General features: G+C 64.3%; 106 protein-coding genes, 1 tRNA gene, 1 pseudogene and 1 riboswitch (2 of these 109 cut by a window edge). Of the genes and pseudogenes, 58 read left to right on the top strand and 50 right to left on the bottom strand.

The window, feature by feature from the left end; translation table 11 throughout:
* The 3 genes from HWX53_RS22620 to HWX53_RS27775 form a co-directional block, all read left to right on the top strand.
* On the top strand, positions 1-776 hold the 3' portion of the coding sequence (locus HWX53_RS22620) for a DUF2827 domain-containing protein (protein WP_347879169.1). It extends 448 nt beyond the left edge of the window; the window shows 776 of its 1,224 coding nt (coding positions 449-1,224); the start codon falls outside the window, past its left edge; the stop codon is at positions 774-776.
* Entirely contained in the window at positions 773-1,348 is a 576-nt protein-coding gene (locus HWX53_RS28070; RefSeq protein WP_347879171.1) for a DUF2827 family protein, read from the top strand. Before HWX53_RS22620 ends, HWX53_RS28070 begins: the two co-directional genes overlap by 4 nt.
* Before the next feature lie 2,020 nt (positions 1,349-3,368).
* Positions 3,369-3,923, top strand: coding sequence for a hypothetical protein (locus HWX53_RS27775; RefSeq protein ID WP_244140220.1), 555 nt, complete (start codon positions 3,369-3,371; stop codon positions 3,921-3,923).
* Here HWX53_RS27775 and HWX53_RS22605 read toward each other — a convergent pair.
* Positions 3,877-5,400, bottom strand: coding sequence for a hypothetical protein (locus tag HWX53_RS22605; RefSeq protein ID WP_175945026.1), 1,524 nt, complete (start codon positions 5,398-5,400; stop codon positions 3,877-3,879). The two genes, HWX53_RS27775 and HWX53_RS22605, sit on opposite strands and share 47 nt — an antisense overlap.
* Here HWX53_RS22605 and HWX53_RS22600 point away from each other — a divergent pair.
* The 4 genes from HWX53_RS22600 (at position 5,348) to HWX53_RS22585 (ending at position 8,940) form a co-directional block, all read left to right on the top strand.
* A complete protein-coding gene (locus HWX53_RS22600) occupies positions 5,348-6,433 on the top strand; it encodes a YadA-like family protein (protein ID WP_175945023.1) in 1,086 nt (361 codons plus the stop codon). The two genes, HWX53_RS22605 and HWX53_RS22600, sit on opposite strands and share 53 nt — an antisense overlap.
* A gap of 108 nt (positions 6,434-6,541) precedes the next feature.
* On the top strand, positions 6,542-6,844 hold the full coding sequence (locus HWX53_RS22595; protein WP_175945021.1) for a hypothetical protein: 303 nt from the start codon (positions 6,542-6,544) through the stop codon (positions 6,842-6,844).
* Between the two features lie 226 nt (positions 6,845-7,070).
* On the top strand, positions 7,071-8,435 hold the full coding sequence (locus HWX53_RS22590; protein WP_175945020.1) for a GntP family permease: 1,365 nt from the start codon (positions 7,071-7,073) through the stop codon (positions 8,433-8,435).
* 10 nt (positions 8,436-8,445) lie between these two features.
* Positions 8,446-8,940 carry a gluconokinase gene (locus HWX53_RS22585; RefSeq protein WP_175945018.1) on the top strand — a complete coding sequence of 165 codons (495 nt, stop codon included), beginning with the start codon at positions 8,446-8,448 and terminating at the stop codon, positions 8,938-8,940.
* A gap of 68 nt (positions 8,941-9,008) precedes the next feature.
* Here HWX53_RS22585 and purB read toward each other — a convergent pair whose 3' ends face one another.
* From purB to HWX53_RS22570, 3 genes are all read right to left on the bottom strand, one after another.
* Positions 9,009-10,397: an adenylosuccinate lyase gene (gene purB, locus HWX53_RS22580; protein ID WP_175945015.1), complete on the bottom strand. Its 1,389-nt coding sequence runs from the start codon at positions 10,395-10,397 to the stop codon at positions 9,009-9,011.
* Positions 10,398-10,485: 88 nt separating this feature from the next.
* A complete protein-coding gene (gene murU, locus HWX53_RS22575; RefSeq protein ID WP_175945013.1) occupies positions 10,486-11,187 on the bottom strand; it encodes an N-acetylmuramate alpha-1-phosphate uridylyltransferase MurU in 702 nt (233 codons plus the stop codon).
* 14 nt (positions 11,188-11,201) lie between these two features.
* Positions 11,202-12,227, bottom strand: a complete 1,026-nt coding sequence (locus HWX53_RS22570) for a phosphotransferase (protein WP_175945012.1) — start codon at positions 12,225-12,227, stop codon at positions 11,202-11,204.
* 246 nt (positions 12,228-12,473) lie between these two features.
* Here HWX53_RS22570 and HWX53_RS22565 point away from each other — a divergent pair, with 246 nt between their 5' ends.
* The 4 genes from HWX53_RS22565 (at position 12,474) to rsmA (ending at position 18,124) form a co-directional block, all read left to right on the top strand.
* The gene (locus HWX53_RS22565) at positions 12,474-14,864 is read left to right on the top strand and encodes an LPS-assembly protein LptD (protein ID WP_175945010.1); all 2,391 of its coding nucleotides are present in this window, start codon (positions 12,474-12,476) and stop codon (positions 14,862-14,864) included.
* An 80-nt stretch (positions 14,865-14,944) separates the two neighbouring features.
* Positions 14,945-16,300 (top strand): peptidylprolyl isomerase, encoded by a 1,356-nt coding sequence (locus HWX53_RS22560; RefSeq protein WP_175945007.1) that lies wholly within the window; start codon positions 14,945-14,947, stop codon positions 16,298-16,300.
* Positions 16,301-16,305: 5 nt separating this feature from the next.
* Entirely contained in the window at positions 16,306-17,295 is a 990-nt protein-coding gene (gene pdxA / locus HWX53_RS22555; protein WP_175945005.1) for a 4-hydroxythreonine-4-phosphate dehydrogenase PdxA, read from the top strand.
* A 19-nt stretch (positions 17,296-17,314) separates the two neighbouring features.
* Positions 17,315-18,124 (top strand): 16S rRNA (adenine(1518)-N(6)/adenine(1519)-N(6))-dimethyltransferase RsmA, encoded by an 810-nt coding sequence (gene rsmA, locus HWX53_RS22550; RefSeq protein WP_175945003.1) that lies wholly within the window; start codon positions 17,315-17,317, stop codon positions 18,122-18,124.
* Between the two features lie 12 nt (positions 18,125-18,136).
* On the opposite strand, the gene HWX53_RS22545 is transcribed toward rsmA, so the two are convergent.
* Complete coding sequence (locus HWX53_RS22545) at positions 18,137-18,358, bottom strand: hypothetical protein (RefSeq protein ID WP_175945001.1); 222 nt, start codon at positions 18,356-18,358, stop codon at positions 18,137-18,139.
* 178 nt (positions 18,359-18,536) lie between these two features.
* On the opposite strand from HWX53_RS22545, the gene HWX53_RS22540 reads away from it, so the two are divergent.
* Together HWX53_RS22540 and HWX53_RS22535 are read left to right on the top strand one after the other, a co-directional pair.
* On the top strand, positions 18,537-19,802 hold the full coding sequence (locus HWX53_RS22540; RefSeq protein WP_175944999.1) for a DNA repair exonuclease: 1,266 nt from the start codon (positions 18,537-18,539) through the stop codon (positions 19,800-19,802).
* 4 nt (positions 19,803-19,806) lie between these two features.
* Positions 19,807-23,271 (top strand): YhaN family protein, encoded by a 3,465-nt coding sequence (locus HWX53_RS22535; RefSeq protein WP_175944997.1) that lies wholly within the window; start codon positions 19,807-19,809, stop codon positions 23,269-23,271.
* Positions 23,272-23,285: 14 nt separating this feature from the next.
* On the opposite strand, the gene HWX53_RS22530 is transcribed toward HWX53_RS22535, so the two are convergent.
* The 3 genes from HWX53_RS22530 to HWX53_RS22520 form a co-directional block, all read right to left on the bottom strand.
* Positions 23,286-24,107, bottom strand: coding sequence for a Sir2 family NAD-dependent protein deacetylase (locus HWX53_RS22530; protein ID WP_244140219.1), 822 nt, complete (start codon positions 24,105-24,107; stop codon positions 23,286-23,288).
* On the bottom strand, positions 24,104-25,204 hold the full coding sequence (locus HWX53_RS22525) for a WYL domain-containing protein (RefSeq protein WP_175944995.1): 1,101 nt from the start codon (positions 25,202-25,204) through the stop codon (positions 24,104-24,106). Before HWX53_RS22525 ends, HWX53_RS22530 begins: the two co-directional genes overlap by 4 nt.
* Positions 25,205-25,288: 84 nt before the next feature.
* The gene (locus tag HWX53_RS22520; RefSeq protein WP_175944993.1) at positions 25,289-28,021 is read right to left on the bottom strand and encodes a LuxR C-terminal-related transcriptional regulator; all 2,733 of its coding nucleotides are present in this window, start codon (positions 28,019-28,021) and stop codon (positions 25,289-25,291) included.
* Positions 28,022-28,206: 185 nt separating this feature from the next.
* Between HWX53_RS22520 and HWX53_RS22515 the strand changes: the two genes are divergently transcribed.
* The 10 genes and pseudogenes from HWX53_RS22515 (at position 28,207) to HWX53_RS22475 (ending at position 37,627) form a co-directional block, all read left to right on the top strand.
* Positions 28,207-28,977, top strand: a complete 771-nt coding sequence (locus HWX53_RS22515) for an enoyl-CoA hydratase/isomerase family protein (RefSeq protein ID WP_175944991.1) — start codon at positions 28,207-28,209, stop codon at positions 28,975-28,977.
* Positions 28,978-29,004: 27 nt separating this feature from the next.
* On the top strand, positions 29,005-30,246 hold the full coding sequence (locus HWX53_RS22510) for a thiolase family protein (RefSeq protein ID WP_175944989.1): 1,242 nt from the start codon (positions 29,005-29,007) through the stop codon (positions 30,244-30,246).
* Positions 30,247-30,269: 23 nt separating this feature from the next.
* Positions 30,270-31,412 (top strand): acyl-CoA dehydrogenase family protein, encoded by a 1,143-nt coding sequence (locus HWX53_RS22505; protein WP_175944987.1) that lies wholly within the window; start codon positions 30,270-30,272, stop codon positions 31,410-31,412.
* 63 nt (positions 31,413-31,475) lie between these two features.
* Positions 31,476-32,306, top strand: a complete 831-nt coding sequence (locus tag HWX53_RS22500) for an MBL fold metallo-hydrolase (protein WP_347879168.1) — start codon at positions 31,476-31,478, stop codon at positions 32,304-32,306.
* Positions 32,307-32,374: 68 nt separating this feature from the next.
* Positions 32,375-32,548: a hypothetical protein gene (locus tag HWX53_RS28065; RefSeq protein WP_347879167.1), complete on the top strand. Its 174-nt coding sequence runs from the start codon at positions 32,375-32,377 to the stop codon at positions 32,546-32,548.
* 126 nt (positions 32,549-32,674) lie between these two features.
* Positions 32,675-33,856 (top strand): lipid-transfer protein, encoded by a 1,182-nt coding sequence (locus tag HWX53_RS22495; protein WP_175944985.1) that lies wholly within the window; start codon positions 32,675-32,677, stop codon positions 33,854-33,856.
* A gap of 13 nt (positions 33,857-33,869) precedes the next feature.
* The gene (locus tag HWX53_RS22490; RefSeq protein ID WP_175944983.1) at positions 33,870-35,069 is read left to right on the top strand and encodes an acyl-CoA dehydrogenase family protein; all 1,200 of its coding nucleotides are present in this window, start codon (positions 33,870-33,872) and stop codon (positions 35,067-35,069) included.
* Positions 35,070-35,084: 15 nt separating this feature from the next.
* On the top strand, positions 35,085-36,239 hold the full coding sequence (locus tag HWX53_RS22485) for an acyl-CoA dehydrogenase family protein (protein WP_175944981.1): 1,155 nt from the start codon (positions 35,085-35,087) through the stop codon (positions 36,237-36,239).
* Positions 36,236-36,691, top strand: a pseudogene (locus HWX53_RS22480) (MaoC family dehydratase). Before HWX53_RS22485 ends, HWX53_RS22480 begins: the two are co-directional and overlap by 4 nt.
* Before the next feature lie 36 nt (positions 36,692-36,727).
* Positions 36,728-37,627 carry an SDR family NAD(P)-dependent oxidoreductase gene (locus tag HWX53_RS22475; RefSeq protein ID WP_175944979.1) on the top strand — a complete coding sequence of 300 codons (900 nt, stop codon included), beginning with the start codon at positions 36,728-36,730 and terminating at the stop codon, positions 37,625-37,627.
* A gap of 69 nt (positions 37,628-37,696) precedes the next feature.
* Here HWX53_RS22475 and HWX53_RS22470 read toward each other — a convergent pair whose 3' ends face one another.
* Together HWX53_RS22470 and HWX53_RS22465 are read right to left on the bottom strand one after the other, a co-directional pair.
* Complete coding sequence (locus tag HWX53_RS22470; protein ID WP_175944977.1) at positions 37,697-38,842, bottom strand: acyl-CoA dehydrogenase family protein; 1,146 nt, start codon at positions 38,840-38,842, stop codon at positions 37,697-37,699.
* Positions 38,839-39,981: a CaiB/BaiF CoA-transferase family protein gene (locus tag HWX53_RS22465; RefSeq protein WP_175944975.1), complete on the bottom strand. Its 1,143-nt coding sequence runs from the start codon at positions 39,979-39,981 to the stop codon at positions 38,839-38,841. Before HWX53_RS22465 ends, HWX53_RS22470 begins: the two co-directional genes overlap by 4 nt.
* A gap of 689 nt (positions 39,982-40,670) precedes the next feature.
* Between HWX53_RS22465 and HWX53_RS22460 the strand changes: the two genes are divergently transcribed.
* The 8 genes from HWX53_RS22460 (at position 40,671) to HWX53_RS22425 (ending at position 50,304) form a co-directional block, all read left to right on the top strand.
* Positions 40,671-41,756, top strand: a complete 1,086-nt coding sequence (locus tag HWX53_RS22460; protein WP_175945301.1) for a porin — start codon at positions 40,671-40,673, stop codon at positions 41,754-41,756.
* Positions 41,757-41,784: 28 nt separating this feature from the next.
* The gene (locus HWX53_RS22455) at positions 41,785-42,531 is read left to right on the top strand and encodes an SDR family NAD(P)-dependent oxidoreductase (RefSeq protein WP_175944973.1); all 747 of its coding nucleotides are present in this window, start codon (positions 41,785-41,787) and stop codon (positions 42,529-42,531) included.
* Between the two features lie 38 nt (positions 42,532-42,569).
* Positions 42,570-43,319, top strand: coding sequence for an electron transfer flavoprotein subunit beta/FixA family protein (locus tag HWX53_RS22450; protein ID WP_175944971.1), 750 nt, complete (start codon positions 42,570-42,572; stop codon positions 43,317-43,319).
* Between the two features lies 1 nt (position 43,320).
* Positions 43,321-44,265 (top strand): FAD-binding protein, encoded by a 945-nt coding sequence (locus HWX53_RS22445; protein ID WP_175944969.1) that lies wholly within the window; start codon positions 43,321-43,323, stop codon positions 44,263-44,265.
* Between the two features lie 100 nt (positions 44,266-44,365).
* The gene (locus HWX53_RS22440; RefSeq protein ID WP_175944967.1) at positions 44,366-46,447 is read left to right on the top strand and encodes a 3-hydroxyacyl-CoA dehydrogenase NAD-binding domain-containing protein; all 2,082 of its coding nucleotides are present in this window, start codon (positions 44,366-44,368) and stop codon (positions 46,445-46,447) included.
* A gap of 10 nt (positions 46,448-46,457) precedes the next feature.
* Positions 46,458-47,636 carry an acetyl-CoA C-acyltransferase gene (locus HWX53_RS22435; RefSeq protein ID WP_175944964.1) on the top strand — a complete coding sequence of 393 codons (1,179 nt, stop codon included), beginning with the start codon at positions 46,458-46,460 and terminating at the stop codon, positions 47,634-47,636.
* A 14-nt stretch (positions 47,637-47,650) separates the two neighbouring features.
* Positions 47,651-49,513 carry an acyl-CoA dehydrogenase gene (locus HWX53_RS22430; RefSeq protein ID WP_175944962.1) on the top strand — a complete coding sequence of 621 codons (1,863 nt, stop codon included), beginning with the start codon at positions 47,651-47,653 and terminating at the stop codon, positions 49,511-49,513.
* 8 nt (positions 49,514-49,521) lie between these two features.
* Complete coding sequence (locus HWX53_RS22425; protein WP_175944960.1) at positions 49,522-50,304, top strand: SDR family oxidoreductase; 783 nt, start codon at positions 49,522-49,524, stop codon at positions 50,302-50,304.
* A gap of 131 nt (positions 50,305-50,435) precedes the next feature.
* Here the strand turns inward: HWX53_RS22425 and HWX53_RS22420 are convergent, their stop codons facing one another.
* The 3 genes from HWX53_RS22420 to HWX53_RS22410 form a co-directional block, all read right to left on the bottom strand.
* Positions 50,436-50,801, bottom strand: coding sequence for a response regulator (locus HWX53_RS22420; protein ID WP_175944958.1), 366 nt, complete (start codon positions 50,799-50,801; stop codon positions 50,436-50,438).
* 49 nt (positions 50,802-50,850) lie between these two features.
* The gene (locus HWX53_RS22415) at positions 50,851-51,519 is read right to left on the bottom strand and encodes a response regulator (RefSeq protein ID WP_175944956.1); all 669 of its coding nucleotides are present in this window, start codon (positions 51,517-51,519) and stop codon (positions 50,851-50,853) included.
* A 137-nt stretch (positions 51,520-51,656) separates the two neighbouring features.
* A complete protein-coding gene (locus HWX53_RS22410) occupies positions 51,657-52,421 on the bottom strand; it encodes a hypothetical protein (protein ID WP_175944954.1) in 765 nt (254 codons plus the stop codon).
* A gap of 401 nt (positions 52,422-52,822) precedes the next feature.
* Between HWX53_RS22410 and HWX53_RS22405 the strand changes: the two genes are divergently transcribed.
* On the top strand, positions 52,823-54,790 hold the full coding sequence (locus tag HWX53_RS22405) for an alkyl sulfatase dimerization domain-containing protein (protein WP_175944952.1): 1,968 nt from the start codon (positions 52,823-52,825) through the stop codon (positions 54,788-54,790).
* A 27-nt stretch (positions 54,791-54,817) separates the two neighbouring features.
* On the opposite strand, the gene HWX53_RS22400 is transcribed toward HWX53_RS22405, so the two are convergent.
* The 10 genes from HWX53_RS22400 to HWX53_RS22355 form a co-directional block, all read right to left on the bottom strand.
* Entirely contained in the window at positions 54,818-56,944 is a 2,127-nt protein-coding gene (locus tag HWX53_RS22400) for a sensor histidine kinase (RefSeq protein WP_175944950.1), read from the bottom strand.
* Between the two features lie 479 nt (positions 56,945-57,423).
* A tRNA-Lys gene (locus HWX53_RS22395) sits at positions 57,424-57,499 on the bottom strand.
* A gap of 145 nt (positions 57,500-57,644) precedes the next feature.
* The gene (gene ybgF, locus HWX53_RS22390; RefSeq protein ID WP_175945299.1) at positions 57,645-58,394 is read right to left on the bottom strand and encodes a tol-pal system protein YbgF; all 750 of its coding nucleotides are present in this window, start codon (positions 58,392-58,394) and stop codon (positions 57,645-57,647) included.
* A 36-nt stretch (positions 58,395-58,430) separates the two neighbouring features.
* The gene (pal, locus tag HWX53_RS22385; protein WP_175944948.1) at positions 58,431-58,937 is read right to left on the bottom strand and encodes a peptidoglycan-associated lipoprotein Pal; all 507 of its coding nucleotides are present in this window, start codon (positions 58,935-58,937) and stop codon (positions 58,431-58,433) included.
* Positions 58,938-58,991: 54 nt separating this feature from the next.
* Entirely contained in the window at positions 58,992-60,284 is a 1,293-nt protein-coding gene (gene tolB, locus HWX53_RS22380; protein WP_175944946.1) for a Tol-Pal system beta propeller repeat protein TolB, read from the bottom strand.
* A gap of 107 nt (positions 60,285-60,391) precedes the next feature.
* A complete protein-coding gene (tolA, locus tag HWX53_RS22375; RefSeq protein ID WP_175944944.1) occupies positions 60,392-61,498 on the bottom strand; it encodes a cell envelope integrity protein TolA in 1,107 nt (368 codons plus the stop codon).
* The gene (gene tolR, locus HWX53_RS22370) at positions 61,495-61,938 is read right to left on the bottom strand and encodes a protein TolR (RefSeq protein ID WP_175944941.1); all 444 of its coding nucleotides are present in this window, start codon (positions 61,936-61,938) and stop codon (positions 61,495-61,497) included. Before tolR ends, tolA begins: the two co-directional genes overlap by 4 nt.
* A gap of 12 nt (positions 61,939-61,950) precedes the next feature.
* The gene (tolQ, locus tag HWX53_RS22365; protein ID WP_175944939.1) at positions 61,951-62,628 is read right to left on the bottom strand and encodes a protein TolQ; all 678 of its coding nucleotides are present in this window, start codon (positions 62,626-62,628) and stop codon (positions 61,951-61,953) included.
* 121 nt (positions 62,629-62,749) lie between these two features.
* Complete coding sequence (ybgC, locus tag HWX53_RS22360) at positions 62,750-63,220, bottom strand: tol-pal system-associated acyl-CoA thioesterase (protein WP_175944937.1); 471 nt, start codon at positions 63,218-63,220, stop codon at positions 62,750-62,752.
* 126 nt (positions 63,221-63,346) lie between these two features.
* Positions 63,347-64,093, bottom strand: coding sequence for an SDR family NAD(P)-dependent oxidoreductase (locus HWX53_RS22355; protein ID WP_175944935.1), 747 nt, complete (start codon positions 64,091-64,093; stop codon positions 63,347-63,349).
* Between the two features lie 221 nt (positions 64,094-64,314).
* Positions 64,315-64,413, top strand: a riboswitch (ZMP/ZTP riboswitch).
* 148 nt (positions 64,414-64,561) lie between these two features.
* Here HWX53_RS22355 and glyA point away from each other — a divergent pair.
* From glyA to HWX53_RS22320, 7 genes are all read left to right on the top strand, one after another.
* On the top strand, positions 64,562-65,809 hold the full coding sequence (glyA, locus tag HWX53_RS22350) for a serine hydroxymethyltransferase (RefSeq protein ID WP_175944933.1): 1,248 nt from the start codon (positions 64,562-64,564) through the stop codon (positions 65,807-65,809).
* A gap of 30 nt (positions 65,810-65,839) precedes the next feature.
* Positions 65,840-66,322: a transcriptional regulator NrdR gene (nrdR, locus tag HWX53_RS22345; RefSeq protein WP_175944931.1), complete on the top strand. Its 483-nt coding sequence runs from the start codon at positions 65,840-65,842 to the stop codon at positions 66,320-66,322.
* Between the two features lie 152 nt (positions 66,323-66,474).
* Positions 66,475-67,032: a GspH/FimT family pseudopilin gene (locus HWX53_RS22340; protein WP_175944929.1), complete on the top strand. Its 558-nt coding sequence runs from the start codon at positions 66,475-66,477 to the stop codon at positions 67,030-67,032.
* The gene (locus HWX53_RS22335; RefSeq protein ID WP_175944927.1) at positions 67,029-67,412 is read left to right on the top strand and encodes a prepilin-type cleavage/methylation domain-containing protein; all 384 of its coding nucleotides are present in this window, start codon (positions 67,029-67,031) and stop codon (positions 67,410-67,412) included. Before HWX53_RS22340 ends, HWX53_RS22335 begins: the two co-directional genes overlap by 4 nt.
* Entirely contained in the window at positions 67,409-68,188 is a 780-nt protein-coding gene (locus HWX53_RS22330) for a PilW family protein (protein ID WP_175944925.1), read from the top strand. The genes HWX53_RS22335 and HWX53_RS22330 overlap by 4 nt, the downstream gene beginning before the upstream one ends.
* A complete protein-coding gene (locus tag HWX53_RS22325) occupies positions 68,185-68,685 on the top strand; it encodes a pilus assembly PilX N-terminal domain-containing protein (protein ID WP_175944923.1) in 501 nt (166 codons plus the stop codon). The genes HWX53_RS22330 and HWX53_RS22325 overlap by 4 nt, the downstream gene beginning before the upstream one ends.
* A 12-nt stretch (positions 68,686-68,697) precedes the next feature.
* Positions 68,698-69,156, top strand: a complete 459-nt coding sequence (locus HWX53_RS22320; RefSeq protein WP_175944921.1) for a type IV pilin protein — start codon at positions 68,698-68,700, stop codon at positions 69,154-69,156.
* Between the two features lie 13 nt (positions 69,157-69,169).
* On the opposite strand, the gene HWX53_RS22315 is transcribed toward HWX53_RS22320, so the two are convergent.
* The 4 genes from HWX53_RS22315 to HWX53_RS22300 form a co-directional block, all read right to left on the bottom strand.
* On the bottom strand, positions 69,170-69,679 hold the full coding sequence (locus tag HWX53_RS22315) for a DUF3318 domain-containing protein (protein WP_175944919.1): 510 nt from the start codon (positions 69,677-69,679) through the stop codon (positions 69,170-69,172).
* A gap of 69 nt (positions 69,680-69,748) precedes the next feature.
* Positions 69,749-70,129 (bottom strand): phage holin family protein, encoded by a 381-nt coding sequence (locus HWX53_RS22310; protein ID WP_175944917.1) that lies wholly within the window; start codon positions 70,127-70,129, stop codon positions 69,749-69,751.
* 216 nt (positions 70,130-70,345) lie between these two features.
* On the bottom strand, positions 70,346-70,648 hold the full coding sequence (locus HWX53_RS22305) for a YqjD family protein (protein ID WP_175944915.1): 303 nt from the start codon (positions 70,646-70,648) through the stop codon (positions 70,346-70,348).
* A 287-nt stretch (positions 70,649-70,935) separates the two neighbouring features.
* Positions 70,936-72,126: an acyl-CoA dehydrogenase gene (locus HWX53_RS22300; RefSeq protein WP_175944913.1), complete on the bottom strand. Its 1,191-nt coding sequence runs from the start codon at positions 72,124-72,126 to the stop codon at positions 70,936-70,938.
* Positions 72,127-72,228: 102 nt separating this feature from the next.
* Between HWX53_RS22300 and HWX53_RS22295 the strand changes: the two genes are divergently transcribed.
* The gene (locus HWX53_RS22295; protein WP_175944910.1) at positions 72,229-73,017 is read left to right on the top strand and encodes an IclR family transcriptional regulator; all 789 of its coding nucleotides are present in this window, start codon (positions 72,229-72,231) and stop codon (positions 73,015-73,017) included.
* An 11-nt stretch (positions 73,018-73,028) separates the two neighbouring features.
* Here HWX53_RS22295 and kynA read toward each other — a convergent pair whose 3' ends face one another.
* Genes kynA through kynB form a run of 3 tightly spaced genes read right to left on the bottom strand, consistent with a single transcriptional unit; the run spans position 73,029 to position 75,820 of the window.
* On the bottom strand, positions 73,029-73,904 hold the full coding sequence (kynA, locus tag HWX53_RS22290) for a tryptophan 2,3-dioxygenase (RefSeq protein WP_175944908.1): 876 nt from the start codon (positions 73,902-73,904) through the stop codon (positions 73,029-73,031).
* Between the two features lie 11 nt (positions 73,905-73,915).
* A complete protein-coding gene (gene kynU / locus HWX53_RS22285) occupies positions 73,916-75,166 on the bottom strand; it encodes a kynureninase (protein WP_175944906.1) in 1,251 nt (416 codons plus the stop codon).
* Between the two features lie 27 nt (positions 75,167-75,193).
* Positions 75,194-75,820 (bottom strand): arylformamidase, encoded by a 627-nt coding sequence (kynB, locus tag HWX53_RS22280; protein WP_175944904.1) that lies wholly within the window; start codon positions 75,818-75,820, stop codon positions 75,194-75,196.
* 131 nt (positions 75,821-75,951) lie between these two features.
* Between kynB and HWX53_RS22275 the strand changes: the two genes are divergently transcribed.
* A complete protein-coding gene (locus tag HWX53_RS22275) occupies positions 75,952-76,449 on the top strand; it encodes an Lrp/AsnC family transcriptional regulator (RefSeq protein WP_175944902.1) in 498 nt (165 codons plus the stop codon).
* Positions 76,450-76,456: 7 nt separating this feature from the next.
* On the opposite strand, the gene HWX53_RS22270 is transcribed toward HWX53_RS22275, so the two are convergent.
* Positions 76,457-76,969, bottom strand: coding sequence for a flavin reductase family protein (locus HWX53_RS22270; protein ID WP_175944900.1), 513 nt, complete (start codon positions 76,967-76,969; stop codon positions 76,457-76,459).
* A 282-nt stretch (positions 76,970-77,251) separates the two neighbouring features.
* Here HWX53_RS22270 and msrA point away from each other — a divergent pair, with 282 nt between their 5' ends.
* On the top strand, positions 77,252-77,803 hold the full coding sequence (msrA, locus tag HWX53_RS22265) for a peptide-methionine (S)-S-oxide reductase MsrA (RefSeq protein ID WP_175944898.1): 552 nt from the start codon (positions 77,252-77,254) through the stop codon (positions 77,801-77,803).
* Here msrA and HWX53_RS22260 read toward each other — a convergent pair.
* The 3 genes from HWX53_RS22260 to pdxH form a co-directional block, all read right to left on the bottom strand.
* A complete protein-coding gene (locus HWX53_RS22260; RefSeq protein ID WP_244140218.1) occupies positions 77,793-78,869 on the bottom strand; it encodes a DUF72 domain-containing protein in 1,077 nt (358 codons plus the stop codon). The genes msrA and HWX53_RS22260 overlap by 11 nt on opposite strands.
* 8 nt (positions 78,870-78,877) lie before the next feature.
* On the bottom strand, positions 78,878-80,092 hold the full coding sequence (locus HWX53_RS22255) for a cyclopropane-fatty-acyl-phospholipid synthase family protein (protein ID WP_175944896.1): 1,215 nt from the start codon (positions 80,090-80,092) through the stop codon (positions 78,878-78,880).
* 167 nt (positions 80,093-80,259) lie between these two features.
* Positions 80,260-80,901 carry a pyridoxamine 5'-phosphate oxidase gene (gene pdxH / locus HWX53_RS22250; protein WP_175944894.1) on the bottom strand — a complete coding sequence of 214 codons (642 nt, stop codon included), beginning with the start codon at positions 80,899-80,901 and terminating at the stop codon, positions 80,260-80,262.
* 288 nt (positions 80,902-81,189) lie between these two features.
* Between pdxH and HWX53_RS22245 the strand changes: the two genes are divergently transcribed.
* Positions 81,190-82,029, top strand: a complete 840-nt coding sequence (locus HWX53_RS22245) for a tRNA threonylcarbamoyladenosine dehydratase (RefSeq protein ID WP_175944892.1) — start codon at positions 81,190-81,192, stop codon at positions 82,027-82,029.
* Between the two features lie 413 nt (positions 82,030-82,442).
* On the opposite strand, the gene trxA is transcribed toward HWX53_RS22245, so the two are convergent.
* The gene (trxA, locus tag HWX53_RS22240; RefSeq protein WP_175944891.1) at positions 82,443-83,291 is read right to left on the bottom strand and encodes a thioredoxin; all 849 of its coding nucleotides are present in this window, start codon (positions 83,289-83,291) and stop codon (positions 82,443-82,445) included.
* A 105-nt stretch (positions 83,292-83,396) separates the two neighbouring features.
* Complete coding sequence (locus tag HWX53_RS22235; RefSeq protein ID WP_175944888.1) at positions 83,397-84,296, bottom strand: pirin family protein; 900 nt, start codon at positions 84,294-84,296, stop codon at positions 83,397-83,399.
* A gap of 196 nt (positions 84,297-84,492) precedes the next feature.
* Here HWX53_RS22235 and HWX53_RS22230 point away from each other — a divergent pair, with 196 nt between their 5' ends.
* Complete coding sequence (locus HWX53_RS22230; RefSeq protein ID WP_175944886.1) at positions 84,493-84,792, top strand: hypothetical protein; 300 nt, start codon at positions 84,493-84,495, stop codon at positions 84,790-84,792.
* A 181-nt stretch (positions 84,793-84,973) separates the two neighbouring features.
* Positions 84,974-85,855, top strand: a complete 882-nt coding sequence (locus HWX53_RS22225) for an EamA family transporter (RefSeq protein ID WP_175944884.1) — start codon at positions 84,974-84,976, stop codon at positions 85,853-85,855.
* Between the two features lie 49 nt (positions 85,856-85,904).
* Here the strand turns inward: HWX53_RS22225 and HWX53_RS22220 are convergent, their stop codons facing one another.
* Together HWX53_RS22220 and tsaE are read right to left on the bottom strand one after the other, a co-directional pair.
* A complete protein-coding gene (locus HWX53_RS22220; RefSeq protein ID WP_175944881.1) occupies positions 85,905-87,425 on the bottom strand; it encodes an N-acetylmuramoyl-L-alanine amidase in 1,521 nt (506 codons plus the stop codon).
* Positions 87,407-87,997 carry a tRNA (adenosine(37)-N6)-threonylcarbamoyltransferase complex ATPase subunit type 1 TsaE gene (gene tsaE / locus HWX53_RS22215; RefSeq protein ID WP_175944879.1) on the bottom strand — a complete coding sequence of 197 codons (591 nt, stop codon included), beginning with the start codon at positions 87,995-87,997 and terminating at the stop codon, positions 87,407-87,409. Before tsaE ends, HWX53_RS22220 begins: the two co-directional genes overlap by 19 nt.
* Before the next feature lie 18 nt (positions 87,998-88,015).
* Here tsaE and queG point away from each other — a divergent pair, with 18 nt between their 5' ends.
* The 3 genes from queG to xerD are packed head-to-tail and all read left to right on the top strand — an operon-like array spanning position 88,016 to position 90,733.
* A complete protein-coding gene (queG, locus tag HWX53_RS22210) occupies positions 88,016-89,275 on the top strand; it encodes a tRNA epoxyqueuosine(34) reductase QueG (protein ID WP_175944877.1) in 1,260 nt (419 codons plus the stop codon).
* A complete protein-coding gene (locus HWX53_RS22205; RefSeq protein ID WP_175945295.1) occupies positions 89,265-89,789 on the top strand; it encodes a methylated-DNA--[protein]-cysteine S-methyltransferase in 525 nt (174 codons plus the stop codon). The genes queG and HWX53_RS22205 overlap by 11 nt, the downstream gene beginning before the upstream one ends.
* Positions 89,786-90,733, top strand: a complete 948-nt coding sequence (xerD, locus tag HWX53_RS22200; RefSeq protein WP_175944875.1) for a site-specific tyrosine recombinase XerD — start codon at positions 89,786-89,788, stop codon at positions 90,731-90,733. The genes HWX53_RS22205 and xerD overlap by 4 nt, the downstream gene beginning before the upstream one ends.
* Here xerD and HWX53_RS22195 read toward each other — a convergent pair.
* Complete coding sequence (locus HWX53_RS22195) at positions 90,730-91,881, bottom strand: acyl-CoA dehydrogenase family protein (RefSeq protein ID WP_175944873.1); 1,152 nt, start codon at positions 91,879-91,881, stop codon at positions 90,730-90,732. The genes xerD and HWX53_RS22195 overlap by 4 nt on opposite strands.
* A gap of 107 nt (positions 91,882-91,988) precedes the next feature.
* Between HWX53_RS22195 and ybaK the strand changes: the two genes are divergently transcribed.
* A complete protein-coding gene (ybaK, locus tag HWX53_RS22190; protein ID WP_175944871.1) occupies positions 91,989-92,480 on the top strand; it encodes a Cys-tRNA(Pro) deacylase in 492 nt (163 codons plus the stop codon).
* Positions 92,481-92,528: 48 nt separating this feature from the next.
* On the top strand, positions 92,529-93,155 hold the full coding sequence (plsY, locus tag HWX53_RS22185) for a glycerol-3-phosphate 1-O-acyltransferase PlsY (RefSeq protein ID WP_175944869.1): 627 nt from the start codon (positions 92,529-92,531) through the stop codon (positions 93,153-93,155).
* 61 nt (positions 93,156-93,216) lie between these two features.
* Here the strand turns inward: plsY and HWX53_RS22180 are convergent, their stop codons facing one another.
* Positions 93,217-93,702, bottom strand: a complete 486-nt coding sequence (locus tag HWX53_RS22180) for a YajQ family cyclic di-GMP-binding protein (protein WP_175944867.1) — start codon at positions 93,700-93,702, stop codon at positions 93,217-93,219.
* 139 nt (positions 93,703-93,841) lie between these two features.
* On the opposite strand from HWX53_RS22180, the gene murB reads away from it, so the two are divergent.
* Complete coding sequence (gene murB / locus HWX53_RS22175; protein WP_175944865.1) at positions 93,842-94,876, top strand: UDP-N-acetylmuramate dehydrogenase; 1,035 nt, start codon at positions 93,842-93,844, stop codon at positions 94,874-94,876.
* Positions 94,877-95,036: 160 nt separating this feature from the next.
* Here murB and argF read toward each other — a convergent pair whose 3' ends face one another.
* Complete coding sequence (gene argF, locus HWX53_RS22170; RefSeq protein ID WP_175944863.1) at positions 95,037-95,966, bottom strand: ornithine carbamoyltransferase; 930 nt, start codon at positions 95,964-95,966, stop codon at positions 95,037-95,039.
* A 468-nt stretch (positions 95,967-96,434) separates the two neighbouring features.
* Here argF and HWX53_RS22165 point away from each other — a divergent pair, with 468 nt between their 5' ends.
* The gene (locus HWX53_RS22165; protein WP_175944861.1) at positions 96,435-96,770 is read left to right on the top strand and encodes a DUF3579 domain-containing protein; all 336 of its coding nucleotides are present in this window, start codon (positions 96,435-96,437) and stop codon (positions 96,768-96,770) included.
* A gap of 142 nt (positions 96,771-96,912) precedes the next feature.
* Here HWX53_RS22165 and rpsT read toward each other — a convergent pair whose 3' ends face one another.
* Positions 96,913-97,191 carry a 30S ribosomal protein S20 gene (gene rpsT / locus HWX53_RS22160; protein ID WP_159836876.1) on the bottom strand — a complete coding sequence of 93 codons (279 nt, stop codon included), beginning with the start codon at positions 97,189-97,191 and terminating at the stop codon, positions 96,913-96,915.
* A gap of 445 nt (positions 97,192-97,636) precedes the next feature.
* Between rpsT and murJ the strand changes: the two genes are divergently transcribed.
* Positions 97,637-99,187 (top strand): murein biosynthesis integral membrane protein MurJ, encoded by a 1,551-nt coding sequence (gene murJ / locus HWX53_RS22155; RefSeq protein WP_175944859.1) that lies wholly within the window; start codon positions 97,637-97,639, stop codon positions 99,185-99,187.
* On the top strand, positions 99,187-100,032 hold the full coding sequence (locus HWX53_RS22150; RefSeq protein WP_175944856.1) for a SirB1 family protein: 846 nt from the start codon (positions 99,187-99,189) through the stop codon (positions 100,030-100,032). Before murJ ends, HWX53_RS22150 begins: the two co-directional genes overlap by 1 nt.
* A gap of 21 nt (positions 100,033-100,053) precedes the next feature.
* Here the strand turns inward: HWX53_RS22150 and HWX53_RS22145 are convergent, their stop codons facing one another.
* The 5 genes from HWX53_RS22145 to lpxK form a co-directional block, all read right to left on the bottom strand.
* Complete coding sequence (locus HWX53_RS22145; protein WP_175944854.1) at positions 100,054-100,812, bottom strand: 3-hydroxyacyl-CoA dehydrogenase; 759 nt, start codon at positions 100,810-100,812, stop codon at positions 100,054-100,056.
* A gap of 120 nt (positions 100,813-100,932) precedes the next feature.
* Complete coding sequence (adk, locus tag HWX53_RS22140) at positions 100,933-101,598, bottom strand: adenylate kinase (RefSeq protein WP_175944852.1); 666 nt, start codon at positions 101,596-101,598, stop codon at positions 100,933-100,935.
* Positions 101,599-101,882: 284 nt separating this feature from the next.
* Complete coding sequence (kdsB, locus tag HWX53_RS22135) at positions 101,883-102,674, bottom strand: 3-deoxy-manno-octulosonate cytidylyltransferase (RefSeq protein WP_175944850.1); 792 nt, start codon at positions 102,672-102,674, stop codon at positions 101,883-101,885.
* Positions 102,675-102,684: 10 nt separating this feature from the next.
* On the bottom strand, positions 102,685-102,891 hold the full coding sequence (locus tag HWX53_RS22130; RefSeq protein ID WP_175944848.1) for a Trm112 family protein: 207 nt from the start codon (positions 102,889-102,891) through the stop codon (positions 102,685-102,687).
* Positions 102,872-103,888, bottom strand: coding sequence for a tetraacyldisaccharide 4'-kinase (gene lpxK, locus HWX53_RS22125; RefSeq protein ID WP_175944847.1), 1,017 nt, complete (start codon positions 103,886-103,888; stop codon positions 102,872-102,874). The genes HWX53_RS22130 and lpxK overlap by 20 nt, the downstream gene beginning before the upstream one ends.
* A gap of 489 nt (positions 103,889-104,377) precedes the next feature.
* Here lpxK and xseA point away from each other — a divergent pair, with 489 nt between their 5' ends.
* The 4 genes from xseA to HWX53_RS22105 all read left to right on the top strand — a co-directional run bounded on the left by xseA (position 104,378) and on the right by HWX53_RS22105 (position 109,904).
* Positions 104,378-105,745, top strand: coding sequence for an exodeoxyribonuclease VII large subunit (xseA, locus tag HWX53_RS22120; RefSeq protein WP_175944845.1), 1,368 nt, complete (start codon positions 104,378-104,380; stop codon positions 105,743-105,745).
* Positions 105,746-105,953: 208 nt separating this feature from the next.
* Entirely contained in the window at positions 105,954-106,535 is a 582-nt protein-coding gene (locus HWX53_RS22115) for a Fe-Mn family superoxide dismutase (RefSeq protein WP_175944843.1), read from the top strand.
* Between the two features lie 706 nt (positions 106,536-107,241).
* Positions 107,242-108,921: a DUF6798 domain-containing protein gene (locus HWX53_RS22110; RefSeq protein WP_208454810.1), complete on the top strand. Its 1,680-nt coding sequence runs from the start codon at positions 107,242-107,244 to the stop codon at positions 108,919-108,921.
* A gap of 212 nt (positions 108,922-109,133) precedes the next feature.
* Positions 109,134-109,904: a hypothetical protein gene (locus HWX53_RS22105; RefSeq protein WP_175944839.1), complete on the top strand. Its 771-nt coding sequence runs from the start codon at positions 109,134-109,136 to the stop codon at positions 109,902-109,904.
* Positions 109,905-110,143: 239 nt separating this feature from the next.
* Here HWX53_RS22105 and HWX53_RS22100 read toward each other — a convergent pair whose 3' ends face one another.
* The 3 genes in view from HWX53_RS22100 to HWX53_RS22090 are tightly spaced (at most 42 nt apart) and all read right to left on the bottom strand, a layout consistent with a single transcriptional unit that may run on beyond the window.
* On the bottom strand, positions 110,144-111,457 hold the full coding sequence (locus HWX53_RS22100; protein ID WP_175944837.1) for a glycosyltransferase family 87 protein: 1,314 nt from the start codon (positions 111,455-111,457) through the stop codon (positions 110,144-110,146).
* 42 nt (positions 111,458-111,499) lie between these two features.
* A complete protein-coding gene (locus HWX53_RS22095; RefSeq protein WP_175944835.1) occupies positions 111,500-111,862 on the bottom strand; it encodes an SMR family transporter in 363 nt (120 codons plus the stop codon).
* Between the two features lie 21 nt (positions 111,863-111,883).
* A protein-coding gene (locus HWX53_RS22090) for a UbiA family prenyltransferase (protein WP_175944833.1) crosses the window boundary here: on the bottom strand, positions 111,884-113,105 show its 3' portion. It continues 200 nt past the right edge of the window; 1,222 of the gene's 1,422 nt are visible here — the last part of the coding sequence; the start codon falls outside the window, past its right edge; it ends in the stop codon at positions 111,884-111,886.

Below are 113,105 nucleotides of genomic sequence, written 5' to 3'. Positions count from 1 at the left end.
CCGACCGTTATGACGAGATCTGGTTGATGTCCAAGGACCGTCTGTCCATTCCAATGATGCGCACGCTGCACCGGTGCGACGTTCATTTGGTGCCGTTCATATGGCATCCCCAGTTTCTCGAGCAGCGCATCGCAGAGATAAGCGAACACGGCTTCCATTATGGATATCAGCCGCGCCCGGACGGGGCGCTCGGCGATGCTTCTCAGCGGCAAGGCTTTCGCGTCTCCATCTTTGAGCCGAATATTTCCGTCGTTAAAACGTCCAGCATCCCGATGCTTGCCTGTGAAGAGGCATATCGGACCGATCCTTCAAGTGTTTCGCACATGCATGTGCTCAATACTTTGCATATGAAGGATCATCCGACGCTCGTGCAGATGGCTAATTCCCTGAATATCGTCAAGGACAGTAAAGCGACGTTCCACGGGCGCAACGATATTGCGGGATTTATGTCGCAGTTTTCGGATGCCGTTGTGTCCCATCAATGGGGCAACGACCAGAATTATCTTTATCTCGACGTGCTATACGGCGGCTATCCCCTCGTGCATAACTCGCCCTGGCTCGAGGCCGGCTATTACTACCCTGGCTTCGATTCACAGGAGGGAGGGCGGCAGCTCTTGCGCGCAGCGCGGGAGCACGATGCGTCGCTTGCGGACTATCGCGCTCGTGCGCAGCGTGTCATCGACTCAGTGAACCCCTTCAATCAAGCAAACCTGGACAGCTTTGCCGACCGGTTACTGAATTTGTTTCAAGGCAGCGAGGCGAAGCTCGGCGTATGAACAAGCAAACGAAATCCGGTATGCCCGAACGGCTCAATATCGGCGTATCCATTTTTATTCGCAAAGGCGAGCAGTCGCTTTGGGAAAACGGTATTTTCCAGAACTGTCTCTACCTCGTGATGCTGCTGAAACGCTCGCCGCGTGTGAAGGCCACTTATCTCGTGACGGGTGGAGGCGACGGCGGCCCGGAGGATGCGAAGCGTTTCCTGGTGGATGCGCCCGCGCCGCTGATCGACATGGAAACCGCGATGAACAAGCTCGATGTCATGATCGAGATGAGCGCGCAGCTCAACCGCGAATGGGCGATCAAGTTTCGGGAGAAGGGCGGCAAGATCATTACGATGCGCGTGGGTATCCGTGGCCTGGAGCTCGTCCTCGGCGAGTCTCTCCACCAGCATGAGCTCGATCTCGAGTGGCTGGTCCGCTGCGTCCTCGAGCCTCTCGTCGAGCATGGCTTCGGTTTCGACTGGCTGGAACAACGCTTCATTGAGCCTGTCGACGAGCGTTTCCTCGATGTCGACCTCGGTGTCGTCGATGTCCACGGCAGTGAATTCGTTGTCCACAGGCGTTAGCACGACGACCAGTCGGGTTAGCAGCCTGTCGACCAGCTTGAGTTCGTTGTCGGTTTCCGCTTCAACGGGTATCAGCAGTCTTTCGACTTCGGCGTCCACCGGACTCTCGTCGCTTTCGACTAGTCTCAGCGGCGTGACGAGCAGCGTCCAGAGTCTCTCGACTGGCCTCAGCACCACCAACAGCACCGTTAGCAGCTTGTCGACCGGCGTCAGTACGATCGGCAGCACGGTCACGAGCCTTTCGGCCGGCGTGAGTTCGCTAAGCACTGGCGTGAACAGCTTGTCGGCGAGCGTATCGACCGTCAATAGCTCCGTCAGCAGCCTCTCGACGGGCCTCAACACGACCAATAGCGCCGTCAGCAGCCTCTCGACGAGCCTGAACACGACCAACAGCGCGGTCAGCAGCCTGTCCACGGGCCTCAGCTCGACGAACAGCGCAGTCAGTTCTCTGTCGACTAGCGTCAACTCGATCAGCAGCGGCGTGAGCAGCCTGTCCACGGGCCTCAGCACGGCCAACAGCGCCGTTAGCAGCCTGTCCACGGGCCTGAGCACGACGAACAGCGCGGTCGACAGCTTGTCGACCGGCACCGCTTCGCTGAGCACCTCGGTGAGCAGCCTGTCCACGGGTCTGAGCACAACCAACAGCACAGTCAACAGTTTGTCGACCGGACTGAGCACGACGAGCAGTGCCGTCAGTAGCGTGTCGACGGGATTGAGTTCACTGTCGGTATCGGCTTCCACTGGCATCAATTCGCTGTCGACCGGTCTCAGCACGACCAACAGCACGGTGAGCAGCCTGTCGAGCGGACTCAGCACGACCAATAGCGCGGTCAGCAGCCTGTCCACCGGACTCAGCACCACGAGTAGCAAGGTTGACAGCCTCTCGACCGGTGTCAGCACGATCAATAGCAACGTCGGTTCGCTCTCGACCGGCGTGAGCACGCTCACCAGTTCTGTCACGAGTCTGTCGACGGGCCTTTCGTCGCTTTCGGCGTCGACTTCCGTCGGCATTAGCTCGCTTTCCACTGGTCTCAGCACGACGAACAGCTCGGTCAATAGCTTGTCCACCGGGCTCAGTACAACGACGAGCACAGTCAGCTCCCTGTCCACCGGGTTGAGCACGACCAACAGCACGGTCACCAGTCTGTCGACCGGACTTAGCACGACCAATAGTTCGGTTAGCTCGCTATCCACGGTCGTGGGCGGACTGTCCTCTGGCCTGAGCACGACCGGCAGTCGCGTCGACAGCTTGTCAACGGGCATGGTCACGGTGAATAGTGGCGTGAATTCGTTGTCGACCGGTCTCAGCACCGTTTCGAGTTCGGCGAGCAGCCTTTCTACTGCTGCAAGTTCGTTGTCCACTGGCCTTAGCACGACAAATAGCGCTGTCAGCAGTATCTCCACGGGCCTGAGCACCGTGAATGGCTCGGTGAATAGTCTCTCGACCGGCCTCAGCACGACCAACAGCACGGTCGGCACGCTTTCGACGAGCCTCAGCTCGCTGTCCGTTTCGGCATCCACCGGCATTAATTCTCTTTCGACGGGGCTCAGCACCGCCAACAGCGGAGTGAACTCGCTGTCCACTGGCTTGAGCACGGCCGGCAGTGCAGTGAGCAGCCTTTCGACGGGTCTGAGCACGGTAAGCAGCAAGGTTGACAGCGTCTCCACCGGTTTGAGCACCGTGACCAGCGCGGTCAGTTCGCTGTCGACGGTAACGAGTTCCTTGTCAAGCGGTCTGAGCACGACGAATAGCGCCGTCAACAGCCTTTCCACCGGCCTGAGCACGACGAATAGCGCGGTGAGCAGCATCTCGACCGGACTCAGTACCACGAATAGCGCGGTTAGCAGCATCTCGACCGGTCTCAGTGCGCTCTCGACTTCTGCGTCGACTGGCGTCGCATCGCTATCCACGGGCCTGAGCACGGTCAGCAGCACAGTCAGTAGCGTCTCGACCGGCCTCAGCACGACAAATAGCAAGGTCGATATCGCCTCGCTGTCCACGGGCGTGAACTCGCTGTCGATGTCCACGTCTTCGGCGATCAACTCGCTCTCCACGGGCGTGGCCAACTCGGTGCAGTATGACAACGACAACCACACGAAGGTGACGCTCGGCGGTGTCGGCGCCACCACGCCGGTGACGCTGACCAACGTGGCCAACGGCACGAGCCAGTACGACGCGGTGAACTTCGGTCAGTTGAGCTCGCTGTCGAGCTCGACCTCGGCGGGCATCAACTCGCTGTCCACGGGCCTGAGCTCGCTGTCCACGTCCACCTCGACCGCGGTCAACTCGCTCTCCACGGGCGTGAGTTCGCTCTCCACCTCGACCTCGACGGCCATCAACTCGCTGTCGACCGGTGTGGATTCGCTCTCCACGGGCGTGAGCTCGCTGTCGACCTCCACGTCGACTGCGATCAACTCGCTGTCCACCGGCGTGAGCTCGCTCTCGACGGGCATTAGCTCGCTGTCCACGGGCATCAGCTCGCTCTCGACCGGCGTGAACTCGCTGTCGACTTCGACGTCGAGCGCGATCAGCTCGCTCTCGACGGGTGTGAGCTCGCTCTCCACGGGCAGTTGAGCTCGCTGTCGAGCTCGACCTCGGCGGGCATCAACTCGCTGTCCACGGGCCTGAGCTCGCTGTCCACGTCCACCTCGACCGCGGTCAACTCGCTCTCGACGGGCGTGAGTTCGCTGTCCACCTCGACCTCGACGGCCATCAACTCGCTGTCGACCGGTGTGGATTCGCTCTCCACGGGCGTGAGCTCGCTGTCGACCTCCACGTCGACTGCGATCAACTCGCTGTCCACCGGCGTGAGCTCGCTCTCGACGGGCATCAGCTCGCTGTCCACGGGCATCAGCTCGCTCTCGACCGGCGTGAACTCGCTGTCGACTTCGACGTCGAGCGCGATCAGCTCGCTCTCCACGGGGGTGAGCTCGCTCTCGACGGGCATCAGCTCGCTGTCAACGGGCATCAGTTCGCTGTCCACGGGCGTGAGCTCGCTGTCGACTTCGACGTCAACCGCGATCAACTCGCTCTCGACGGGCGTGAGTTCGCTCTCGACGGGCATCAGTTCGCTGTCGACTGGCATCAGCTCGCTGTCGAGCTCGACTTCGACCGCGGTCGATTCGCTCTCGACGGGTGTGAGCTCGCTGTCCACGGGCATCAACTCGCTGTCGACTTCGTCGTCGACGGCCATCAGTTCGCTGTCCACGGGCGTGAACTCGCTGTCGAGCTCGACTTCGACGGCCATTAGCTCGCTGTCGACCGGTGTGGATTCGCTCTCGACGGGCGTGAGCTCGCTGTCGACTTCGTCGTCCACGGCGATCAGTTCGCTGTCGACCGGTGTGAATTCGCTCTCGACGGGCATCAACTCGTTGTCGACGTCGTCGTCGACGGGAATCAGCTCGCTGTCCACGGGGGTGAGTTCGCTGTCCACGGGCCTGAGTTCGCTGTCGAGCTCGACCTCGACGGCAGTCAACTCGCTGTCCACGGGGGTGAGTTCGCTCTCCACCGGTCTGAGCTCGCTGTCGAGCTCGACGTCGACTGCCATCGGCTCGCTGTCCACGGGTGTCGATTCGCTGTCCACGGGCATCAGCTCGCTGTCGACTTCGTCGTCGACGGCCATCAGCTCGATGTCCACGAGCGTGAGCTCGCTGTCCACGTCGACTTCGACGGCGATCACGTCGCTGTCGACCGGTGTGGAGTCGCTGTCGACGGGCGTGAGCTCGCTGTCGAGCTCGACCTCGACGGCCGTCAACTCGCTGTCCACGGGTGTGAGCTCGCTGTCCACGGGCATCAGTTCGCTGTCGACGGGTCTGTCGTCGCTGTCGACGGGCTTCAGTTCCCTGTCCACGTCGATCTCGACCGGCGTCAACTCGATGTCGACGACCATCAGCTCGATGTCGACGAGCATCAACTCGGTGTCGACCACGGTGAGCACCGCGGTGAGTGACGTCACGAGCATCTCGACCGCAATCAGCACGGCGACGAGCGGCGGCGGCATGAAGTACTTCCACGCCAACTCGGTGCTGATCGACTCGTCGGCGACGGGCAAGAACTCCATCGCGATCGGCGGCAATGCTTCGGCAACGGCGGATAACTCGGTCGCGTTGGCGACGAACGCGGTCGCTGACCAGGCAAACACGGTCTCGTTCGGCAACAAGACGGACAAGCTGCGGATCACGAACATTGCCGACGGTATCGCGAACAGCGACGTGGCGACGGTGGGCCAGTTGAAGCAGTCCGGTCTGTACGACGGCGGCGACAAGGCGACGAAGGCCGCCGTGACGTTCGATACTCTCGTCGACGGCACCACCGACTACAGTAACATCACGCTCGGTGGCGTCAACGGTACGCAGATCCACGGCGTGCAAGCCGGCGTCGCGCCGACGGACCTGGCCAACAAGGCGCAGCTGGACGCGCTTTCGAGCTCGATCCAGAACGTGACCGCGAACGACAGTCCGCTCTTCGCAGCAAACGGCGACCGCACGACCGAAGCGGCTGTCGCGAGCGGCCCGCATGCAACAGCGGCCGGCGCGAACGCCCGCGCAACCGGCATGAACACCGCGGCCTATGGCCCGGGCTCGCTTGCAAGCGGCAATTACGCCACGGCGATCGGCGCGAACAGCCAGGCGACGGCGGACAACTCCGTTGCTCTGGGCGCCAGCTCGGTGGCGGATCGTGCGCAGACGGTGTCGGTCGGTTCGGCTGGAAACGAGCGTCAGATCACGAACGTGGCTGCGGGCACGCAAGACACGGACATGGTCAACGTCAAACAGCTGGACGACGCGGTGTCGCAGGCCAACAGCTACACCGATGGCGCCGTGAGTGACATGCAGAACCAGGTGAACAGCATCGGCCGCAGCGCGTACTCGGGCATTGCCGCTGCCACGGCGTTGGCGATGGTTCCGAACATCGATCAGGACAAGAGAATGTCCGTCGGTGTGGGCGGTGCCTCGTACCAGGGCTATGCGGCTGCGGCCGTCGCGCTGAATCTGCGCGTCACGCAAAACCTCGTGCTGAAGGCGGGTGCAGGCACGAGCCGCAACGGCACGGTGTACAGCGCGAACGCGTCGTATCGCTGGTAACCAGCGGCTCGAGGAAACTCGGGCAGACCGGGCGATCACCAATGATGCGCGATCGCCCGGTTGCTTACCGTCGCTAACCAGCCACTCGCATGAACTGACGAAATCAAGATGTCCAAACTTCTTATCACCGCGCTCGTATGCGCCGGCGTGCTCTCGGCCTGCTCGACGGATACGGGCATGACCTACACCGCCCGCAGAGTCAACATCGCCGGAGAACCGAGCGCGTATCGCGTGACGTGCTCGGGTGTTTTCGAATCGCAGAGCGCGTGCACGGCAGCCGCTGCGAAGATCTGCAAGGAACAACAGGTCGTCGTGGCGCAAGCCGTCGATAGCGTTCCCGGCGGCGGCAATCCACGCCAAATGACTTTCCGGTGCGGCGATCCGCGCACAGCGGCCAGACCGGCTGCTTGAATGCAGAAGCAATCTCAAAAAACCGACGCTCCCCCGAGCGTCGGTTTTTTGCTTTTGGGAGCGAACGTTGCGTCGGCTGCCGTTTACCGACGCATCTCCCGCTTACCAGTAGAATTCGGTTCGTCCGCGCCGTGCGCGCGCTTGCCGGACATTGCCCAACGAAGCCGGGCAGCGACGGCAAACGCACGGACAGCGCAAATAATCTCAACAAAATCAAGGAGGCGTTATGCCAGCCGTCCACGGGAGCATGTTGCTGCTCTACGCGGTGATCGCGATCGCGGTTCTGATCCTGATGATCGCCCGCTACAAGGTCTATCCGTTCCTCGTGCTCATGATCGTGTCGGTGTTGCTGGCCCTCGCGGTCGGCATGCCGATGGACAAAATCGTCAAGTCGTTCGAAACCGGCAACGGCAACACGCTCGGCCATATTGCGGTCGTGGTCGGTCTGGGGACCATGCTCGGCAAGATGATGGCCGAATCCGGCGGCGCTGAGCGAATCGCGAATACGCTCATCAATCTGTTCGGCGAGAAGAACATTCATTGGGCGATGATGGTCGTCGCGATCATCGTCGGTTTGCCGGTGTTCTTCGAAGTCGGTTTCGTGCTGCTGATTCCGATTGCGTTCAACGTTGCGAGACGAACCGGCAAGTCGCTGCTGCTGATCGGTCTGCCGATGGTCGCCGGTCTGTCGGTCGTGCACGGTTTGATTCCGCCGCACCCGGCCGCGCTGCTCGCCGTGCAGGCGTACCACGCGGATATCGGCAAGACCATCGCTTACGGTCTGATCGTCGGCGTGCCGACGGCGATCGTCGCAGGTCCGCTCTTCGCGCTCATGATCCACAAGTACGTCAAGCTGCCGGATGCCAATGCGCTCGCCGATCAGTTCACGCAAAAGCATGGCGACACCGAGAAGAAGCGTGATTTGCCGAGCTTCGGCATCACGCTGTTCACTATCTTGCTGCCGGTCATTCTGATGCTGGTCGGAAGCTGGGCGGACCTGATTTTCGCGCCGAAGAGCTTGCCGAACAATCTGCTGCGCTTCATCGGCCAGTCGGATATGGCGCTCTTGATTGCCGTGCTGGTCAGCTTCTGGACGTTCGGCGCGAAACAGGGCTTCAACCGCGAGCAGATTCAGAAGTTCTGCGGCGAGTGTCTTGCTCCGATCGCAGGCATTACGCTGATCGTGGGCGCGGGCGGCGGTTTCGGTCAGGTTCTGCGCGATAGCGGCATCTCGCAGCAGATCGTCTCGACGGCGTCGTCGGCGAACCTGTCGCCGCTGTTGCTCGGCTGGTTCGTCGCCGCGCTCATTCGTCTGGCGACGGGTTCGGCTACGGTCGCGATGACGACCGCGTGCGGCATCGTCGCGCCGGTCGCCGCCGCGGCGGGCGGGCACGTCAGCCCGGAACTGCTGGTGCTGGCCACGGGCTCGGGCTCGCTCATCTTCTCGCATGTGAACGATGGCGGCTTCTGGCTGATCAAAGAGTATTTCGGGATGACGGTCGGACAGACGTTCAAGACCTGGTCGTTGCTCGAAACCATCATTTCCCTGATGGGACTCGGTTTGACCCTCGCACTCGCGACGGTCGTGTAAGGAGTTTTAGATGATTCTCATCGCGATGGGCGTGTCGGGCGCCGGTAAGACCCGAATCGGCGAATTGCTGGCGGAGCGCCTTCACTGTCCGTTCACGGATGGCGACGCTTTTCACAGCGCCGCCAACAAGGAAAAGATGCACCACGGCATTCCTCTGACCGACGAGGACCGCTGGCCCTGGCTCAAGACCATACGCGCGGCGATCGAAGAGAAGCAGCGCGCGGGCGAAACGGCGGTGTTCACGTGTTCTTCGCTCAAGCGCTCGTACCGCGATATCTTGCGCGACGGCGACAAGGACGTGTGTTTCGTCTATTTGCACGGCACCTTCGAGACGCTGCAGGAGCGCCTGCAAACGCGCACCGGGCATTTCTTCGATCCGTCGCTGCTGACGAGCCAGCTCAACACGCTCGAAGAACCGGGTGAGGACGAGGCGATCATCGAGAGCATCGAGAAGACGCCTGAGCAGATCGTCGATGACGTGATCGAGAAGCTCAAAACGCGCTGATCGTGCCGTAAAGAAAAAGCCCCGCGCTCGCGAGAGCGTGGGGCTTCTTTCATTGCGTAGCGGCCGCGTTACGCGATGCGCTTCGCCAGTTCCGCCGCCTTGCCGATATACGACGCCGGCGTCATGTCGAGCAGCAGTTGCTTCGCGTCGGCCGGAATCGCGAGACCGCCGATGAACGCTTGCAGCGCCTCGCGCGTGATGCCTTTGCCGCGCGTTAGTTCCTTCAGTTGCTCGTACGGATTTTCGATGCCGTAACGGCGCATCACGGTCTGCACCGGCTCCGCGAGCACTTCCCAGCAGTTGTCGAGGTCTTCGTTCAGGCGCGCGGCGTTCACTTCGAGCTTGTCGAGGCCGCGGATCAGCGCGTCATACGCGAGCAGCGAATAGCCGAACGCGACGCCGATGTTGCGCAGCACGGTCGAATCCGTGAGATCGCGCTGCCAGCGCGAGATGGGCAGCTTGTCGGCGAGGTGGCGCAGCGTCGCGTTCGCGAGACCGAGATTGCCTTCCGAGTTCTCGAAGTCGATCGGATTGACCTTGTGCGGCATCGTCGACGAACCGATTTCGCCCGCCTTCGTGCGCTGCTTGAAGTAGCCGAGCGAGATGTAGCCCCAGACGTCACGGTCGAGGTCCAGCAGGATGGTGTTCGCGCGCGCGACGGCGTCGAACAGTTCGGCCATGTAATCGTGCGGCTCGATCTGGATCGTGTACGGATTGAACGTCAGCTTCAGCCGGTTCTCGACGACATCCTTTGAAAACGCTTCCCAGTCGAACTCCGGATACGCCGACAGATGCGCGTTGTAGTTGCCGACCGCGCCGTTCATCTTGCCGAGCAGCGGCACATGCGCGATACGCTCGATCGCACGCGACAGGCGTGCCGCGACGTTCGCGATTTCCTTGCCGAGCGTCGTCGGGCTGGCGGGCTGGCCGTGCGTGCGCGAGAGCATCGGCTGTTCGGCATGCGTGTGCGCGAGCTTGACGAGGCGCTCGTGCACCGACCGCAGCGCGGGCAGGATCACGTGTTCGCGAGCGCCCGCGAGCATCAGCCCGTGCGACGTGTTGTTGATGTCTTCCGACGTGCAAGCGAAATGGATGAACTCGCTTGCGCGCTCCAGTTCCGGCTGGCCTTTGACGGACTCCTTGAGCCAGTACTCGACCGCCTTCACGTCATGATTCGTGACGCGTTCGATATCCTTGATGCGCGCCGCATCGTGCGCGGTGAAGCGGCTGACGAGGCCCAGCAGGAACTGCTCTGCGGCTTCGGAAAAGCGCGGCACTTCGGCGAAACCCGCACGCGACAGCGCGATCAACCAGTGAATCTCGACCGTGACGCGATGACGCATGAAAGCCGCTTCGGAAAGCCAGTCGCGCAGGGCTTCGGTTTTGGCGGCGTAGCGGCCGTCGAGCGGCGAGAGCGCGGTGAGCGCAAAGAGGGTATCGGGGCGGGTATCGGACATGGTGACGTGTCGGCAGCGGCGTGCGGCTGGAGGGAAAAGACGGAAGAACCGCGCATTTTACCATCGGATGCGTCCCATTCCGGGACACTCAGCGGGCGCGAAGCTCCTCGTCCAGCGACTGAAGCTGCTCCGGCGTGCCGATGTTCTCCCAGCGGCCTTCGTACAGTTCGCCGGTCGCGCGTCCTTGCGCGATGGTTTCGCGATAGTAGGGCGTCAGCGCGCGGCGCGTGCCGGGCGCGAGATCGAGGAACATGCGCGTGTCGTATAGACCGATGTTGCCGAACGTGTAGCGCGGCGAGCCATCGAGCGCGAGCTTGCCGTCGATCAGCGCGAAATCGCCGTTCGGATGAAACGGCGGATTCGGCGTCATCACGAGATGCAGGCCCGGCTGTTCGCTGCGCGCGAGTTCGTCGGCGCGGTCCCGCAGCGTGGCGTAGTCGAAATCGCAGAACACGTCGCCGCTCGCCGCGATAAACACGCCTTTGCCGATCAACGGCAGCGCCTTCGCGATGCCGCCCGCCGTTTCCAGCGCCTCGCCCTCGGGCGAGAAGCGCAACTCGACGCCCCAACGCGATCCGTCGCCGAGCGCCGCTTCGATCTGCGCGCCGAGCCACGCGTGATTGATGACGATGGTCTCGACGCCCGCCGCCGCGAGCCGCTCGATCTGCCAGACGATGAGCGGCTTGCCGCCCGCTTCGAGCAGCGGCTTCGGGCATGTATCGGTGAGCGGGCGCATGCGCTCGCCGCGGCCGGCGGCGAAGATCATCGCCGTCTTCAGGTGTTGGGTCATGCCGAAATGGGGAATCAGAACGTGTAGCCGACTTCGACGGCGCGGCCTTCGAGCGAATCGAGCAGGCGCGCGAACGGCCAGAGCGGCGCATAACGCTCCGCGACCTTACGCGCATAACCGATGAAACGCGGCAGATCCGCCAAATAGTGCGACTTGCCATCGCGATAATGAATGCGCGCGAAAAGCCCCAGCACCTTGATGTGCCGCTGCAGGCCCATCCATTCCAGTTGACGGTAGAACTCGCCGAAGTCTAGATCGACATCCAGCCCTGCCTTCTTCGCGCGCTCCCAGTAATACGCGATGCAATCGAGCTGAAACTCCTCGTCCCAGCTGATAAAGGCGTCGCGCATGAGCGAGGCCATGTCGTATGTGATCGGCCCGTACACCGCGTCCTGAAAATCCAGCACGCCGGGATTCGGCTCGCTCACCATCAGATTACGCGGCATGAAATCGCGCAGCATGAACGTCTGCGGCTGCGCGAGCGCGCTTTGTGCGAGCAGCGTGAATGTGTCGTCGAGCGTCTTGCGTTCGTCCGCCGTCACTTCGCGGCCCAGATGGCGGCCGATGAACCACTCCGGCATCAGTTCCATCTCGCGGCGCAGGAACGCTTCGTCGAACGGCGGCAGCACGCCCTCGCGCGCTGTCTTCTGAAAGCGGATCAGGCTGTCGATGGCCGCGCGCATCAAGGGCCGCGCGTTCTTCTCGTCGAGCACGGACATGTACGTGGTCGTGCCGAGATCGGTGACGAGCATGAAGCCGACGTCGAAATCCGTTTGCAGGATCTTCGGCACATGCACGTTCGCCGCCTCTAGCAGACCCGCGACCTGCACGAACTCGCGGCACTTTTCCGGCGGCGGAGCGTCGACGGCGATCAGCGTCTTGCCGTGCGCCGAATCGCAGTCGAGACGGAAATAGCGGCGAAAACTGGCGTCGGCGGAGGCGGGGGCGAGGCTGTCCAGATTCAGCCGATACGTTTCGGCGAAAGTCTGAAGCCAGGAACGGAGTTGCTCGAAGCGGGTGTCGGCGGGATTGTGCGTCATAAATTCGAGAGGCAAAACATCTTGCCATATAATACCCCACGACTTTTTTAAGCGATCCTTGAGCTATCTGTTCGCGCCTGGCGCCAGGCGCCGACGACCGTGCCGCGTCATCGTTCGATCGAGTGTCGTCCCTGCCTAGCCACGGACCGTCGAATTCACTCCGGCAATGACGCGGGCGAACCGCGGCCGCTCACTTGGCGGCATCGAGCGCGTCCGACGCGAACGGGATCGAACCGCCACCCATACATGCCGCCACGACAGTTTCCCGCATCGAAGATTCAAGGCGACGCACAGCCACGCCGGCGGCGGCTCGTCGCCGCGCTGCTTTCCGTGCCGGGCCTGATGCCCGCTCTCGCGCATGCGCAGCTCGCCGGTCCGGCCGCCGACGCGCAGCCGATCGACGGTCCCGACAGCCTGCGTCTCGCGCCGCAGTTGCAGGAACGGCCGCTCAAAAGCGGTCAGCAACCCACGACCTTCCTGCTCGGCGACAAGGCCACCGGCACGTCCGACGAGGACATGGCGGCGAAAGGCTCGGCCGAAGTGCGCCGCACGGTCACGGTCATCAAGGCCGACGCGCTGCATTACGACCAGGACACGGACATGGCCGATGCTTTCGGTCATGTCAGGCTCATCAACAACGGCGTGTCGTTCGTCGGTCCGGAAGCGCATCTGAAAGTGGATTCGAACGAAGGGTTTATGACGAACCCGAAGTACCACTTCAATCTGACGGGCGGCTCGGGCAGCGCGGAGCGCATCGATCTGATCGACAACGAGCGTGCGCGCGTCGATCACGGCACCTACACCGCCTGCCAGTGCGACACGAATCCGGCGTGGTACATCAAGGGCTCGTCGTTCGATTTCGATACCGGCTCGGAAGAAGGCATCGCGCATAACGGCGTGCTGTTCTTCCAGGGCGTGCCTGTGTTCGCGAGCCCGTGGCTCTCGTTTCCGCTGACGGGCGACCGCCGCAGCGGCCTTCTGCCGCCGACGTTCTCGCTCAGTTCGACGACCGGCTTCGAAGCCACGATCCCGTACTATTTCAACATCGCGCCGAACCGCGATCTGACCGTCACGCCGCGCATCATGTCGCGGCGCGGCGTGCTCGGCGAAGCGAACTATCGCTATCTCTCGCCGACGTACTCGGGCTCGCTCACGGTCGACTATCTGCCGAACGACCGCGAAACGCACACGAACCGTTATGCGATTTTCTGGCAGCATCGGCAGAACTTCGGCGGCGGCTTTGGCGGCTACGTCAATTACAACAAAGTTTCGGACGATCAGTATCCGGAAGACCTGGGCAACGCGTCGAATCAGTTCCTGAACGGCACGCAGTTGCTGTATCAGCAGGAAGCCGGGCTCACGTACAACAACGGGCCGTGGTCCGTGCTCGCCCGCGAGCAACGCTGGCAGACGCTGCAGCCGTCGATTCCGCCGTACGCGCGCGAGCCGCAGTTGAACGTGCAGTACAACAAGTACAACGTCGGTGGCTTCGATTACGGCGCGGAAGCGGACTTCACGCGCTTCACGATCACGCAGGAAGGCGCGACCGACGGTCAGCGCATGTATTTGAACCCGTACGTGAGTTACGGGATCAACGCGCCGGGCTATTTCTTCACGCCGAAGGTTCAGTGGCACTTCGCGTCATACGACCTGAGCCACATCGCGACCGGCCCGATCCCGGGCCAGCCGCTGACGCCGGCCGGGCAGCCGAAGAACTTCACCGAGTCGATTCCCACGGTCAGTCTCGATACGGGGCTCGTGTTCGACCGTTCCGTGCGGCTCTTCGGGCAGGACTACATTCAGACGCTCGAACCGCGGCTCTATTACGTCTACACGCCGTATCGCAACCAGAATTTCGCGCCGATCTTCGATACCGCCGAAGCCGACTTCGGGCTCGCGGAAATCTACACGCCGAACACGTTCGTCGGTAACGACCGCATCGCGGATGCGAACCGCCTGACGGCCGGGCTGACCACGCGCTTCATCAACCCGGCGACGGGCGACGAGCGCGCGCGTTTCGTGATCGCGCAGCAATACTATTTCACGAGCCAGCGCGTCACGATCAGCCAGGACCAGCCGATCAACGAGGCCAAGCACTCGGACCTGATCGCCGGCGCGGCCATCAAGCTGGGCGCTGGTTTCGCTTCGGAAACTGCGTTCCAATATAATGTCGACAATAACCAGCTCGTGCGCACGAGCGTCGGCTTCGCGTTCAGTCCGGCGGACCGAAAGGTCATCAACGTCGGCTACCGGTACACGCGCTCGAACCAGACCACGCTCGTCAACGAGCCGATCAACCAGTTGCTGGTGTCCGGCGAATGGCCGCTCACGAACCGTCTCTATGCCGTCGCGCGTGTCAATTATGATCTTGCCGGCCACCGGCTCGTCGACGGCCTCGTGGGCTTCCAGTACGATGCCGACTGCTGGGCGCTCGGCTTCGGCGCGCAGCGTTACGCCAACGGCGTGAACACGAGCGGCCAGCCTTCGTCGGGTACGCGCGTGCTTGCGCAGATCACGTTCAAGGGTTTGTCGAAGGTCGACAACGGTCTCGTCAGCGCGTTCCGCGCGAGCGTTCAGGGCTACCAGCCGCCGCCGCCGTCTGCTCCGCCGCTCGCCCGCTTCAGCGACTACGAGTGACAAGCCGTACCACAACGCCAAAGAAGCGCACAGCGCACGAATGGGTCAAGTCAGGATTTGATGGAGTATCTGTGGCAAACATGAAACTGTTTCGATCGACGGCGATGGCCGCGAGCGCGCTGACAGCGGCGCTGATGGTGAGTTCGCCGGCCGGTGCGCAGGCGTTGTCGAACCCGAATGTGCAGGTGGCGGATTCCGTCGTCGCGGTGGTGAACGACGGCGTCATCACGCAGCGCGAGCTGGAAGAGCGCACGAGCCTGATCGTGCAGCGGCTCAAGCAGCAGAACGCGCCTGTGCCGCCCATCGAACAGATGCGCCGGCAGGTGCTCGACCAGATGGTGCTCGAACGCATCCAGCTGCAGAAGGCGAAAGAGGACGGTATCGTGATCGACGACGCCACCGTCAATCGCACGCTGCAACGCCTCGCGCAGCAGAACCAAATGACGCTCGACGTCTATCGCTCGCGCATCGAGGCGCAAGGCGTGCCGTGGGCGACGTTCATGCGCGACGCGCGCACCGAACTCACGCTCTCGAAGCTGCGCGAGAAGGAAGTCGACAGCAAGATCACCGTATCGGACGGCGAAGTGGCGAACTACATCGCCAGCCAGCGCGGGCCGGGCGCGCGTAACGCGAGCGACCTGCATCTGCAGCACATCATGTTCAAGCTCGCGTCGAACGCGCCGGATTCGGAAGTCGCGGCCGTGCAGGCGAAGGCCGACGCCGTGCTCAAGCAGGCGCAGGCCGGCGAAGATTTCGCGAAGCTCGCCAAGCAGAACTCGCAGGACACCGACGCCAGCAAGGGCGGCGACCTCGGCTTTCGCGCGCCCGGCACGCTGCCGGCGGGCATCGTCTCGGCGGTGTCGGGGCTGCGTCCGGGCCAGGTCGTGCCGACGCTCCTGCGCACCGACGGCGGCTTCGAGATCGTGAAGCTAGTGGAACGTCGCGCGAGCGAGGGCACCGCGGCCGATGCGCCGAAGCTCGTGCAGACGCATGTGCGCCACATTCTGCTGCGCGTGTCGGACGGCATGTCGGAAGCGAGCGCGCGCCAGAAGCTGCTCGATATTAAGCAGCAAGTGGCCGCGGGCGGCGACTTCGCCAACTTCGCGCGCACGTACTCGCAGGACGGCTCGGCCTCGCAAGGCGGCGATCTCGGCTGGATCAGCCCCGGCGAAACCGTGCCCGAATTCGAGCGCGCCATGAACAACCTGCAGGACGGCGCGGTGAGCGACCCGGTGCGCAGCGAATACGGCTATCACCTGATTCAGGTGCTCGGCCGCCGCGACGCGGAAGGGACCGCCACGCAACAGCTCGACATCGCGCGTCAGGCAATCGGCCAGCGCAAGGCCGAGCAGGCGTACTCCGACTGGCTGCGCGAACTGCGCGACACGGCGTACGTGCAGTACAAGGGCATTGCTGCGCAAGAGGCGCAGCAGTAAGCCGCATGAGCACCGCCGCGCATCCGGACAGGCCGCTTACCGTCGCCATTACGACCGGCGAGCCGGCGGGCGTCGGTCCGGAACTGACGGCTGCGGCGCTCGCTCAGGCGCACGCGCGTTGGCCGTCGGTGCGCTTTGTCGTGCTCGGCGACCGTGCGTTGCTCGAAGCGCGCTCGGGCGCCAAGTGGCCTTCGAACGGCGACCTCATCGAGATCGAACATCACGCGCTCGCGGCGCCCGCCGAAGCCGGCAAGCTCGATGCGGCAAACGGGCGCTACGTGCTCGATCTACTCGATGCCGCCATCGACGGCGCGGTGGCAGGCCGTTTCGATGCCATCGTCACCGCGCCGCTGCAAAAGAGCACGATCAACGATGCCGGCGTCCCCTTCACCGGCCACACCGAATATCTCGCGGAGCGCACGCATACGCCGCGCGTCGTGATGATGCTCGCGGGCAGCGGCGAGCGCCCGTTGCGCGTCGCGCTCGCGACCACGCACTTGCCGCTGAAGGACGTATCGGCTGCGCTCAGCATCGACGGTATCGTGGAGACGTTGCACATCATCGATCACGATCTGCGCGCGCATTTCGGGCTCGCCGCGCCGCGCATTCTCGTGACCGGCCTGAATCCGCACGCTGGCGAAAACGGCTATCTGGGCCGCGAGGAAATCGACGTCATCGCGCCCGCGCTCGAACGCGCCCGCGCGCTCGGCATCGACGCGCCCGGTCCGTATCCCGCCGACACGCTGTTCCAGCCGCGCTATCTGAAAGACGCCGACTGCGTGCTCGCCATGTTCCACGATCAGGGCCTGCCCGTACTGAAGTACGCGACCTTCGGCGAAGGCATCAACGTGACGCTTGGCCTGCCGATCATCCGCACCTCCGTCGATCACGGCACCGCGCTCGATCTCGCGGGCACGGGCCGCGCGGACCCCGGCAGCATGATCGCCGCCATCGACGCCGCCGTGACCATGGCGCGCCACAAACGCAGCGCCTGAGCGCATTCAACGAAAACGTATGTCCACACGACACCAGGGCCATCTGGCGCGCAAACGCTTCGGCCAGAACTTTCTCGTCGATCAGGGCGTGATCGATTCCATCGTCGACGCCATCGGGCCGCAGCGCGGCGAGCGCATGGTCGAAATCGGGCCGGGGCTCGCGGCGCTCACCGAGCCGTTGATCGAGCGCCTCGCCACGCCCGAGTCGCCGCTGCACGCGGTGGAACTAGACCGCGACCTGATCGGGCGGCTGGAAAAGCGCTTCGGCGAGCGGCTCGTCGTGCATTCGGCGGACGCGCTCGAATTCGATTTCGGCACGCTCGCGCTCGCGGGCGACAAGCCGTCGCTGCGCATCGTCGGCAATCTGCCGTACAACATTTCGAGTCCGCTGCTGTTCCATCTGACGACGTTCGCGCCGAAGGTCATCGACCAGCACTTCATGCTTCAGGACGAAGTGGTCGAGCGCATGATCGCCGAGCCGGCGAGCAAGGAATACGGGCGTTTGTCGGTGATGCTGCAATACCGCTACGTGATGGACAAGCTGATCGACGTGCCGCCCGAATCGTTCCAGCCGCCGCCGAAGGTGAACTCCGCGATCGTGCGCATGATTCCGTTCGCGGCGCATGAATTGCCAGCCGTCAACGAAACCGTGTTGAGCGATGTCGTCAAGGCCGCGTTCGCGCAGCGTCGCAAGGTCTTGCGCAACAATCTCGCGGCGTATCGCGACAAGGTCGATTTCGATGCGCTCGGTTTCGATCTCGCGCGTCGCGCCGAAGAAGTGCCGGTGGCGGAGTTCGTCGCGCTGGCGCAGGCTCTCGAGCGCAGTTGATTCGTCGGTTCGTCATTGGCATGTCGCCTCGCATGCGTCGGTGGCGAGCAGTTTCATCAATCGGTCGAGCCGCATGCGCTGATCGCGCTGCAAGCCGCGCGTCGCGCTGACCTGCTGCACGCGCTTGCGCCAGTAAGTCTGGCCGAATAGCGAATTCGCGCCTTCAGCCGACAAGACGCGCTCCAGATGCACGATCGCGGCGTCGACGTTATGAGCGGTGTAGGGACTGGTCATCGGGTTACCTCGCTGCGTGTTGACGTTCACGAATTCTGCGTGCGGGTCGGGACATTTCGCGTCTCTTGAGCGCGGCGAAACACTGAGTCCAACGAGACGCGAAATGTCCCAAACGTCTGCAAGCATCGTCGTTCGAACACGCGAGAAGCGCGACCACTCATTCAAAGGAGACAGCGCCATGCGCTTCATTCACGCGGCCGATATCCATCTCGACAGCCCGCTGCACGGGCTTTCCGCCTACGCCGACGCGCCCGCCGACATGCTGCGCAACGCCACGCGCGAGGCGTTCTCGAAGCTCGTGTCGGTCGCCATCGACGAGCAGGTGGACTTCATGGTCATCGCGGGCGACCTGTACGACGGCACCTGGCGCGATCACAACACCGGCATCTTCTTCTGCAAGGAGATGGGCAAGCTGCGGCGCGCGGGCATTCCCGTGTATCTGCTCTACGGCAATCACGACGCCGAAAGCGAAATGACGAGCCAGCTTCAGTTGCCGGACAACGTCCACACGTTTTCGACAAAGAAGCCGCAGACATATCGCATCGACGCGCTGAAGGTCGCGCTGCACGGCCACAGCTTCAAGGACAAGGCGGTGACGACGAATCTCGTGACCGCGTATCCGCCGCCTGTCGACGGTTATTTCAATATCGGCGTGCTGCACACGGCGCTCGAAGGCGCGGCGATGCACGCAAGCTACGCGCCGTGCACGGTCGCCGAACTGCACGCGCGCGAGTATCACTACTGGGCGCTCGGCCACGTGCATGAGTTCGCGATGTGGCAGGAAGCATCGACCATCGTGTTTCCGGGCAACTTGCAGGGACGCACGATCCGCGAGACGGGCCGGCGCGGCGCGGTGCTGGTCAGCGTGTCCGAGGCGGAGGAGGTCAGCGTCGAGCGGCTGTTCATCGACGTATTGCGCTGGGAAGCCGTGAATGTCGATGCTTCCGGCCTCGACACGCTCGATGAAGTCGCCCGCGCGGCCGGCCGTGCGCTGGAGACGCTCGTGGATGCCGCCGAGCGCCCCGTGCCGCACGCGGTGCGCGTGAGCATCACCGGCGCGACGAAGGCGCACGGCGAACTCTTCGCCAACGAGAAACAGCTACGCGCCGAAGTCCTCGCGCAGATCGCGGCGATCAGCCACGACCGCTTGTGGCTCGAAAAGGTGAAAGTGGCGACGCAGCCGATCACGCGCGAACGCACTGCGGCGGATCTGGCCGATGGCGGCGACGCGCTCGCCGATCTCCACGCGCTTCTGATCGAAGCCGAATCCGATCCCGAATTTCTCGCCATGCTCAAAGACAGGCTCATCACGCTCGCGACGCAAGCGCCGAGCGACTTACAGAAGTCCGTGCCCGAACTCGACTATGTGCGCGACGGCGACCTCGCCAAGCTCGTAAGCGAAGCGCGCTCGGGTCTGATCGCGCAACTCGCGGACGCGGAGTAACGGGATGCGCATCAGCCAGCTCGATCTCATCCGCTTCGGCAAATTCACGGATCACGCCGTCGAGTTTCCGCTGGCGGACCACGATTTCCATTTCGTCGTCGGCCCGAACGAGGCGGGCAAATCCACGATCAAGACGGCCATTTCCGAACTGCTTTTCGGCATGCCGCATAGCTCGTCGCTCGCGTTTTTGCATCCGCAAAGCGATCTGCGGCTGGGCGCGAAGCTGGAGAAAGACGGCGCGGTGCTAGCGTTTCATCGCACGAAGAGCCGCAAGTCGCCGCTCACGACGCCGAACGGCGACCCGCTCGCCGCCGATGCGCTCGCCCCGTTCCTCGGCACCGCCGACAAGAGCTTCTTTGAGCAGATGTATTGCCTCGACCACACTGCACTGATTCGCGGCGGCCAGAGCATTCTCGACGCATCGAGCGATGTCGGGCAGGTGCTGTTTCAGTCGGCGGCGGGCATCGCGAGTCTGGGCGAGGTGCGCCAGCGTCTCGCCGACGAAGCCGACAGCCTTTGGGCCAAGCGCAAGTCGGGCGAGCGGGCGTATTACGTCGCGCTGAAGCATTACGAAGAAGCCACCGCCGAACTCAAGGCGGCGAGCGTGCGCACGGCGCAGTGGCGTCGGGCGCACGGCGCGGTGGAGGAGGCGCAGGAGCGCAGCCGCGAGCAGGAAGCGCGTCGCGCGGAACTCGAAGTCATGCGCGCGAAGCTCGAACGCATCCGCCGCGCCGCGCCGTATCTCAACGTCTGGCGCGCGAAGTCGGCCGAACTCGACGCGCTCGGCGATACCGCCGATCTCCCCGCCAATGCCGAAGCGACGCTTCAGAACGCGCTGACGCGGCTGGCTTCAGCGCAGACCGCGCTCGATCTGCACGCTCGCGACGTCGAGCAGTTGCAGAAGGACTTGAGCGAGATTCGCATCGATCAGGCGCTGCTCGCGGTCGAAGCGGACATTCGCGCGCTCGAAGGGACGCGGCATCAATGCGCGAATCACGCGAACGAGATCGCGCGACTCGAACAGGAAGTCGCCGTGCGCGTGCGGCAGATCGCGCAGGATTGCGCGCAACTCGGCTGGGCGCAGGACGAAGCAAGCGCGCGGCAGTCGCTGCCCGGACCGCTCGTGCTTCAGACCGTGTCGAGCCTGATGCTGGATCGCGGCGAACTGGAACTCGCGGCTCGGAACGCCGAGCGCGCGGCGCACGAGAGCGTGGAGCAGATCGCGGCGTTGCAGACGCGGCTCGCCGCGCTGTCCGATTGCGACGTCGCGCCGGGCCTGCGCGTGGCGCTGCGGGCCGCGCAGAAGTCTCGCGATACCGCCACGACGCAGCGCCGCCTCGACGACGCCCGCCGCGAAGCTGACCACGCTTTGCAGGCGGCGCTGGCATCGCTCGGCAAGTGGACGCGGCCGCTGCCCGAATTGCGCGCGATGACGCTGCCCGCCGCCGAGCGCATCGCGGTGCTCCGCGACGAACGGCAGGCGCTGGCCTCACGGCTCGCGATGGCCGACGAACGGCTGAAGGAAGCGCAAGACGCGCTGCACGCGACGCAAACCGAACTCGGCGATTTCGTGCAGACACACGACGTCGTGACGGCTGCCGATGTCCGCGAGGCCCGCGACGCGCGCAACGCCGCGTGGCACGCCATCCGCGCGGGCGAGACGCCGCTCGCGACAGCCGCGCCGCGCTTCGAAACGGCGATGCACGCCGCCGACGGGCTCGCGGATCGTCAACTCGGCTCGGTCGGTCAGGCGACGCAACTCGTCGCGCTGAAGCGGCGCGTCGCGGTGGAACAGGAGACCGTCGCACGCCGGGAGCAGGCCGCGCGCGATGCCGCGACGGCGCTCGCTCAGTTCGACGCCGCGTGGGCCGCGCTGGCCGCCCAATCGCAGATCGCGGAGATGGCGCTCGACGACGCGCCGTCGTGGCTCGCGCGCCGCGATCAGGCGCTTGCCGCATCCCAGACGCTCGACCGCTGCACCGAAGAACTCGCACGCGAATCCGCCGATGCAGACTCGCGTCGCGCCGAACTCGCGCGGCAACTCGCGCAAATAGGCGTGGCTGCCGATCCATCCGCCGACCTCGACGCGCTGTGCGACATCGCCGAGCGTCATATCAGCGCCATCGACGAGGCTGCGGTCACGCGGCGTCACGTGAGCGAGCAACTGGACGCGGCCCGTGCCGAGAGCATTGCGCGTCAACGCGCCGCGAAGACCGCCCGCGACGCGTTCGAGCAGTGGCAGCGCGACTGGTCGGCAGCGGTCGGTCGCGCGGGCCTCGCGGTCGCGGCGGAGTCGCAGGCGGCGGCGGAAACGGCCATCGGCATCGTGAAGAAGATCGGCGATCAGCTCGCGCAGATCGACGCTATTCGCTCGCAACAGATCGAACCGATGCGCGCGTCGCTCGTCGCGTTCCAGGCGGACGCGGCGCGGCTCGCCACGCACATCGACCGTGAGCTTGCCGCGCTCGAAGCAAGCGGCATTTCGGCGGAACTGTCGTCGCGGCTGGAGAGCGCGTGCGCGGCGCGCGGCGAAGCGGAGCGCATCCGCCGGGAACTGGCAACCGCCAACGAGCAAACGAGCGCCGCGAAGGCTGCGCTCGACGAAGCCCGTGCGACGCTGCGCCCGCTCTACGAACTCGCGGGCGTCGATACGCCGGAACTGCTCGCCGCGCGCATCGCCGAGTCGCAACGCAAGCGCGACCTGACCGCCGCCGTGAACGAGGCGCGCGACGCATTCATCAAAGGCGGCGACGGACTCGCGCTCGACGCGCTGATCGCGGAAGTGGACGGCGCGGACATCGCGGACGTGCAGGCGCAACTGTCGCTGACGAGCAGCGCGCTCAACGAATCGGTCAAAGTGTCGACTGCGCTGGCCGCCGAACTCGACGCCGCCGAACGCGAACTGAAGGCGATTTCAGGCGAAGCCAACGCGGCGCGCGCCGAGGCGAAGCGTCAGGAGGCGCTCGCCGCCATGGCAGACGCCGCCGAGCGCTTCATCAAGGTGGAGACGGCATCGACGCTGCTGAAGTGGGCCATCGACCGTTATCGCGAGCGCCGCCAGGGCCCGATGCTCTCGCGTGCGAGCGCCATCTTCGCGGAATTGACGCTCGGGGCGTTCTCGCGGCTCGTCGTCGATTACGACCGCCAGCCGATGGCGCTCGCCGCCGTGCGCGCGACGAACGGCGCGCATGTCGAAATCGGCGGAATGAGCGAGGGCACGCGCGATCAGCTTTTCCTCGCGCTGCGGCTCGCGGCGCTGGAGGAGCATGGCGAGAAGGCATCGGCGCTGCCGTTCGTCGCGGACGACCTGTTCATCAACTTCGACGATGGCCGTGCGCGCGCCGGCCTGCGCGTGCTGGCGCAGATCGCCAGGCGCACGCAGGTGATCTTTCTGAGCCACCACGATCATCTCGTCGGCATGGTGCGCGAAGTGTTCGGGCCGCAAGTCAACGTGCGGTACATGAGCTGAAGCGCGCAGCGGCATCAGCCGTTCAGCGCGCGATCGAGCCGAAGCAGCGTGTCCTTCGCGCCGCCCGCGATGCCGACGCCCACGCCCGGCGCGATGCCGTGCTCGCGCGGGTTGATGCGCACGACGCGCGGCCCGTGCCGTTCACTGAAGCGCCGCACCGTCGGCAGCGCGCGGCCCGCGCCCAGTTCGACCACGACAAGCCGTTCGACGCTTTCAAGCCAAGCCGCGAGTCGCCGTTCCTCTTGCGCCGATTGCGTGTCGATCCAGTTCCAGTCACCGAACATCAGAATGTTCGGGCGCGCGAGACGGCCGCAATGCGGACAAAGCGGCAACGCGTTGACGAGTTCGCAGCGGCTTTCGTCGACGACCGGCTCGAACGCGTCGGCTGGCCAGATGTCGTTCGTGCAGGCGTCGATGCACTGCATCGCATGGATCGCGCCGTGGCACTGCGCGACGCGCTCGGCGGCGAAACCGGCGCGCTGGAATTGACCATCGACGTTGCTCGTGAAAACGAACGCGCCGTGACCCATGCTCGCGCCCCAGCGCCGCAGCACGTCGAAGCCTTCGTGCGGCTGCGTCGCGCGATACAGCGCCAGCCGATGCCCGTAGAAGCCCCACGCAAGGCGCGGATGCCGAACGAAGCCGTCGGGATTGGCCATCTCCTCGAACGAGAAGCCGTGATGCCGCAACGCCGGATACGCGCGCCAAAAGCCTTCCGGGCCGCGGAAGTCAGGCAGGCCCGAATCGACGCCCATGCCGGCGCCCGCAGTGATCAGAAGACCATCGGCGTCGGCGATCCACGCAGCGGCTTGCTGAATGAGCGCTTCGTCGCTCATGCCGCTTCTCCTGCGTGCGCGCTTGCTGTTGCATGCCGATAGCGGTTCGCGAGCTTCATATAGTCCTGCGCGAACTCGTCGCGCAACGCTTGCGGCGCAAGAATCTCGACGCCCGCGCCGAGCGCGCGCAGCCACCAGCGCAGCTTGAGACTCGGCGTGACGGTGCCGGTCACTTTCATGCGGCCGTCGGGCAGGGTGTCGATCTGCTGATCCTTCGACATCGGCGATTCGCGCAACTGATTGCCGGCGCTGCCTTCGAACGCAAGCTCCAGCTTCACCGCCGGTTCGGGCAGAAAGTCGAACGCCTGCTGCGTCTCGATGTATTTGCGCAGCCGGAAATCCGCCGGATAGCTGAACGATTCGCCGGACTCCGTCACCGAACGAATGCGGTCCAGCCGATACAGCGCGCGCGCCGATTCCGGCTCGCCTTCGCCGGCCGGCGGCGCGCGGCGCGGGTCCTGCGCGACCATGTACATGACGCCCGCCGATTCGACGAGCGCGAGGGGCCAGAGGCGCTTTGTCTTCGGCGCATCGCTCTTCTCTTTGCTTTCGCTACGGTACGCGGCGCGATACTGCACGAGCAATTCGCGCTCGAAGAACGTCGCGGTCGCCACCGTGTTGAAAATCTCCGGCCGCAGCTTCGGGCGAATCAGCGTGAACGCGCCATCCACGGAATCGATCTTGTCGGCCCACGCGCGATACATGCGGCTGTCCGCTTTTTCCTGCGAGAGCCGCGCTTGTGCCGCCTTGAACAGCGGATCGATGTCTTGCGTGACGGCGGCCGGCAGTTTGTTGCCGGCGAAGCGCTGAAGAATATGAAACGCGACGGCCTCCGACGCGCTCATCAAACCGACGCCTTCCTGAAGGCCGTGCAACCACGGCTTGCGCTGCCACAGCAACTCGCGGCCGTTGATCGTAGAGATGACGCGGGACTCGGCTTCCAGCGCGCTCAGATGGCGCTGCACCTTCTTCGTATATCCGACGCGATGCCCGCGCTCTTCCAGCCGGCGGCGCACTTCGGGCGTCGAGAGCCACGCGACGGCGTCGCGTTCCGTCGGCAGCACGCGGAGAATGGCTTCGTCGAGACTGGAGGTCATGGGGCGGTTCCTTGAGGCGTTATCGCCTCATTATAGAAACGACCGGGACACAACGTGTCTCGAACGACACGTCGTCAGCGAAGCCTACTGAATCAGCTCCTGCTTGCGCGCCCAGACCATCGCGTCGTAACGGCTCGATACGCCCAGCTTCGCGAAGATATTGCGCAGGTTCCATTTCACCGTTTCGAGCGTGATGTTCAGCGTGAGCGCGATGCGCTTGTTCGACATGGCCTGCGCGACGAGCCCGAGAATCTCGACTTCGCGTTGCGTAAGCACGGCGTCCGTCTTCGACGTGTTCGCGCGTCGCAGCATCGACGCGGCGTCGTCCGCGCCAGCGCTATCGGCGAGCTTCGCGACCAGCTCTTCGAGATAGCGCAGGCTGGATGCATCGAGCCGCTTCTCGCGCAACAGAGCGCCGAGCTGCTTGCCGACGATATGCGCTTCATCGACGAACGTCCGCACGAGGCCGAGTTCGCGTCCCGTCTGTACCGCGCGAAGCAGGCATGCGTTCGCGTCGTCGGTCCGCTTCATGTCCGCGAGCACCGCGCCCGACAGCAGATCGACGAGCGCAAGCAAGCGGCTGCGGTTGAAGCCGACGGCATGCGCCCGGACGACATTGAGCGCGCGCAAGGCTTCGGCCGGATCGTCATTGCGCAGCACGCGCGCGCGCGTGAGCGCCGCGTTCGCCGCGATTTCATCGGGAAGCACCGCGCCGTCCGTGTCCGTGTCCGTGTCCGTATTTGCATTCGTCTTGGCGCGCGCCAGTTCGTCCAGCAACGCCGCCGTCTCGCTCGCGCCCGTGCGATCGCCTTTGACGAGCAGAACCTTGACCTGTTCGGCGAGCATATAGCTGACGGCGCGCCGCTGCCCGAGGCTTTGCAGATGCGATGTCTGCTGCCGGATAAACGCGAGCGCGGCATCGGCGCCTTCCTGCAACAGATCGAGCCTCGCGCGGCACAGCGATGCCCAGATCGTGACATCCGGTCCCGACGAATGCAGCAGGCCACGCCGGTTGGCGATCGTCTCGCGTGCGTCGTCGATGCGATCGAGCTCGTAGTAGACCTCCGCGAGCAGGCCGGCGCACACGTTCGCGCTGATCGAATGTTGGCCCGCCGCCTTCACCGATCGCGCGAGCAACGCCGAGCCCAGACGCTCTGCATCGCGCATGCGGCCTTCGAACATGAGATTGGACACCAGCGTCGCCTCGACGACGAGCGCCATGTCGTTGTTGCGATCGGCGTGCGGGACATGATGCGTGTCGAAGAGACGCTTCGCTTCGGCGTAGCGGCCCACCGAGCGATACGCCACGCCCAGTTCCGCGATCAGCATATACCGCAGGAACGGGTTCTCGACGGCCGCGTCGCGCACCGGTTCGAGCAGTTCGATCATGCGCGCGGCGTCATCGTTCTGGAACGCGATGGCCGCCTCGACGAGCGGCAGACTGCGCTCGATCTCCGGCGGAACCGCGTGCGCGCCGCTGCGCAGTTGCGCGAGCCACGCCTTGGCCTTCGCGGGACGCGATGTCAGCGAAACCGTGAGGCAAGCGAGAAACAACAGGCGCGGGTGACGGAACAGCACGTCTTCCGGCACGCGATCCAGCAGATGCAGCGTCGGGCTGAGATAGTCGAGATTCCACGTCGCGGGCGCGGCGCGCTCGATCATGCCGGTGGCGTATTCGATGTCGTTGCCGAGACTCGCGTGCCGCATGGCTTCCGCGAGCAGGCCGTTTTCCGCGAACCAGCGCGCGCCGCGCCTGTGCAGCTCGTTCACGGCGTCGCGGCCGCGCCGCTCGAGACGCGTCGAGAGAAACTCGCCGAAGAGCCGATGCAGGCGATACCAGATCATTCTGTCGTCCGAATCGATTCGGATGGTGAGCAGGTTGTCGTCCTCCATCTTCTTGAGCAGGTCCGCCGCGTTCGCCTGACCCGTCACGCTTTGCGCGAGGGACGCGTTGAAGCGCCGGAACACGCACATGCTCTCGGCAAACGCCGTCAGTTCCTCCGGCAGATGCGCGATGATTTCTTCGCTCAAATAGGTCTGCAGATCATTGGAGCGCCACACGAGATCCTGCAACATGCTCCGCGCTTCCGGGCGATTGCGCAGCATCGTGACGATCAGTTGCAGGCACGACGGCCAGCCGCCCGTGAGCTCGTGAATCAGGCCGAGCTCGTCCGCATTGATCTTGCCGGTGCCGAGGTTTTCATCGAGAAAATGCCGTGTTTCCGGCAGATCGAACGGTAATTCCGCGCTGTCCACTTCGACGATCTGACCCATCATCCGCAAGCGGCTGAGACTCAACGGTGGCGTCACGCGCGACGAGATCACGAGGTGCAGATTGCCCGGACCGTGATCCAGCAGCTTCTGCACGAACTTGTGCGCAGCGGGCGCTTCGACGTGGTGATAGTCGTCGATGATCAGATACACGTCCTTCGGCAGATCGACCGCGCCTTCGACGATGGCCGCGATCGCCGCGTCCATTGCGCTCGCGCTCGTGTCGTCGGGCGGCATGTCAGTTTCCACCGAGATGCCCAGCCGCTGCATCGCCGCGAAAAGTTCCGCGCAGAAATCCGCGTAGCCGCCGTCGTCGGCGGTGAGCGAAAGCCATGCGACCTCCGCGCCGGACTTCAGGCAGTTCTGCCGCCATTGCGCGAGCAGCACGGTCTTGCCGTAGCCGGCGCTGCCGGACACGAGCGCGAGTTGCGCCTGATGCACGCGATCCAGTTGCGCGAGCAGGTTCGTGCGAGGGACATGCCGTGCGCCGATGCGCGGCGGCGAAAACTTGGTGGAAACCAGGTGTTTGGTGAAAGGCGTGGGCAAGTCGTCACCTAGTCGATGCAGTCGTGCGGCGGCCGCGAAAGCCGCGCTGGGGAAGCTCTCTTCGGCGGTCGCTCGACCGCCTGCGATGGCCCCCTCTGAACGAGGGGTGTCAATCGGATGACCGGAAACTAACTTACCCGAACGCGAACGTCAACGAAGGCAATTACTAATACTGTGGAGGAGAGATGAGTTTTTCACATGCGCTCGTGGGCTCCGTAGGCTGGCTGACAATGGACCGTCCGGCCGCGATGAACAGCCTGAATCGCGAGATGGCCACCGGGTTGACCGAGCAACTCAAGGCATGGCGCAACGACGACAACGTGCGTGCCGTCGTGCTGACGGGCAACGGCCGCGCGTTCTGCGCAGGCGCGGATCTGATCGAAGCCGCCGCACCGCCCGCGGAAGGCGTGCGCGATTTCCTCGAACTGATCGTCGAGTTCTTCGACACGCTGCGCGCGTTTCCGAAGCCGGTCATCGCGGCCGTCAACGGGCTCGCGCTCGCGGGCGGGCTCGAAATCGTGCTCGCGTGCGACATCGTGCTCGCATCGGAAACGGCCAAGCTCGGCGACGCGCATTCCAATTTCGGCGTGTTTCCGGGCGCGGGCGGCGCGGCCATTCTGCCGCGCAAGGTGCCTGTGAACGTCGCGCGCTATCTGCTCTTCACGGGCGATGCGATGAGCGCCGCCGAACTGAAGACGCACGGACTCGTGAACGAAGTGCTCGCGCCGTCGGAACTCGCCGCGCGCGCGCAGGCGCTCGCCGACAAGCTCGCTAAGAAGAGCCCGCTCGTGCTCGCGCGCATGAAGCGCGTGGCGAACGAAGCGCCGGACAAATCCGCCGCCGACGCGCTGCGTCACGAACTGCTGGAGCTTCGCGATCATCAGCGTTCCTACGATGTGAAGGAAGGGCTGCGCGCGTTCGCGGAAAAGCGCGAACCGGTGTTCAAAGGCTGCTGACACTCACTCGATCATCAAGGTATCCACATGGAAAAAGTCTATATCGTCGGTGTCGGCATGACGCCGTTCGGCCGTCACCTCGACAAGTCGGTCAAGCAACTGACGGCGTGGGCCGTCGAAGACGCGCTGAAGGATTCCGGCTGCGATCGCAAGTGGGTGCAGGCGGCGTACTTTGGCAACACCACGCAAGGCCACATGCAGGGCCAGCACATGATTCGCGGCCAGGTCGCGTTGATTCCGGCGGGCTTCGGCGGCATTCCTATTCATAACGTCGAGAGCGCGTGCGCGTCGGCGAGCAGCGCGTTCCATCTCGCGGTGACGCAGCTTCGCGCCGGCATGGCGGATGTCGTGCTCGCCGTGGGCGCGGAGAAGATGTACTCGTCGGACAAGGCGCGCATGTTCTCCGTGTTCGATTCGGCGTGGGACGTCGAAACCGCCGAAGCCAACGCGGCGCAGATCGTCGATCTCGGCAAGAACATTTCGCCGCCGCCGGGCACCACGTCGGACAAGCCGTACAGCGTGTTCATGGACGTATACGCGGGCATCGGCCGGCAACTGATGTCGCGCTTGGGCATCACGCAGCGGCAGTTCGCGGCTGTGTCGTCGAAGAATCACAATCATTCGGTGCACAACGAGCGGTCGCAGTATCGCAAGCCGATGAGCATCGAAGAGATTCTCGCCGCGCCGCCGATCACGTATCCGCTGACCTTGCCGATGTGCTCGCCGATCTCCGACGGCGCGGCGGCTGCGATTCTGTGCACCGAGTCGGCGCTGGAACGCTACGGCTTCGATCGCAAGCGCGCGGTGCGCGTGCTCGCGACCGTGGTGCGCTCGGCCTCGCCGCGCGCCGGCGACGATCTCGCCAATCACATCACCGTGCATGCCGCGAAGCTGGCCTACGACGAAGCGGGCATCGGACCGGAAGATATCAACGTCGCCGAACTGCACGACGCGTCGTCCATCGGCGAAATCGCGCTGTGCGAGAACCTGGGCCTGTGCCGCCCCGGCGACAGCGGCGCGATGGCCGAGCGCGGCGAGACGAGCATCGGCGGGCGCTTGCCGATCAATCCGTCGGGCGGTCTGGAATCGAAGGGACATCCCATCGGCGCGACGGGCCTCGGGCAGATTTTCGAGCTCGTCGAACAACTGCGCGGCGAGTGCGGCCCGCGACAGGTGGAAGGCGCGCGCTTCGCGATTCAGGGCAATGGCGGCGGCCTGCGGGGCGTCGAGGAAAGCATCGATCACATCGGCATTTTCGGCCGCGCATGACACCCGCTACCAAGAGATAGACCATGCCTTATCAACTGCCCAACGAAGACCAGAACCTCGCGGTCGAGAGCTTCCGGAAGTTCCTTCAAACCGAAGTCAAACCCGTCGCGCGCGAATATCGCGACCGCTTTATCCCGAAGGAGAAGATGCGCGAGCTGACGCAGCGCATCGCCGAATTCGGCCTGCCGGGCTGCACCGTGCCGGTGGAATACGGCGGGATGGGCTGGTCGATGACCATGCAAGGCATGCTGTTCGAAGAACTCGTGGCGTGCTCGTGCGATGTCGCGCTCGCGGTGATGCTCAACATGGGGCTCGCCTCGATGTTGGTCAACGCGCGTCCCGAAGTGCGCGAGCGCTACATGCCCGGCGTGCTGGCGGGCAAGATCTTCGGCTCCATCGGCATCAGCGAGCCGGACGTCGGTTCGAATGTCGCGGAAATCAAGACGCGCGCCGTGCGTGACGGCGACCACTACATCGTGAATGGCGAGAAGACGTGGATCACGAACGGCGTCTATTCCGACGTGCTCATCTGCACGGTGCGCACGGAGACAGGCCTCTCGCATATCCTGATCGACCGCGCGGAACACGGCTATGAATCGCGCAACATCGAGAAGATCGCGTTGAGTTCGCAATCGACCGCGCAGATCTTCATCACCGATGCGCGCGTCCCGGTCACAAACCTGATCGGCGAAGAGGGCGAAGGGCTGCGCAACACCATGAAAGTGTTCGAAACCGCGCGGGCGCATGTCGGCACGCTGTCGGTCGGCATCATGCGCGCGTCGCTGGAAGAGTCCATCGCGTATGCGAAGGAGCGCAAGCAGTTCGGCAAGGTGCTCGCGTCGCACCAACTGATCGCCGCGAAGATCGCGAACATGGCGATGCTCGTCGACGCGTCGCGCCTCATGTGCCAGCGCGTGTTCGGCCTGATCGACGCGGGTGTGCGCTGCGACATGCAGGCGTCGATGGCGAAGGCGTTCGCCACGGAGTCGGCGGTCCGCGTGTGCCGCGATGCCGTGCAGCTTCACGGCGGCAACGGCATCACGAAAGAGTTCAACGTCGAGCGTCTGTTGCGGGAGGCGATCATCATCCCGATCCCCGACGGCACCACGGAAATTCAGCAGCTCGTTATCTCGCGCGCGCTCACGGGCGTGGCCGCCTTCACCTGACGCGAAACCATCATCGTGCGAAGCGAGCGGTCCGCAAGAGACCGCCGACTATCGGAGACGCGCATGAACAGCGACGAATCGACTATCCGCCTCGCGGCAGGCGGCGAACTGCATTACCCGTTCGACGCCGTTCCCGCATCGGGCGACGCAATCGAAGTCGCGCCCGGCGTGCTGTGGATGCGCTTGCCGCTGCCGGCGTCGCTCGACCACGTGAACATCTGGGCGCTGGAAGACGGCGACGGCTGGGCGATTGTCGACACCGGCCTTTTCATGCCCGATGCGCCGTCGCGATGGGCGGCGCTGCTCGCCGGTCCGCTCGGCTCGCGCCGCATCACGCGCGTGTTCGCCACGCACCATCACGCCGACCACGCGGGCATGGCCGGCTGGCTCGCGCGCCGTTTCGACTGCGAGCTATGGATGACGCGGGCGGAGTATCTGACGTGCCGCGCCTTTGTGGCGGAGCGGGGCCGCGAGGCGCCGCAGGACGCAATTCGCTTCTATCGCCGCGCGGGATGGCGTCACGATACGATCGAGCAATATCGCTCGCGCTTCGGCGTCGCGGCGGGCATGGTGTTTCCGCTGCCCGACAGCTTTCGCCGTCTAGAAGACTGGCAGACGCTCGAGATCGGCAAGCGCCGCTGGCGCGTGAGAGTCGGGCTTGGGCATTCGCCGGAGCACGCCTGCCTGTACTGCCCCGAACTGAACGTGCTGATCTCGGGCGATCACGTGTTGCCGCGCATTTCGTCGAACGTGTCGGTGCTTCCGGTGAACCCGGCGCGAATCCGCTCGGCGAATGGCTGGCATCGCTCAACCGGTTCGCGCGGACTATCCCGGCCGATGCGCTCGTGCTGCCGTCGCACAATGAGCCGTTTCACGGCCTGCATGAGCGCATAGAACGGTTGGACGCCGCCGCGCGACGCGGGCTCGGGAGACTGCGTGACCGGCTCGCCGAACCGCGCCGCGTGGTGGACGTTTTCGGCACGCTCTTCGCCGGCGCGGTGGAAGAAGCACGCTTTAGCCGCTACACGCTTGCCACCGGCGAGGCGCTGGCGTATCTCAACTACTTGCTGGCCAACGGCGAGGCGACTTCGCACGCAGACGATGACGGCGTACTCTGGTATCGCATGCGCGCATGATCCCGCTTTCCGGCGCGGCGGCGCGCCCCCTTGAAACGAGGGGTGTAGCGCGCGCAGCCCGCTGCCTATGATGGACCGATGCCGGTTCTGTCGAACCGCGAGACGACGATAATCGAAGGAGAACATATGACGCGCAAAGTAGTAGTGGCGGGCGTCGGCATGGTGCCGTTCAAGAAGCCGGGTGCGAGCGAAACGTACGATCTGATGGGCGCTGAGGCCGCGCGCGCGGCGCTCGCGGACGCCCGCGTGTCGTACGAGTCCGTTCAGCAAGCCTACGCATGCTTCGTCTATGGCGATTCCACAGCGGGCCAGCGCGCGCTCTATCACGTCGGCATGACGGGCCTGCCCATCTTCAACGTGAATAACAATTGCTCGACCGGCTCAACGGGCCTGTTCCTCGCGCGCCAGGCGATCGAAGCGGGCGCCATCGACGTGGCGCTCGTGGTCGGCTTCGAGCAGATGAACCCCGGCGCGCTCGGCAGCTACTTCAACGACCGGCCGCTGCCCTCCGAACTCTTTCTCGCCCAATGCGAGCGCCTCGGCGTGCCGCAAGAAATTCCGCCAGCACTGCGCATCTTCGGCGGCGCGGGCCTCGAGCACATGAAGCGTTTCGATACGCCGCTTTCGTCGTTCGCCAAGATCCGCGCGAAGGCGAGCCGCCACGCCGCGAACAATCCGCTCGCGGTGTTCCGCAAGGTCGTGACCGCTGAAGACGTGCTGGCCGATCAGGTCATGTGGCCCGGCGTGATGACGCGTCTCATGGCCTGCCCGCCGACTTGTGGCGCGGCGGCGGCCGTGTTGTGCAGCGAGGACTACGCGCGGCGTCATGGGCTCGACACGCGCGTGTGGATCGCCGCGCAGGCGCTGACGACGGATCGCCCGGAATCGCTCACCGGCGACGATCTTCGCTATGTCGCGGGCTACGGCATGAGCCAGGAAGCGGCGAATCAGGTCTACGAAGCATCGGGCATTGGGCCGCAAGACGTGCAGGTGATCGAGTTGCACGACTGCTTCGCGCACAACGAACTGATCACCTACGAGGCGCTCGGCTTGTGCCCGGAAGGTGGCGCGGCGAAGTTTATCGACGACGGCGACAACACGTATGGCGGCAGCCACGTGGTCAATCCGTCGGGCGGGTTGCTGTCGAAGGGGCATCCGCTCGGCGCGACCGGCCTCGCGCAGTGCACCGAACTTGTCCAGCAGTTGCGCGGCACGGCGGGCGACCGGCAAGTGGAGAACGCGCGCGTGGCGCTGCAACACAACGTCGGGATCGGCGGCGCGTGCGTCGTCACGATGTATCGCAATTGAAGCGGAGCGTTCGATGGATTTCCAACCTGATCCGGGTCTCGATGCATTCCGCAAAGAGGTCCGCGCTTTTCTGCGCGAAAGCCTGCCGGCCGTTCTCGCCGGCAAGCCCGTCGGCAGCGTGCGCTCGATGCGCGCCGATCTCGTGCGCTGGCAGCGCATTCTGAACGAACGCGGCTGGGGCGCGCCGTACTGGCCGAAGCAGCATGACGGCACCGGCTGGTCCGTGATGCAGCGCCTCGTGTTCGACGAGGAATGCGTCGCGGCCGGCGCGCCGACGCAGGACGGCTTCGCGCACAAACTGTTCGGCCCCGTGCTGAACGAATTCGGATCGCCGGAGCAGAAGGCGCAACATCGTCCGCTGATTTTGAGCGGCGAGCGCCTGTGGTGTCAGGGCTTCTCGGAGCCGGGCTCGGGTTCGGACCTCGCGTCGCTGTCGACGCGAGCCGAACGCGACGGAGACCACTACATCGTCAACGGCCAGAAGATCTGGACGAGCTACGCGCACGAATCCGACTGGATCTTCCTGCTCGTGCGAACGACCGCGGACGCGAAGAAGCAGGCGGGCATCAGCTTCCTGCTCGTCGATATGGCGACGCCGGGCATCACCGTGCGCCCGATCCGCAGCATCGACGACTGCCATCACCTGAACGAGACCTTCTTCGACAACGTCCGCGTGCCGGTGGCCAACCGCATCGGCGAAGAGGGCGACGGGTGGAAGATCACCAAGTTCCTGCTGAACAACGAGCACGCGACAGCGGCGGATCTGCCGATCCTCCGGCGCTTTCTCGCGCAGATCCGTACGCTGGCGAGAAGCGAGCATTCAGGCGGCCGGTTGCTGATCGAGGAGCCTGAATTCGCGCAAAAGCTCGCGCGCTTCGAGGCCGAAGTGAACGCCATCGCGACGATGGTCACGCGCGTCGCGGCGATGGAAGAGGACCACAGTCCCGCCGCCCACGCCATGGGTTCCATTCTCAAGGTTCGCGGGACCGAGTTGCAGCAACGCCTGTCGGAGTTCATCGTCGAAGCGCTCGGCGATTACGGCGCGGTGGCGTATCCGGAACCTCACGACCCGGCCACCGGCGATCCGCTGCCGCATCAGCAGATCGCGCGCGGCATGGCGAACGAAATGTTCTTCCGGCGCGCTTCCACCATCTATGGCGGAACGAGCGAAGTGCAGCGCGGCATTATCGCGAAGATGCTGTTCCAACTCTGACGGAGCCCACAGGACATGAATTTCAAACTGGATTCCGAGCAGCAACTGCTGCAGGACAGCGTGCGCCGCTTCGCAGAGAAGGAATGCGCGTTCGAGGCGCGCGCCGCGCTATTGAAAAGCGGACGGAGCGAGCCTCTGCACTGGCAGGCGTTCGCGGACAACGGCTGGCTCGCCGCCGCGCTCCCCGAAGCGTACGGCGGGCTGGGCGGCTCGGTCATCGACACGGCGCTGATCGCGCAGGAATTCGGCCGGGCGCTCGTCGTGGAGCCGTATCTCGGCTGCGGCGTGCTCGCTGCGCAAACGCTCGTGGCCGCCGGCGCGCCCGCGCAACTCGATCGCATGGTGCCGCAACTCGCCGATGGTTCGCTGCGGCTGGCGCTCGCCTATAGCGAAGCGCATTCGCGTTGCTTTCCCGAGCCGGTTTTGACGCGCGCCACGCGCACCGCCGAAGGCTTCTCGCTGCGCGGCACGAAGACGCTCGTGCTCGGCGCGCCGGGCGCGAATGCGTTCATCGTGTCGGCCGCAATGGATGACAACGGCCCGCTGACGCTCTTTCTCGTCGCGGCGTCGCGGCCCGGCGTGGCGTGCCGGCCGCTGCGCTTGCACGACGGAAGCTGGGCCGCCGAGATCGCGCTCGATGACGTCGTGGTGAGCGAAGACGCCGTGCTGGGCGCGCCCGGCGACGGACTCGCGGCGCTGCATCACGGCCTCGCGCACGGCACCGTGGCGTTGTGCGCGGAACTGATCGGCGGGATGGAAAAGGCCATCGAAATGTCCGCCGAGTACCTCAAGATTCGCAAGCAGTTCGGCGTGCCGATCGGCAGCTTCCAGGCGCTGCAGCATCGCATGGCGGACATGGCGGCGGAACTCGAAATCGCGCGTTCGATGTTGCTTGCGCTCCTCGCCTCACTTCTGCACGACGACGACGCTGCCGCGCGCCAGCGCACGGTCTCGCAAGCGAAGGCGCTGATCGGCCGCGCCGCGAAGTTCGTGTGCGCGCAGGCCATCCAGCTTCACGGCGGCATCGGCATGACCGAGGAGTATGCGGTCGGCCATTACTACAAGCGCGCGGTCGTCGCGGACGTGCTGTTCGGCAGCAGCGACCGTCACGAAGCGGCCTGCGCCGCGCAATTGCAACACGCCTTGCTTCAGGGGGACATACAGGCATGAAGAACTTCGACAAGATCGCGGACTTGCAGCCGCTCGTGGGCGAATCCATCGGCACGAGCGAGTGGCTTTTGGTCGACCAGGCGCGCGTCAATCTCTTCGCGGACGCAACGGGCGATCACCAATGAATACACGTCGATGTCGAGCGCGCGAAGAGCGGGCCGTTCGGCGGCACCATCGCGCACGGCTTTTTGACGTTGAGCCTGCTGCCGGCGTTTCTCGCCACCGCGTTCCACATCGGGGAAACGAAAAGCGGCCTGAACTACGGTCTGGACAAGGTGCGCTTCGTCGCGCCGGTCAGGGTGGGCGCCCGCGTGCGCGCGCACTTCAGGCTGATCTCGTGGGACGCGATCGGGCAGGGCGGCGCGCAGCTCAAAGTGGAAATGACCGTCGAATGCGAAGGCTCGGACAAGCCCGCGTGCGTCGCTGAATCGATCATGCGTCTGTTTCCCTGAACCTCATCTCTCGACAACTGGAATGGAGCATCAAGCATGAGTATTCGTTTCGATGGCAAAGTCGCGATCGTGACCGGCGCGGGCGCGGGATTGGGGCGGGCGCATGCGCTCGCTTTCGCCGAGCGTGGCGCGAGAGTCGTGGTCAATGATTTCGGCGGCGCGCGCGATGGCAGCGGCGGCTCGTCGGAGGCCGCGCTCGCCGTGGTCGATGAAATCCGCAAGGCGGGCGGCACGGCCATCGCGCACGGCGCGAACGTCGCGGACTTCGCGCAGGTGCAGGACATGGTGAAGCGCGCGGTGGCCGAGTTCGGCCGCGTGGACATTCTCGTGAACAACGCCGGCATTCTGCGCGACAAGAGCTTCGCGAAGCTCGACATGGCCGATGTCGAGGCCGTGCTCGACGTTCACCTGATGGGCTCGATCCACTGCTCGAAGGCGGTGTGGGACATCATGCGCGAGCAGGGCTACGGCCGCATCGTGATGACGACGTCGTCGTCGGGCATGTACGGCAACTTCGGCCAGGCCAACTACGGCGCGGCGAAAATGGGCGTGATCGGCCTGATGAACGCGCTGACTACGGAAGGCAAGAAGAACAACATCAAGGTCAACACTATCGCGCCGGTGGCCGCCACGCGCATGACCGCCGACATCCTGCCCGAAGCCATGCTCGCGCGCATTCAGCCGGAGCGCGTGACGCCGGCCGTGCTGTTCCTCGCAAGCGAGAATGCGCCGTCGAAGACGATCATCGCGGCGGGCGGCGGCGCGTTCGCGGCGGCGACGATCGTCGAGACCGTGCCCGTGCTGCTGCCGGACGCGGAAGTCACGCCGGAAGGCGTGGCGGCGCGCTTCGGGGACATCGCGAACTGGAGCACGGCGCAGGAGTACGAGGAGTCGGGGCAGCAAGTCGGCGCGTTCCTCAAGCTGGTTTGCGCATGACCGAAAGCGCGGTCTAGAAAGCAAAGTGCCCGGTCAAGCCGGGCACGTTGCATTTGCGAGGCAGCGAATTCAGCCGAGACTGCGCGCGATAATCAGCTTCTGAATGTGGCTCGTCCCTTCGTAGATCTTGCAGATGCGCACGTCGCGCAAGTATCGCTCGACGGGGAAGTCGGTGAGATAGCCGTAGCCGCCGTGAATCTGCAGCGCATCGGAGCAGACCTTTTCGGCGATCTCGCTCGCGAACATTTTCGCAATCGACGCTTCCTTCACGCACGCGACGCCGGCATCGCGCAGACGCGCAGCGTGCAGGCAATATTGGTAAGCGACGTCCACTTGCGCGGCCATATCGGCGAGATCGAACGCCACGCCTTGCAGCCGGATGATCGGCCCGCCGTACGCTTCGCGCTCCTTCGCGTAACTCACCGCAGCCTCCAGCGCCGCGCGCGCCACGCCCGCCGCGATGAATGCAATGCCGATCCGCCCATCCGACAGGCCGCCCATCACCTTGCGATAGCCGTCGCCTTCGTCGCCGAGCAGGTTCGCAGCCGGCACGCGGAAGTCTTCGAGCGTGATTTGCGCAGTGTGCGCCGTGTGCTGGCCGAGCTTGCTCTCCACGCGCGTCACGTGATAGCCGGGCTGGCTCGGATCGATGATGAACAGGCTCGCGCCGCGTTTGCCGGCAGCCTTGTCGGTCATCGCATACAGGACGCCGACGCCCGCTTCGCTGCCGTTCGAAATGAACTGCTTCGAGCCGTTGACCACGTAGCTGTCGCCGTCCTTGCGAGCGGTGGTGCGCAGCGCGGCGGTGTCGGAGCCGGCGTGCGGTTCCGTCAACAAGAACGCGCCGATGGACTCGCCGCGCGCCATGGCAGGTAAGTAGCGGCGCTTCTGTTCCTCCGTGCCGTGTTCGACGATGTTTAGCGCCGTGAAGTTGTGCACGTGGATGATCGTGGCGAGGCCCGCGTCGGCGGCGGCGATCTCGTGTTGCGCGAGACACAGGTCCAGCACGCCCGCGCCCGTGCCGCCGTATTCCTCGGGGATCAGCATGCCGAGGAAGCCGAGTTCGGCGAGCGCCTTGAGTTCGTCGCGCGGCCACGCCGACTCGCGATCGCGCCGTGCAGCCGTCGGCGCGACGATTTCGCTGACCACGCGACGCGCCGAATCGCGAATCAGGTTCTGTTGTTCGGTCAGGAACAGGTGAGCGGTGTCGGTCATTTGGAATCCTTCGTAAAGTCGGAATGGGAAGAGCGCGCCCAGTCGCGCAGCACCGCTTCGGTGTGCTGCCCGCGGCGCGGAATCTCGCCGGGCGGGGCGGGCGGCGTGACGGAAAAGCGCGGCGCAGGGTTCGCCTGGAGCACGCCGTTCTCACGCATGTAGATCTCGCGCTGACGCATGTGCGGATGCGCAGCGGCTTCCTCCGGGCTCAGGACCGGCGCGAAGCACGCATCGGTTCCTTCGAGCAGCGCGCACCATTCGTCGCGCGTGCGCGTGGCGAAGAGTTCGGCGAGCCGCTCGCGCAGCGCGGGCCACGCACGGCGGTCGTAGGGCTTGGCGAACGCGGGGTCGTCGGACAGGCCGAGCTTGTCGAGCAGCAACGCATAGAACTTCGGCTCCAGCGATCCCACCGACACATAGCCGCCGTCCGCGCAGCGATACGTGTTGTACCAGTGCGGGCCGTCCAGCAGGCTTTCCCCGCGCTCGTGCGTCATCTGGCCGGAAGCCTGGAGCGCGAGCAGCAGCGTCGTCATGTGCGCGCTGCCATCCACGATGGCCGCGTCGATCACCTGACCGTGGCCCGTGGCGCGCGCGTGCATGACCGCCGCGAGAATGCCGACGGCGAGATACAGCGCGCCGCCGCCAACGTCGCCGACGAGGCTGGGCGGCGGCAGGGGCGCCGTGCCCGGCTGACCGGCGTACCACAGCGCGCCCGACAGCGCGATGTAGTTCAGATCGTGCCCCGCCGCCTGCGCGAGTGGGCCGTGTTGCCCCCAGCCGGTCATGCGGCCGTAGACGAGCCGTGAATTTCGCGCGAGACATACGTCCGGCGCGAGCCCGAGACGCTCCATTACGCCGGGGCGCATGCCTTCGATCAGCACGTCGCAATGCTCGACGAGGCCGAGCACCGTCTCGACCCCATCGGCGCTTTTCAGATCGACCGCGACCGAACGCTTGCCACGATTAGCGATCTGCGTGTCGCCGAGATCGAGCGCGTCGGCGGCCGCTGCGATGCGGTCGACGACCACCACGTCCGCGCCGAGATCCGCGAGCAGCATGCCGCAGAATGGCCCCGGCCCGATGCCCGCGATCTCCAGCACTCTGAGCCCGGCAAGCGGCCCGCGCTTTGTCGCTGTCATTGACTGCCTCCGTATGTTCGTGTCGGCCAATGATAGAGAGCGGCCGGCGCGCGCACGCCCCCTCGTCGCGAGGGGGCGCGGCGCGCGATGCGCTGTCTGATGGCGACGTAGCACGACAGCCGGCTTCAGCGCGGGGCGTTCATCGTTTTCCCGTAGCGAGAACCTGGCGTTGCTGTCGGTGCGCAAACGGAACGCCCTTTCGGATCAATGCTTTGCGCGAGTTGCATCGCACTAGCTGACCGGGCTCGCGCTCCGCGGCATCCCCCCTTTAACGAGGGGGCGGCGCGAATCGGGATACCGCATATCCTTCGCCATGTACCCCGCATACGGGCGTACCGGGCACCGGAGGATAGACGCGATACCGACACACGTTTCGATCGCAGGTCATGCACATACCTAAGCATCGCCGCACCTCGTTGGCGGACGCGCCGGTGCGGGAGAGCATGAGCCGCGAAGTCGCGGTCGAAAGCGCGTAGTGCGTCCTTCAAGCCACGCGACAGAAGTGAGCATTTAGATAAGCATATCTAATTAACGATGGACGACGCAGAGCGTCCACGTTTGCGACGCGGACGGCGCTGGCCCGCGTCCAACGGAGAGTGAGCAATCGCGAATGTTGTAACCGCACCTGGCCGGATGCGGCACAAAAAAAGGAGACAGGCGTGCGCTTCATCAGACAGACGATTTTGGCAATGGCAGCGGCCGCTGCGGCCGGTAGCGCGGCGGCGCAATCGAGCGTCACGCTGTACGGCGTGGTCGATGTATTCGGTCAGTATCTCAACAACGGCGGCACATCTTCGATCATGGAGCGCAGTGGCGGGCTGGCCGGTTCGCAGGTCGGCTTCAAGGGAACCGAAGACCTGGGTGGCGGCTTGCGCGCGGTCTTCGACCTCGAGAGCGGATACACGACCAACAACGGCGGGTTCTTCGTGGATCCTACCGCCTTGTTCTACCGGCAGGCGTGGCTCGGGCTGACGCACGAGCGATACGGCACGCTGTCGTTCGGCCGTCAATACCAGCCCACTTTCTGGGTGCTGTATTACGGCGATCCGTTCAGGGGCAACGAGGTCTTGTCGCCGCTTTCGGCAGCGGCCATCGCCACTGACCGCAACACGCTCGCGACTCAGGCCGGCCCCGGCCGTCTCAGCAATTCGGTGCTGTATAAGTCGCCGAATCTGAACGGCTTCCAGCTGTACGCGATGTACGCGCTCGCGGCCACCTCGTCGTATCCGGTGCCGACGACGCTCGGCAACACGCTGGACGTCGCCGCCATGTACACCGGATACGGCTTCTATGCAGGCATCGCTTATCAGAACGAGCATCAGGGCGCGAGAACGTTGCCAGGACTGCCGGGACCGCTCGCCATGATGTCGACCGATCACTATACGGGCGCGCTGGCGTATCGCTTCGGTATCGTGAATCTGCAGTTCAACTACATCTACTCGCGGCCGCAGAGCGCACCGGCAGGCTCGCTCGCAGCACGCCTGAACGCGGCGAATTCGAACAGCATCGCCGAAGCCGGCATGACGATCCAGGCAACGGATGCGGACGTCATCGAGTTCGCCGCCGTCCAGCGCAAGGTGCGCGGCGCGGACAACAACACGCTGGCGTTCGAGCTCGGCGCGGATCACAGCCTGTCGAAGCGCACCACGGTCTACGCCCGCGCGGGCTATATGAAGAACCACGGCACCGCGACGATGAGCTGGCCGGGCGTTTCGGTGACGAAGCCCGAGACATCGCAGACGCTCGTCGGCGTGGGTTTGTCTCACCGTTTCTGATCTATCGGACGCCAATCAGGAAACACGCATGAAACTGGAAAACAAGGTGGCCATCGTCACGGGCGCGGCCTCGGGCCTCGGTCTCGCGACGTGCAAGGCGCTCGCCGCAGCGGGCGCGACAGTCGTCGGCTTCGATCTCGACGCCGACAAGCTGCGTGAGGCGCTCGGTCCGTCTATCTCCTCGTTCGCGGTCGATGTCGCCGACGAAGCGAGCGTTCAGCGGGCCATCGCGGCGGTCGTCGACCTGCATGGGCGCGTGCACATTGCGGTGAACTGCGCGGGCGTGCTCGGCCCGTGCAAGACCATTTCGAAAGGCCAGCTTTTCCCGAGCGAACTATGGAACCGCGTGCTGTCGGTCAATCTCACCGGCACGTTCAACGTGCTGCGCCACGCGGCGCTCGCCATGACGAACAACGAACCCGAAGACACGGGCGAGCGCGGCGTCATCATCAACACGGCGTCGGGCGCGGCGAAGGGCGGTCAGATGGGGCAGGCCGCGTACAGCGCGAGCAAGGCGGGCGTGATCGGCATGACGATTCCCGTGGCGCGCGATCTCGCGGAACACGGCATCCGCGTGCTGGCGGTGTCGCCCGGGCTGTTCGAATCGGGCATGTCGGCGGGCATGCCGCAGAAGGTGTCGGACGGTCTCATCGAAAAGATGCTCTTTCCGCGACGGATGGGCCGCGCGCAGGAGTTCGCCGCGCTCGTCGTTCATCTGGTGCAAAACGCATACATGAACGCGACGGTGGTCGATATCGACTGCGGCACGCGTTGAGGCGCGATGGTTTCGAAGCATCGCAAAAGGAGGGGTACGTGAAGGTTCTGATCGCAGTCAAGAGAGTGACCGATGCTAACGTGAAGGTCGCCGTAAAGTCCGACCACACGGGCGTCGACATTGCCAACGTGAAGATGTCGATGAACCCGTTCGACGAAATCGCCGTGGAAGAGGCGGTGCGTCTGAAGGAAGCGGGCGTCGCAACGGAAGTGATCGCGGTGTCGTGCGGCGTTACGCAGTGTCAGGAAACGCTGCGCACGGCGCTGGCGATTGGCGCGGATCGCGCGATTCTCGTTGAAACCGCCGAGGAATTGCAGCCGCTCGCCGTCGCGAAGCTGCTGAAAGCGCTGGTCGATCAAGAAAAGCCGGAACTCGTGATTCTCGGCAAGCAGGCGATCGACGACGATTCGAACCAGACCGGTCAGATGCTTGCCGCTTTGGCGGGTCTGCCGCAGGCGACGTTTGCATCGAAAGTCGTGATCGCCGATGGGCGCGCGACTGTCTCGCGTGAAGTCGATGGCGGCGCGGAAACGCTGTCGCTCAAGCTGCCCGCGGTCGTCACGACCGACCTGCGCCTGAATGAGCCGCGCTACGTGACGCTGCCCAACATCATGAAGGCGAAGAAGAAGCCGCTGACGACGGTCACGCCTGCGGATCTCGGCGTCGATGTCGCGCCGCGTCTGAAGACGCTGAAGGTCACCGAGCCGCCCAAGCGCAGCGCCGGCGTGACGGTGCCGGACGTCAAGACGCTGGTGGAGAAACTGAAAACCGAAGCGAAGGTGATCTAACGTGACGACTCTCGTAATTGCAGAACACGACAACGCGTCGATCAAGGCGGCGACGTTGAACACGGTCGCGGCAGCGGCCAAGCTCGGCGGCGATATTCACGTGCTGGTCGCGGGTTCGAACGCGCAGGGCGCGGCGGAACAAGCGGCGAAGATCGCAGGCGTTTCGAAGGTGCTGCTGGCCGATGCGCCGCAACTCGCGGAAGGACTCGCGGAGAATGTCGAAGGCACGGTGCTGAACATCGCGAAGGACTATTCGCACATCGTGGCGCCGGCGACGGCTTACGGCAAGAACATCGCGCCGCGTATCGCCGCGCATCTGGATGTCGCGCAGATCAGCGAGATCACGGCTGTGGTGAGCGCCGATACGTTCGAGCGTCCGATCTACGCGGGCAACGCGATCGCGACGGTGCAATCGGCTGATCCGATCAAGGTCATCACGGTGCGCGCGACGGGCTTCGATCCGGTCGCGGCGGAAGGCGGCAGCGCATCGGTCGAGAAGATCGAAGCAGCGGCCGATGCGGGCGTCTCGCAGTTCGTGAACCGCGAAGTGACGAAGCTCGACCGCCCGGAACTGACGAGCGCGAACATCATCGTCTCGGGCGGGCGCGGACTCGGCAGCGGCGAGAACTACACGCAAGTGCTGGAGCCGCTCGCGGACAAGCTCGGCGCGGCGCTGGGTGCATCGCGCGCGGCGGTCGACGCGGGCTACGTGCCGAACGACTATCAAGTGGGCCAGACGGGCAAGATCGTCGCGCCGCAGTTGTATGTGGCCGTCGGCATCTCCGGCGCGATTCAGCATCTGGCCGGCATGAAGGACAGCAAGGTGATCGTCGCGATCAACAAGGATGCCGAAGCGCCGATCTTCAGCGTGGCGGATTACGGCCTCGTCGGCGATCTGTTCGCGACGGTGCCCGAACTCGTCGGCGAGCTAGGCGCAGCCGCCTAGCCCGACGAGACGATCCGCGCGAGAAGACCGCAACACATCAACCGGGCGCGAAACCCGGCGCCGCCCCGCATGACACCCCGTTCACTTTGAAGGAATCAGCATGACAGCGATGTACCAGGTCCATGACGGCGTGGCCGTCATCACGCTCGACCATCCTCCGGTCAACGGTCTGGGTCATGCAACCCGGACCGGCATCATGAACGGCATGAGCCGCGCGCTCGACGACGCAGCGGTCAAGGCCATCGTCATCACGGGAGCGGGGAAGGCGTTCTCGGGCGGCGCGGATATCCGCGAGTTCGGCACGCCGAAAGCGTTTCAGGAGCCGAGCCTCGCGACGGTCATCGACACCATCGAGCGATCGGAAAAGCCGGTCGTCGCCGCGATTCACTCGGTCGCGATGGGCGGCGGGCTCGAACTCGCGCTCGGCTGCCACTACCGGCTCGCCACGCGGCAAGCGAAGATCGCGCTGCCCGAAGTCAACCTCGGTCTGTTGCCGGGTGCGGGCGGCACGCAGCGCCTGCCGCGCGCAGTCGGCCTCGAAGCCGCGCTGAACATGATCGTGTCGGGCAAGACCATGCTCGCCGAACAGTTCGCGGGCACGGGCCTCTTCAACGAGATCGTCGCCGATGATGTCGTCGCGGCCGCCGTGACATTCGCGCGCGATGTCGCCGAGCGTGGCGGTTCGCATCCCAAGCTGCGCGACGCAAAAGTGCAGCACGCGCACGCCGAAGCGTATCTCGGCTTTGCGCGCAGCACGGTCACGGCGAGCGCAGGGCCGTATCCCGCGCCGCTGGCATGCGTGGATGCGGTCGCGGCATCGCTGAGGCCGTTCGATGCAGGCATCAAGGCCGAGCGCGACGGCTTCATGGCGTTGATGAACACGCCCGAGTCTCGCGCGCTGCGCCACGCCTTCCTCGGCGAACGCGCGGCGAGCCGCATCTTCGACGTGCCCGCCGATACGCCGACGCGCGCCATCGCGAAAGTCGCCGTGATCGGCGCGGGCACGATGGGCGGCGGCATCGCGATGAACTTTCTGAACGCGGGCGTGCCGGTCACGCTGCTCGAAATGAAAGCGGACGCGCTGGAGCGCGGCGTCGGCGCGATTCGCCGCAACTACGACAACACCGCGAAGAAGGGCAAGCTCACGCAAGACGAAGTGGACGTGCGCATGGCGCGGCTTGCGACCACGCTCTCGTACGACGACATCCGCGACGCCGATCTCGTGATCGAAGCCGTGTTCGAAGATCTGGAGGTCAAGAAGAGCGTGTTCCAGCGGCTCGACGAAGTGGCGAAGCGCGGCGCGATCCTGGCATCGAATACGTCGACGCTCGATATCGACGCCATCGCGTCTTTCACGAGGCGCCCGCAAGACGTGATCGGCATGCACTTCTTCAGCCCCGCGAACGTGATGAAGCTGCTGGAAGTGGTGCGCGGCGCGCGGACCGCGAAGGACGTGCTCGCCACCGTGATGCAGCTCGCGAAGAAGATCGGCAAGGTCGCGGTGGTGTCGGGCGTGTGCGACGGTTTCATCGGCAATCGCATGATCGAGCAGTACAGCCGTCAAGCCGGCTTTCTGCTCGTCGAAGGCGCGCTGCCGCAGCAGGTGGACCGCGCGATCGAGCGCTTCGGCTTCGCCATGGGCCCGTTCCGCATGATCGACATGGCGGGCAACGACATCAGCTGGGCGATCCGCAAGCGCCGCGCCGTCGAGCAGCCCGAGTTCAACTACTCGAAAACGGGCGACCTGCTGTGCGAAATGGGCCGCTTCGGCCAGAAAGCGCAGGCGGGCTGGTACGACTACAAGCCTGGCGATCGCAGGGCGTATCCGAGCGCGGTCGTCGACGAAATGATCGTGCGGCATTCGGAGGATCTCGGCATCGCGCGCCGCGAGATCAGTGACGAGGAAATCGTCGAGCGGCTCGTGTTCGCGCTCGTCAACGAAGGCGCGCTGATCTTGCAGGAAGGCATCGCGTCGAAGGCATCCGATATCGACATGGTCTATCTGCACGGCTACGGCTTTCCGAAGTTTCGCGGCGGCCCGATGCAGTACGCGGACGAGATCGGCCTCTACGCGGTGGCGCAGGCCATCCGGCGCTACGCCAAGGGCTACCAGGGCCACGCGTGGACGGTCGCGCCGCTCTTGCAGCGCCTCGCCGATGCCGGCGCGAGCTTCAACGACTGAGGACCGAGACATGAACGAGGCAGTGATCGTATCGACGGCGCGCACCGCGCTGGCCAAAAGCTGGAAGGGCGCGTTCAACATGACGCACGGCGCGACGCTCGGCGCGCACGCGGTCCGGCACGCTATCGCGCGGGCGGGCATCGAGGCCGGCGAAGTGGAAGACGTGCTGATGGGCTGCGCAAACCCCGAAGGCGCGACGGGCGGCAACATCGGGCGTCAGATCGCGTTGCGTGCGGGCTGTCCGGTGACCGTGCCGGGCGCGACCATCAACCGCTTCTGCTCGTCCGGGCTGCAAAGCATCGCGATGGCCGCGCAGCGCGTGATGACGGGCGAGGGCGAGATTTACGCGGCAGGCGGCGTGGAAAGCATCTCGTGGACGCAGCGCCAGATGAACATGGAGTACGCGAACGACCCGTGGCTCGCCGCGAACAAGCCTGAGATCTACTGGAGCATGTTGCAGACGGCGGAACAGGTCGCCAGGCGCTACGGCATCTCGCGCGAGCGGCAGGACGAGTACGGCGTGCGCAGCCAGCAGCGCGCGGCGGCGGCGCGCGAGGCGGGCCGGTTCGACGCCGAGATCGTGCCGATGACCGTCACGGCGGGCGTCGTCGATCGCGCGACCGGCGATATCGTGAGCCGCGAAGTGACCATCGCCGCCGACGAAGGCATTCGCGCTGACACGACGCTGGAAGGCGTCGCGAAGATTCGCAGCGCGCTGCCGGGCGGCGTCATATCGGCGGGCAACGCTTCGCAGTTCTCCGATGGCGCGTCGGCGTGCGTCGTGATGGACGCGCGCGTCGCCGCATCGAAGGGCATCGCGCCGCTCGGCGTGTTTCGCGGCTTCGCGGTGGCGGGCTGCGAGCCGGACGAAATGGGCATCGGACCGGTGTTCGCGGTTCCGAAGCTGTTGAAGAAAGCGGGGCTGACGGTTGACGACATCGGCTTGTGGGAGCTGAATGAGGCTTTCGCCGTGCAGGTCTTGTACTGCGCGGATACGCTCGGCATTCCGATGGAGCGGCTCAACGTGAACGGCGGCGCGATCGCGGTGGGGCATCCGTTCGGCGTGTCGGGCGCGCGGCTCGTCGGACACGCGCTGATCGAAGGCAAGCGCCGCGGCGTGAAGCACGTCGTCGTGACGATGTGCATCGGCGGCGGACAAGGCGCGGCCGGCCTCTTCGAAGTGCTTTGACAAGGACGAGAGACATGTCGTTGATCCTTTCCCGGCGCGATCTGAACTTCCTGCTGTACGAATGGCTGAAGGTCCAGGCGCTCACCGACAACCCGCGCTACGCCGACCATTCGCGCGAAACGTTCGACGCCGCGCTCGATACGTGCGAGAAGATCGCCACCGATCTCTTCGCCCCGCATAGCAAAAAGAGCGATCAGCAGGAACCGCATTTCGACGGCGAGCGCGTGCATGTCATTCCCGAAGTAAAGACGGCGCTCGCGGCGTTCAGCGAAGCGGGATTGATGGCTGCGGGACAGGACTACGACCTCGGCGGCATGCAGTTGCCGGTAGTCGTCGAGAAGGCGGGCTTCGCGTACTTCGTCGCCGCGAATATCGGCACGGCGGCGTTTCCGTTTCTGACCATCGGCAACGCGAACCTGCTGCTCGCGCACGGCACGCAGAAGCAGATCGACGCCTTTGTGCGGCCCGAAATGGAAGGGCGCTTCTTCGGCACGATGTGTTTGTCCGAGCCGCAGGCGGGCTCGTCGTTGTCGGATATCACGACGCGCGCCGAGTACGAGGGCGAATCGGCGTTCGGGGCGCAGTATCGGCTGCGCGGCAACAAGATGTGGATTTCGGGCGGCGAACATGAGCTGTCCGAGAACATCGTCCATCTGGTGCTCGCGAAGATTCCCGGTCCGGACGGCAAGCTGATTCCCGGCGTGAAGGGCATTTCGCTTTTCATCGTGCCCAAATATCTGGTCGAGGAAGACGGCTCGCTCGGCGAACATAACGACGTCGTGCTCGCCGGGCTCAATCACAAGATGGGCTATCGCGGCGTGACCAACTGCCTGCTCAACTTTGGCGAAGGCGTGCGGCATCGGCCGCAGGGCAAGGCAGGCGCGGTCGGCTATCTCGTCGGCGAGGCGGGGCAGGGGCTCGCCTGCATGTTCCACATGATGAACGAGGCGCGCATCGGCGTCGGGCTAGGCGCGGCGGCGCTCGGCTATACGGGCTATCTTCATGCGCTCGACTATGCGCGCAATCGCCCGCAAGGACGCCCCACGGGACGCGCGGGCAAGGACCCGGCGAGCCCGCAAGTGAAGCTCGTCGAGCACGCGGACGTGCGCCGCATGCTGCTCGCGCAGAAGAGCTACGCGGAGGGCGGCCTTGCGCTGAATCTGTACTGCGCGAAGCTCGTGGACGAAGCGCGCGCCGCCGAAGCCGCCGACGATCTTCAGAAACACGAACGCCTCACGCTCTTGCTCGACATCCTGACGCCGATTGCGAAAAGCTGGCCGTCGCAATGGTGTCTCGAAGCGAACAACCTCGCGATTCAGGTGCACGGCGGCTACGGCTACACGCGCGAGTACAACGTCGAGCAGTTCTATCGCGACAACCGTCTCAACGCGATCCACGAAGGCACGCACGGCATTCAGGCGCTCGATCTGCTCGGCCGCAAGGTAACGATGAGGGACGGCGCGGCGCTGCGGCTGCTCGTGGACCGCATGCATGCGAGCGCGGCGCGCGCGTCCGCGACGGGCGATGCGGCGCTCGTCAAGCACGCTTCCACGTTCGACGAATCGGTGACGCGCCTCACGCACGTCACGCGCATGCTGTGGGCGGCGGGCGATCCGTCGGTCACGCTCGCGAACGCGTCGCTGTACATGGAGGCGTTCGGGCATGTGGCCGTTGCGTGGATCTGGCTCGAACAGGCGCTTGCGGCGCGCTTGGGGCTCGCGGCCGCCGGCAATGATGAAGACGCGGCGTTCTATCGCGGCAAGCTCGCGGCCGCCGATTACTTCTTCAAATGGGAACTGCCACGCGTCGGCCCGCAGTTCGATCTGCTGGTGTCGCTGGATCGCACGACGCTCGACATGCAGGACGCGTGGTTCTAGGGGAGCGAATGCGCACCGTACAACAACTCATCGACCTGAGGGACAAGACCGCGCTCGTGACAGGCGGCTCGCGCGGGCTCGGCCTGCAGATTGCCGAGGCGTTGGGCGAGCAGGGCGCGCGCATCGTGCTGTCCGCGCGCAAGCCGGATGAACTCGATGCCGCCGCGAAGCATCTGCGCACGCGCGGCGTCGATGCGCGGTGGATCGCGGCGGACGGCGCGCGCGAGGACGACATCGCCCGCCTCGCCGATGAAGCGCTGGCTGTGCTCGGCCGCGTCGACATTCTGGTGAACAACGCGGGCGCGACATGGGGCGCGCCCGCCGAGGACTATCCGATCGCGGCGTGGGACAAGGTGATGAGTCTGAACGTTCGCGGGCTCTTTCTGCTGACGCAGCGCATCGGCAAGCTGTCGATGATTCCGCGCCGCTATGGACGCGTCATCAACGTGGCGTCGATTGCGGGGCTTGCGGGCAACGCGCCCGGCACGATGGAGACGATCGCGTACAACACGTCGAAAGGCGCGGTCGTGAATTTCACGCGGACGCTCGCGGGCGAGTGGGGCAAGCACGGCATCACGGTGAACGCGCTCGCGCCCGGCTTCTTTCCGTCGAAGATGACGCAGGGCTCGCTCGACCGGATGGGCGTCGAGCGCATGTGCGAGCGCATTCCGCTTCACCGTCTCGGCGACGACGAAGACCTGAAGGGCGCGGCTGTTCTCTTTGCGAGCGATGCCGGCAAGCACATAACCGGGCAGGTGCTGGCCGTGGATGGCGGGGTGAGCGCGGTGTAGCGTCAAGCGGCGTTAGGCGAGCATTGCTTGGCATTTCTGCGTCCGTAATCACTCGTTCGACGTACGGCGCGCGGCGTATGGCTCTTTGATTGCGAAGTCGCGGGTGATCGAAGCGAGAGATTTCGTTCCAGTCACTGCGTTTCTAACGCCGCTAATATTCTTAGCAAGTCGGTGCCCGCGAAGGGCTTGACCAGACAATGCAGGCCGCCCGCGTTCGCCACCGCGAGGCGCGTCGTCTCGTTGTCGTGCGACGTGATGAAGATGGCTGGAGGGCGCGGTTCGACGAGTCGTGCGTACAAGGTGGGGCCCGAAGCTCCGGGAAGCTGGACGTCCAGGACGAGACACCAGGCGCTCTCTATGCCGCCTGCGACGCTATATGCTTCAGCACTTTCGTAAGCGAGCGCGTCGTACCCCGCCAGTCTTAGCAGGCGTTGTAGCGCACGCCGCATACCGTCATCGTCTTCGACAATGACGATCGTTTTTTTCGTATCGCTCATGGCCAGCCACAGGGAGGTATCCCAGTGTGGTGCCGCAAGAGCAAGCTGCCTATCGGGATGAGGGGCAACGCGATTGCCCTTGCGGGCAACGCTTGTCCGCCTGTACATTCGACGCGCGGGTGAGTGGTTCCGCCCGACGAATCAGTTCTGCAAGTGAATGCGCCTCGAACTTACGCATCAGTTCTGCTCGACACGACTTGATCGTTCGTTCGCCTAAATAGAGCTCGGCGGCAATCTGCTTGTTCAATTTGCCCGCGATGATGCCGCGCAGCACGAAGTGCTCGCGCTCGCTGAGCTCCACTTTGCTTGTCAACGGTGATGCATGCTCCACGGCAGTGCGATCAGTGGCGGCGAGCGCGCTTTCGATGGCTGCGAGTAAGGCCTGTGAATCGATAGGCTTCAGTAGGAAGTCGCTGGCGCCCGCTTTTATCGCAAGAACTGTCTTTGGAATGTCCCGATAGGCGCTGATGAAAACGATCGGAATCGGGTGCTCCCTGCGTTGCAGCGCGTGCTGCAGTTCCAGGCCGCTAGGACCGGGAAGTTCCAGGTCCAAGAGTAGGCAGCCCGGGAGCGAATTCGTTTCTGCCACGAGGAAATCGCCGGCGCTCGCATAGGCCTGAACTGAGTATCCAGCGTTCTTCAAGAGCCGTGACAAGGCGGTGCGCATGGATTCGTCGTCATCCACGATGTGGACGATTGCTTTGGCATGATCGATCAAGTCTCGCGTCCTCGGTTTGTCGCCCTGTGCGTAGCACGGAGATCGCGCCTTCGGCGTACGGGCGTTAGCGGTTGCGTCTTCTCGCCCTCACACAGATATCACAACTTTGAGCCAAGCCGTGCGTCGCTCGGCGCGCGCTACTGGCGGGGCATTGCAGCGGCCGTCGCCATGAGGTTTTGCGGTTTCACGCGGATGAGCCCGTTTCGCGGGCTATCAATATCCGCGATTAGCGTGAACGAGATCGAAACAATCAACGGCATGATCATGAGGAGGCGTCTGCCCGGTCTCGAGCTTCGCGTTCCGTACCCGATCAGAACGTTGCAGAAGAAACCGATGATGAGCATGAGCGCCCATGCAGAGGTCGGAATATGGTTCCACCAGGCAGCCTGTGTATAACCCTGCGTATTGATGACGTCGTTCATGCCAGCGATTGCGAGTGCAGAGAGCGGGCCTGGTTGCGCATTCGCACCGGAGCGAGCGGCCGTCCAAAGGCTGGATTGCAAGCGAGCCGTCGCCGTGTTGATTTGCTGCAGTTCATCGCCGTCACCGGTCTGATAAAAGCTGATTCGCTGAGCGGCGTACTGCGGCAAAAGCGCACGGATCTCAGAAGCCTGCGCCGCCGGTAGCAGTTCCGCACGCAGCAACTCCGTCCCGATAGCATTCGCTTCCTCTTCCTCGAGGTTCTTGCGCTGATCGTAGTGGCCCACCGCCATGGACAGGCTGAAACCGATGACCAGAGCAAGAAGGGTGAGAGCCGCCGACTGCACAACGCCGAAGTCCTCGCGCATGTCGTCTGCCATCGGTCGCGCTCGGCGCAATAGCGAGCCAAAGTAGGCGGCGGCTGACATGACGAACAAGGTGAGCACGAGAAAAACAATCGGATGGCTAACCAGTTCTGGCACGCTTGCCTCCTTCCGGGCCCGTGGGAGTCAGGGCTTGAACATGCGCGCGTAGCGGCGCCCGTACGTTTGAAGCGTATCGGACCAATTCGTCGCTGTTGGCGAAAGGCTGCATCGTCAACGCTCGAGAAGGATGCTCGAATCCGGTGCTCACGGTGCCATTCGGCTGTTCGTCTGATGGGCGCATCTCGGACGTCGAAGAACGGTTTGTCTCCAAGTGTCTCACCAGATGACCAGCCGTGATATTGGGAAGACGGGCAATGCAATTGCCCTCGGGGGCAATCCAACCTCGGCTGCGGACCGATTGCCCCCGGGGGCAACAGCCGTTGCCCGATATCCCTATGGCGCACACCATCGTTGACGTGAATGATTCTGAACGTCGTTCTTTCCAACAGGGGTAGAACATGTCCACGAAACTCAGCTGGCTGGCCGCACTCGCCATCATGGCTTTTGACGCGACAGGGAACATGACGAGCGCCGCGCCCAATCCCGCGACCGACGCCACGCGCAAGGCCAACCAGGCGGTCGCAGACTATCTGCCGTTCTCGAACACGCAAGATTTCGAAGACGTGCGTCGCGGGTTCATCGCCGATCTGCCGAGTGCCGTGATAAAAGGCGCCGCTGGCAACACCGTCATCGATCTTTCTCAGTATGACTTTCTGCACGGGAACGGTCCGGCTCCGGCCACCGTGAATCCCAGCCTATGGCGACAGTCGGAGCTACTGTCCACGCGCGGACTCTTCAAGGTGGTCGATGGCATCTATCAGGTGCGCAACATCGACCTCGCGAACATGACTTTTATTCGCGGAAAGACGGGCTGGGTGGTCATCGATCCGTTGACTTCCACCGAGACCGCGAAGGCTGCGCTCGATCTGGTCAACGACAAGGTCGAGCGATTGCCCGTGACCGGCGTAATCTTCACGCATTCGCACGTCGATCACTTCGCCGGCATTCGAGCGGTTGTCGACGAGGCGGACGCGCGCTCGGGCAAGATCCCGGTCGTCGCTCCCGAAGGGTTCATGGAGGAAGCCGTCAGCGAGAATGTCTTCGCCGGCAATGTGATGAGCCGGCGCGCGTCATACATGTACGGCAATCTGCTGCCGAAGAACCCCGAAGGGACAGTCGGCGGCGGTCTCGGACTCACGACCGCGGCGGGCACGATCACGCTCTTCGCGCCTAACAAGATCATCGGGAAAACTGGCGACAAGATGACAATCGACGGCATCGACGTTGTTTTCCAGATGGCGCCCGGCACCGAAGCGCCCGCGGAGATGCTCTTCTACTTCCCGCAGTTCAAGGCGATCGACCTGGCGGAGGACGCCAATCACACGCTGCATAACCTTCTCACGCTGCGCGGGGCAAAGGTGCGCAGCGCACAGAAGTGGACGAGCACGCTGGATGAAACCATCGACATGTGGGGCAGCGATGCCGTGGTGTCGTTCGGCAGCCACCATTGGCCGCAGTGGGGCAATCAGCGCGTCGTTGAGCATCTCGAGAAGCAGCGCGATCTGTACAAGTACATCAACGACCAGGTGCTGCGCATGGCCAACCAGGGTCTGACGATGAACGAGATCGCCGAGCAGTTCAAGCTACCCGACAGCCTCGCCAAGGAGTTCTACAACCGAAGCTATTACGGTGATCTCAGGCACAACGTCCGAGCGACATACCAACTCTATCTCGGATTCTGGGACGGCAATCCGGCGAACTTCAATCCGTATCCGCCCGCAGAGGAGGCTAGGAAGTACGTCGCGATGGTCGGCGCGACCAAGATGGTCGATACGGCGAAGGCCGCCTACAAGCAAGGGGATTATCGCTGGGCTGCGACCGTCGCGAACAAGGTCGTCTTTGCCGATCCTCAGAACCGTGAGGCGCGCAACGTCGAAGCGGACGCGCTGGAGCAACTCGGCTATCAGGCCGAGTCAGGCCCGGCGCGCAACTTTTATCTCTCGGGCGCGCAGGAGTTGCGCGGCGGGGTACAAAAGGCGGCGACGCCCAATACGAGTTCGCCAGACATAATGCGCGGTATGACCACCGACATGTTCCTCGACTTCCTAGCCATTCACCTCGACGGACCCAGAGCGGGCGCGAAGTCATATGTCTACAACCTGAACTTCCCGGACACGAAAGAGCAGTATGTGTTGACGCTTAAGAATGGGGTGATGAATTACCGAAAGAACAAGCAGCTCGACAAGGTGGACGGCACCGTCACGTTGAATCGCACGACGCTTGACGACATCGCCCTCGGAAAGGTCAAGCTCGGCAACCTCGCTGAAAGCGGTCAGGTCAGGATCGACGGAGACTCGGCCAAATTCAAAGACATGCTAGGAAACTTCGACAAATTCGACTTCTGGTTCGCCATTGCAGAGCCTTGAAGTCCGCGTTCGACCACGCTGTCTTTGTTACGTTTCGCGCGCCGCGTTGCGATCTGGCTTGTGCTGCGCGCGGAATCGGCTTCTCGATGCAGAGGGAAGCCATACCACGAATTCACTGCCACCCCCTTCTCTGGAGCGAGCTACGATGGTGCCGCCATGAAGCTCGACGATTGTCCGCGCAATCGAGAGTCCAAGACCCATGCCATGAGGCTTAGTGGTGGCGAAAGAGTCGAAGAGCGTCGATCGCATGGCTTCGGGGATGCCGTGACCGCGGTCCGCGACGGTCAGTTCGATGCCGTGTTCGCCGGGCCGCGTCAGTATCGTGAGAAGGCGCTCTGTGTGTTCCGTCTCATGCATTGCGTCCATCGCATTGACTGAGAGATTGAGAAGGACCTGCTGAAGCTGAATCCGGTCGCCAACGATGTCAGGACAAGCCGGTGCGAGCTCCGACTCGATTGCGATACGGCGCCGCCGAGCCTCGGGGGCCAACAAGGTCAGTGTCTCCTCGACGGTCGAATTCAAGTTGAGCACGATGAACTCGACGGGCTGCTTTCGCAGCAAATCGCGCAAGCGCTGTACGACCTGACTTGCGCGCGCTGCATCGCGGCGCACGTCGGCGAGGATCTGCTGAAGTTCGGGCACTTCGGGCTCGCCATGCTCCAAGATCAATCCGGCCGCATCGGCATTGCTAAGAATGGCGCCTAGCGGCTGACCGACTTCGTGCGCAATCGAGGCGCTCAGTTCACCGGCAGACGAAATGCGCGCGGCTCTGGCTAGTTCGTTGGCACGTACCGTTGCCGCTTCTTCCGCGAATCTTCGCTTGCGATGCTGCCAGAGCAGGGCGGCGATGGTCAAAGCTTGTAGTCCCACCACGGCGGCCACGAAGAGGACGGTGCCCCGATACTGATTCCAGAGCGATGGAGGAACGTTGATTTGCTCGCAGTCGTCCGGGATCAGGGAGGAGTGGATCGCCAACCTGTCGGACTGAGTTCGGTCGACGATGCAACGAGAGCGCATCGTGGGCAAGGTCGCACCATGAGCCGATACTTTGCCCAGCAAAATAGACGCGGCAAGACCGCCGGCGCGACGTCCGTTATCCTCGTAGCTGATAACCGCGCCGCCTATCAAGCCTTGATCGAGGTAGGTCGGATACCAGCCGTAGATCGGAGCACGCGACGCACGCGCGATCGGAGCGACGACTTCGAATGGGAAGAAGGTTCGACCCTCACGGTCGCGATACATCGTCGTGTAGACGACCGCTGCGGTGGACGCGTCGAGTGCATTCAGCCGGCCTTGCAATTCGTTCAGTGTCAGTCCGCTCCAAACCTTGACGTCCCAATCTCTTGATCGGCGCGAGCGAGCCGCCTGTTCGGCGAGCCGCGCGGTGAAATCGTCGAAATTGCTGTTTCCCGCCACGATGACGAGTTGCGTCGCGTGCGGCTGGATGGCTTCCGCCAGTGCAATCGTATTGTCGGCGTCGAAATGCCAGGCAATATAGGCAAAATCCGGAGGTATTCGGGCGACGCGGCTCTCGTCGATACTTGTAATCAGAATGGATGCCTTGGGCCAGATGTCCGTGTGGTATCGCGTGGTGAAGTCGAGCGCGAAGTCGGCGATGCCAATAACCAAATCGATTCGTTTGTTCTCATACTTCTTCTTGAGGAGCGCGAGAAACTGTGGAGTCAAGTCGCTGCTGTCGAATCGCAATTCATCGAGCGAATCGGTGTAGAACTCGACGCCATCCGGTGCAGCAGCGGTCAGCGCGCTACGCAGCGCTCGGATTTGGATGGCTACCGCTGGCTGCGTAGGATCGGCGCCCGGAAGAATGACGACTCGCCACGGCTCGCCTGCGTGAATGGCGTTGGAGAGAAACCAAAGCATTAAGCCCAGCCAACAAAGGCTCCAACGATTCAATCGTGCGGAGCGGGGCGTTTGAACATTCCGTGTCGCAACTCCCTCGGGCATATCAACTCCGAAAGTTGGCGAGGCGATTCGGCGGTACGCATAACCGGAAGCGCCTGTGATTATTTTTTTTCGAATCGTATGGCGAGCAATATAGCAAAGACTTACCTTGACTTTGATATTGGACATTGCCCCTTTTGCAGTGAGATTGCGCCGACGCGATACCAAAACAGCCGCCAAAAGTGCGGACATGCGAAGTCAACTCTTGGTCCGAGGCGTCGAAAGGAAAGCTGAACGCTTCTCTGATGGCGGCTGACCTTATTCAATCGACCGACGGCGTGATCTCAACGTTGGCGGTTCGGTTATGCCTCGCGCCTTGCGATCACTTCGGAGGACTGCTTTCCTTCCGGTGTCGGAAGTGGCCGATATCTAGTCTGAGAGGTAGGCTGTCGATATTGGCGCCGCAGTCGATTTCCGATTCGATGTGTCGGCCCCATTGTTGGGCTTGCTGCGAGTGTGGAATGTGCGGTGAATGAGTTCGCCGACTCGGCGGCGCATTCCCACAGGGCAGTGGTTGCCGCGTTGCGCGACGAATGTCCGATGCGGTTCAAAGCAAGGTCAATCGGCTTGGCTCGCGTGATCGCGTTCCAGTAGATTTCCGGCAAAGCGCTGTTTGCCCGCATTAGGCAAAGAAAAAGGGCCTGCCGAGACGGCAGGCCCTTCTTGATCTTTGGTAGGCCGTGCGGGATTCGAACCTGCGACCAACGGATTAAAAGTCCGCTGCTCTACCAGCTGAGCTAACGACCCGAAAGAGGCGAAATTATAAGCGGCGATCTCGAATACTGTCAACCGTATATCGCCATAACCCGCTCAAGAGAAACGCCCGCGGCATGCGTGCCCGCGAGCGTTCTTCAACGAGAGGCGCGGAACCGGAGAAGCCCGAAAGCTCCGCTTACTTCACCTGCGACATCTTGCTTTGCGCCGTCTGCGCGACTTCAGTGCCCGAATACTGCGAGATGATCTGTTGGAGCGTCTGCTTCGCAGCCGATTTCTGGCCCTGTTCGATCTGGTTATTCGCGATTGCGAGCAACGCTTCGGGTGCTCGCGGATGCGTGGGGTACGTCTTCACCAGATTCTGCCAGATCGCAGTGGAGCCCTTGTAGTCGCGCTGCGCATACAACGCGTTGCCGAGCCAGTACTGCGCGGTCGGCTGATACGGGCTTTGCGGATACTTCGCGACGAACGCCTTGAACGACGCCGCGGCACCCTTGTAATCACCGTTACGGAACTCCGTCGACGCTGCGTTGAACGCTTCCGTCTCGCCAGGCTGCACCGAACCCGTCACGCCGTCGATGGTCTGCTGCTGCGGCTCGAACTTCTTCAAGCGCGTATCGAGATCGGCGTAATAGTCCTTCTGCTGCTTTTGCAGCGTGGCCACCTGGTTCGCCAGGTCCTCGTTCTGGCCGCGAACCGTCGCGAGCTGCTGATTCAGCTGGTCGAGGCGATTCTGCTGATCGAGGATCGTGCGCTGCGCAGCCTGCAACTGATTGGTGAGGCCATCGGTCTTGGTGCGCAGATCGAGCACGGCTTTGCGCGCTTCGTTGTCGTCGAAGACGCCGGCGTGCGCGGGCACGCCGAGCATTGCCGAACCGGCTACACACGCGGCTGCGGCAGCGCGCAGCAAGGGAAAGCGATACAACATAGGGCGACTCACCCGTGACTGGTTACGTTAGTTCGATTACTGCTGGTACACGAGATCCGCGCGGCGGTTCTGCGCGTACGACGACTCGTCGTGACCCGTCGCCGTCGGCTTTTCCTTGCCGAGGCTCACGGCTTCCATCTGCGAATCGGCCACGCCCATCAGCGACATCGCGCGACGCACGGCTTCGGCGCGCTTCTGGCCGAGCGCGAGGTTGTACTCGCTCGTGCCGCGTTCGTCGGTGTTGCCCTGAATCAGGACGTGACGCTCCGGATGGCTCTTCAGATACGACGAATGTTGTTGCAGCAGCGGCTGATAGTCGTCCTTCACGGCATAGCTGTCGAAGTCGAAATAGATGCTGCGCTTGGCGAGCGGGCTGTTCGGATCGTTCAGCGGGTCGATGTTGACTTGCTTCACGTCCGTCGGGTTGGGCTGCGTGCTCACCGCACCCTTGTTCGCGCCTTCATCGAGCTTCACGCCCGAATGACACGCGGCCAATGCGCCGACCATTGCAACTGCCAGGCCGATACGGAGTTTCGACATCATGGTACCTCTCCTTGTGTTGTAGCTGAACGTTGTAGGTGAAACGTATTGCTGGACTTATTGCATGAACGGACCCCAGGACGGCTCGCGCACCGCGCCGCCCTGTACGGACAAGACTTGCCGCGTGCGACCATCGGTCGACACGGCTGCCAACACGCCACGTCCGTTCACTTGGGTGGCGTAGAGGATGTACTGACCATTCGCCGCGAAGCTCGGCGATTCGTCATGCGTCGTGTCGGTCAGCCCCGTTGCCGTGCCGGACGCGAGGTCCTGCAAATACAGCTTGAAGCCGCCGCCGGTGCGCGAAATGTACGCGAGTTGCTTGCCGTCCGGGCTCACGCGCGGGCTCGTGTTGTAGCTGCCCGTGAACGTGACCCGCTGGGCCGCGCCGGCAGATTCCCCCGCCGCCGGCATTCTGTAGATCTGCGGTTGGCCGCCGCGATCGCTCGTAAAGTAGATGGAGTTGCCATCGGGCGAGTAGGCCGGCTCGGTATCGATGGAACTGCCTTGTGTCAGACGGCGCAGGCCGGTGCCGTCCGCGTTGACTTCGAAAATCTGCGTATTGCCGGTGCGCGACAGCGCGACCGCGAGCTTGCGGCCGTCAGGTGACCACGCCGGCGCACTGTTGTTGCCCTTCTGATTCGACACGACGATGCGGCGTCCCGTCGGCAGGTCGTGAATGTAGACGACGGGCTTCTTCTTCTCGAAGGACACGTACGCGACCTTCGTGCCGTCCGGCGACCATGCCGGCGAGATGATCGGTTCCGGGCTGGAGAGGGCGATCTTCGCGTCCTGGCCGTCCGAATCCGAAATCTGCAACTGATAGCGCCCGCCCGTCTGGATGACATACGACAAGCGCGTGGCGAACACGCCCCGGCCGCCGAGCAGCTTGGCGTAGATGTAATCCGCGATCTTGTGCGCGCTCATGCGCAGGCCGCTTTCCGCGCTGACGAGCGACAGGCCGCCGAGATTCTGCTGCTTCACCGTGTCATAGAGGCGAAAGCGCACTTCGTACTGGCCGTTCGACAGGCGCGTGACGCTGCCCGACACGAACGCGTCCGCGCCCTTGGCCTTCCACGCGCCGAGATCGACGGATTCGGTTTCCGAAACCGGCGTGCTGCCCGCGTCGATATTCGTGAACTTGCCGCTCCTCTGCAGATCCTGACGAATGATCGCGCTGATCTGCTGCGGCGAGTTCGCCTCGTTGGCGAAATTGGCCGTCGCGATCGGGAACTGAGTCGAACCGACGCCGGTGACGAGCACGTTCAACTGGGCGTGTGCGGCGGTGCCGGCTGCGATCAGGCAGGATGCGACCAGCGTTCTCAGGCCAAGCTTCGTCATCAAACTCATGCTGTTTAGGTTCCGAAAAAAGCGTTTTCAAGTGTCTGGGGAATGCAGAACAGACCCCCGGTTGCACGATTCGTTCCCAGCGCAAAGCGCCTCGCACGCTGGCCGAATCAGCCTCCAGCCGGTCGCAGCGTGATGGTGAAATGATCGGGCGCCTTGCCGTCGACATCGACGGGCATCGGGTCCGAACGCTGCACCGCGCGAAGCGCCGCCTGATCCCATTGCTCGTTGCCGCTCGACCGGCTGATGTTTGCCGAGAGCAGCGTGCCCGACGGCGAACAACGGACCGACACGACGGTTTCGAGCCCTGCGGTCTCACCGGCCCAGACGATATTCGGCCGCACGCGCCGCTGCACCTTCTCGGCATAGCCGGGCGACGTCGCGTTGCCGCCCGCGCCCCGGCCCGTGCCGCTCTTCGCGAGGCCTTCGCCGCTCGAACTCGTGCCGCCGCCCAACTGGCCTTGCAGCGCGGCGAGCCGCGCACGGCGCTCGGCGTCGACCTTCGCTTTCGCTTCCGCATCGGCCTTCGCCTTTGCCTGCGCCTTGGCTTTCGCTTCGGCGTCGGCCTTCGCGCGGGCTTCCTTCTGCGCCTGCTGTTGCTCGGCCTTGAGCTGTTCCGCCTTCTGCGCCTCGGCTTGCTGCTGACGTTCCTTCTCTTGCTGCGCCTTGGCTTGCTGTTGTTGCTTCTGCAGTTCCGCCTGACGCTGCTTCTCGATCTGTTTCTGCTTGTCTTGCATCGCCTTCTGCGCCGCGGCTGCTGCGGCCGCTTGCGCGGCGAGTTGCTGCTGACGTTTCGCCTCCGCTTCTTGCTGCGCCTGCTGCTGCGCTTGCTGCTGCTCGCGACGCTGCTCGGCAAGTTGCGCCTCGCGCGCGGCGGCTTCCTGCTGCTTGCGCTTTTTCTCCTGCAACGCGATGTCCGCCTGCTCGTCTCTCGCGGGCGGCGGCGCGGGCTGCGCCTTTGCAGGCGCGGGCGGCGGAGGAGCGGGGCGCGGCGTCGGCGCGGACATGTCGGGAATGTCGGTCCAGATTTCGGCTTCGGCGCCGGCCGGCGTGTTGTTCTGCCAGTTGATGCCGTGATAGAGCAGCCAGCCGAGCAGCAAATGCATGACGGCCGCGAGCGCGAACGCCTTGCCCGTGCCTCGCTCGCGAGGCGGACGGATGGGCCGCGCGGAACGCGCGCGCGCCTGCTGGGGCTGGCCGGTGCGACGATCGATCATTGCGATTTGACGAGCAATCCAACGCGCTTCACGCCGCGCGCTTTCATATCGGACATCACGTCCATGACGACTTCATACTTCACCGTCTTGTCCGCCGCGATCACGACCGGCTGATCCGGGTGCGATTCCTGACGATTGAGCACGAATGCGTTGAGATCGCCCTTCGTCATTTTCTGCTCTTGGGTCGCGCCGCCTTCTTCCTTGTAGCGCACGTTCATGCTGCCGTCCGCCTTGATGTTGATGACGAGCGGCGGCTGCTGTTCCTGCGGCTGCGCATTGCCGACGGTCGGCAGATTGATGATCGAAGGCGACACGAGCGGCGCGGTCACCATGAAGATGACGAGCAGCACGAGCATCACGTCGATATACGGCACGACGTTGATGTCGGCCATCGCGCGGCGCGAACTGCCGCGCATGCTGGAACGGATCGGGCCTGCCATCGCGGACTCCTGTTAGTGCGCCTGACGCTGCAAGATGTTCGAGAACTCTTCGATGAAGGTCTCGAAGCGGATCGCCAGCCGGTCGATGTCGTGCGCGTAGCGGTTGTACGCGACCACGGCGGGAATCGCGGCGAACAGGCCGATCGCGGTGGCGACGAGCGCCTCGGCGATGCCCGGCGCGACGTTCGCGAGCGTCGCCTGTTGCACGTTGGCGAGACCGCGGAAGGAATTCATGATGCCCCAGACCGTGCCGAACAAGCCGATATACGGACTCACCGACCCGACCGAAGCAAGGAACGCGAGGTTCGCTTCCAGCACGTCCATTTCGCGCTGAAACGCGGCGCGCATCGCGCGGCGGGAGCCGTCGAGAATCGCGCTCGGATCGGTGATGCGGCGCTCCTTGCCCTTCAGGAATTCGCGCATGCCCGACTCGAAGATACGCTCGAGCGCGCCGATGGTGTGACGGTTGTTCGCCGCGCTCTGATACAGCGCCTGAAGGTCGCCGCCCGACCAGAAATCTCGTTCGAAGCGCTCCGTCTGCGCACGCGCGCGGCGAATGGCGAACCACTTGCGGAAGATGAAGGTCCACGACAGAAGCGACAGAACCAGCAAGAGCGCCATCACGGCCTGCGCGAGCACGCTGGCATGGACGACGAGAGATACGATCGACAGGTCTTGTGTATTGTTCATAAAGGTCCGCTGTTACTTCCCGGAAAACGGCGTCCGGTCGGAGCGTCAGGCTTTCGTGAATGAGATGTGAACGGAACGAAAGCCGCGCCTTTGCCGGCTCTTTCTCGATTGTCTTGCTCTGCTAACCACGGCTGAATCCGCCATGCGGCGCGATGGGTGCATCGGCTGACTGCGCCGCAGGAGGGCCGCGCCGGAGTCCGTCGAGGACGGCTGCCGGAATGCCGGCGGGCCGAATGGATGCGCGATCCACCGACGCCACGCGAATCTCGCCGCTCGCGAGCAGCACGCCGTCGCGCCACGCTTCCTGATGAAAGTCCACCGACGCGCGCCCCAGCCGCTCGATACGGCTGACGACGCGGATCACGTCGTCGAGACGCGCGGGCGCTGAATAATCGACGGACGTCCTTTTCACGACGAACACGATGCCGTCTGATTCCGCGAGGCGCTGCTGGTCGATTCCGCACGCGCGCAGCCATTCGGTACGCGCGCGCTCGAAGAACTTCAGGTAATTCGCGTAGAAAACGATGCCGCCGGCGTCGGTGTCCTCGTAGTACACGCGAATCGGCCATTCGAAAACGGACGGATTGCTCACCTGCGCGCCGCCCCGCTTGCGCCGGGCCTTCTCAGACCGCTGCGGCTCGCTTTTTGACAGATATTCATCCGCGGCATTTTACCGGAACCCGCTAAGTGCTCGCCAAATCCTCAGGCAGTTTGCCGCTCAGCCGCGGTGAATTTGCAACGGTCCGAACGTCTGCGCGACCGGCATCAGTTCGATCGTGTTGATGTTCACGTGCGCCGGCCGCGTGGCGATCCAGTAGATCGTGTCCGCGATGTCCTCGGCCGTGAGCGGCTGCACGTCCTTGTAGACGGACGCGGCCTTGTCGTCGTCGCCCTTGAAGCGCACGTTGGAGAACTCGGTTCCGCCGCACAGGCCCGGCTCGATATCGGTCACGCGCAATGCAGTGCCCGCGAGATCGGCGCGCAGGTTCAGGCTGAACTGCCGCACGAACGCCTTGGTCGCGCCGTAGACGTTGCCGCCTGGATAAGGATAGGAGCCGGCTACGGAGCCGAGATTGAACACGTGGCCGCGATTGCGCTCGACCATGCCCGGCAGAACAGCATGTGTGACGGCGACGAGACCGGCGCAGTTCGTGTCGATCATGTTCTTCCAGTCGTCGAAGTTCGCGCGTTGCGCGGGCTCGAGACCGAGCGCGAGGCCGGCGTTGTTCACGAGCACGTCGATCTGCGCGAAGCCGTCAGGCAGCGAAGCGATCGCGTTTCGCACGGCGCTTTCGTCGCGCACGTCGATTTCGACGGGCAACAAGGCGTCGCCGAGTTCCTTCGACAGCGCGTCGAGGCGTTCCTTGCGACGCGCCGCCGCGACGACGCGATGGCCGCCGTTGACGAAAGCGCGCGCGATAGCGGCGCCGAAGCCGGCTGACGCGCCGGTGACGAAGACGATCATGGTCGAGCTCCGATTGGAGATAAGCGATAGGCCGAACCGGGCGGCGCACAGGCACGCGTCCGGCAACGGCGCAAAGGGTACTTCCATTGATGCCAGGCGGCAAGCGACCGCGCACGCGAACGACCGTGCTTCCGGGCGCAGCCACGCACCGCAAAAGAGGGGCGCGAAGGGGTCCGGAGGCCGGTTGCCTAAAGCCCGGCCGCCCATTAAACTACAACGCTCAAACCCCGCGTGACTGGCGATAGAATCTACGGATTCAAGGTGGAACGACCCACTAGGAAGCGCGGAGCGTCGTTTTGCCGTTCGCCTGGGCAGCTGAGATCCGCGCGCCGTCGCTGCGTTGCCGGTGGCTGTCCGTTCCGCGAAACCGGATTCTTCCCTCATCCGCCGCGTCTGGACTTCATCGGTGTCCAGCCTTTCGTGCGCCCGCGCGATCCGGTCAACCTGTTTTGATCTCACGGAAAACGTATGTTCGACAGAGCCGAAAGTACCCTTGCCAAAGTCGATCCCGAATTGCTCAAGGCCATCGAGCAGGAAAACCGCCGACAGGAAGAGCACATCGAGCTGATCGCCTCGGAAAATTACACGAGCCCGGCCGTCATGGCCGCGCAGGGTTCGCAACTCACGAACAAGTACGCGGAAGGCTACCCGGGCAAGCGCTATTACGGCGGTTGCGAGTACGTGGATATCGTCGAGCAGCTGGCCATCGACCGCGTGAAGCAACTTTTCGGCGCCGAAGCCGCGAATGTGCAGCCGAACTCCGGCTCGCAGGCGAATCAGGGCGTGTTCTTCGCCGTCCTGAAGCCGGGCGACACGATCATGGGCATGAGCCTCGCCGAAGGCGGGCACCTCACGCACGGCTCGCCGGTGAACATGTCGGGCAAGTGGTTCAACGTCGTCAGCTACGGCCTGAACGAAGCCGAAGACATCGATTACGAAAAGACCGAGGCGCTCGCCAAGGAACACAAGCCGAAGCTGATCGTCGCGGGCGCGTCGGCGTTCGCGCTGCGCATCGACTTCGAGCGTCTTTCGAAGATTGCGAAGAGCGTCGGCGCTTACTTCATGGTCGACATGGCGCATTACGCCGGTCTCGTCGCCGCGGGCCTCTATCCGAACCCCGTGCCGCACGCGGACTTCGTCACGACGACCACGCACAAGAGCCTGCGCGGCCCGCGCGGCGGCGTCATCCTGATGAAGGCAGAATTCGAGAAGCAGATCAATTCGGCCATCTTCCCCGGCATTCAGGGCGGCCCGCTGATGCACGTGATCGCCGCCAAGGCCGTCGCGTTCAAGGAAGCCCTCGCGCCCGAGTTCAAGACGTATCAGCAAGCCGTGATCGACAATGCTCGCGTGCTGGCCGAGACGCTCGTCAAGCGCGGACTGCGCATCGTGTCGGGCCGCACCGAAAGCCACGTGATGCTGGTCGACCTGCGCGCGAAGAAGATCACGGGCAAGGCCGCGGAAGCCGCGCTCGGCGCCGCGCACATCACGGTGAACAAGAACGCGATCCCGAACGATCCCGAAAAGCCGTTCGTCACGAGCGGCGTGCGTCTCGGTTCGCCCGCCATGACCACGCGCGGCTTCGGCGTGAAGGAAGCCGAAATCGTCGGCAACCTGATCGCGGACGTGCTGGACAATCCGGAAGACCAGGCGACCATCGAGCGCGTGCGCGCCCAAGTGGCCGACCTGACCAAGCGTTTCCCGGTCTACCGTTAATCCTCTAGCCAAGCCCCGAGACACGCCGCGATGCGCTGCCCGTTCTGCCGACACGAAGACACTCAGGTCGTCGATTCCCGCGTGTCGGAGGACGGCGCAGCCATCCGGCGGCGTCGGCGCTGTCCTGCGTGCGACAAGCGTTTCACCACGTACGAGCGCGTGGAGCTTGCGCTGCCGTCCGTCGTCAAGAAAGACGGCAGCCGCACCGAGTTCGACCGGCGCAAGATCGTCGCCAGCATGAAGCTCGCGCTGCGCAAGCGCCCAGTCGCGGCCGACGCCATCGACGCAGCCGTTGCGCGCATCGAATATCAGCTGCTCGGCAGCGGCGAGCGCGAAGTGCAGAGCGAGCGTCTCGGCGAGCTGGTGATGAACGAATTGCGCCAGCTCGACACCATTGCCTACGTGCGGTTCGCCTCCGTCTACAAACGCTTCGAGGACGTATCCGAGTTCGAAGACGTGCTCGAGGAATTCCGCCGCGCCGCGCCCAAGAAATCCGCTTCCCGCAAGCGTTGATTCGTTCTGCATTCGCCCTCCGCAAGGTTTTCTCGCATTCCCGCGCAAAGTCTGCCTGCCGAAAACCGGCCTGAACACTAGGCCGTTCGGCTAATGGCGGCGCGAGTTGCTTCCCGATAGATTCGGCGTTCTTCAACTCGAATCGTTCAGGGATGCAGATGAATCGCGCTCACTTAGCCGGCTTAAGCGGCTTCACGCTGGTCGAACTGTGCGTCGTGCTGGCCGTCATGGCGATCATCGCGACATTCTCCGCGCCGTCGTTCTTCGCCTGGCAGATGCGCGATCAGGTCGATGCCCGGGCGCGCTCGTTCTTTTCGACGCTTTCGCTCGCACGCGCCGAAGCGCTCCGGCGCGGTGCGCGCGTCACGCTGTGCCGGATCGACGCCGCGCGCCACTGCCTCGCATCCGGCAAAGGCTGCGATGGAGGCGTCACGGACTGGTCTTGCGGCTGGGCGCTCTATGTCGATCGCGACGGCGTGCCGGCGCTGCTGCGCGTCGAACCGGCCATGTCTTCCATCGCCATCGCGGGCGCGGCAACCGATCTCGCGTTCACGCCGCCGTCGGGTCAGGTGATCGGCGGCTTTCGCAGCTTCGACTTTTCCCCGCGCGGCGCCGATCCCGCTGGCAATGCCGCAGCGCGCCGCTGCATTCGCATCGCGGCGGGCGGGCGGCCGCGCATCACGCAGGGCGGCTGCGGAGCATCGGCATGAAGACGACGCAAAGCGGCGATTCGCTGATGGAAGTGATGATCGCGCTCGCGCTCGCCGCCGTGACGGCGCTCGGAATCGTCGCGGTGCAAAGCGCGCTCGCGAGGGGCGAGCGGCTCGCGTTGCTGCGCGAGCGCGCGACGCTCATCGCCGATTCGGTCGCGGAAGGCATTCGCAGCGACGCGGATCGCGCGGCGGTCCTGTCGCAATGGCAGGCGATAGCGTCCTCGACCTTGCCGGATGGCGATGTCGCCGTGCTCGACCGCGCAGACGGCGTGCGCCTCGCGACCGTCAGCTGGCACGCCGACGACCACGCCGATCCGTGCCCCGAGCCGCAAGTGAAGCCGCTCGCGTCGTGCATTGCCGTGGCGTTCGCGCGATGACGCCGCGTTCGTTTCCCGCCCGCGGCCACACGCTCGTCGAACTCGCGATATCGCTCGCGCTCGGCATGTTGATTGTGCTGGCCATGCTGTCGCTGTATCGCGGTCAGCGCGCGGCATTCGACCGGGCCACCGACGCCGCGCGCATGCACGACGCCGGCGTGTCCGCGCTCGACCTCATCGCGCAGCAAATCCAGATGGCGGGCTTCGGGGCAACGCGCGCCGATGCCGCGCTATTCGGCTGCTCGCAGGCGCGCGTGGTCGGGGCGGATACGGCGGCGTCGTGCGAGTCGCTGACGAGCCGGTCCGACGGCGTGCAGGTGCGCTATGCAGCCGACACGGTTTCGACGTGGCCGACATCGGCGGGCGCGCCGACGGATTGCATCGGCCAGTCGGTGGCGGATGCCTTCGTCGGCAACCGCTTCTATGCGAAGGCCAGCGCGTCGACGGGCGAGCCGGAACTGTATTGCGAGGGCAGTGGCAAGCAGGCGCAGCCGCTGGTCGAAGGCATCGAGCGCATTCGGGTTTTGTACTGGCTAGCGGGCGCGTCAAGCGCGGTGGATGCGTCCGCGATCCCGCGCGACCGTTGGCCCGATCTTCGCGCCGCCGACCTGTGCGTGCTCGTGCGAGGCTTTGCGGCCGCGAGACAGCGCCGCACGAACTACGTGGATTGCACCGGCGCGCCCGCCGTCGCCGACGATGCGCGCATGCATCAGGCGTTCTGGCGTCGCGTGCAGATTCGCAATGCAGCTCCGGCGAATCAAGGAGGCGCGGCATGAACCGTCGCGCGTTGTCTCGCGGCACGGCGCTGCCCATTGTCCTGCTGCTCGCGGCGATCATCCTCGTCACGGCGAGCGCATGGCTGCAAACGTCGCTCGTGGCGGCGCGCACGACCGTCGCGGCGCGCGAGCGCGTGCAGGCGTTCCATGCGGCGGACAGCGCGCTCATCCGATGCAGCCACATGCTGTCGGCGGCGTTGCAGTCAACCGGCCCCGCGGATCAGGAGCCGGCACGCTGGCGGCTGAAGGCGTCGTTCGAAGGCGTGTCGGCGATTGCAGTCGCGCCATTCGCGTCGTGGCCTTACGCGATGCGTCCGCCGCAATGCCTGATCGAAACGTGGTCGCGCTCCGGTCAGTCGTCGACGACCTCGTATCTGATCACGGCGCGCGGCTTCGGCGTGACGTCGCAGACCGAAGCCTGGCTGCAACTGCGCATCGATTCGACGAACGGCACCTTCACGCAACAGTGGCGGCGGGTCGCGGGGAAACCATTCTAAGGAGGACCAAGGATGAGCCGAATGACTTCAAGCGCTGGCTTCAGCCTGCTGGAACTGATGATCGCGCTCGGCGTCGCGGCGATTATCGCGACGTTCGCGATTCCTGCGTATCAATCGCATGTGGGTAAAGCGCATCGGCTGGACGCGGCTGCCGCGCTGTTCAAGGCGGTGCAGTTTGTGGAAAGCGCGCGACTGTCTCAGACCGGCGCGGGCACCGTTGCGCTGAGCGCGGGCATCGATCAGGCGCCGTCGAGCGGAACGGCCGTCTACCGGCTCACGCTCTTGCCCGAGTCCGCGACCAACGGCTTTTATACGATCGAAGCGGCACCCGTTTCGCCCGGTCCGATGGAGGCCGACGCATGCGGCGTGTTCACCATCGACGCGACCGGCTCGCGGTCTAATCGGCTGACGGATGGCGCAACGGCGCTCGACGCGGCCAAATCGGCCGCGTGCTGGGCGGGCAAGGGATGATGCGGCTATGCGACTAGAAGACGGTCGGGTCGACGGCGTCGGTGGACGTTTCCACGCTCGTGGCCTTCATCTGTTGCCAGATGCGCCAGCCTTCCCATGCGGCCAGCCCGAGTCCGCCCCATTTGATGAGCGGCTTCGCGCCCCGCAACAGGCGAGTGCGCACCGGCTTCGTCAACAGCAGCGAAGCGAGCGATCCGACCACCGGATACTGCTTGAACAGGAAGCTGAACTTGCCCGCGCCGCCGCGGCCGAGCAGCGAATCGAGCACGCCGGCAATAGTGCCACGCGGCGATGTATTGCGGATGCCACGTCGCGCAGGGCGGCTTCCCGGCACCAGCATGCCGATGAGCGGCAGATGCGCGACCTTATCGCGCAATTCGTGCGTGGCCTGCCGCAGTTCCATGCGTTCGACATCCGCGCGCGCAAGCAGCAATTCCTTGCGCAGCGTGCGCATGCCGGGCGTGCGAAGCTGCTGCTGAACTTCCTGCTTGGCTGCGCTGGAGGTGGCGTCGTTATGGCTCATGATCGAACGGGCAAGTAAGTTTCGCGTGGAAAGAAAGGGATCGCGTTCAAAGGCGTCGCGTGGCGGCGCTTAGTTGAACATGTCGCGGTCCTTGCGGAACTGGTCGAGCGTGTCGTCGAACAGATGCGGTGCATCGCTCAACTTGCCGCGCGCGCGCAGGCCGCATCCGATGGCGAGCACCGCATACAGCAGCGTGATGCCGCCGAGCGCCTGCCAACGATACGTATCCCAAAAGAATATGGCGATGAGCACTGTCAGCGAGATCAGCGCCATCATGGCGAGCAGCATGGCCGCGAGCCCGAGGAAGAGCACGCCGATCAGCCTGACTTTTTCTTCCTGCAACTCGATGCCGATCAGTTCCAGCCGGGTCTCGAAGATGGCGAAGGCGGAACTCACAATGCGGCGCAAGGGTCCGGGGGACGAATCGCGCGGTAGCCGTTCTGTCGTCATGGTTTGGGTGCGAGAGCGCGTTGGGTGCCGCTTGATGATTTCCCGGCCGATGCACGAAGCAAGGAGCCGGCGCGAAAGTCGAGCCGCGCGCCCGGTAAGAGCATCGCAGTTCGAACTGATTCGATCCCGGAGGACCGCATCGGTTACGGGGTTAGCAAGCCTCGGGCCATTGCGGCGAAAAAAATGCTGCCCGCGCGTGCGGGCAGCATGGAACGACTACTTACGATTGATGAGCAGACCGATCACCATGCCGATGCCCGCCGCGATTCCGATAGACGCCCACGGATGCTCGTGAACGTAATCGTCGGTGGCGCGCGCCGCTTTACGGCCGCGCTCGACTACGACGACTTGCGCGTCGGCGGCTTTTTCCTTGGCTTGTTTCAGGCGCGACATGGCGCTTTCGCGCAGCTCGGAAGCGCGCTCGCCCGTGGCGGCAGCGGCTTGCTTGAGCAGGTCTTCGGCGTCAGCGAGAACGGTTTTGATATCCGACATGAATCGCTCCTTATTGGTATCTGACATTGAAAGCTCCATCGGTGAGGCTACGGGCATCGTAACCAAAGATGCCATCGCTGACGAGGAGGCTTTGCTGCAGCGGCTTGCGGATGCAGGTTCCGTTCCAGTCGCTTGCGGCGGTCACGCAGCGGGCGGGGCGCTCGCTTACGCCGGCCTCCTGTCCAGCATGGAGACGATCTGGCCCGTAAAAGTTTCAGCCGCGCATCGAAAGTTACAAAACGGCTGCGCCGCGCATCGAAAAAAAAGGCCGGTCGCGCCAGGACCGGCCTTGTCGCGAATCGGGGCCTGCGCGTTTAGAAGAACGCCTGGATGCCGGTTTGCGCGCGCCCGAGGATCAGCGCGTGGATGTCGTGCGTGCCTTCATACGTGTTGACCACTTCAAGATTGACGAGATGCCGCGCCACGCCGAATTCATCCGAAATGCCGTTGCCGCCCAGCATGTCGCGCGCAAGCCGGGCGATCTCCAGTGCCTTGCCGCATGAGTTGCGCTTCATGATCGACGTGATCTCGACGGCCGCCGTCCCTTCGTCCTTCATACGGCCGAGGCGCAGCACGCCTTGCAGCCCGAGCGTGATTTCGGTTTGCATGTCGGCGAGCTTCTTCTGAATCAGCTGATTGGCGGCAAGCGGACGACCGAACTGCTTGCGATCGAGCGTGTATTGCCGCGCCGTATGCCAGCACGCTTCGGCCGCGCCGAGCGCGCCCCACGAGATGCCGTAGCGCGCCGAATTGAGGCACGTGAACGGCCCCTTGAGCCCGCGCACGTTCGGCAGCAGGTTGTCCTCCGGCACGAACACGTCGTCCATCACGATTTCGCCGGTGATCGACGCGCGCAGTCCGACCTTGCCGTGAATCGCGGGCGCGGAAAGCCCCTTCCAGCCTTTCTCGAGGATGAAGCCGCGAATCTCGTCGCGGCCGTCTTCTTCGAGCTTCGCCCAGGCGACGAACACGTCCGCGATCGGCGAGTTGGAGATCCACATCTTCGCGCCCGACAGCGAATAGCCGTCCTGCACTTTCTTCGCGCGCGTCGTCATGCTGGCCGGGTCCGAGCCCGCGTTCGGCTCCGTCAGTCCGAAGCAGCCGATCCACTCGCCGCGCGCGAGCTTCGGCAGAAACTTTTGCTTTTGCGCCTCGCTGCCGAACGCGTGAATCGGCACCATGACGAGCGACGATTGCACCGACATCATCGACCGGTAGCCGGAATCCACGCGCTCCACTTCCCGCGCGATCAACCCGTAGCTCACGTAGTTGAGGCCCGGTCCGCCGTACTGCTCCGGAATCGTCGGGCCGAGCAGGCCGAGTTCGCCCATCTCGCGAAAGATGGCCGGATCCGTCTTTTCTTCGCGGAACGCTTGCATCACGCGCGGTTGCAATTTGTCCTGCGCGTAGGCACGCGCCGCGTCGCGCACCATGCGTTCTTCTTCGGTCAATTGCTGATCCAGAAGCAGCGGATCTTCCCAGTTGAAACGGGCGGCGTCGGCCATCGCGTTCTCCTCAAGTCGTGAAAAGCGCCATCGCGCGGCGCTTGACGTTGGTTCCGCTGTGCGAAACAATGTTCTGAAAATGAACTCTCAGTTTAGCATTCGATGCAAGCCGATTCCAACTCCTACGCCACCGCGAAAACGCCGCCCGAAGGCATCGACGAGCGGCGGTTCGTCGTCGCGCTCGCACGCGGTCTCGATATGTTGCGCGCGTTTCGCCCGGGCGACACGCTGCTCGCGAACCGCGATTTCGTCGAGCGGACCGGCTTGCCGAAGGCGACCGTCAATCGCCTCGCTTACACGCTCGCGACGCTCGGCTATCTGCGTTTCGACGAAGCCGCCGGCAAGTACGCGCTCGACACCGGCGTGCTGTCGCTGGGTTTCGCGCTGCTCGCGGGCGCGGACACGCTGGAACTCGCGCGGCCGCACATGCGCGCGCTCGCGCGAGAGATCGGCGCGGCGGTGTCGCTTGGCTGCCGCGACGGGCTCGACATGATTTATCTCGAAACGATCCGCAGCGAGACGGCGCTGACGCTCGGGCTTGCGCCCGGCTCGCGTCTTTCAATGCTCACGAGCTCGATGGGCCGCGCGTATCTCGCGGTGCAGGAGCCCGCAGCGCGGTCGGCGCTATTGGAAGAGTTGGGAAGAGCGGAGGGCGCGGCGCGCGTCGCGGCGGCCGAGCGCGCGATCGAGGACTACGCCCGCGACGGCTGTTGCTACTCGTTTCGCGAATGGCATGACGACGTCAACGCGATCGCCGCGCCGTTTCGCGACGAGCGCAATGGCCGCTGGCTCGTGTTGAGCAGCAGCGGCCCGGCATCGTCGATGGACGAAGCGTATTTTCACGAAACCATCGGCCCGAAGCTGCGAGCGCTGGCCGCGCGGCTCGCGTGAACGGTGAACGCTCAGAGGAGCGTGCGGACGTGCCAAAGCTCCGGAAACAACACGACATCGAGCATCTTGCGCAAATACGATGCGCCCGCCGTGCCGCCCGTGCCCTGCTTGAAGCCGATGATCCGCTCGACGGTTGTCACATGACGGAAGCGCCACTGACGGAACGCGTCTTCGAGATCGACGAGTTCTTCCGCCATTTCATACAGTTCCCAGTGCTTCGACGGCTCGCGATACACCGTGAGCCACGCGGCTTCGACGGACGCGTCGTGCGTGGTCGGCTGCGTCCAGTCGCGTTCGAGGCGCGCGGGATCGATTTCGAATCCGCGTCGCGCGAGCAGACGAATCACTTCGTCGTAGAAAGAAGGCGCTTCGAGCGTCGCCTGCACCTCGCCGAGAATGTCCGGCCGATGCGCATGCGGCTTGAGCATCTGCGCGTTCTTGTTGCCGAGCATGAACTCGATCTGCCGATACTGATGCGACTGAAACCCCGACGACGCGCCCAGATACGGCCGCATCGCGGTGTACTCGGAAGGCGTCATCGTCGCGAGCACGTTCCACGCTTGCACGAGCTGCTCAAAGATGCGCGACACGCGCGCGAGCATCTTGAACGCGGGCGGCAACTCATCGCGATGCACCGCGCCGAGCGCCGCGCGCAATTCGTAGAGCGCGAGCTTCATCCATAGCTCGCTGGTCTGATGCTGCACGATGAACAGCATCTCGTTGTGATCCGGCGAGAGCGGATGCTGCGCGGTCAGAATCGAATCGAGGCCGAGATAGTCGCCATAGCTCATCGAATCCGAGAAATCGAGCCGCGCGTCGTGCCAGCCGTCTTTCTCTTGCGCCGCGGCCGTGCCGTGGCCGAACGGACAACCCTTGGTTTCGCTCATCGTCTCAGTCCTCAGGTCACCGACGCGCGTTCGGCGAACTCCGGCGCGCGCCAGCTTTCGGTCGCGAGCACGTCGCGCAGTACCTCGACCGCATCCCACACATCGACGAAGCGCGTGTAGAGCGGCGTGAAGCCGAAGCGCAGAATGCCCGGTTCGCGATAGTCGCCGATCACGCCACGCGCAATCAGCGCCTGCATCACTTCGTAGCCGTGCGGATGCTCGAAGCTCACCTGCGAGCCGCGCCGTACGTGATCGCGCGGCGTCGCGAGCGTGAGCGGAAAATCGCCGCACCGCGCCTCGACCAGCGCGATGAACGCATCGCCGAGCGCCAGCGACTTGCGCCGCAGCGTCTGCATGTCGGTTTGCAGGAACACGTCGAGTCCGCATTCGACGAGCGCCATGGAAACGATCGGCTGCGTGCCGCAGAGAAAGCGGCCGATGCCGTCGTCCGGGCGATACACCGGGTCCATTTCGAACGGCTTCTTATGGCCCCACCAGCCGGAAAGCGGCTGCGAAAACGCGTTCTGGTGACGCTTCGGCACCCAGACGAAGCCGGGCGATCCCGGGCCGCCGTTCAGATACTTATACGTGCAGCCGACCGCGTAGTCCGCGCCGACGCCGTTGAGGTCCACCGGCACCGCGCCCGCCGAATGCGCGAGGTCCCACACCGCGAGCGCGCCCGCGCGATGAATCGTCTCGGTCAGCGCGGCCATGTCGTGCATGTAGCCCGTGCGGTAGTTGACGTGCGTGATCATCGCGACGGCTGTGTTTTCGTCGATCGCGGCGGGCAGTTCGGCGGCATCATCGACGAGACGCAGTTCGTATCCGCGATCCAGCTGCTCGATCAAACCCTGCGCAATGTACAAATCGCTCGGGAAGTTCGAGCGTTCCGAGACGATCACGCGGCGCTTCGGGTCGCGCTCGTTCGCGAGCTTCAGCGCGGCGGAGAGCACCTTGAAGAGATTCGCGGAGATCGTGTCCGTCACGACGACTTCATCTTCTTCTGCGCCGATCAGCGAACTCAGCTTGTTGCCGAGGCGCTTCGGCAGCGCGAACCAGCCTGCCGTGTTCCAGCTTCGAATCAGCCCTTCGCCCCATTCGCTGCCGATCACGCTCGCGGCGCGCGCGGCGGCGGCTTTAGGCGGCACGCCGAGCGAATTGCCGTCGAGATAAATGACACCGTCGGCGAGCGCGAACTCGTCGCGCAGGCGGGCGAGCGGGTCGTCGCGGTCGAGGGCGGCGGCATCGTCACGAGATTTCATCGAAAAGTCCATGTGTTCGGGGAAGATTCAGGAAAGCGGGCGCAGAACGGCACGCACGGGGCTTGCATCGAGCGTCGAGAACTTGAGCGGCAACGCGATCAGTTCGTAATCGCCGGGCGCGACGGCATCGAGCACGAGTCCTTCGAGAATCGCCATGCCGTGCGCGCGAATGCGGCGGTGCGCGTCCATCGTTTTCGACTCCTGCGGATCGAGCGACGGCGTGTCGATGCCGACGAGCTTCACGCCTTTCGCCGCCAGCAGGTCGATGGTGTGCGGCGCGACGGCGCAGAACGCGCTGTCCCATGCGTCGAGCGGCGCGCGGTCATAGGTGCGGATGAGGACGCGCGGCGGGGCGTCGTCGAGATGCGGCGCGATCATCTCCGCCGTCACGACGGGCGAAGCGCCGATGCAATGCACGACGCGGCACGCGCCGATGTACGTCTCTAGCGCGACCTCGCCGATGGCCGCGCCGTGTTCGTCGTAGTGCAGCGGCGCGTCGGCATGCGCGCCGGTGTGCGGCGAAAGCGTGAGACGCGCGACGTTTACCGGCGAGCCTGCTTCGATCCGCCAGACGCGCTCGATGCCGACAGGCGTGTCGCCCGGCCAGACCGGCGTCGCGGCGGCAATCGGTGGCGAGATGTCGATGAGCGTCATGGCGGCCTAGCAGAGAGCGGGGAGATGCGTCAAATCATAGCCGCGTTATCTTGAAAAGTGATTGCAAAATAACCACCCAAAAGGTTTGTGGCTAGAACATAATTCGAGGAAACGGGCTAGGAGACTCAAAAGTGACCGGATTCACGCTCGATGCAACGGATTGCCGAATTCTGGCGGTGCTGCAGGAAGATGGACGGATCAGTAACCTGGACCTCGCGGAGCGCATTTCGCTGTCGCCTTCTGCGTGCCTGCGGCGCATGCGCCTGCTCGAAGAGGAGGGCGTGATCGCGAGTTATCGCGCGTGTCTGGACCGCGAGCGGCTGGGCATCGAACTGGAGGCGTTCGTGCACGTCTCCATGCGCAACGATCAGGAGAACTGGCACGAGAAGTTCGCGGCGGCGGTGCGCGAGTGGCCGGAAGTGGTCGGCGCGTTCGTCGTGACCGGCGACACGCATTACGTGCTGCGCGTGCTGGCGCACAATCTCAAGCACTACTCCGATTTCATTCTGACGAAGCTGTACAAGGCGCCGGGCGTGATCGACATTCGCTCGAACATCGTGCTGCAAACCATGAAGGACGACGCGGGCGTGCCCGTGGCGCTGATCGAGCAGCCGGCGCGCGGCGCCTGAGCCGGCGTTATTCGATCGGGCCGAGCGAGTGGAAGCCGCCCGCCTGAAAGACGAGCGGCGCAATCTCCGAGGCGTCTTCGCGCACGCCGCAGCGTTCCACTTCGCCGACGAAGATCACGTGATCGCCTTCGTCGTAGCGGCTGCGGTTATGGCATTCGAACCAGGCGAGCGCGCCGTCCAGCACCGGCATGCCGCTGTCGCCCGCCGCGTGCGAGACGCCCGCGAAGCGGTCGCCCTTGACCGTCGCGAAGCGCCGGCACAGGTCCAGTTGCGAAGCGGCCAGCACGTTAATGACGTAGTGACTGTTCGCGCGAAACACCGGCATGGACGCCGAGCGCGTCGCGAGACTCCAAAGCACGAGCGGCGGATCCAGCGAAACGGAATTGAACGAGCTCGCCGTAATGCCGATCAACTGGCCGGAATCCGTGCGCGTGGTGATGACGGTGACGCCTGTCGCAAACTGGCCGAGCGCGGCGCGGAACGCGGTGGGATCGAAGTTCGGAGTTCTGGCGCGTTTCATCGGGCAAGTGGGCGATCGAATAGGTCTTGTGGCACCGAACAGGCCGAGTGTCGTGCTGAATGTCGCGCTCGAGTCGGACGAACCTTTTTTGAAGCCATGTAAAAGCTGGAGATTGACTCGATTCTAGCGGAATCGGCTGCTTCGAGCCGCCATAAGCCAGTACGGGCAATGTGGGCAACGCCGCTTTGCAAAAGCCGGTAAGCTCGGCGGCATTGAATAAGCGGCTTCGCGCATCAATATGGATGGTCCGCGGCGTGGCCGCTGCACTTGAGAGGAGCAGGCATGAACCAGCAAGCGAGACTCGAAACCGCGACGCTCGGCGGCGGTTGTTTCTGGTGCACCGAAGCCGTGTTTCTGGCGGTCGAGGGCGTGCAGTCCGTCGAATCCGGCTACGCGGGCGGCCAGGTGGCGAATCCGTCGTACGAGCAAGTGTGCGACGGCGATACCGGGCACGCCGAAGTCGTGAAGGTCGTGTTCGATCCCGAGGTCATCGGCTATCGCGAGATTCTCGAAATCTTCTTTGCGACGCATGATCCGACGCAGCTCAACCGTCAGGGCAACGATGTCGGCACGCAGTATCGCTCGGCCGTGTTCACGCATTCGGACGAGCAGCGCAGGATCGCGCAGGAAGTCATCGAGGAACTACAGCGCGAAGACGTCTACGGCGGCAAGATCGTGACCGAAGTGACGCCGCTTCGCGATGACTACTATCCGGCCGAGGCGTATCACCAGAACTTCTTCGCGCAGCATCCGAATCAGGGTTATTGCGCGGCGGTCGTCGGTCCGAAGGTGGCCAAGTTCCGCAAGAAGTTCGCGCATCGCCTCAAGGCATGACGGCGCGCGAGCCGGACTGCGCGCGCTCGCAGCGCTCTGCGATGCCGCGCGCCAGTTCGAAGCACGTCAACGGGGCGGAGCCTTCCGCCTTGTTGTTGACCGCTACGACCACTGGCTGGCCCGCGAAGGCGTAACGCGCCGCCAGTTCCGCGAGGGCCTCGCGCGTGTCGCGGTCTTCATCGACGATTCTGTCGAAAGGCTCGTACTTGGCCTTCGCCTGTTCATAGCGAAAGCCGCTGTGCAAACTCCAGCGCACGACGAGCGGTCCCATGTCTTCCTCATCCAGCAGCGCCAGCGCCTTCGCCTGACGGCGCACGTCCGGCATGCGCGCATGCACGCCGATGCAGTAGCGTACGTTCGCGTCGCGTAGCGCGCGGATGAAGCGCGGCGTCAGCATGACCGCGTCGCGCAACTCGACCGCGTAACACGCTTCGCCTTCGAGCGGCGGCAACGCGGCGAGGAACGACGCGAGCCGCTCGACGAAGCGCGACGGCTCGACGATCATCGCGTCCGGCAGCGGCGGGAACTGGAAGACGAGCGCGCCGGCCTTCGCCCCGAGGCCGCTCAGACACGGCGCGACGAACTCGTCGATGGCGATCTGCGCGTTCAGAAAAGCGGGATTGTCAGCGCCGGGTAAGCCGCGCTCGCCGCGAATGAAAGCATCCGTGACCGAAGCGGGCGCCTTCACGATGAAGCGGAAATGCGCCGGCACCTGCGACGCATACCGCGCGTATTGCGCGTATTGCGCGACCGATACCGGCCCGTAAAACGACCGGTCGATGGACACACCGCGCAACAGCGGATGTGCGGCGTAGGCGGCGAGGCCATCGCGCGAAAGCGTGGTGTTCGCGTACGCGTCGCCGTACACGATGCCTTGCCAGCCCGGAAACGACCACGTCGACGTGCCGAGATGCACGCTCGCCGGCAGACGTTGCGCGATGTCTTCGTGTTCCCGCTTCAACGGCGCGGGCAGCACGCCGCGCGGCTTCGCAACGACGGCAGGCTCGGGCGCGCCGAACAGATCGCACCGTTCGTCGTCGCCCGCGCCTGCTTCTATAGCGGACACTTCCCGGCTCAGAGCGGCTTCTCGTAGATATAGCGCCGCGACCACGGCAGCGTCTTCGCGCTGCGGCCCGCCTTGCGGCAGACCACCTGATAGATCGACACGTCGTCGTTCTCGAACGCGTACGCGCAGCCGGCGAGATACACGCGCCAGATGCGGAACTTCTCGTCATCGACGAGCTTGCGTGCTTCGTCCGCGTTCGCCTCGAACCGCTCGGCCCAGATATCGAGCGTACGCGCGTAATGGCGGCGCAGGCTTTCGACATCCACCGCTTCCAGCCCGCCGCGCTGCATGCTCTCCAGCGCGAGGCTGATATGCGGCAACTCGCCGTCCGGAAACACGTATTTATCGATGAACTCGCCGCCGCCGAGCGACGTCTCGCCGCTATCCGCATCTGACGACGTGATGCCGTGGTTCATCGCGACGCCGTCATCGACGAGCAGTTCGCGCATCTTCGCGAAGTAGCCCGGCAGATTCTTGCGCCCGACGTGCTCGAACATGCCGACGCTCGTGATGCGGTCGAACTGGCCTTCCACGTCGCGATAGTCTTGCAGGCGGATCTCGATCTGGCCTTCGAGGCCGGCGTCCTTCACGCGCTGCGTCGCGAGCTTGAACTGGTTCTCGGAGAGCGTCACGCCCACGCACTTCGCGCCGAATTTCTGCGCCGCGCGAATGACGAGCGCGCCCCAGCCGCAGCCGATGTCGAGCAGCCGATGGCCCGGCTGCACCTGAATCTTCGTGAGAATGTGGTCGATTTTCTTGATCTGCGCGGTGTCGAGGTCTTCGTCGCCGTTTTCGAAGTACGCGCACGAATACACCATGTTCTTGTCGAGCCAGAGCTGGTAGAACTCGTTCGACACGTCGTAGTGATACTGAATGGCCTTCTTGTCCGACGCCTTCGAGTGATTGAAGTAGCGTCGCACGCGGGCGAGCTTGCTCGCATTCGTCACCGTGCTCTTCGCGAGCGAATAGCCGATGTTGATGATGTCCGAGAGCTTGCCCTCGATATCGATCTTGCCTTTGACATACGCCTCGCCCAGATTGTCGAGGCTCGGCTCCAGCAGATACGGCAGCGCGGTCGCGCTTTTCACATGCAGCGTCACGGCAGGCGCGGCAAAGCGGCCGAAGTCGTGTTGCTGTCCGTCCCACAGCACGAGGCGCGCGGGCAAGTTGGCTTGCTCGCGGACTTCCTCGACCCACTGCGTCAGCTTCTTCTCCCAGAACATGCTTGTTTCTCCGCGCTAAGAAAATCAAGGTGGAAGGCGTGACGCCTTCATGTTCGTCTGCCGTGTTGCTGCGCCGGCTGATTGTCTGCGCGCCGCGTGAGCGCGGCCCGCTTTACGTTGTGCTTACAATTCGTGCGTGTGTCGTGGTGCGCGAAGCGTGAAGCTCTTTACGGCGCGAGCCGCGTGATGCGCCACGGCGCATCGGCGCCTTCGCGCGTATAAACCATGCGATCGTGCAGCCGCGACGGCCGCCCTTGCCAGAATTCGATGGTGTCCGGCACGAGCCGGTAGCCGCCCCAGTGCGGCGGGCGCGGCGGCGCGTCGCCGAATTTCGCCATCATCTCGCGTTCGCGCGCTTCGAGCGCCTCGCGGCTCGCGAGCGGCTGACTCTGGTCCGACGCCCACGCGCCGATGCGCGAGCCGAGCGGCCGCGAGGCGTAGTACGCGTCGCTTTCTTCGGCGCTTGTCTTCACGACCATGCCTTCGATACGCACCTGCCGTTCGAGCTCGATCCAGTGAAAAAGCAGGCTCGCGGCCGGGTTGGCGGCCAACTCGCGTCCCTTGCGGCTTTCGTAATTCGTGAAGAACACGAAACCGCGTTCGTCGACACCCTTGATCAGTACGATGCGCGCCGACGGACGGCCCTCTGCGTTCACGGTGGCGAGCGTCATCGCGTTGGGTTCGGGCAGCTTCGCGTCGAGCGCCTGGGCGAACCATGCTTCGAACTGGCGCACGGGGTTCGGGTCGATGTCGGCGGCGTCGAGCGCGCCGCGTGAATAGTTTTTACGAAGGTCTGCGAGGGTCGTCATGTTATGCGAACGCTACAGTCGCGTCAGTATAGCCAAGGTGAAACGTTCTTGCCCTGATTAAGGAATTCGCGCAATGACGCGTGTCAAAGCCGCCGCTTGTGCCGCCACGCAATCGTGCGGACATTCGGTGCGCCTATCACGCCTTCCGTTTCGATAAGGCAGAATACGCAATTCAGCCGGTTTTTGCATGAAGCGACTGCCAACTTTTGTGCAATCGACAGCCGCGCGTAAGCCTTGTCGCGCGGTGCTTGCCGGCAAGCCGCTTCGTTTTACTTTGCTCCGAGCGCCATGACTCCATCCGATGCCACCGCCACGCTTGCCGTAGAAGATACCGTCGATCGCGAACGGCGCTTCGGCGGCATCGCGCGTCTCTATGGCCCGAGCGCGCTCGCGGCGTTCCAGCGCGCGCATGTCGCGGTGATCGGCATCGGCGGCGTCGGCTCGTGGGTCGCGGAAGCGCTGGCGCGCAGCGCGGTCGGCAGGCTGACGCTGATCGATCTCGACAACGTCGCGGAGAGCAACACGAACCGCCAGATTCACGCGCTCGACGGCAACTACGGCAAGGCGAAAGTCACCGCGATGGCCGAGCGCATCAAGCTCATCGATCCGGCGTGCGACGTCCGGCAGATCGAAGACTTCGTGGAGCCGGGCAATTTCGACGCGACGCTCGGCGGCGGCTTCGACTTCGTGGTGGATGCGATCGACAGCGTGCGCACCAAGACCGCGCTGATCGCGTGGTGCGTCGCGCGCAAGCAGCCGCTCATCACGGTGGGCGGCGCGGGCGGGCAACTCGATCCGACGCGCATCCGCATCGACGATCTTGCGCTCACCATTCAGGACCCGCTGCTTTCCAAAGTGCGCGGCCAGTTGCGCAAGCAGCACGGTTTTGCCCGCGGACCGAAGGCGCGTTTCAAGGTGAGCGCGGTGTATTCCGACGAGCCGCTCATCTACCCCGATTCGCCGGCGTGCGACATCAGCGAGGGCGCGGAGCATCTCGAAACCGCTTCGGGCTACGCGGGCCCGGTCGGTCTCAATTGCGCGGGCTTCGGGTCGAGCGTGTGCGTGACCGCGAGCTTCGGCTTTGCGGCGGCGGCCTTCGTGCTGCGCGAACTGGCGAAGCGTTCCTGATCGAAGAAACGACATCGGCCACCCTTCATGGCTGGCCGTTCGGTCACGATTGCGCGGGCTTAGCGTCGAGCGTGCCTGATCGCCAGCTTCGGGTTCGCGGCGGCGTTAGCGCTGACGAAAGTTTCTGATTGAACACAACGATGACGGCCAGATCGCGCGGGCTTCGGGTGAAGCGTGTGCGTGACCGCCAGCTTCGGGTTCGCGGCGGCGTTAGCGCTGACGAAAGTTTCTGATTGAACACAACGACAACGGCCAGATCGCGCGGGCTTCGGGTGAAGCGTGTGCGTGACCGCGAGGTTCGGTTTTGCGGCGGCGGCGTTTGTGCTGCGCGAGCTGGCGTAAGTTTGCTGATCCAAGAAACGACAACGGCCAGCCTTTCGGGGCTGGCCGCTGATTTCACTGCGCTTCAGTTCTTAGTTGATCGCCGCGCTCAACCTGCGTCGCCAGTACGACACGAGATCCGGCTGATTCGACGCGAGTTCGAACACGGAAAGCATCGTCTTGCGGCCGACGTCGTCCATGAAGCTGCGATCGCGCTCGACGATCGCAAGCAAGTGCTCCAGCGCGCCGCCATAGTCGCGGCCGGCGATCAGGCGGTTCGCGAGCGCGAACCGTGCTTGGAGATCGTCGGGATTCGCGTTCACCGCGTCGATCAGCGCGTCGGCGGGCGGCAGCGCGGCGGCGGCTTCGGCGGCGTCGATCTCGGTCTTCAGCGCGTTGTAGCGCGCGTCGATGCCTTGCGTCGTCTTCGGCGAAAGCAGCTTGTCCTCGGCCTTCGCGTCCTCGATGCGCCGTTCCGCCAGCAGCCATTCGATCAGGTCGAGCCGCGCCTCGTCGTAGCCGGGATCAAGCGCGAGCGCGGCCTTGATGCGGTCGATCGCTTCCTTGCGATTGCCGAGCGCCCACGCGTTATGCGCGGCGCGGCGTTCGGTGTCGGCGCCGCCCGGCACGAGCTTGTCGAGAAAAGCGCGCAACTGGCCTTCGGGCAGCACGCCGATGAACTGGTCGATCGGCCGGCCTTCCGCGAACGCAATCACATGCGGAATGCTGCGCACCTGAAAGTGCTGCGCGAGTTCCTGATTCTCGTCGACGTTCACCTTGACGAGCTTCCACGCGCCGCCGGCTTCCGCTTCGAGCCGTTCCAGCATCGGGCCTAGCGTCTTGCACGGGCCGCACCAGGGCGCCCAGAAGTCGACGAGCACGGGGGCGAGCATCGACGCGTTGATGACGTCGTTCTCGAATGTGGCAAGGGTCGTATCCATGCGTTTCTCCTCAAACTTGCGAGCTATCCTGAAATGTCAGATGGGGACGATCCGCGTGTGTCTCAATGCTTGGGTCCGCGTCGGTGCCCGTCGGCGCCGCAGGTCTCATGCCTCCGGCGCGCGCTCTTCGCGGCGCGGCGGCGGCAGCGGGATGAATTCGGTTTCGCCCGGCACCTGGCCCATGCGCTGCTCGCTCCACGCGCGCTTCGCGGCTTCTATCTTGTCCCGCGAACTGGACACGAAGTTCCATTCGATGAAGCGCGCGCCGTCGAGCGGTGCGCCTCCGAGCAGCATCACGACGGCGCCGTTCGCGCTCGCGAGCTTCGCGGGGACGCCCGTCGCGAGCACCGCCATCTGCTGCGCGGGCACGCTTTCGCCGTCGATCGTGAGGTCGCCGTCCACGAGATACACGCCGCGTTCCTCGTGCTCCGTATCGAGCGGGAGTTCGCTGCCAGCCGCGAAGTGCGCCGCGACGTAGAGCGTCGGCGAGAACGTGCGGGTCGGGGCGGTCGCGCCGAACGCCGTGCCCGCGATCACGCGCAGCGTGACGCCCGCGCGCTCGATCTGCGGCAGCGTCGCGGCCGCGTGATGCTCGAACGACGGCTCCACTTCCTCGCTCGCCACGGGCAGCGCCACCCACGTCTGGATGCCGTGCATCGTCTGCCCGGCGGCGCGCTCTCCGTCAGGCGTGCGTTCCGAGTGCACGATGCCGCGCCCGGCGGTCATCCAGTTCACGTCGCCGGGAACGATCTTCTGCACCGAACCGACGCTGTCGCGGTGCATGATCGCGCCGTCGAACAGATACGTGACCGTGGCGAGCCCGATATGCGGATGCGGACGCACGTCGAGGCCCTTGCCGGGCACGAGGGTTGCGGGTCCGATATGGTCGAAAAAAATGAAGGGTCCGACGGTGCGCGCGGCGAGCGCGGGAAGGACGCGCCTCACCATGAGGCCGCCGACGTCGTGTTGATGAGGTTTCAACTGCGCGCGGATCGTCGAGGACATGGCAGGTCACCGGAAGGTAGAGGCGGGCGTCGGAATGGCGCACCAGAACCGCCGATTCTACCGGCGGCCGCAGACAGGCGCTCGTCCGGCGGTTCGGGCGCGCGCTCAACCCTTCACCGTTCCGTGCGGTCGCGACCGGCCGCGCATTTTGAAGCATGCGTGCAGCTTTGCGCACTCTTGATAGGAGAGGGAAACAATGAGCAAGAACAAGCTGTTGATCGCCATCGCCGCGGGCCTTTTCACCGCCACTGCCGCTACCGGCGCGTTGGCACAGACTTCGTCGGGCAACTCGTCGGCCGCGATGGGCGGCAATTCGGGCGCTGCCGCGCAGGGCGATGCATCGACCGGCGCGGGCGGCGGCTCCGACATGGGCACGACCACGACCAAGAAGCACCGGTCGCACCGGCATACGGGCCATGCGTCGGCCGGCACCAAGAAGACGCCTGCCGTCGAAACCGGCAACAACGCGGCTACGGAGTCCGGCCAGAGCAAGTAAGCGCCCGGCCGCGGCCTTCGTCAGCCGCCAAGCGCCCACGCCCTCGAAACGGGCGCGGGCGCTTTTTCGTTGTGCGCTTCCTAAAACCACGTTGAGCGCAGTTTTTCACAATCCTTCGCAGATTCGCTTCGCTACACTCGTCCGATCGCTCGCATAGCGCGCACGGAACAGGGGAGCGGCGATGTCGCCAAAGGATTTGCTGATAGCAACGGTGGTTATTTTTGCTTGGGGCGTGAACTTCGTCGTCATCAAGCTCGGCCTGCATGGCGTCCCGCCGATGCTGCTCGGCGCGCTGCGCTTCGCGCTCGCCGCGACGCCCGTGTTCTTCGTCAAGCGCCCGCAGATTCCGCTGCGCTGGCTCTTCGCGTACGGCCTCACCATTTCGCTCGGGCAGTTCGCGCTGCTCTTCTACGGCATGTATGTCGGGATGCCGGCGGGGCTCGCGTCGCTGGTGCTTCAGGCGCAGGCTTTCTTCACGCTGATCTTCGCCGCGATGTTCCTCGGCGAGCGCATTCGCGCAGCGAACGTGATGGGCTTGTTGATCGCGGCGGCCGGGCTCGCGCTGATCGGCATGCGCGGCGGCCACGCGATGACGCTCACCGGCTTTCTCTTCACGCTCGGCGCGTCCGCGATGTGGGCGCTCGGCAACGTGGCGACCAAGCGCATGGGCAAGGTCGATCTGCTGTCGCTCGTCGTGTGGGCGAGCCTCATTCCGCCGATTCCGTTTCTCGTACTGTCGCTGATCTTCGAAGGACCCGCGCGCATTGAATCGAGTCTCGCGGCCATTCCGATGGTGTCGGTGCTCGCGGTCTGCTATCTCTCGTTTATTGCGACGATCGTCGGCTATAGCCTGTGGGGCAAGCTGCTCGCGCGGTATCCGGCGGCGCAGGTCGCGCCGTTTTCGCTGCTGGTGCCGGTGATCGGACTTGCGTCGGCCGCGGTGCTTCTCGGCGAGGCGTTGAACGGCACGCAACTGGCAGGCGCGGCGCTCGTCATGGCGGGGCTGGCGGTGAACGTGTTCGGCGGAAGGCTCGTGCAGCGGTTTCTGCCCGCGGCGCGCTGAACGAAGCCGTGCGCCGTCTCGCCGAACGCTACAGCTCTGCGCGCGCCGCTTAGGTCATGCGGCTCTTCGCGAGCGGCGGATTGGCCGCGAAGTACCGCTTGATGCCTTTCAGAATCGCGTTGGCCATCTTGTCGCGATAGGCGTCGTCGTTCAGGCGCGCTTCTTCGTCCGGATTGCTGATGAACGCGGTTTCCACGAGGATCGACGGAATATCCGGCGCCTTCAGCACGGCGAAGCCGGCCTGCTCGACCGAGCCCTTGTGCAGCTTGTTGATGCCGCCGATCTCGTTCAGCACGAAGCTGCCGTAGCGCATCGAATCGCGAATCTGCGCGGTGGTCGACATATCGAACAGCGCGCGGTTCACGCTCGCGTCCTGCGTCTTCACGTTGATGCCGCCGACCTGATCCGACGAGTTCTCCTTGTTCGCCATCCAGCGCGCCGCCGCGCTCGACGCGCCGTGTTCCGACAGCGCGAACACCGACGAGCCGCGCGCATCGGGCGTGGTGAACGCGTCCGCGTGAATCGACACGAAGAGGTCAGCGCCGACGCGCTGCGCCTTCTGCACGCGCACGTTGAGCGGCACAAAGAAGTCGGCGTCGCGCGTCATCATCGCCCGCATGTTGGGCTGGGCGTCGATCTTCGCGCGCAGCTTTTTCGCGATGTCGAGCGCGATGTGCTTCTCGTACGTGCCCGCGCCGCCGATCGCGCCGGGATCTTCGCCGCCGTGACCGGGATCGATCGCCACGGTCAGCAGGCGCGTCGTGGCGGCGCGATCCTGCTTCGGCGCGGAGAACGCGTAGTGGCTGTCGTCATCGTCGTCGTTCTTCTTCGCGATGACGGGCGGCACGGCGACGGGCGGCACGCGCGGTTTGACTGCGGGCGGTGCTTTCGCCGTGTCGTCCGGAAGATCGTTGCCCGCGTACTTCTGAAAGAAGTCGTCCGTGGAATCGTGCGCGAGCGGCTTTTGCGCCGTGGCCGGGCCCGAAAGCGTGGCGGGCGGCGGCGCGGACGGATTCGGATTCGCGCGATCGAACGCTTCCTGCTTGTGCTCGGTCTGCGCGAGCAGTTCCATCAGCGGATCGGGCGCGACGGCCGGATACAGATCGAACACGAGCCGATACTTGTAGCTGCCAATGGGCCCGAGCGTGAACACCTGCGGCTTCACCGAGCCCTTGAGGTCGAACACCATGCGCACCACATGCGGCTGATATTGCCCGACGCGCACCGCCTGAATCTGCGGATCGTTCGGCGTGATCTTCGAGACGAGGTCTCGCAGCGCCTGATCCAGATCGATGCCGTTCAGATCGACAACGAGCCGGTCCGGTCCCTGAAGCAGTTGATTGCTGTTCGTGAGCGGCTGGTCGGATTCGATCGTCACGCGCGTGTAGTCGCGCGCCGGCCACACGCGCACGCCGAGCACGGAACTCGCGTGCGCGAGCTTCGGGCCGACGAGCGCGAGCACCAGCGTCGAAGCGCCCGCGCGCAGCACCTGGCGCCTGCGCCAGTTGTGCGGCGCGCTCGCGCTCGATTCGATCGAGTGGAACGGCTTGATCAGCATCTTTCGAGACATGTCTTTCCTGTTTCGCTAAACGCCCGCGCGGTCAGCACGCGGCCTTCTTCTTCGTTCGTCTGCGTCGTTGGTGCGCTGGCGTGAGAAAGCGTCAACGCGAACACGAGGTCCGGCACGCCGAGCAAGCCGCCCGCTTGTTGCGGCCATTCGACGAGACACACCGCGCCCCGGTCGAAATACTCGCGAAAGCCGGCATCGGCCCATTCGGCCGGATCGGCGAAGCGGTACAGATCGAAGTGATAGACGTCGAGCGGGCCGCCGGGCGCATCGAGCGAATAGGGCTCGACGAGCGTGTAAGTCGGGCTCTTCACGCGGCCCGCATGACCGAGCGCGCGCAGCGTCGCGCGCACGAGCGTCGTTTTGCCCGCGCCGAGATCACCGATCAACTGGACCTGCAAGCCGTGAAATGGTTCGGACGAGGCCGGGTTGCGCGCGTCTTCGCGCGTGTATTCGATGGCCCGCGCGAAGCGTTCGCCGAATGCGAGCGTCGCGGCTTCATCGCGCAACTCGAAGCGTCGTTCGATGAGCGCGGCGGGCAGATCGGGCGTCGATGGTGCGAGGTTCTCGGGCATTGCTCGTAAAATAGAGTGATGAACCGTTTGCCGGACCACTCCACTGAAGTCACTGAAATCACGGCAGCGACGAGCGCCGCCGCCGTCGAGTCGCGCGCCTTGCATCCGTTGGAGAACGACGAGGCCGCGCTGGCGGAGCTCGCGCGGCGCATCAGGGCGTGGGGGCGCGAGTTGGGATTCGGTGCGGTCGGTATCAGCGATATCGACCTGACGGATGCCGAGGAAGGCCTCGCCAATTGGCTTGAAGCAGGCTATCACGGCGAAATGGATTATATGGCCAAACATGGGATGAAACGCGCAAGGCCGGCCGAGCTTGTGGCCGGCACACGACGGGTCATCACGGCGCGCATGGCCTATCTGCCCGCTGCGACGCTCGCGCAAACGGGCGATGAAAGTGTCGCGACAGCCGATGGTCAGAAGAACGACTGGCGCGCGGTCGAATGGAAGCGGCTCGCCGATCCCTCGCAGGCCGTGGTGTCCATTTACGCGCGGGGCCGCGACTATCACAAGGTCATGCGCAACCGCTTGCAGCAACTCGCCGAGCGGATAGAGAGCGAGATCGGGCAGTTCGGGCATCGCGCGTTTACGGATTCCGCGCCGGTGCTCGAAGTGGCGCTCGCGCAGAAGGCGGGCAACGGCTGGCGCGGCAAGCACACGCTGCTGCTCGACCGCGATGCCGGATCGCTCTTCTTTCTCGGCGAGATTTACGTCGATCTGCCGTTGCCTGTCGACCCGGAACCCGAGCACGACGGCGCGCATTGCGGCCAGTGCACGCGCTGCGTCGGCGCATGTCCGACGGGCGCGATCGTCGCGCCGTATCGCGTGGATGCGCGGCGCTGCATCTCATATCTGACCATCGAATTGCACGGCAGCATTCCCGAGGACATGCGCCCGCTGATCGGCAATCGCGTCTACGGTTGCGACGACTGCCAGCTTGCGTGTCCGTGGAACAAGTTCGCGCAGGCCGCGCCGGTCGCGGACTTCGACGTGCGTCATGGGCTGGATCGTGCGACGCTCGTCGAACTGTTCTCGTGGACCGCCGACGAGTTCGACACGCGCATGCAGGGCAGCGCGATTCGCCGCATCGGGTACGAGCGATGGCTGCGCAATATCGCCGTCGGCATGGGCAATGCGTTGCGCTCGTCATTGGAAGGCGAGCAACGCGCGGCGATCATCGACGCATTGCGAGGGCGCGCGGACGATCCGTCCGAGATCGTGCGCGAGCATGTTGGCTGGGCGCTGAAGCAAGGAGAAACGCATGAAGAGCATGCTGTCTGAAGGCGGCTTCATCGCGGTGGAACCGACCGCACCGCCGACGCGCCAGTTCGACGCCGTCATCGACGCGCCGTTCGGCAAAGTCGGCATCCGCGCGGACGATCGCGCCGTGCGCGAGATCGTCTATCTGCCGGCGCATGTCGAGAACATCGAGGCGCATGCGCCCCTCGTGCAGGAAGCCGCCTATCAGATTCGCCGCTACTTCGAGACGCCTTCGATGCGCTTCGATCTGCCGCTCGCTCTCGGCGGCACCGCGTTCCAACAGCGCGTGTGGCGCGGCATCAGCGGAATCGGGGCGAGGCAAGTCTGGACTTACGGACAACTCGCGCGTGAAATCGGCAGCGTGCCGCGCGCGGTCGGGCAGGCGTGCGGCTCCAATCCGCTGCCGATCGTGATACCGTGCCACCGGGTCGTCGCGGCGGGCGGAATCGGCGGATTCGCGCATCATCCGGGCGATGGCTTCTTCCGTGACGTGAAGCGCTGGCTGCTGGCGCATGAAGGTGTATCCATCGCATGACGAGCGCAACCACCGCGACGACCGCAACCACTGAGGCACTCGACACGCCCGAACTGACCGCGAGCAGCGACGCCATCGACCTGTTCTGCGATGCGTTGTGGCTGGAACACGGGCTCGCCAAGAATTCGCTCGATGCCTACCGGCGCGACTTGCGGCTCTTCGCCGAGTGGCTCGCGAAGACACGTGGCGCGTCCATCGACGCCGCCACCGAAGCGGACATGAACGGCTACATGGCCGCGCGGCGCGGCGACAAGGCGACCTCCGCGAACCGGCGTCTGTCGGTCTTTCGCCGCTATTACGCGTGGGCGATGCGCGAACATCGCGCGAGCGCCGACCCGACGCTCAAGCTGCGTTCGGCGAAGCAGCCGCCGCGTTTTCCTTCGACGCTCAATGAATCGCAAGTCGAAGCCCTGCTGCACGCGCCCGATATCGAGACGCCGCTCGGCTTGCGCGATCGCACCATGCTCGAACTGATGTACGCGAGCGGCCTGCGCGTGACCGAACTCGTCACGCTGAAAACCGTGGAAGTCGGCCTGAACGAAGGCGTGGTGCGCGTGATGGGCAAGGGCTCGAAGGAGCGCCTCGTGCCGTTCGGCGAAGCGGCGCACGATTGGTTGATGCGCTATCTGCGCGACTCACGCCCGGCGCTGCTCGGCCCGCGCGCCGCCGATGCGCTCTTCGTCACGGCGCGCGGCGAGGGCATGACGCGCCAGCAGTTCTGGAACATCATCAAGCGTCATGCGCTGAACGGCGGCGTGCACGCGCCGCTTTCGCCGCACACGTTGCGCCACGCGTTCGCGACGCATCTGCTCAATCACGGCGCGGACCTGCGCGTGGTGCAACTGCTGCTCGGCCACTCCGATATTTCGACGACGCAAATCTATACGCACGTCGCGCGTGAACGCCTGCAGAAGCTGCACCGCGAGCATCATCCGCGGGGCTAGATGTCCGCGCCGCGCATGAGTCCCCGCGCGATGATCACCTGCTGGATCTGCGACGTGCCTTCGTAGAGCCGGAAAAGCCGCACGTCGCGATAGAACCGCTCGATGCCGTACTCCGCGATATAGCCCGCGCCGCCGTGCACTTGCACGGCGCGGTCCGCGACGCGCCCGCACATCTCGGTGGCGAAATACTTTGCGCACGACGCTTCGATGGACACGTCGCGGCCCTCGTCGCGACGGCGCGCGGCGTCGAGCACCATGCATTCGGCGGCGTACAACTCGGCTTTGCTGTCGGCGAGCATGCCCTGCACGAGCTGGAATTCCGCGATCGGCTGCCCGAACTGACGACGTTCCATCGCGTAGGCGAGGGCATCGCGCAACATGCGCTTCGCCGCGCCGACCGCGACGGCCGCAATGTGGATGCGGCCTTTGTCGAGCGTTTTCATGGCCGTCTTGAAGCCGACGCCTTCCACGCCGCCGATCAGTTGACTGGCGCTCACGCGGCAGTTCTCGAAGATCACGTCGCTGGTATGCGCGCCGCGCTGGCCCATCTTGCGGTCCGGCTTGCCGAGCGACAAACCCGGCGTATCGCGCTCGACGATGAACGCCGAAATGCCGCTCGCGCCCTTCGCGTCGCTCGTTCGGGCCATCACGGTGTAGATGCCCGCTTCCGGCGCGTTCGTGATGTAGCGCTTGGTGCCGTTGAGCACGTACGCGTCGCCGTCGCGCCGGGCCGTGGTTTTGAGCGACGCGGCGTCCGAGCCCGAATCCGGCTCCGTGAGGCAGAACGAGCCGATCAGCTCGCCCGCCGCGAGCTTCGGCAGATAGTGCGCTTTCTGTTCTTCGGTGCCGTCGAGCAGAATGCCGATCGACCCGATGCCGTTGTTCGTGCCGATCACCGAGCGAAAGGCCGGCGACGTCTGCCCGAGCTCGAACGCGACGCGCACTTCCTCTTCCATCGTGAGGCCGAGGCCGCCGTACGCCTCCGGAATGGTGAGGCCGAACATGCCGATCTCGCGCATGGCAGCGATCAGGTCGGCGGGAATGGCGTCGGTTTCGTCGACTTCGGCTTCGCGCGGCACGAGCTTCTCGCGCACGAAGCGGCGAATGGTGTCTTCCAGCAGCGTTTGAGTTTCGGCGTCGCGGATCATGGCAAGGTCCTGTCGTGAGTCGAACGATCGTACGACATCGGGAGACGCTGCACCACTAGGCCGAATGGCCGATGGTGAGCCGCATCCCGCGCCGCTACAATGCGTCCATGTCGAAAATCAAACACGTTTCCGAGACACCTGCGACGCAATTCCTGCGCCGTCACAAGGTGGAGTTCGGCGAGCATCCGTACGATTACGTCGAGCATGGCGGCACCGAGGAATCGGCGCGGCAGCTCGGCGTGGACGAACATTGCGTGGTCAAGACGCTCGTGATGGAAGACGAGCACGCGAAGCCGCTCATCGTGCTGATGCACGGCGACCGCACCGTGTCCACGAAGAATCTCGCGCGGCAGACGGGCGCGAAACGCATCGAGCCTTGCAAGCCGGAGGTGGCGAACCGGCACTCCGGCTATCTCGTCGGCGGCACGTCGCCGTTCGGCACGAAGAAGGCGATGCCCGTGTACGTCGAATCGAGCATTCTCGATCTCGACACCATCTATCTGAACGGCGGGCGGCGCGGCTATCTCGTGAGCCTGAATCCCGCCGTGCTGACCGAACTGCTCGGTGCCAAGCCCGTGCAGTGCGCGAGCGTCGATTAGAATGCTGACCGCGCTTTCGCCCCGACTCGTCACGCTTAAAGAGAACACATGATTGATCTGATCGTCGCCGTCGTGTCCTACCTGATCGGCTCGATTTCGTTTGCCGTCGTCGTCAGCGCGGCGATGGGACTCGACGACCCGCGCTCCTACGGCTCGGGCAATCCCGGTGCGACCAACGTGCTGCGCACCGGTAACAAGCGCGCGGCCATCCTGACGCTGATCGGCGATGCCTTCAAAGGCTGGCTGCCCGTATGGCTCGTCGCGCACTTCGGCGCGCGCTTCGGGCTCGATGCGACGGGGCTTGCAACGTGCATCGCGCTGTCGGCCATCGCCGTATTCCTCGGCCATCTGTACCCGATCTTCTTCAAGTTTCAGGGCGGCAAGGGCGTGGCGACGGCCGCGGGCGTGCTGCTCGCGATTCATCCGGTGCTCGGGCTCGCGACGCTGCTGACGTGGCTCATCATCGCGTTCTTCTTCCGGTACTCGTCGCTTGCGGCGCTCATCGCTGCCGTGTTCGCGCCGTTCTTTCAGGTGTTCCTGTTCGGGCCGAGCCGCATCTCGCTCGCCGTGCTTGCCATGAGCGCGCTTCTAATCTGGCGGCATCGCGCGAACATTTCGAAGCTGCTTGCGGGCAAGGAAAGCCGCATCGGCGACAAGAAAAAGGCGGTGCAGTAAACAACAAAAAAGCCGTTCTGGCATTGCGCGGAACGGCTTTTTCGCAAGCGACTCGCGATAATCAGTCGCGGAAGTTGTTGAAGTCGAGCGGCGTATCCGTCACTTCTTTCTTCAAGAGCGCGATGGTGCTCTGCAAATCGTCGCGCTTCGCGCCTTGCACGCGCACGGCATCGCCCTGAATGCTCGCCTGCACCTTGATTTTGCTGTCCTTCACGATCTTGACGACCTTCTTCGCCAGATCGCCCGACACGCCTTTTTTGATGGTGACGACCTGCTTCAGCTTGTCGCCGCCGATCTTTTCCTGCTTGCCGTAGTCCAGGAAGCGCACGTCGACGCCGCGCTTCGCGAGCTTCGACAGCAGCACGTCCTTGACTTGGCCGAGCTTGAAGTCGTCGTCGGCGTAGAGCGTGAGTTCCCGCTCTTTCTGCTCGACGCGTGAATCCGAACCTTTGAAGTCGAAGCGCGTCGAGATTTCCTTGTTGGACTGCTCGATCGCGTTCTTCACTTCGATCATGTTTGCTTCGCTGACGACGTCAAACGATGGCATCTGTCTTCCCCTTCTTCGTTGGGCGAGGGCGGGCGCGGCGCGCGCACTCGCTATAATCACGGACCTGACGTCATTCTACCGACGCGCTTTGGTTTTCCCCAAGGCCGCTTCCATTCCAGCATTCGCCACGCGGTTCCTCATGTCCGACGCCTTCTTTCCCGCGCCCGCGCTCCTCGCGGATTACTCGCTGCGTCCGCACAACACGTTCGGCTTCGATGTTCGCGCGCGTCACGCGATGCAGATCAATAGCGTCGAAGCCGCCGCTGCGCTCGCCGCCGACGCGCGGATCGCCGGCATGCCTCGCCTCGTGCTCGGCGGCGGCAGCAACGTCGTGCTGACGCGCGATTTCGAGGGCGTCGCGCTCGTCGTCGGCATCATGGGCAAGCGTGTGATCGGCGAGGACGACGACGCGTATCTGGTCGAAGCCGGCGCGGGCGAGAATTGGCATGCGTTCGTTGCGTGGACGCTTGCACACGGCATGCCGGGCCTTGAAAACCTCGCGCTGATTCCGGGCACCGTGGGCGCCGCGCCGATCCAGAACATCGGCGCTTACGGCCTCGAAATGGGCGAACGCTTCGAGCGGCTTCACGCGGTGGAACTGGCGACGGGCGCGCGAGCCGTATTCGACCGCGATGCGTGTGCGTTCGGCTACCGCGACAGCTTTTTCAAGCGCGCGGGGCGCGGGCGGTTCCTGATCACGTCCGTGGTATTCCGTCTGCCAAAAGCGTGGAAGCCGCGCGCCGATTACGCGGACGTCGCGCGCGCGCTGGAAGGCGCGTCGTCGTGTGACGCGCAAGCCATTTTCGACGCCGTGATCGCCGTGCGTCGCGCGAAGCTGCCGGACTGGACGGTGCTCGGCAACGCGGGCAGTTTCTTCAAGAATCCGGTTGTCAGCGCAGAAGCCTTCGACGCGTTGCGCGCGCGCGAACCCGGCGTCGTCTCGTACGCGCAGCCGGACGGCAGCGTGAAGCTCGCGGCCGGCTGGTTGATCGACCAGTGCGGGTGGAAGGGGCGCGGCATCGGCGGGGCGGCGGTGCACGAGCGGCAAGCACTCGTGCTCGTGAATCGCGGCGGCGCGACCGGCGCGCAAGTGCTCCAGCTCGCGGAAGCGATCAAAAGCGATGTGCTCGCGCGCTTCGGCGTCGATTTGGAGATGGAGCCGGTCGTCGTCTGAAAAAGCGAACGCCGCCGGATGGCGCGTGGGGCGGCGTTTTCGTACTAGGGAGAATGCGCTCGCGCGCTCTGGCGTCGATCTGCAGAAGGGAGGGTCGTCATAAACGACAAACGCCGCCGGACGCGAGATCCGGCGGCGTGTTGATGCGAAAAAGCCCCCGTCAGTGGTTCAGCTTGCCGAGCAGCAGATATTCCATCAGCGCCTTCTGCACGTGCAGGCGGTTTTCCGCCTCGTCCCAAACGACGCTCTGCGGCCCGTCGATCACTTCCGCGCTCACTTCCTCGCCGCGATGCGCCGGCAGGCAATGCATGAAGAGCGCATCCGCGTTGGCGCGCGCCATCATGTCGGCATCGACGCAATAGTCCGCGAACGCCTTCTTGCGCGCCTCGTTCTCCGCCTCGAAACCCATGCTCGTCCACACGTCCGTGGTGACGAGGTCCGCGCCCGCGCAGGCTTCGTTCGGATCGGCGAATTCTTCGTAGAACGGCGCGCTCTCGGCCGCCACCAGTGTGCGGTCGAGCTTGTAGCCTTCCGGCGTGGACAGACGCAGCTTGAAGCCGAGAATCTGCGCGGCTTCGATCCACGTGTACAGCATGTTGTTGGCGTCGCCGACCCACGCGACGGTCTTGCCGTGAATCGGCCCACGATGCTCGTAATACGTGAAGATGTCGGCGAGCACCTGGCACGGATGGTATTCGTTGGTCAGCCCGTTGATGACCGGCACGCGCGAGTTCTCCGCGAATCGCTGGATGATGTCCTGCCCGAACGTGCGGATCATGATGATGTCCACCATGCGCGAAATGACTTGCGCCGCATCCTCGATCGGCTCCCCGCGCCCGAGTTGCGTGTCGCGCGTGCTCATGAACACCGCGTGACCGCCCAACTGGAAGATGCCCGCCTCGAACGAAAGGCGCGTGCGCGTCGAGTTCTTCTCGAAGATCATCGCGAGCGTGCGGTCGTGCAGCGGGTGATACGTCTCGTAGTTCTTGAACTTGCGCTTCAGAATGCGGGCGCGTTCCAGCACGTACTCGTAATCGTCGAGCGAAAAATCCTTGAACTGAAGATAGTGGCGAATTTTCTTGGCGGTCATGAAACGCAAGCGGCGACATCGAACCGGGTGCGCGACTGCCGGAAGACGTCGCTCGACCGGACGGCGCCGCCATCGGGAGTGGGTTGGCGTTCGAGCATAAAGGATTTTGCGAGGTTTGACGAGGCGGCGGAAAGGCCGACAGACAGGCGCGCGAGCCTGTGTGCGCTGCGGAAAAAGGGGCGCTGCGGTATAATTGGCGCCGCCTGCTTCAACAACTCTGCAACACTCAGTAACGCTCAGCACCGTTTCACGCGCATGGTCGGCGTTGGCTCGCAAGAGTCCGCTCGGCGTTCCTTTGCGCTTGCGATCTCTTCGTGCTGCCGAGTCCGCCATCCAGTCGCGGGCGCGGGCGGTCCTCTTCGGACCGTTGGCCAAGCGCCGCCCGGCGCTCGTGCCGGCCGGCGCGGTCGCCGCGTCAAGCGTGTGCATTCGCCGGTGCCGCCACCGGCCGACAAAAGGTATTGCTACATGGCTGAATCATCCCCTACCGAGTACTTCATACAAGGCATCACCAAGAGCGGGAGGAAGTTTCGGCCGAGCGACTGGTCGGAGCGCCTGTGCGGTGTCATGTCGGGCTTCGGGCCGAAAGCGAAAGGGCCGAACGCGCGCCTGCAATATTCCATCTATGTGCGCCCGACCATGATCGGCGATATCAAAGTCGTGATAGTCGATTCGCGTCTGCGCGACATCGAGCCGATGGCCTTCGACTTCGTGCTGAACTTCGCGAAGGACAACGACCTGGTGGTGACCGAGGCGTGCGAACTGCCGCCGCATCACGGCACGCAGACGCAGCAGCGTCGCTAGATCTAAAGCCGCACGTCGGCAGCAGGACGCAAAAAAGCCCGCGCAAGCGGGCTTTTTCGTTACAGCGCAGCGGAAACAGGAAGCCGTTCCGACGAGCGCGCGATTCTTAAAACCGCGAGCGCGCGCCGAAAACGAGCCGGAATTACTGGGCTGCGGGAGCCTGCAGACCCTTGATGGCTGCAGCCAGGCGGCTCTTGTGACGAGCGGCCTTGTTCTTGTGGATGATCTTCTTGTCCGCGATGATGTCCATCGTCTTGACCGACGACTTGAACACTTCGGCGGCCTTGGCCTGATCGCCGGCTTCGATTGCCTTGCGAACTGCCTTGATGGCCGTGCGGAACTTCGAGCGCAGCGCCGAGTTGTGCGAGTTGGCCTTGGCGGCCTGACGGGCGCGCTTGCGAGCTTGTGCGGTATTTGCCATGACGGTTCCTTATCCTGTTTCTGCTGTTACTTGTCGGAGCGGGCTTCACCTTCTGACCCGGCGGGCCGGAAGCGGTGATCGACGCGCGCTGCCTTTGATCTGAAATTCCGGAAAGCGATTGAGCGGTTAAGCCATTCGCCCGGAAACCTGAGACGCCCACGCTGGACGCCTTTGGAACACTGCCGACAGAGCCGGAAGTCGCGAAAAGCACGCCGGCGCTTCAAGTCAGACTTCCGCCGGATTCCCGTTTCGGGCGCAATTTCGCCAGAACCGGCCGTCGAAACCCGCGATTATAGCAAGCGAAGACGAGATATGACAAGCGCGACAGTGCGGGCGGCAGGCCGTGCCCGCGCCGCCACGAATTTGGTGCAATCCGTCATTCTCGCGGCGTTGCGCGCCAGCGTGACCGGAGCGCGTCACCCTCGGCCCGTATAATAAGCGCCCCATGAATCTATTCCGAGCCCTCCTGACGGTCAGCGGCTTCACGCTGCTGTCGCGCGTGACCGGCCTGATCCGCGAAACGCTGATCGCCCGAGCCTTCGGCGCCAGTCTCTACACCGACGCCTTTTACGTCGCGTTCCGCATTCCGAACCTGCTGCGGCGCCTGTCCGCGGAAGGCGCGTTCGCCCAGGCGTTCGTGCCGATCCTCGCCGAGTTCAAGAACAGCAAGGGGCATGATCCGACCAAGGCGCTCGTCGATGCCATGTCGACCGTGCTGACCTGGGGCCTTGTCGTGCTGTCGCTCGTCGGCATGGCGGGCGCGGGCTGGGTCGTGTTCGCGGTCGCGTCGGGGCTCAGGCACGACGGCGCGGCGTACGGCCTCGCTGTGGAGATGACGCGGATCATGTTCCCGTACATCATCTTCATTTCGATGACGACGCTCGCCTCGGGCGTCCTCAACACGTACAAGCAGTTCTCGCTGCCCGCGTTCGCGCCGGTGCTGCTCAACGTGGCGTTCATCTTCGCGGCGGTGTTCGTCGCGCCGCACATGAAAGTGCCGGTATACGCGCTCGCTTACGCGGTGATCGCGGGCGGCCTGCTGCAATTCCTCGTGCAACTGCCCGGCTTGAAGAAGATCGACATGATGCCGGCTGTCGGCCTGAACTTCCGGCGCGCGCTCGCGCATCCCGGCGTCAAACGCGTGCTCGCGAAGATGGTGCCCGCGACCTTCGCGGTGTCGGTCGGGCAGCTAAGCCTCATCATCAACACGAATATTGCGTCGAATATCGGGCAGGGCGCGGTGTCGTGGATCAACTACGCCGACCGGCTGATGGAATTCCCGACCGCGCTGCTCGGCGCGGCGCTCGGCACGATCCTGCTGCCGAGCTTGTCGAAAGCGCACGTCGACGCCAACGCCGACGAATATTCGGCGCTTCTCGACTGGGGCTTGCGCATCACGTTCCTGCTCGCCGCGCCCAGCGCCGTCGCGCTTTTCTTCTTCGCCGAGCCGCTCACCGCGACGCTTTTTCACTACGGCAAGTTCGACGGTCATTCGGTCGTGATGGTCGGCCGCGCGCTGTCGGCGTACGGCATCGGGCTCGTCGGGCTGATCCTGATCAAGATTCTCGCGCCCGGTTTCTACGCGAAGCAGGACATCAAGACGCCGGTGAAGATCGCCGTCGGCGTGCTCATCATGACGCAGGTGAGCAATTACATCTTCGTGCCGATTTTCTCGCACGCGGGGCTGACGCTGTCCATCGGCCTCGGCGCGCTCGCCAACGCGCTGCTGCTTTTCATCGGACTGCGCCGCCGCGGGATTTATCGGCCGTCGCCGGGCTGGACGCGCTTTTTCGTGCAGCTGATCGGCGCGTGCCTCGTGCTCGCCGGCGCGATGCACTGGGTGTCGGCCAATTTCGACTGGATTGCCATGCGCGCGACACCCTTCGCACGAATCATGCTGCTCGGAGCTAGCCTGGTTGTGTTCGCGGGACTGTATTTCGGTATGCTTTCCGCAATGGGCTTCAAATACGCTTACTTCAAGAGACGAGCGCATTGATGACGACGACGCGTATCCTCGACTATTTCTCGGCCCTGATGGCCGACGACGAGAGCCTGCCGCTCACGGAGGCCGCGCTGTCGCTCGCGCAGGACGCCTATCCGGACGTCGACATGCAAGCGGTGCTCGCGGAACTGGACGAACTGGTGGTGCGCGCGCGTCGCCGCATGCCGGAGGACGCGGACGTCAAACAACGCGTCGAGGCGCTCAATCGCTATTTCTTCCGCGAACTGGGCTTCTCCAGCAACCTGAACGATTACTACGATCCGGACAACAGTTATCTGAACGCCGTGCTGCGCCGTCGGCGCGGCATTCCGATTTCGCTTGCCGTCATCTATCTGGAAATGGCCGAGCAGCTTGGCTTGCCGGTGCAGGGCGTGTCGTTTCCGGGGCATTTCCTGTTGCGCGTCGCGACGCCGGGCAGCGATCTCATGCTCGATCCGACCACCGGCCAGTCGCTCTCCGAAGCGCAAATGGTCGAAATGCTGGAGCCGTATGTGCAGCGCGTCGGCGAATCGATCGGCAGCGCGTTGCGCGTGCTGTTGCAGCCCGCGACGCGCCGTGAAATCGTCGCGAGAATGCTGCGCAACCTCAAGAGCATCTATCTTCAGACGGAGCGTTGGCAGCGTCTGCTTGCCGTGCAGCAGCGGCTGGTGATCGCGTTGCCGGACAGTATCGAGGAAGTGCGCGACCGCGGCTTCGCGTACGCGCGGCTCGACTATTTGCGCCCCGCGCTCGAAGACCTTCAGCGCTATCTGGAAGACCGCCCCGACGCGGTGGATGCCACCGTCGTCGAGTCCGAGCTGCACGATCTGCGACTGCGCACGCAGGAAAACGGCGACTGAGCCCAGATTCAAGCGGCGCGCTTATTTCGGCTGCATGCGGATCGCGCCGTCGAGGCGGATCACTTCGCCATTGAGCATCGGGTTGTCGAAAATCTGCTTGACCAGCATCGCGAACTCGTCCGGCTTGCCGAAGCGGGAAGGGAACGGCACCATCGCGCCGAGCGCCGTCTGCACGTCGGGCGGCATGCCGAGCAGCATCGGCGTTTCGAAGATGCCCGGCGCAATCGTCATTACGCGGATGCCGCTGCGCGCGAGATCGCGGGCGATCGGCAGCGTCATGCCCACGACGCCGCTTTTGGACGCCGCGTACGCCGCCTGCCCGATTTGCCCGTCGAATGCCGCCACCGACGCCGTATTCACGATCACGCCGCGCTCGCCCGCGCCGTTCGGCTCGTTCTTCGACATCGCGTTGGCCGCGAGCCGGATCATGTTGAACGTGCCGATCAGATTGACCGCGACGACCTTGCTGAAGAGATCGAGCGGGTGCGGGCCGTCGCGCCCGACCGTCTTCGATGCCGGCGCGATGCCCGCGCAGTTCACGAGGCCGCGCAGCGTGCCGAGCTTGGTCGCGGCATCGACGGCGCGTTGCCCGTCGTCTTCGCGGCTCACGTCGCACTTCACGAACACGCCGGACAATTCGCGCGCAAGCGCTTCGCCCGCGTCTTCGTTCATGTCGGCGATCACGGGCTTGCCGCCATTGCCCGCGACGGTTCGCGCGGTCGCCGCGCCGAGGCCCGAGGCGCCGCCCGTGATCAACACGACGTTGTCTTTCATCTCCATGTGTCTTCTCCTTGTAGTGTGGCCCTCGCGGGCGACGCGTCGATTGTAGCCAACGCGTTGCCGCGCGCGCGCATAAAAAAACCCGCTCGTTCGGAGCGGGTTTCTTGGATGCTCGGCTGCTTACTTCAGCGCAGCGAACACGCGATCGCGGATTTCATCGACACTGCCGGAACCCGAGATGCGCCGGTATTGAGGCGCCTTCAGCCCGTCTTCCGTGGCGCCCGACTTCGCCCAGTCGTTGTAATACGCGATGAGCGGCTTCGTCTGCGCGTCGTACACGTCGAGACGCTTGCGCACGGTCTCTTCCTTGTCGTCCTCGCGCTGGATGAGCGGCTCGCCGGTTACGTCGTCCACCATGTCGTTCTTCGGCGGATTGAACGTGACGTGATACGTGCGCCCCGACGGCGCATGCACGCGACGCCCGCTCATGCGGGTGATGATCTCGTTGAAGGGCACGTCGATTTCGAGCACGTAGTCGATCACGACGCCCGCGCTCTTCATGGCTTCCGCTTGCGGGATGGTGCGCGGGAAGCCGTCGAACAGATAACCGTTGGTGCAGTCGCTTTCCAGCAGCCGCTCCTTCACCAGATTGATGATGAGCAGGTCCGGCACGAGTTCGCCCGCGTCCATGTAGCGCTTCGCCTCGACGCCGAGCGGGGAGCCGGCTTTCACGGCGGCGCGCAGCATGTCGCCGGTGGAAATCTGCGGAATGCCGAATTTCTCCTTGATGAAGTTTGCCTGGGTGCCCTTGCCCGCGCCGGGTGCGCCCAACAGGATCAACCGCATGGTGATATCTCCGAATCGTCTAGAAACCGCTGGCGCGAGGTTCGTGACATCCGGCGGCGACGCTCGGGCGGCGTCGACGACAGGCGGCGCGGCCGATTCGACAGGCAGCGCGGCACCCGCGGACAGCGGCGCAACGTTGAGCGTGGCGCTGACCGGAAGGCTCGCGCAATCGCTTGATTATGCCACGCCTCATTACGATCGCGGCCCTGATAGCGATTATGGAAACCGCTAAGACGCCCGTCGCGCGGGCGTTTGGCGGGGTATACACCGGTTGCGCGATGCGTTCAGTTCGCGCGTGGAAAGAGCGCCTGCGCGCGCGCGAGGTCCGCGGGCGTGTCGACGCCGGGCGGCGGCGCGTCTTGCGTGACAAGCACCGCGATACGCTCGCCGTGCCACAACGCGCGCAGTTGTTCGAGGGCTTCGGCCGCTTCGATAGGCGCTTGAGCAAGCGTCGGGAAGTCGCGCAGAAACTTCGCGCGGTAGGCGTAGAGCCCGATATGCCGCAGCACGTTGTCCGGCACGGCGGGCAGCGCGGACAGCGCGGCGACGTCGGGCCAGTGCGGCTGCCACGCATCGCGCGACCACGGAATCGGCGCGCGGGAGAAGTAGAGCGCGACGCTCTTCGCATCCAGCGCGACCTTCACCACGTTCGGATTGAAGACGTCGGCGGGATCGTGGATCGGATGCGCGGCCGTCGCGATCGCGCATTCGCCGTGCGCCGCGAGATGCGCGGCGACATCGCGCACGAGTTCCGGGTCGATCAGCGGTTCGTCGCCCTGCACGTTCACGACGATGGTCTCGTCGCTCCAGTTCAGGCGCGTGGCGACTTCGGCGAGGCGGTCGGTGCCGGTTGGGTGATCGCTGCGCGTGAGCATCACTTCGATGCCGTGATCGCGGGCTGCTTCGACGACGAGGTGCGAGTCCGTCGCGACGAGCACGTGACTCGCGCCGGATTCACGCGCCCGCTCGGCGACGCGCACGACCATCGGTTTGCCGCCGAGATCGGCGAGCGGCTTGTTCGGCAGCCGCGTGGACGCGAGACGCGCGGGAATGACGGCGATGAACGGCACGGACATGACGATGACTTCAGACGTCGCCGACAGGCTTCAACGGCGTGACGGGCGTGCCTTCGACGGTCTGCCGCGCTTCGTCCACGAGCATCACCGGAATGCCGTCGCGAATGGGATAAGCGAGTTTGTCCGCGTTGCAGACGAGTTCCTGTGCCGCGCGGTCGTAGTTGAGCGGGCCCTTGCAGATAGGGCAGACGAGGATTTCAAGCAGACGTGCGTCCACGGAGTTTCTCCACAACGAGAGCGATGAGGCGAGGGCTGAGCACGGCTTGCACGGGAACGACCCAGATGCGCGCGTCGCGCCAAGCTCCGAATTTTACTGCATCCTTTTCCGTGATCAGGATCGCGTCCGCTTCCACCGAGGCGAACGGATTCTCGCGGTACGCGTAGTGATCGGGGAAGGCGCGCGTCGTCGGCGCGATGCCCGCCGCGCGCAGCGTCGCGAAAAAGCGCTCGGGCGATCCGATGCCCGCCGCCGCGACCACTTTCTCGCCGGCGAACTGCGCGAGCGGCCGGCGCACCGAGGGATCGTCGAGCAGCCACGCGTCGCCGGGTTCGAGATCGAGCGCGAACGTGTTCGGCCACGGCGGCAGCGTGCGGTCGTAGGGACTGTTGATGAGCGTGGCATCGCGATGACGCGACATCGGCTCGCGCAAAGGACCTGCGGGCAGCAGAAAGCCGTTGCCGCCGAGCCGGTCGTCGAACACGACGAGTTCGAAGACGCGCGCGAGGCGATAGTGCTGCAGGCCGTCGTCGCTCACGATCACGTCGACATTCCGATGCGCGTTCAGCAAGGCGCGCGCGGCGGCGACGCGGTCCGGACAGACGAACACCGGCGCATGCGTGCGGCGCGCGATCAGAAGCGGCTCGTCGCCGACTTGGTTCGCGAGGCTCGCGGGCGTGACGCTTGTCGGCTCGGCGACCTTCGCGCCGTATCCGCGGGAGACGACGCCCGGCTGGAAGCCCGCCGCCCGCAGCGCCTCGACGAGCGCGATGACGGTCGGCGTCTTGCCCGTGCCGCCGACGGTCACGTTGCCGACGACGACCACCGGCACGCCGACATCGACGCGCTTCATCCAGCCCACGTCGAAGAACGCGCGGCGCGTCGCGGCGATCGCGCCGAACACGCACGCAAACGGCGTCAGCGCCCACGCGACGCCGCCGCGCCGACGCCATTCGCGGGCGAAGAAGTTTTCGATCGGCGGCTTGAAGTCAGACATGGACCGCCTTCGCGCGTACGGCTTGCAATGCGCAGTAACGCGGGAACGATCTCGGGTACGGCAGGGCGCGCAACGGCAACTCCTTCGGTTTCGGTATGCGTTGTACGGTTCGACCGGCGGTGCGCGCTCGAAGGTCCCAATCAACCTCGGAACCGCGCGACCGGTGCACGACCCGGCACTCTATCGCGCGAACGCGCTCTTCGCCAGTCGGTGCGGCCGTTCGCGGCACCGACGCAAACTGTGGATAACTCTGTGAAGAACTTGGCGTTCAAAAAGGCGAAATCCGCTTCAGGAAAGAGTTGCTTCGGGAAATTGCCTGGCTTGCTGCAATAAAACGCGTCGAATCAAAGACTTGCTACGAACTCATGGGCGTCCGGCGGCCGTCGGGGAGCCGTATCGGTAACTTCTTCTGTGTGGACACTTGCTACACTTGCGGGGCCTTGCCAGGCGGACCGCGCCGGGCGACGCGCCTCTCATCCGATCTCAACCATGACTCCCGATTCCTTGCCGACGCCAGGTGGCGACGCCGTCATCCCCGTTTCCGTGCTCAACCGTGCGATCGGCACGATGCTGGAGCGGTCGTTTCCGCTCGTCTGGGTATCGGGCGAAGTGTCGAACTTCACGCGCGCCGCGAGCGGCCACTGGTACTTTTCGATCAAGGACGCCAACGCGCAGATGCGCTGCGTGATGTTCCGAAGCCGCGCGCAGTACGCCGAGTTCGTTCCGCGCGAAGGCGACAAGATCGAAGTGCGCGCGCTCGTCACCATGTACGAGCCGCGCGGCGAATTGCAACTGAGCGTCGAAGCGGTGCGGCGCACGGGGCAGGGGCGCCTGTACGAAGCGTTTTTGCGCCTCAAGGCGCAACTGGAGAGCGAAGGCCTCTTCGCCGCCGAGCGCAAGCGCGCGCTGCCGACGCATCCGCGCGGCATCGGCATCGTCACGTCTTTGCAGGCCGCCGCGTTGCGCGACGTGCTGACCACGCTCGCGCGCCGCGCGCCGCACGTGCCGGTGATCGTGTATCCGGGGCCGGTGCAGGGCACGGGCGCCGGCGCGAAACTCGCGGCGATGGTCGAAGCGGCCAACGCGCGGCGCGAAGTCGATGTGCTGATCGTGTGCCGCGGCGGTGGGTCCATCGAAGACTTGTGGGCATTCAACGAGGAAGTGCTCGCCCGGGCGATAGCCGCGAGCGAACTGCCGGTGGTGAGCGGCGTCGGTCACGAGACGGACTTCACCATCGCCGATTTCGCCGCCGATGTCCGCGCGCCCACGCCGACCGGCGCAGCAGAGCTCGTGAGTCCGCAGCGCGTGTTGTTGCTGCGCGAGCTGGATCATCGCCACGCGGCGCTCGCGCGCGCGTTCGGACGCACGATGGAGCGTCGCGCGCAGCAACTCGACTGGCTCGCGCGCAGGCTCGTGAGTCCCGCCGAGCGGCTCGCGCGGCAGCGCGTGCATCTGCGGCAACTCGCGAGCCGTCTTGCAACAGCCGGCGCGCGGCCCGTGCGCGATGCGCGCGCGCACTTCGCGCTCGTGCGCTATCGCTGGGAGCGCAGGCGGCCGGATGTCGCCGCGCAAAGCGAGCACCTGCTGCGGCTTGCGCAGCGCATGAAAAGCGCGAACGAGCGTCGTCGCGAGCGCGAGAAAGCGCGCGTATCCGAGCTCGCGGCGCGTTTGCAGGTGCTGAGTCCGCAGCGCACGCTGGAACGCGGTTATGCCGCGCTCATCGACACGCAAACGGGCCGAGCGCTGCGCGCGCCGAACGCGCTGAAGCCCAAGCGCGCGCTCACGGTTCACCTCGCGCAAGGCTCGGCGGATGTCGTTCTCGCCGACGTTCAGCCGCGTCTGTCCGACGATTTCTGACGCGTTTCGCGCTCGCGCCACGGCGTAATTTCGACGTGGCGCGAAGCGCGGCCGCGAGCACTTTTTACGCCGCTTTTGACGGTATGAAAGCGATCTTCCTCATAAAGGCGGGCGGTTTGCGGGGTTATCCCAACTCGCCTACAATCCATTGCTCCACTGCTTCACTCCTCACAGTCCCACAATCCACATAGAAAGGAAGCTCGCAATCATGGAACATACGCTCCCGCCGCTGCCGTTCGACAAGAACGCGCTCGCACCGCACATGTCGGAAGAAACGCTCGAGTTTCACTATGGCAAGCACCACCAGACCTATGTGACCAAGCTCAACGAGCTGATCAAGGGCACTGAATTCGAGAACATGCAGCTCGAAGAGATCGTGAAGAAGTCGTCGGGCGGCGTGTTCAACAACGCGGCTCAGACGTGGAATCACACGTTCTTCTGGAATAGCCTGTCGCCGAACGGCGGCGGCGCTCCGACCGGCGCGCTGGCCGACGCAATCAACGCGAAATACGGCTCCTTCGACAAGTTCAAGGAAGAGTTCGCGAAGGTCGCCGTGGGCACGTTCGGCTCGGGCTGGACGTGGCTTGTGAAGAAGACGGACGGCTCGCTCGATATCGTCTCGACGAGCAACGCCGCGACGCCGCTGACCACCGACAGCAAGCCGCTCGTCACGCTGGACGTGTGGGAGCATGCGTACTACATCGACTATCGCAATGCGCGTCCGAAGTTCATCGAGGCATTCTGGAACATCGTAAACTGGGACTTCGCTTCGAAGAATTTCGGCGCGTGAGTTCGTGGCGCTGACCGGATAGCGCTGGTAAGTGCCGCAAAGTTCGTTGGATGTTAAGTATCTGAAAGCCCTCCGTGCGAGGGCTTTCTTGTTTCCGGAGTCGGCTGACTAGGGCGCGGTCTTTTGCGGCTGGGCTGAAAACTGACGCGGACGAGCTGCCACTTGCGCAGCGGAAGCGCGAACCGACGATGCACCGCATCAGGCGCAGTATCTTCGTTCGCTGTGCTGAGCGACTCATTCTTTCTTATACGCAGACCGCGCCAACGCTCCCGCGACGGCGAGCCCCGAGTCCTTCTTCTCGCGCATTCCGACTTGGCCGCGCCGCCCCATTGTGTCTATGAACACGGTGATTCCGCTAAATGAACGTCGCGCAGATAAACGGCAGCGTCGACAATTCGGTCGCCTCGCTTTCTCCATAACACTGAAGTCGCAGATAAGCAGATCCGAACGACTGATTCCTTGTTATTTCTTTTTGTCCAGGCGATAACTTCCGTTACCAGAAGTGCAACACGGCGCGAACCATGACGATTCCATTCGACAGCCAGGAAAAGTGTCAGCACTCCAATACGGCGACGAAAGAAAATGTCGGCACCGTTTTGCAGTTGGGCGACGTCCGCAAGGACGGCCGTTATCTGCAATGAGAAAGATCGCGCCGGTCGAACGAGTCGATGCGACCCGCAGAGAAAGCGGTACCGAGCCTCTATTCATGCAAGAGACGCTCGGTTGGCGCGGTTGGGCGGCTTTGTTGACAGCACTTAGTCTGCTGTCCATAGCAGTCACCGGTTTCACGATCGACAGTAACAATATCTTCCACTTGCCGATTCTGGAGGGCTTGTGGCGCGAACCGCAGTTCGCGCACGATGCCTTCATTCAGTCGCTGCGTTATTTCGCTTCCGGATTTTGGCTTCTTCAGGTGGGCATCGCCGACGACAGCAATGTGCTGAAGTTCTTTCTTCCGTGGCTGTTTGTTTCTCGACTGCTTTTCTTCGCGGGCATCGGCTCCTGGATCGGCATTCTGGGGCTGAAGGGGCGAACGCAGACGCTGATTTTCATGCTGCTGTGCGCGGTCATCGGCTTGCTGCGCGGCGAATCTTTCGCTGGCGAAGGCGGAATCGCCATCAGTTCTTTCAGCCACTCGGAACTCGGCAACGGCTTGGGCCTGATTGCGCTCTCGCTCGTGTGGCGCCACCGTTATGCTTGGGCGCTGGCCGTGGCAGGGCTCGTATTCGCACTCAACATCTTCATGGCCGTCTGGCTTGCGCCGCTCATGGTGGCGATGGTTTGGTTGCAATGGCGAGAACAAGCGCTATCCATTGGGTGCCTCGTGCGCAGAAGTTGGCCCGGCTTGCTCGCGTGTGTCGTGCTGGCGCTTCCGGTGTTGGTCAATCTTTCGCACAACCCCGAATTGGGCAAAAGGCCCGATTACGATTTCCGCGTGTATTTGCTCGAGCATTGGCCCGATCACTTTCTGGCGATGCACTTAGCGCTCAGGCAATACGTCGGCTTTGCGGTCGTTATCGCGACCGCCTTCGTCTCGGCATCGCAGTTGCCGCGAGAGCGGGCGCGGCTGATGTTTGCGCTGACGGGTGTGTTGCTGGGAACGTGGGCGATCGGCGCGCTGCTACCGCTGGTCACTACGTCGCCCACGCTGTTCAATCTTCATCTGCTGCGCTCGACGACGTATCTGCAAATATTGGCCGGGCTTGCGCTCGCAGCCGTCATCACGCGATGGATGACCTCGGCGAACGAGGCGGATCGCTTTGTATGGGCGCCTCTGCTGATTTGTCCGGTGGTTGTCAGCCCCTTGGGCGCTGCGATGCTGCTTCCTGTGCTAGCCGTGCGAAAGATCTGGCAACCCGGTGCGCGGCTCGCCAGCCCGATCGTCGCGGCATTGCTGCTGACGCTGTCTACCGCGGGAACGGTGGCGCAGATCGTCAAGCAGTATCGCCGCGTTTCGGACGCTGCCGCAAAGCGCGCGGACTGGCTCGCCGTGGCCGGATGGGCGAAAGCCAATACGCCTCCTGATACCGTCTTCCTTTTGCCGGTGATGCGGCTGTACGAGCGCAGCCCCCTGCCGGAAGCGCCGTCGCGCATGAGAGACTTGCTGATCGGCAGCGAGGTGTTTCCCACGATGTCGCATCGCCAGGTTTGGATCATGGGTAAATATGGCGCGGCGGCGCTATGGCTGCCCAGCTACTACCACACTTGGCACCAGCGGATGGTGAGCAGTCTCGGCGCCGCAAGCCTGCCGGAACGCATGGCTTACGCGCGCAGTAATGCTATCGGCATGGTGGTGGATGATTGCGGCGTCGCGGGCAGTCATGTTCCGGTCTACCGGTCGGGCAGACTCTGCGTCTTTTCGTCGGATGATCAGGAGGGTGAGTGAGCGATGCCCGCGTCGGGTGGCTTGGCCGGACTAAGGACGCGGCTGTCATCCGCATGGCGCGCGCTGTAACGACGCGGCGCCTTCACGCGACTCTCCCAGCGTGAGCTCGCGCGTCCTGAGTCCTAAAGTTCCACGGTAACGTTCCGTTATTTCATTGTCGGCATCCGTCGAGAGCGGCGGCCTGTGCTCACTCCGAAGACAATGAACTCGCCATGAAACTCGTATCGAAACTCTGCCTGCTCGCTCTGCCCATCCTCGCCGCATGCGGCGGCGGCGGCGGCGACGACAAGACCTGCGTGTCGGATCTCAGCAATCTGACGAAATCCTGTGTTCCCAAGACGTCTCACGCATTGCCCGAAGGCCTCTGGTACGGATCGGCGAATTCGTCGCAGTCGTTCGCGGCGCAGACCATCGTGCTGGAAAACGGGCAGTACTACAGCATCTACACGCAGAGCGGCTCGTTCGTGTGGATGATCGAAGGCATCATGACGGCTACCGACGGCGCGCTCACCGATTCAGCGACGGTCGGCTTCCACAACCTCGGCGCGATTCGCGCAGGCACGCTGACGGGCAACTTCACGACGAAGAGCGCGCTTTCCGCCACCACGAGTCTCTACGTTGCGCCTGACACGACCGCCACCGCCTTCAACGGCAACTACAACGCGACCTACGACACGCCGCTCGCCCTGAGCGATGTCGCGCGTACGTGGACGAGCGGCGCGGGCTATAACCCGGTCTCGACGATCACCATCGCCGCCGACGGCACGGCCAACGGCACGCAGAGCGCATGCACGTTCTCGGGCAGCTTCAAGCCACGCGCAACCGGCAAGCATCTGCTCGACGGCACGCTGAATTTCAGCGGCGCGTTGTGCGGTCTCAACAACGTGTCGATGCCCGTCGAAGCGACGGTCGTAAACGGCTTGCTCACCGTGGTCGGCGTGACGCCGCAGCGGGACCAGGCGTTTTATCTGGCGGCGCAGTAAGAGTGGTGTCGTTGCGGGCCGGGGGCGGTGCACGCTAGACCAGCGCCTCGGCTGACGCAATCGAGCTGATGCCGTCAGCAACGCCGCAAGCGGCCGTTTTATGCGTTCATTCACGCCCGCCCGATAAAATAGCGATCTCTCCCTGCACCACCGCTTCATCATGAAACGCTTCGCTGCCCTCTGCGTCGCGACGTGGACTTCCGCCGCGCTGCTTTACTTCGGACGCCACTCCGCCGCGCTCATCGTGATGTCGGGTGTGCTCGCGCTGGCGGCCTTCGATCTTCTGCGCCCGGAATCGAACGAAAGCGCGTGACGCCGCCGGTCGCGAAGTATCGCGCGACGAGCAGCGCGTACAGCAGCCATACCGCGACCGTATAACTCGCGCCGCGCGACGCGAACGCCATCACCGCAATCGCCAGGCTCGCGAGCAGCAATTCGACTCGCGGCGCGACCCGCGACGGCCGCGCGCCAGCCCGCTCGAATGCCGTGCCGAAAAGAATGCACACCGGGATCAGCGCAACGACCAGATGCACCGGCTCCAGCATCGGGGATGCGACGAGCATCGTCATCGTGGCGAGCGCGAAGTCGATGCGACGGTCCGCGTGGCGCCGCGCCACCAGTACCACGCCCAGCGTGCAGACGACCAAGGCGGTGGCGATCCATACCGCGCCGAGCATCGGCTGAGACGCGCTGAGGCCGGCGCTCTCCATCACCGTTTGCAGGCCGCCGCGCAGCGCAACGTTGATCGGCGCGCCGCCGAGCATGAGGTTCTGCGTGTTGAGGCGCGGCATGTCGGATACGACGTAATGCCAGATCGCAAGAAAACCGAGCGCCCACGCCGTGATGGCGGTCAGCACGACGGACGTCACGAAGGTGAAGAGGGCAGTGCGCCATTCGCGTCGCAACAGCAGCAGACCCGCAATGGCGATGGGCGTCACCTTCAGCGCGATCGCCACGCCGAGAAACACGCCCGCGAGCCCGCGATTGCCGCGATCGATGAAGAAGAACGTCGCCGCGAGCAGGAAGAACAGCAACTCGTTCGACTGGCCCCAGTACACATCGTCGAAGAAAGGGCGGCTCAAGAGCGCGAGCGCGACGATCAGCAGCACGACGCCGCGATCCGCGCCCCGATACGCGAGCTTCGCGACCATCGCGACGCCCAGCGCGAACAGCATGAGCGATCCGCCGACCCACACGGCCTTCGCCGCGAGCGGCGAGAGTGCGCCGAGCGGCGAGAACAGCCACGCGAATTGCGGCGGATACGCATAGAACACGTCCATGCCGGCATCGCGGGCGCCGATCGAGCGCATGAACGCGACGAGGCCCGCGTGATCGTAGAGCACCGTCGCATCGGCAGGATGGCGCAGCACGGTCGTGAACGCGTACAGGTAGTAGTTGAAATCGCTGAAGGCGTTCGCGGGATCGGCGCGGAACTGCGCGTAGACGTGCGGCACGCGCGCCGCGATCATCGCTAGTGCAACGACGATCAGCGTCGTCGAAATTGCGCCGAGGCTCGGCGCGGACTTGCCCGTGGCAGTCCGTGAGATGAGCATGACAGTTCCCCGAAACGAATCTTTTTTTGATATTCGCGCGGCTCAGGCCGTGGCCGGAGCGGGCGCGTAAAGCAGCAGAACACTGGCGATCAACAACGTGGCGCCGGCAAGCGTGCGCAGCGACATGGCTTCGCCGAGCACCACGCCGAACAGCATGATTTCGAGTATCGTCACCGCGACCATCAGCGGATACGCCACGCTCAGTTCCACGCGCCGCAGCGCGAGCGCATACAGCACGAAGCCCGCGCCATAAGCGCCGATCGCCCCGAGTCGGTAGATGAGCGCGCGCGGCTCCATGCCGAAGACGAGCGCGTGGCCGCTCGCCGGCAGCGTGCCCGCGAGACGCAGCAGGATACTCGCGAGCGCACTGCACGTGCCGCTCAGAAGAAGCGTGATGTATTGCATGAAGCGCAGGTCAGGTTGGAGCTAGATCGCCGCGACGATCGTGGCGATGCATAGACAGATGACGAGCAGGCTCAGGCGGTTCTTGATCGCGTAGACGATCGGGTCGTCGTGCATTTCGCCGCGAAACGCGAGCATCCACACGCGACTCACCCAGTACAGCAAGAGCCCGAAGAGCACCCATAGCGCGTGCGGATGCCGATACAGCAGCCGCACGTCCGACGAGTTCAGATACAGCGCCAGCACCAACACGGCGACATACCCCGACGCGGTGCCGAACGAACGCAGAATGCCCAGATCCTGCGTGACGTAGCCGCGCCCGGCCGCCGACACCTTGCCGTCGCGCAAGAGCGCGTCGAGTTCCGTGTAACGCTTGACCATCGCGAGGCTCAGGAAGATGAGCACCGAGAACATGATGAGCCAGTCCGACAGCAGGATATCGGCCGCCGCGCCGCCCGCGATCACGCGCGACGTATAAAGCGCGGCGAGCGTGAAGACATCCACCAGCATCAGGCGCTTGAGCTTGAACGAATACGCGAGCGTCACGATGAAGTAGCCGCCGAGCACCAGTTGAAAGTTGGGCGCGAGTTGCGCGGCAAGCGCGGCGGATGCGACGAGCAGCGTCAACGTGAGCGCCATGCCGTAGGTCAGCGGCAGTTGTCCCGACGCGAACGGCCGGTTGCGCTTCTTGGCGTGGCGACGGTCCGAGTCGAGATCGAGCATGTCGTTCAGCAGATACACCGCGGAGGCGCAGAAGCTGAACGAGAAGAACGCGAGCGTTTCGGCGAGCAGCATCGCCGGATCGGTGAAGCGGTGCGACGCGAGCAGCGGCACGAAAATCAGCAGGTTTTTTACCCACTGGTACACGCGCATTTCCTTGAGCGTCAGGCGAACGAGCGAGCGCTTTTCTTCGAAGAAGACGATCGTCTTGTTCACCCTTTCAGCCGCCGCCGCGATGTGCCGATTGCCGACGACGATCGCCTGCCGCGACGCCTTCCAGACCGGCACGTCGGCGAGCGCGTTGCCGCAGTAATCGAAACCGTGTGCGCCGAATTCCTTCGTGAGCGCGCCGGCCTTTTGGCTGCCTTTGAGGTTGTGCGCGTGATCGCTCGCAAGCACGCCCGTGAAGATGCCGAAGTGCTTGGCGATCTGTTCTGCGAACTGTTTGTTCGACGCGGTGCAGAGATAAAGGTCGCGTCCCGATTGACGCTGCTCCCGCAGATATTCGACGAAACGCGCGTTATAC

Origin of the sequence: Caballeronia sp. BCC1704 (assembly GCF_902833455.1) — a bacterium.
GTDB lineage: Bacteria > Pseudomonadota > Gammaproteobacteria > Burkholderiales > Burkholderiaceae > Caballeronia.
Note: the sequence above shows the minus strand (reverse complement) of the source record. Positions and strands in the feature narration are given on the sequence as shown.

Bases quoted from the DNA above. Each gene is read 5' to 3' on its own strand.
- HWX53_RS22535 (WP_175944997.1), top strand. From the start codon at position 19,807: ATGCGCATCAGCCAGCTCGATCTCATCCGCTTCGGCAAATTCACGGAT.
- HWX53_RS22165 (WP_175944861.1), top strand. From the start codon at position 96,435: ATGGCTGAATCATCCCCTACCGAGTACTTCATACAAGGCATCACCAAG.
- murB (WP_175944865.1), top strand. From the start codon at position 93,842: ATGTCCGACGCCTTCTTTCCCGCGCCCGCGCTCCTCGCGGATTACTCG.
- HWX53_RS22145 (WP_175944854.1), bottom strand. From the start codon at position 100,812: ATGGAGATGAAAGACAACGTCGTGTTGATCACGGGCGGCGCCTCGGGC.
- HWX53_RS22515 (WP_175944991.1), top strand. From the start codon at position 28,207: ATGAGTTTTTCACATGCGCTCGTGGGCTCCGTAGGCTGGCTGACAATG.
- rpsT (WP_159836876.1), bottom strand. From the start codon at position 97,191: ATGGCAAATACCGCACAAGCTCGCAAGCGCGCCCGTCAGGCCGCCAAG.
- HWX53_RS22220 (WP_175944881.1), bottom strand. From the start codon at position 87,425: ATGTCTCGAAAGATGCTGATCAAGCCGTTCCACTCGATCGAATCGAGC.
- tolB (WP_175944946.1), bottom strand. From the start codon at position 60,284: ATGAGTTTGATGACGAAGCTTGGCCTGAGAACGCTGGTCGCATCCTGC.
- HWX53_RS22255 (WP_175944896.1), bottom strand. From the start codon at position 80,092: ATGTTCTGGGAGAAGAAGCTGACGCAGTGGGTCGAGGAAGTCCGCGAG.
- HWX53_RS22470 (WP_175944977.1), bottom strand. From the start codon at position 38,842: ATGACCGACACCGCTCACCTGTTCCTGACCGAACAACAGAACCTGATT.
- pdxH (WP_175944894.1), bottom strand. From the start codon at position 80,901: ATGACGACCCTCGCAGACCTTCGTAAAAACTATTCACGCGGCGCGCTC.
- HWX53_RS22540 (WP_175944999.1), top strand. From the start codon at position 18,537: ATGCGCTTCATTCACGCGGCCGATATCCATCTCGACAGCCCGCTGCAC.
- adk (WP_175944852.1), bottom strand. From the start codon at position 101,598: ATGCGGTTGATCCTGTTGGGCGCACCCGGCGCGGGCAAGGGCACCCAG.
- HWX53_RS22315 (WP_175944919.1), bottom strand. From the start codon at position 69,679: ATGAGCCATAACGACGCCACCTCCAGCGCAGCCAAGCAGGAAGTTCAG.
- tolQ (WP_175944939.1), bottom strand. From the start codon at position 62,628: ATGAACAATACACAAGACCTGTCGATCGTATCTCTCGTCGTCCATGCC.
- HWX53_RS22590 (WP_175945020.1), top strand. From the start codon at position 7,071: ATGCCAGCCGTCCACGGGAGCATGTTGCTGCTCTACGCGGTGATCGCG.
- rsmA (WP_175945003.1), top strand. From the start codon at position 17,315: ATGTCCACACGACACCAGGGCCATCTGGCGCGCAAACGCTTCGGCCAG.
- kynA (WP_175944908.1), bottom strand. From the start codon at position 73,904: ATGAGCGAAACCAAGGGTTGTCCGTTCGGCCACGGCACGGCCGCGGCG.
- HWX53_RS22270 (WP_175944900.1), bottom strand. From the start codon at position 76,969: ATGAAACGCGCCAGAACTCCGAACTTCGATCCCACCGCGTTCCGCGCC.
- HWX53_RS22600 (WP_175945023.1), top strand. From the start codon at position 5,348: ATGAAGTACTTCCACGCCAACTCGGTGCTGATCGACTCGTCGGCGACG.
- HWX53_RS22330 (WP_175944925.1), top strand. From the start codon at position 67,409: ATGACGCCGCGTTCGTTTCCCGCCCGCGGCCACACGCTCGTCGAACTC.
- tolR (WP_175944941.1), bottom strand. From the start codon at position 61,938: ATGGCAGGCCCGATCCGTTCCAGCATGCGCGGCAGTTCGCGCCGCGCG.
- pal (WP_175944948.1), bottom strand. From the start codon at position 58,937: ATGATGTCGAAACTCCGTATCGGCCTGGCAGTTGCAATGGTCGGCGCA.
- HWX53_RS22420 (WP_175944958.1), bottom strand. From the start codon at position 50,801: ATGAGCGATACGAAAAAAACGATCGTCATTGTCGAAGACGATGACGGT.
- HWX53_RS22525 (WP_175944995.1), bottom strand. From the start codon at position 25,204: ATGACCTCCAGTCTCGACGAAGCCATTCTCCGCGTGCTGCCGACGGAA.
- tsaE (WP_175944879.1), bottom strand. From the start codon at position 87,997: ATGCCCGAGAACCTCGCACCATCGACGCCCGATCTGCCCGCCGCGCTC.
- HWX53_RS22485 (WP_175944981.1), top strand. From the start codon at position 35,085: ATGAATTTCAAACTGGATTCCGAGCAGCAACTGCTGCAGGACAGCGTG.
- HWX53_RS22320 (WP_175944921.1), top strand. From the start codon at position 68,698: ATGAGCCGAATGACTTCAAGCGCTGGCTTCAGCCTGCTGGAACTGATG.
- lpxK (WP_175944847.1), bottom strand. From the start codon at position 103,888: ATGTCTGACTTCAAGCCGCCGATCGAAAACTTCTTCGCCCGCGAATGG.
- murU (WP_175945013.1), bottom strand. From the start codon at position 11,187: ATGACCCAACACCTGAAGACGGCGATGATCTTCGCCGCCGGCCGCGGC.
- purB (WP_175945015.1), bottom strand. From the start codon at position 10,397: ATGTCCGATACCCGCCCCGATACCCTCTTTGCGCTCACCGCGCTCTCG.
- HWX53_RS22500 (WP_347879168.1), top strand. From the start codon at position 31,476: ATGAACAGCGACGAATCGACTATCCGCCTCGCGGCAGGCGGCGAACTG.
- HWX53_RS22110 (WP_208454810.1), top strand. From the start codon at position 107,242: ATGCAAGAGACGCTCGGTTGGCGCGGTTGGGCGGCTTTGTTGACAGCA.
- HWX53_RS22225 (WP_175944884.1), top strand. From the start codon at position 84,974: ATGTCGCCAAAGGATTTGCTGATAGCAACGGTGGTTATTTTTGCTTGG.
- HWX53_RS27775 (WP_244140220.1), top strand. From the start codon at position 3,369: ATGTCCACGTCTTCGGCGATCAACTCGCTCTCCACGGGCGTGGCCAAC.
- HWX53_RS22440 (WP_175944967.1), top strand. From the start codon at position 44,366: ATGACAGCGATGTACCAGGTCCATGACGGCGTGGCCGTCATCACGCTC.
- HWX53_RS22230 (WP_175944886.1), top strand. From the start codon at position 84,493: ATGAGCAAGAACAAGCTGTTGATCGCCATCGCCGCGGGCCTTTTCACC.
- argF (WP_175944863.1), bottom strand. From the start codon at position 95,966: ATGACCGCCAAGAAAATTCGCCACTATCTTCAGTTCAAGGATTTTTCG.
- HWX53_RS22460 (WP_175945301.1), top strand. From the start codon at position 40,671: ATGGCAGCGGCCGCTGCGGCCGGTAGCGCGGCGGCGCAATCGAGCGTC.
- glyA (WP_175944933.1), top strand. From the start codon at position 64,562: ATGTTCGACAGAGCCGAAAGTACCCTTGCCAAAGTCGATCCCGAATTG.
- HWX53_RS22495 (WP_175944985.1), top strand. From the start codon at position 32,675: ATGACGCGCAAAGTAGTAGTGGCGGGCGTCGGCATGGTGCCGTTCAAG.
- pdxA (WP_175945005.1), top strand. From the start codon at position 16,306: ATGAGCACCGCCGCGCATCCGGACAGGCCGCTTACCGTCGCCATTACG.
- HWX53_RS22455 (WP_175944973.1), top strand. From the start codon at position 41,785: ATGAAACTGGAAAACAAGGTGGCCATCGTCACGGGCGCGGCCTCGGGC.
- HWX53_RS22505 (WP_175944987.1), top strand. From the start codon at position 30,270: ATGCCTTATCAACTGCCCAACGAAGACCAGAACCTCGCGGTCGAGAGC.
- HWX53_RS22585 (WP_175945018.1), top strand. From the start codon at position 8,446: ATGATTCTCATCGCGATGGGCGTGTCGGGCGCCGGTAAGACCCGAATC.
- HWX53_RS22095 (WP_175944835.1), bottom strand. From the start codon at position 111,862: ATGCAATACATCACGCTTCTTCTGAGCGGCACGTGCAGTGCGCTCGCG.
- HWX53_RS22205 (WP_175945295.1), top strand. From the start codon at position 89,265: ATGCTGTCTGAAGGCGGCTTCATCGCGGTGGAACCGACCGCACCGCCG.
- HWX53_RS22430 (WP_175944962.1), top strand. From the start codon at position 47,651: ATGTCGTTGATCCTTTCCCGGCGCGATCTGAACTTCCTGCTGTACGAA.
- ybaK (WP_175944871.1), top strand. From the start codon at position 91,989: ATGTCGAAAATCAAACACGTTTCCGAGACACCTGCGACGCAATTCCTG.
- xseA (WP_175944845.1), top strand. From the start codon at position 104,378: ATGACTCCCGATTCCTTGCCGACGCCAGGTGGCGACGCCGTCATCCCC.
- HWX53_RS22295 (WP_175944910.1), top strand. From the start codon at position 72,229: ATGCAAGCCGATTCCAACTCCTACGCCACCGCGAAAACGCCGCCCGAA.
- HWX53_RS22400 (WP_175944950.1), bottom strand. From the start codon at position 56,944: ATGTCCGCACTTTTGGCGGCTGTTTTGGTATCGCGTCGGCGCAATCTC.
- trxA (WP_175944891.1), bottom strand. From the start codon at position 83,291: ATGGATACGACCCTTGCCACATTCGAGAACGACGTCATCAACGCGTCG.
- HWX53_RS22235 (WP_175944888.1), bottom strand. From the start codon at position 84,296: ATGTCCTCGACGATCCGCGCGCAGTTGAAACCTCATCAACACGACGTC.
- HWX53_RS22530 (WP_244140219.1), bottom strand. From the start codon at position 24,107: ATGAGCGACGAAGCGCTCATTCAGCAAGCCGCTGCGTGGATCGCCGAC.
- HWX53_RS22560 (WP_175945007.1), top strand. From the start codon at position 14,945: ATGAAACTGTTTCGATCGACGGCGATGGCCGCGAGCGCGCTGACAGCG.
- HWX53_RS22435 (WP_175944964.1), top strand. From the start codon at position 46,458: ATGAACGAGGCAGTGATCGTATCGACGGCGCGCACCGCGCTGGCCAAA.
- tolA (WP_175944944.1), bottom strand. From the start codon at position 61,498: ATGATCGATCGTCGCACCGGCCAGCCCCAGCAGGCGCGCGCGCGTTCC.
- HWX53_RS22425 (WP_175944960.1), top strand. From the start codon at position 49,522: ATGCGCACCGTACAACAACTCATCGACCTGAGGGACAAGACCGCGCTC.
- plsY (WP_175944869.1), top strand. From the start codon at position 92,529: ATGATTGATCTGATCGTCGCCGTCGTGTCCTACCTGATCGGCTCGATT.
- HWX53_RS22305 (WP_175944915.1), bottom strand. From the start codon at position 70,648: ATGTCAGATACCAATAAGGAGCGATTCATGTCGGATATCAAAACCGTT.
- HWX53_RS22405 (WP_175944952.1), top strand. From the start codon at position 52,823: ATGTCCACGAAACTCAGCTGGCTGGCCGCACTCGCCATCATGGCTTTT.
- HWX53_RS22355 (WP_175944935.1), bottom strand. From the start codon at position 64,093: ATGATCGTCTTCGTCACCGGCGCGTCAGCCGGCTTCGGCGCCGCTATC.
- HWX53_RS28070 (WP_347879171.1), top strand. From the start codon at position 773: ATGAACAAGCAAACGAAATCCGGTATGCCCGAACGGCTCAATATCGGC.
- HWX53_RS22510 (WP_175944989.1), top strand. From the start codon at position 29,005: ATGGAAAAAGTCTATATCGTCGGTGTCGGCATGACGCCGTTCGGCCGT.
- kynU (WP_175944906.1), bottom strand. From the start codon at position 75,166: ATGAAATCTCGTGACGATGCCGCCGCCCTCGACCGCGACGACCCGCTC.
- HWX53_RS22595 (WP_175945021.1), top strand. From the start codon at position 6,542: ATGTCCAAACTTCTTATCACCGCGCTCGTATGCGCCGGCGTGCTCTCG.
- HWX53_RS22325 (WP_175944923.1), top strand. From the start codon at position 68,185: ATGAACCGTCGCGCGTTGTCTCGCGGCACGGCGCTGCCCATTGTCCTG.
- HWX53_RS22115 (WP_175944843.1), top strand. From the start codon at position 105,954: ATGGAACATACGCTCCCGCCGCTGCCGTTCGACAAGAACGCGCTCGCA.
- xerD (WP_175944875.1), top strand. From the start codon at position 89,786: ATGACGAGCGCAACCACCGCGACGACCGCAACCACTGAGGCACTCGAC.
- HWX53_RS22245 (WP_175944892.1), top strand. From the start codon at position 81,190: ATGACTCCATCCGATGCCACCGCCACGCTTGCCGTAGAAGATACCGTC.
- HWX53_RS22100 (WP_175944837.1), bottom strand. From the start codon at position 111,457: ATGCTCATCTCACGGACTGCCACGGGCAAGTCCGCGCCGAGCCTCGGC.
- HWX53_RS22570 (WP_175945012.1), bottom strand. From the start codon at position 12,227: ATGACGCACAATCCCGCCGACACCCGCTTCGAGCAACTCCGTTCCTGG.
- HWX53_RS22490 (WP_175944983.1), top strand. From the start codon at position 33,870: ATGGATTTCCAACCTGATCCGGGTCTCGATGCATTCCGCAAAGAGGTC.
- HWX53_RS22310 (WP_175944917.1), bottom strand. From the start codon at position 70,129: ATGACGACAGAACGGCTACCGCGCGATTCGTCCCCCGGACCCTTGCGC.
- HWX53_RS22475 (WP_175944979.1), top strand. From the start codon at position 36,728: ATGAGTATTCGTTTCGATGGCAAAGTCGCGATCGTGACCGGCGCGGGC.
- kdsB (WP_175944850.1), bottom strand. From the start codon at position 102,674: ATGTCCGTGCCGTTCATCGCCGTCATTCCCGCGCGTCTCGCGTCCACG.
- HWX53_RS22545 (WP_175945001.1), bottom strand. From the start codon at position 18,358: ATGACCAGTCCCTACACCGCTCATAACGTCGACGCCGCGATCGTGCAT.
- HWX53_RS22150 (WP_175944856.1), top strand. From the start codon at position 99,187: ATGACGACGACGCGTATCCTCGACTATTTCTCGGCCCTGATGGCCGAC.
- HWX53_RS22465 (WP_175944975.1), bottom strand. From the start codon at position 39,981: ATGACAGCGACAAAGCGCGGGCCGCTTGCCGGGCTCAGAGTGCTGGAG.
- HWX53_RS22195 (WP_175944873.1), bottom strand. From the start codon at position 91,881: ATGATCCGCGACGCCGAAACTCAAACGCTGCTGGAAGACACCATTCGC.
- queG (WP_175944877.1), top strand. From the start codon at position 88,016: ATGAACCGTTTGCCGGACCACTCCACTGAAGTCACTGAAATCACGGCA.
- HWX53_RS22105 (WP_175944839.1), top strand. From the start codon at position 109,134: ATGAAACTCGTATCGAAACTCTGCCTGCTCGCTCTGCCCATCCTCGCC.
- HWX53_RS22340 (WP_175944929.1), top strand. From the start codon at position 66,475: ATGCAGATGAATCGCGCTCACTTAGCCGGCTTAAGCGGCTTCACGCTG.
- HWX53_RS22335 (WP_175944927.1), top strand. From the start codon at position 67,029: ATGAAGACGACGCAAAGCGGCGATTCGCTGATGGAAGTGATGATCGCG.
- murJ (WP_175944859.1), top strand. From the start codon at position 97,637: ATGAATCTATTCCGAGCCCTCCTGACGGTCAGCGGCTTCACGCTGCTG.
- msrA (WP_175944898.1), top strand. From the start codon at position 77,252: ATGAACCAGCAAGCGAGACTCGAAACCGCGACGCTCGGCGGCGGTTGT.
- HWX53_RS22180 (WP_175944867.1), bottom strand. From the start codon at position 93,702: ATGCCATCGTTTGACGTCGTCAGCGAAGCAAACATGATCGAAGTGAAG.
- ybgF (WP_175945299.1), bottom strand. From the start codon at position 58,394: ATGTTGTATCGCTTTCCCTTGCTGCGCGCTGCCGCAGCCGCGTGTGTA.
- HWX53_RS22565 (WP_175945010.1), top strand. From the start codon at position 12,474: ATGCCGCCACGACAGTTTCCCGCATCGAAGATTCAAGGCGACGCACAG.
- nrdR (WP_175944931.1), top strand. From the start codon at position 65,840: ATGCGCTGCCCGTTCTGCCGACACGAAGACACTCAGGTCGTCGATTCC.
- kynB (WP_175944904.1), bottom strand. From the start codon at position 75,820: ATGACGCTCATCGACATCTCGCCACCGATTGCCGCCGCGACGCCGGTC.
- HWX53_RS22300 (WP_175944913.1), bottom strand. From the start codon at position 72,126: ATGGCCGACGCCGCCCGTTTCAACTGGGAAGATCCGCTGCTTCTGGAT.